This window comes from Nonomuraea sp. ATR24, from assembly GCF_041950485.1.
GTDB classification, from domain to species: Bacteria; Actinomycetota; Actinomycetes; order Streptosporangiales; family Streptosporangiaceae; genus Nonomuraea; species Nonomuraea ceibae.
In genome coordinates this window covers 1-112,156 of sequence record NZ_JBGNUU010000013.1, presented here as the reverse complement: position 1 = coordinate 112,156, position 112,156 = coordinate 1, and the positions used below count along the sequence as shown (strand labels likewise).

The 112,156-nt window shown below is 72.1% G+C and carries 110 protein-coding genes, 1 tRNA gene and 1 pseudogene (1 of these 112 cut by a window edge); 51 read left to right on the top strand and 61 right to left on the bottom strand.

The genetic code is table 11. The features are described from left to right. From ACBI99_RS28755 to ychF, 4 genes are all read right to left on the bottom strand, one after another. Positions 1-264 carry the 5' end (the start) of a conjugal transfer protein gene (locus ACBI99_RS28755; RefSeq protein ID WP_246644889.1) on the bottom strand. The gene continues 441 nt to the left of window position 1, outside the view, so the window shows 264 of its 705 coding nt (coding positions 1-264); the start codon lies at positions 262-264; its stop codon lies off the left edge, out of view. Between the two features lie 659 nt (positions 265-923). Then, positions 924-1,235: a hypothetical protein gene (locus tag ACBI99_RS28750; RefSeq protein WP_357589895.1), complete on the bottom strand. Its 312-nt coding sequence runs from the start codon at positions 1,233-1,235 to the stop codon at positions 924-926. Positions 1,236-1,314: 79 nt separating this feature from the next. Beyond that, positions 1,315-2,037: a class I SAM-dependent methyltransferase gene (locus tag ACBI99_RS28745; RefSeq protein ID WP_308125742.1), complete on the bottom strand. Its 723-nt coding sequence runs from the start codon at positions 2,035-2,037 to the stop codon at positions 1,315-1,317. Positions 2,038-2,046: 9 nt separating this feature from the next. Next, entirely contained in the window at positions 2,047-3,123 is a 1,077-nt protein-coding gene (gene ychF / locus ACBI99_RS28740; RefSeq protein WP_219504936.1) for a redox-regulated ATPase YchF, read from the bottom strand. Between the two features lie 69 nt (positions 3,124-3,192). Between ychF and ACBI99_RS28735 the strand changes: the two genes are divergently transcribed. Both ACBI99_RS28735 and ACBI99_RS28730 read left to right on the top strand, forming a co-directional pair. Next, a complete protein-coding gene (locus ACBI99_RS28735) occupies positions 3,193-4,449 on the top strand; it encodes a DNA recombination protein RmuC (RefSeq protein ID WP_375073938.1) in 1,257 nt (418 codons plus the stop codon). A gap of 15 nt (positions 4,450-4,464) precedes the next feature. After that, positions 4,465-4,974 (top strand): DUF6542 domain-containing protein, encoded by a 510-nt coding sequence (locus tag ACBI99_RS28730; RefSeq protein ID WP_219504940.1) that lies wholly within the window; start codon positions 4,465-4,467, stop codon positions 4,972-4,974. Between the two features lie 33 nt (positions 4,975-5,007). On the opposite strand, the gene ACBI99_RS28725 is transcribed toward ACBI99_RS28730, so the two are convergent. Beyond that, positions 5,008-5,973, bottom strand: a complete 966-nt coding sequence (locus tag ACBI99_RS28725) for a 4-hydroxy-3-methylbut-2-enyl diphosphate reductase (protein ID WP_219504942.1) — start codon at positions 5,971-5,973, stop codon at positions 5,008-5,010. Positions 5,974-6,074: 101 nt separating this feature from the next. Here ACBI99_RS28725 and ACBI99_RS28720 point away from each other — a divergent pair, with 101 nt between their 5' ends. Both ACBI99_RS28720 and xseA read left to right on the top strand, forming a co-directional pair. Beyond that, positions 6,075-7,046, top strand: a complete 972-nt coding sequence (locus ACBI99_RS28720; RefSeq protein WP_375073937.1) for a hypothetical protein — start codon at positions 6,075-6,077, stop codon at positions 7,044-7,046. 26 nt (positions 7,047-7,072) lie between these two features. Then, entirely contained in the window at positions 7,073-8,284 is a 1,212-nt protein-coding gene (xseA, locus tag ACBI99_RS28715; RefSeq protein ID WP_219504946.1) for an exodeoxyribonuclease VII large subunit, read from the top strand. Here xseA and ACBI99_RS28710 read toward each other — a convergent pair. Further along, entirely contained in the window at positions 8,226-8,870 is a 645-nt protein-coding gene (locus tag ACBI99_RS28710; protein WP_308125743.1) for a TetR/AcrR family transcriptional regulator, read from the bottom strand. The two genes, xseA and ACBI99_RS28710, sit on opposite strands and share 59 nt — an antisense overlap. 88 nt (positions 8,871-8,958) lie before the next feature. Here ACBI99_RS28710 and ACBI99_RS28705 point away from each other — a divergent pair, with 88 nt between their 5' ends. Beyond that, positions 8,959-9,366: a nitroreductase family deazaflavin-dependent oxidoreductase gene (locus ACBI99_RS28705; RefSeq protein ID WP_219504948.1), complete on the top strand. Its 408-nt coding sequence runs from the start codon at positions 8,959-8,961 to the stop codon at positions 9,364-9,366. A 26-nt stretch (positions 9,367-9,392) separates the two neighbouring features. Here the strand turns inward: ACBI99_RS28705 and ACBI99_RS28700 are convergent, their stop codons facing one another. The 3 genes from ACBI99_RS28700 to ACBI99_RS28690 all read right to left on the bottom strand — a co-directional run bounded on the left by ACBI99_RS28700 (position 9,393) and on the right by ACBI99_RS28690 (position 10,908). Continuing rightward, positions 9,393-9,629, bottom strand: a complete 237-nt coding sequence (locus ACBI99_RS28700; RefSeq protein ID WP_219504949.1) for an exodeoxyribonuclease VII small subunit — start codon at positions 9,627-9,629, stop codon at positions 9,393-9,395. Between the two features lie 131 nt (positions 9,630-9,760). After that, complete coding sequence (locus ACBI99_RS28695) at positions 9,761-10,297, bottom strand: DUF4245 domain-containing protein (RefSeq protein ID WP_219504950.1); 537 nt, start codon at positions 10,295-10,297, stop codon at positions 9,761-9,763. A gap of 11 nt (positions 10,298-10,308) precedes the next feature. After that, positions 10,309-10,908, bottom strand: a complete 600-nt coding sequence (locus ACBI99_RS28690; RefSeq protein ID WP_219504951.1) for a TetR/AcrR family transcriptional regulator — start codon at positions 10,906-10,908, stop codon at positions 10,309-10,311. 81 nt (positions 10,909-10,989) lie between these two features. On the opposite strand from ACBI99_RS28690, the gene glpX reads away from it, so the two are divergent. Continuing rightward, positions 10,990-12,024, top strand: a complete 1,035-nt coding sequence (glpX, locus tag ACBI99_RS28685) for a class II fructose-bisphosphatase (RefSeq protein ID WP_219504952.1) — start codon at positions 10,990-10,992, stop codon at positions 12,022-12,024. A gap of 9 nt (positions 12,025-12,033) precedes the next feature. Here glpX and ACBI99_RS28680 read toward each other — a convergent pair whose 3' ends face one another. Further along, on the bottom strand, positions 12,034-12,681 hold the full coding sequence (locus ACBI99_RS28680; RefSeq protein ID WP_375073936.1) for a DUF1707 domain-containing protein: 648 nt from the start codon (positions 12,679-12,681) through the stop codon (positions 12,034-12,036). Positions 12,682-12,779: 98 nt separating this feature from the next. On the opposite strand from ACBI99_RS28680, the gene ACBI99_RS28675 reads away from it, so the two are divergent. Both ACBI99_RS28675 and ACBI99_RS28670 read left to right on the top strand, forming a co-directional pair. Further along, positions 12,780-13,421: a DUF998 domain-containing protein gene (locus ACBI99_RS28675; protein WP_219504954.1), complete on the top strand. Its 642-nt coding sequence runs from the start codon at positions 12,780-12,782 to the stop codon at positions 13,419-13,421. 44 nt (positions 13,422-13,465) lie between these two features. After that, a complete protein-coding gene (locus tag ACBI99_RS28670; protein ID WP_219504955.1) occupies positions 13,466-14,626 on the top strand; it encodes an MFS transporter in 1,161 nt (386 codons plus the stop codon). Here the strand turns inward: ACBI99_RS28670 and ACBI99_RS28665 are convergent. Continuing rightward, complete coding sequence (locus tag ACBI99_RS28665) at positions 14,610-15,566, bottom strand: Gfo/Idh/MocA family oxidoreductase (protein WP_375073935.1); 957 nt, start codon at positions 15,564-15,566, stop codon at positions 14,610-14,612. The two genes, ACBI99_RS28670 and ACBI99_RS28665, sit on opposite strands and share 17 nt — an antisense overlap. A 22-nt stretch (positions 15,567-15,588) precedes the next feature. After that, positions 15,589-16,953 (bottom strand): PLP-dependent aminotransferase family protein, encoded by a 1,365-nt coding sequence (locus ACBI99_RS28660; RefSeq protein WP_375073934.1) that lies wholly within the window; start codon positions 16,951-16,953, stop codon positions 15,589-15,591. 68 nt (positions 16,954-17,021) lie between these two features. Here ACBI99_RS28660 and ACBI99_RS28655 point away from each other — a divergent pair, with 68 nt between their 5' ends. Both ACBI99_RS28655 and ACBI99_RS28650 read left to right on the top strand, forming a co-directional pair. After that, complete coding sequence (locus ACBI99_RS28655) at positions 17,022-17,939, top strand: DMT family transporter (RefSeq protein ID WP_375073933.1); 918 nt, start codon at positions 17,022-17,024, stop codon at positions 17,937-17,939. Further along, the gene (locus ACBI99_RS28650) at positions 17,893-19,545 is read left to right on the top strand and encodes a fumarate hydratase (RefSeq protein ID WP_375073932.1); all 1,653 of its coding nucleotides are present in this window, start codon (positions 17,893-17,895) and stop codon (positions 19,543-19,545) included. The genes ACBI99_RS28655 and ACBI99_RS28650 overlap by 47 nt, the downstream gene beginning before the upstream one ends. 34 nt (positions 19,546-19,579) lie before the next feature. Here ACBI99_RS28650 and ACBI99_RS28645 read toward each other — a convergent pair whose 3' ends face one another. Further along, entirely contained in the window at positions 19,580-19,768 is a 189-nt protein-coding gene (locus tag ACBI99_RS28645) for a DUF5999 family protein (protein WP_357586301.1), read from the bottom strand. A 510-nt stretch (positions 19,769-20,278) separates the two neighbouring features. On the opposite strand from ACBI99_RS28645, the gene ACBI99_RS28640 reads away from it, so the two are divergent. From ACBI99_RS28640 to ACBI99_RS28625, 4 genes are all read left to right on the top strand, one after another. Next, positions 20,279-20,887, top strand: coding sequence for a superoxide dismutase (locus ACBI99_RS28640; RefSeq protein WP_357586299.1), 609 nt, complete (start codon positions 20,279-20,281; stop codon positions 20,885-20,887). 70 nt (positions 20,888-20,957) lie between these two features. Continuing rightward, positions 20,958-22,070: a serine/threonine-protein kinase gene (locus ACBI99_RS28635; RefSeq protein ID WP_219504968.1), complete on the top strand. Its 1,113-nt coding sequence runs from the start codon at positions 20,958-20,960 to the stop codon at positions 22,068-22,070. 35 nt (positions 22,071-22,105) lie between these two features. Continuing rightward, a complete protein-coding gene (locus ACBI99_RS28630; RefSeq protein WP_375073931.1) occupies positions 22,106-23,881 on the top strand; it encodes a protein kinase in 1,776 nt (591 codons plus the stop codon). Between the two features lie 29 nt (positions 23,882-23,910). Then, the gene (locus ACBI99_RS28625; RefSeq protein ID WP_357586295.1) at positions 23,911-25,299 is read left to right on the top strand and encodes a class II fumarate hydratase; all 1,389 of its coding nucleotides are present in this window, start codon (positions 23,911-23,913) and stop codon (positions 25,297-25,299) included. On the opposite strand, the gene ACBI99_RS28620 is transcribed toward ACBI99_RS28625, so the two are convergent. The 3 genes from ACBI99_RS28620 to trpD form a co-directional block, all read right to left on the bottom strand. Continuing rightward, complete coding sequence (locus ACBI99_RS28620) at positions 25,296-25,613, bottom strand: MerR family transcriptional regulator (RefSeq protein WP_219504974.1); 318 nt, start codon at positions 25,611-25,613, stop codon at positions 25,296-25,298. The two genes, ACBI99_RS28625 and ACBI99_RS28620, sit on opposite strands and share 4 nt — an antisense overlap. 68 nt (positions 25,614-25,681) lie before the next feature. Further along, the gene (locus tag ACBI99_RS28615) at positions 25,682-26,110 is read right to left on the bottom strand and encodes an Hsp20/alpha crystallin family protein (RefSeq protein WP_219504975.1); all 429 of its coding nucleotides are present in this window, start codon (positions 26,108-26,110) and stop codon (positions 25,682-25,684) included. A gap of 61 nt (positions 26,111-26,171) precedes the next feature. Next, entirely contained in the window at positions 26,172-27,221 is a 1,050-nt protein-coding gene (trpD, locus tag ACBI99_RS28610; protein WP_357586293.1) for an anthranilate phosphoribosyltransferase, read from the bottom strand. A gap of 245 nt (positions 27,222-27,466) precedes the next feature. On the opposite strand from trpD, the gene ACBI99_RS28605 reads away from it, so the two are divergent. The 6 genes and pseudogenes from ACBI99_RS28605 to ACBI99_RS28580 all read left to right on the top strand — a co-directional run bounded on the left by ACBI99_RS28605 (position 27,467) and on the right by ACBI99_RS28580 (position 33,585). Then, entirely contained in the window at positions 27,467-28,213 is a 747-nt protein-coding gene (locus tag ACBI99_RS28605; protein WP_375073930.1) for an SDR family NAD(P)-dependent oxidoreductase, read from the top strand. Beyond that, a pseudogene (locus ACBI99_RS28600) lies at positions 28,144-29,565 on the top strand (GAF domain-containing protein); the annotation flags it as partial. The gene ACBI99_RS28605 and the pseudogene ACBI99_RS28600, both read left to right, overlap by 70 nt. A 374-nt stretch (positions 29,566-29,939) precedes the next feature. Then, complete coding sequence (locus ACBI99_RS28595; RefSeq protein ID WP_375073991.1) at positions 29,940-30,134, top strand: helix-turn-helix domain-containing protein; 195 nt, start codon at positions 29,940-29,942, stop codon at positions 30,132-30,134. Positions 30,135-30,164: 30 nt separating this feature from the next. Further along, entirely contained in the window at positions 30,165-31,436 is a 1,272-nt protein-coding gene (locus tag ACBI99_RS28590; RefSeq protein ID WP_219504981.1) for an MFS transporter, read from the top strand. Then, positions 31,433-32,431 carry an alpha/beta fold hydrolase gene (locus ACBI99_RS28585; protein ID WP_375073929.1) on the top strand — a complete coding sequence of 333 codons (999 nt, stop codon included), beginning with the start codon at positions 31,433-31,435 and terminating at the stop codon, positions 32,429-32,431. Before ACBI99_RS28590 ends, ACBI99_RS28585 begins: the two co-directional genes overlap by 4 nt. Then, the gene (locus ACBI99_RS28580; RefSeq protein ID WP_357586288.1) at positions 32,428-33,585 is read left to right on the top strand and encodes a tannase/feruloyl esterase family alpha/beta hydrolase; all 1,158 of its coding nucleotides are present in this window, start codon (positions 32,428-32,430) and stop codon (positions 33,583-33,585) included. The genes ACBI99_RS28585 and ACBI99_RS28580 overlap by 4 nt, the downstream gene beginning before the upstream one ends. On the opposite strand, the gene ACBI99_RS28575 is transcribed toward ACBI99_RS28580, so the two are convergent. Together ACBI99_RS28575 and ACBI99_RS28570 are read right to left on the bottom strand one after the other, a co-directional pair. Continuing rightward, positions 33,570-35,567, bottom strand: a complete 1,998-nt coding sequence (locus ACBI99_RS28575; RefSeq protein ID WP_219504987.1) for a glycosyltransferase family 2 protein — start codon at positions 35,565-35,567, stop codon at positions 33,570-33,572. The two genes, ACBI99_RS28580 and ACBI99_RS28575, sit on opposite strands and share 16 nt — an antisense overlap. 70 nt (positions 35,568-35,637) lie before the next feature. After that, entirely contained in the window at positions 35,638-36,279 is a 642-nt protein-coding gene (locus ACBI99_RS28570; protein WP_308125745.1) for a lytic transglycosylase domain-containing protein, read from the bottom strand. Positions 36,280-36,606: 327 nt separating this feature from the next. Between ACBI99_RS28570 and ACBI99_RS28565 the strand changes: the two genes are divergently transcribed. From ACBI99_RS28565 to ACBI99_RS28555, 3 genes are read left to right on the top strand one after another with little or no spacing between them, the layout of a single operon-like run. Beyond that, positions 36,607-37,281: a response regulator gene (locus ACBI99_RS28565; protein WP_375073928.1), complete on the top strand. Its 675-nt coding sequence runs from the start codon at positions 36,607-36,609 to the stop codon at positions 37,279-37,281. Further along, positions 37,281-38,705 carry a HAMP domain-containing sensor histidine kinase gene (locus tag ACBI99_RS28560; RefSeq protein WP_246644893.1) on the top strand — a complete coding sequence of 475 codons (1,425 nt, stop codon included), beginning with the start codon at positions 37,281-37,283 and terminating at the stop codon, positions 38,703-38,705. The genes ACBI99_RS28565 and ACBI99_RS28560 overlap by 1 nt, the downstream gene beginning before the upstream one ends. Further along, positions 38,702-39,214 (top strand): hypothetical protein, encoded by a 513-nt coding sequence (locus ACBI99_RS28555; protein WP_357586286.1) that lies wholly within the window; start codon positions 38,702-38,704, stop codon positions 39,212-39,214. The genes ACBI99_RS28560 and ACBI99_RS28555 overlap by 4 nt, the downstream gene beginning before the upstream one ends. Here ACBI99_RS28555 and ACBI99_RS28550 read toward each other — a convergent pair. From ACBI99_RS28550 to ACBI99_RS28490, 13 genes are all read right to left on the bottom strand, one after another. After that, the gene (locus ACBI99_RS28550; RefSeq protein ID WP_219505104.1) at positions 39,204-40,472 is read right to left on the bottom strand and encodes a PhoH family protein; all 1,269 of its coding nucleotides are present in this window, start codon (positions 40,470-40,472) and stop codon (positions 39,204-39,206) included. The two genes, ACBI99_RS28555 and ACBI99_RS28550, sit on opposite strands and share 11 nt — an antisense overlap. Before the next feature lie 260 nt (positions 40,473-40,732). Further along, entirely contained in the window at positions 40,733-41,494 is a 762-nt protein-coding gene (locus ACBI99_RS28545; RefSeq protein WP_049573692.1) for an isoprenyl transferase, read from the bottom strand. Between the two features lie 53 nt (positions 41,495-41,547). Then, positions 41,548-42,054 carry a hypothetical protein gene (locus tag ACBI99_RS28540; protein ID WP_364176859.1) on the bottom strand — a complete coding sequence of 169 codons (507 nt, stop codon included), beginning with the start codon at positions 42,052-42,054 and terminating at the stop codon, positions 41,548-41,550. Between the two features lie 199 nt (positions 42,055-42,253). Next, the gene (locus tag ACBI99_RS28535) at positions 42,254-42,607 is read right to left on the bottom strand and encodes a hypothetical protein (RefSeq protein ID WP_357586282.1); all 354 of its coding nucleotides are present in this window, start codon (positions 42,605-42,607) and stop codon (positions 42,254-42,256) included. After that, positions 42,604-43,401, bottom strand: a complete 798-nt coding sequence (locus ACBI99_RS28530; protein WP_375073927.1) for a DUF692 domain-containing protein — start codon at positions 43,399-43,401, stop codon at positions 42,604-42,606. The genes ACBI99_RS28535 and ACBI99_RS28530 overlap by 4 nt, the downstream gene beginning before the upstream one ends. 113 nt (positions 43,402-43,514) lie before the next feature. Then, on the bottom strand, positions 43,515-44,831 hold the full coding sequence (locus ACBI99_RS28525; protein ID WP_375073926.1) for a serine hydrolase domain-containing protein: 1,317 nt from the start codon (positions 44,829-44,831) through the stop codon (positions 43,515-43,517). Between the two features lie 171 nt (positions 44,832-45,002). Next, complete coding sequence (locus tag ACBI99_RS28520) at positions 45,003-45,965, bottom strand: TIGR04222 domain-containing membrane protein (RefSeq protein WP_375073925.1); 963 nt, start codon at positions 45,963-45,965, stop codon at positions 45,003-45,005. A 99-nt stretch (positions 45,966-46,064) separates the two neighbouring features. Further along, the gene (locus ACBI99_RS28515) at positions 46,065-46,979 is read right to left on the bottom strand and encodes a TIGR04222 domain-containing membrane protein (protein WP_375073924.1); all 915 of its coding nucleotides are present in this window, start codon (positions 46,977-46,979) and stop codon (positions 46,065-46,067) included. A 59-nt stretch (positions 46,980-47,038) separates the two neighbouring features. Then, positions 47,039-48,832 (bottom strand): phosphoenolpyruvate carboxykinase (GTP), encoded by a 1,794-nt coding sequence (locus tag ACBI99_RS28510; protein ID WP_357586276.1) that lies wholly within the window; start codon positions 48,830-48,832, stop codon positions 47,039-47,041. 247 nt (positions 48,833-49,079) lie between these two features. Continuing rightward, entirely contained in the window at positions 49,080-49,601 is a 522-nt protein-coding gene (locus ACBI99_RS28505; protein WP_219505006.1) for a hypothetical protein, read from the bottom strand. Positions 49,602-49,673: 72 nt separating this feature from the next. Continuing rightward, positions 49,674-50,888 (bottom strand): C40 family peptidase, encoded by a 1,215-nt coding sequence (locus ACBI99_RS28500; RefSeq protein WP_308125747.1) that lies wholly within the window; start codon positions 50,886-50,888, stop codon positions 49,674-49,676. Between the two features lie 41 nt (positions 50,889-50,929). Next, the gene (gene greA / locus ACBI99_RS28495) at positions 50,930-51,430 is read right to left on the bottom strand and encodes a transcription elongation factor GreA (protein WP_219505008.1); all 501 of its coding nucleotides are present in this window, start codon (positions 51,428-51,430) and stop codon (positions 50,930-50,932) included. Between the two features lie 108 nt (positions 51,431-51,538). Next, on the bottom strand, positions 51,539-51,958 hold the full coding sequence (locus ACBI99_RS28490; RefSeq protein WP_219505010.1) for a DUF4307 domain-containing protein: 420 nt from the start codon (positions 51,956-51,958) through the stop codon (positions 51,539-51,541). Positions 51,959-52,093: 135 nt separating this feature from the next. Here ACBI99_RS28490 and mca point away from each other — a divergent pair, with 135 nt between their 5' ends. From mca to ACBI99_RS28475, 3 genes are read left to right on the top strand one after another with little or no spacing between them, the layout of a single operon-like run. Continuing rightward, the gene (gene mca / locus ACBI99_RS28485) at positions 52,094-52,978 is read left to right on the top strand and encodes a mycothiol conjugate amidase Mca (protein WP_308125748.1); all 885 of its coding nucleotides are present in this window, start codon (positions 52,094-52,096) and stop codon (positions 52,976-52,978) included. Positions 52,979-53,020: 42 nt separating this feature from the next. Continuing rightward, entirely contained in the window at positions 53,021-53,197 is a 177-nt protein-coding gene (locus tag ACBI99_RS28480) for a hypothetical protein (protein ID WP_375073923.1), read from the top strand. Continuing rightward, positions 53,187-53,480 (top strand): GNAT family N-acetyltransferase, encoded by a 294-nt coding sequence (locus tag ACBI99_RS28475; RefSeq protein ID WP_219505014.1) that lies wholly within the window; start codon positions 53,187-53,189, stop codon positions 53,478-53,480. Before ACBI99_RS28480 ends, ACBI99_RS28475 begins: the two co-directional genes overlap by 11 nt. On the opposite strand, the gene ACBI99_RS28470 is transcribed toward ACBI99_RS28475, so the two are convergent. Continuing rightward, positions 53,477-54,628, bottom strand: a complete 1,152-nt coding sequence (locus ACBI99_RS28470; RefSeq protein WP_364176892.1) for a hypothetical protein — start codon at positions 54,626-54,628, stop codon at positions 53,477-53,479. The two genes, ACBI99_RS28475 and ACBI99_RS28470, sit on opposite strands and share 4 nt — an antisense overlap. 85 nt (positions 54,629-54,713) lie before the next feature. Between ACBI99_RS28470 and ACBI99_RS28465 the strand changes: the two genes are divergently transcribed. Continuing rightward, complete coding sequence (locus ACBI99_RS28465) at positions 54,714-56,678, top strand: thioredoxin domain-containing protein (protein WP_375073922.1); 1,965 nt, start codon at positions 54,714-54,716, stop codon at positions 56,676-56,678. Positions 56,679-56,825: 147 nt separating this feature from the next. Here the strand turns inward: ACBI99_RS28465 and ACBI99_RS28460 are convergent, their stop codons facing one another. Both ACBI99_RS28460 and ACBI99_RS28455 read right to left on the bottom strand, forming a co-directional pair. Beyond that, on the bottom strand, positions 56,826-58,937 hold the full coding sequence (locus ACBI99_RS28460) for a transglycosylase domain-containing protein (protein WP_375073921.1): 2,112 nt from the start codon (positions 58,935-58,937) through the stop codon (positions 56,826-56,828). Between the two features lie 77 nt (positions 58,938-59,014). After that, positions 59,015-59,500, bottom strand: coding sequence for an Lrp/AsnC family transcriptional regulator (locus ACBI99_RS28455; RefSeq protein WP_219505018.1), 486 nt, complete (start codon positions 59,498-59,500; stop codon positions 59,015-59,017). Between the two features lie 96 nt (positions 59,501-59,596). Between ACBI99_RS28455 and hppD the strand changes: the two genes are divergently transcribed. From hppD to ACBI99_RS28430, 5 genes are all read left to right on the top strand, one after another. Further along, on the top strand, positions 59,597-60,706 hold the full coding sequence (hppD, locus tag ACBI99_RS28450; RefSeq protein WP_375073920.1) for a 4-hydroxyphenylpyruvate dioxygenase: 1,110 nt from the start codon (positions 59,597-59,599) through the stop codon (positions 60,704-60,706). Between the two features lie 74 nt (positions 60,707-60,780). Next, the gene (locus tag ACBI99_RS28445) at positions 60,781-62,184 is read left to right on the top strand and encodes a M1 family metallopeptidase (protein WP_375073919.1); all 1,404 of its coding nucleotides are present in this window, start codon (positions 60,781-60,783) and stop codon (positions 62,182-62,184) included. 40 nt (positions 62,185-62,224) lie between these two features. Continuing rightward, positions 62,225-62,560, top strand: a complete 336-nt coding sequence (locus ACBI99_RS28440; RefSeq protein ID WP_219505021.1) for a PadR family transcriptional regulator — start codon at positions 62,225-62,227, stop codon at positions 62,558-62,560. Beyond that, entirely contained in the window at positions 62,557-63,447 is an 891-nt protein-coding gene (locus ACBI99_RS28435) for a hypothetical protein (protein ID WP_375073918.1), read from the top strand. Before ACBI99_RS28440 ends, ACBI99_RS28435 begins: the two co-directional genes overlap by 4 nt. Then, on the top strand, positions 63,444-64,271 hold the full coding sequence (locus tag ACBI99_RS28430; protein WP_375073917.1) for a hypothetical protein: 828 nt from the start codon (positions 63,444-63,446) through the stop codon (positions 64,269-64,271). The genes ACBI99_RS28435 and ACBI99_RS28430 overlap by 4 nt, the downstream gene beginning before the upstream one ends. Here ACBI99_RS28430 and ACBI99_RS28425 read toward each other — a convergent pair. Next, a complete protein-coding gene (locus ACBI99_RS28425) occupies positions 64,268-65,206 on the bottom strand; it encodes an ROK family protein (RefSeq protein ID WP_375073916.1) in 939 nt (312 codons plus the stop codon). The two genes, ACBI99_RS28430 and ACBI99_RS28425, sit on opposite strands and share 4 nt — an antisense overlap. Continuing rightward, a complete protein-coding gene (locus ACBI99_RS28420) occupies positions 65,203-66,375 on the bottom strand; it encodes an FIST N-terminal domain-containing protein (protein ID WP_219505112.1) in 1,173 nt (390 codons plus the stop codon). Before ACBI99_RS28420 ends, ACBI99_RS28425 begins: the two co-directional genes overlap by 4 nt. A gap of 122 nt (positions 66,376-66,497) precedes the next feature. Between ACBI99_RS28420 and ACBI99_RS28415 the strand changes: the two genes are divergently transcribed. From ACBI99_RS28415 to ACBI99_RS28405, 3 genes are all read left to right on the top strand, one after another. Continuing rightward, positions 66,498-67,937 (top strand): sigma 54-interacting transcriptional regulator, encoded by a 1,440-nt coding sequence (locus ACBI99_RS28415; protein WP_375073915.1) that lies wholly within the window; start codon positions 66,498-66,500, stop codon positions 67,935-67,937. Positions 67,938-68,000: 63 nt separating this feature from the next. Beyond that, positions 68,001-68,741: a hypothetical protein gene (locus ACBI99_RS28410; RefSeq protein WP_219505031.1), complete on the top strand. Its 741-nt coding sequence runs from the start codon at positions 68,001-68,003 to the stop codon at positions 68,739-68,741. A 27-nt stretch (positions 68,742-68,768) separates the two neighbouring features. Continuing rightward, positions 68,769-70,742 carry a VWA domain-containing protein gene (locus ACBI99_RS28405; RefSeq protein WP_375073914.1) on the top strand — a complete coding sequence of 658 codons (1,974 nt, stop codon included), beginning with the start codon at positions 68,769-68,771 and terminating at the stop codon, positions 70,740-70,742. Here ACBI99_RS28405 and ACBI99_RS28400 read toward each other — a convergent pair. Further along, positions 70,739-71,161 carry a DUF6292 family protein gene (locus ACBI99_RS28400; protein ID WP_308125750.1) on the bottom strand — a complete coding sequence of 141 codons (423 nt, stop codon included), beginning with the start codon at positions 71,159-71,161 and terminating at the stop codon, positions 70,739-70,741. The two genes, ACBI99_RS28405 and ACBI99_RS28400, sit on opposite strands and share 4 nt — an antisense overlap. 157 nt (positions 71,162-71,318) lie before the next feature. On the opposite strand from ACBI99_RS28400, the gene ACBI99_RS28395 reads away from it, so the two are divergent. Continuing rightward, positions 71,319-71,444 (top strand): hypothetical protein, encoded by a 126-nt coding sequence (locus ACBI99_RS28395; protein WP_281426989.1) that lies wholly within the window; start codon positions 71,319-71,321, stop codon positions 71,442-71,444. Between the two features lie 10 nt (positions 71,445-71,454). Then, positions 71,455-71,889 (top strand): DUF2269 family protein, encoded by a 435-nt coding sequence (locus ACBI99_RS28390; RefSeq protein ID WP_219505036.1) that lies wholly within the window; start codon positions 71,455-71,457, stop codon positions 71,887-71,889. On the opposite strand, the gene ACBI99_RS28385 is transcribed toward ACBI99_RS28390, so the two are convergent. Further along, positions 71,886-73,025 (bottom strand): cystathionine gamma-synthase, encoded by a 1,140-nt coding sequence (locus ACBI99_RS28385; RefSeq protein ID WP_375073913.1) that lies wholly within the window; start codon positions 73,023-73,025, stop codon positions 71,886-71,888. The two genes, ACBI99_RS28390 and ACBI99_RS28385, sit on opposite strands and share 4 nt — an antisense overlap. Continuing rightward, positions 73,022-73,216 carry a hypothetical protein gene (locus ACBI99_RS28380; protein WP_219505040.1) on the bottom strand — a complete coding sequence of 65 codons (195 nt, stop codon included), beginning with the start codon at positions 73,214-73,216 and terminating at the stop codon, positions 73,022-73,024. Before ACBI99_RS28380 ends, ACBI99_RS28385 begins: the two co-directional genes overlap by 4 nt. 119 nt (positions 73,217-73,335) lie before the next feature. On the opposite strand from ACBI99_RS28380, the gene ACBI99_RS28375 reads away from it, so the two are divergent. Continuing rightward, positions 73,336-74,472: a histidine kinase gene (locus tag ACBI99_RS28375; RefSeq protein WP_219505042.1), complete on the top strand. Its 1,137-nt coding sequence runs from the start codon at positions 73,336-73,338 to the stop codon at positions 74,470-74,472. A gap of 10 nt (positions 74,473-74,482) precedes the next feature. On the opposite strand, the gene ACBI99_RS28370 is transcribed toward ACBI99_RS28375, so the two are convergent. Continuing rightward, positions 74,483-77,584, bottom strand: coding sequence for a BTAD domain-containing putative transcriptional regulator (locus tag ACBI99_RS28370; protein WP_375073912.1), 3,102 nt, complete (start codon positions 77,582-77,584; stop codon positions 74,483-74,485). Positions 77,585-77,646: 62 nt separating this feature from the next. Here ACBI99_RS28370 and ACBI99_RS28365 point away from each other — a divergent pair, with 62 nt between their 5' ends. After that, entirely contained in the window at positions 77,647-78,504 is an 858-nt protein-coding gene (locus tag ACBI99_RS28365) for an NAD(P)-dependent oxidoreductase (RefSeq protein WP_219505044.1), read from the top strand. On the opposite strand, the gene ACBI99_RS28360 is transcribed toward ACBI99_RS28365, so the two are convergent. Continuing rightward, complete coding sequence (locus ACBI99_RS28360; RefSeq protein ID WP_219505045.1) at positions 78,501-79,871, bottom strand: cystathionine beta-synthase; 1,371 nt, start codon at positions 79,869-79,871, stop codon at positions 78,501-78,503. The genes ACBI99_RS28365 and ACBI99_RS28360 overlap by 4 nt on opposite strands. Positions 79,872-79,995: 124 nt before the next feature. On the opposite strand from ACBI99_RS28360, the gene ACBI99_RS28355 reads away from it, so the two are divergent. The 3 genes from ACBI99_RS28355 to ACBI99_RS28345 all read left to right on the top strand — a co-directional run bounded on the left by ACBI99_RS28355 (position 79,996) and on the right by ACBI99_RS28345 (position 83,733). Next, positions 79,996-80,979 (top strand): SGNH/GDSL hydrolase family protein, encoded by a 984-nt coding sequence (locus ACBI99_RS28355; protein ID WP_308125752.1) that lies wholly within the window; start codon positions 79,996-79,998, stop codon positions 80,977-80,979. 60 nt (positions 80,980-81,039) lie between these two features. Beyond that, entirely contained in the window at positions 81,040-82,380 is a 1,341-nt protein-coding gene (locus tag ACBI99_RS28350) for a PQQ-binding-like beta-propeller repeat protein (RefSeq protein ID WP_375073911.1), read from the top strand. A 135-nt stretch (positions 82,381-82,515) separates the two neighbouring features. Then, positions 82,516-83,733, top strand: a complete 1,218-nt coding sequence (locus tag ACBI99_RS28345; RefSeq protein ID WP_219505047.1) for an acetyl-CoA C-acetyltransferase — start codon at positions 82,516-82,518, stop codon at positions 83,731-83,733. Positions 83,734-83,785: 52 nt separating this feature from the next. Here ACBI99_RS28345 and ACBI99_RS28340 read toward each other — a convergent pair whose 3' ends face one another. The 18 genes from ACBI99_RS28340 to mfd form a co-directional block, all read right to left on the bottom strand. Beyond that, positions 83,786-84,196 carry a PPOX class F420-dependent oxidoreductase gene (locus ACBI99_RS28340; RefSeq protein WP_375073910.1) on the bottom strand — a complete coding sequence of 137 codons (411 nt, stop codon included), beginning with the start codon at positions 84,194-84,196 and terminating at the stop codon, positions 83,786-83,788. Between the two features lie 101 nt (positions 84,197-84,297). Then, positions 84,298-84,531: a DUF4287 domain-containing protein gene (locus ACBI99_RS28335; RefSeq protein WP_101788372.1), complete on the bottom strand. Its 234-nt coding sequence runs from the start codon at positions 84,529-84,531 to the stop codon at positions 84,298-84,300. 164 nt (positions 84,532-84,695) lie between these two features. Then, positions 84,696-85,484 carry a Bax inhibitor-1/YccA family protein gene (locus ACBI99_RS28330; RefSeq protein ID WP_357586256.1) on the bottom strand — a complete coding sequence of 263 codons (789 nt, stop codon included), beginning with the start codon at positions 85,482-85,484 and terminating at the stop codon, positions 84,696-84,698. Positions 85,485-85,652: 168 nt separating this feature from the next. After that, a tRNA-Leu gene (locus ACBI99_RS28325) sits at positions 85,653-85,725 on the bottom strand. 49 nt (positions 85,726-85,774) lie between these two features. Further along, complete coding sequence (locus tag ACBI99_RS28320) at positions 85,775-86,299, bottom strand: peptide deformylase (protein WP_357586254.1); 525 nt, start codon at positions 86,297-86,299, stop codon at positions 85,775-85,777. Further along, entirely contained in the window at positions 86,296-86,808 is a 513-nt protein-coding gene (locus ACBI99_RS28315) for a glycine cleavage system protein R (RefSeq protein ID WP_219505053.1), read from the bottom strand. The genes ACBI99_RS28320 and ACBI99_RS28315 overlap by 4 nt, the downstream gene beginning before the upstream one ends. 78 nt (positions 86,809-86,886) lie before the next feature. Further along, positions 86,887-88,203: an NAD(P)/FAD-dependent oxidoreductase gene (locus tag ACBI99_RS28310; protein WP_219505055.1), complete on the bottom strand. Its 1,317-nt coding sequence runs from the start codon at positions 88,201-88,203 to the stop codon at positions 86,887-86,889. A 91-nt stretch (positions 88,204-88,294) separates the two neighbouring features. Next, positions 88,295-89,089, bottom strand: coding sequence for a uracil-DNA glycosylase (locus ACBI99_RS28305; protein ID WP_357586252.1), 795 nt, complete (start codon positions 89,087-89,089; stop codon positions 88,295-88,297). Positions 89,090-89,107: 18 nt separating this feature from the next. Further along, on the bottom strand, positions 89,108-90,016 hold the full coding sequence (locus ACBI99_RS28300; RefSeq protein ID WP_357586250.1) for a hypothetical protein: 909 nt from the start codon (positions 90,014-90,016) through the stop codon (positions 89,108-89,110). Continuing rightward, positions 90,009-90,338 (bottom strand): PadR family transcriptional regulator, encoded by a 330-nt coding sequence (locus ACBI99_RS28295; RefSeq protein ID WP_219505061.1) that lies wholly within the window; start codon positions 90,336-90,338, stop codon positions 90,009-90,011. The genes ACBI99_RS28300 and ACBI99_RS28295 overlap by 8 nt, the downstream gene beginning before the upstream one ends. An 80-nt stretch (positions 90,339-90,418) precedes the next feature. Beyond that, positions 90,419-91,822, bottom strand: coding sequence for a hypothetical protein (locus ACBI99_RS28290; RefSeq protein WP_219505063.1), 1,404 nt, complete (start codon positions 91,820-91,822; stop codon positions 90,419-90,421). 175 nt (positions 91,823-91,997) lie between these two features. Beyond that, a complete protein-coding gene (locus ACBI99_RS28285) occupies positions 91,998-92,942 on the bottom strand; it encodes a Ppx/GppA phosphatase family protein (RefSeq protein ID WP_219505065.1) in 945 nt (314 codons plus the stop codon). Further along, positions 92,933-93,421 carry a DUF501 domain-containing protein gene (locus ACBI99_RS28280; protein ID WP_357586246.1) on the bottom strand — a complete coding sequence of 163 codons (489 nt, stop codon included), beginning with the start codon at positions 93,419-93,421 and terminating at the stop codon, positions 92,933-92,935. The genes ACBI99_RS28285 and ACBI99_RS28280 overlap by 10 nt, the downstream gene beginning before the upstream one ends. A 7-nt stretch (positions 93,422-93,428) precedes the next feature. Next, the gene (locus ACBI99_RS28275; protein ID WP_219505069.1) at positions 93,429-93,920 is read right to left on the bottom strand and encodes a septum formation initiator family protein; all 492 of its coding nucleotides are present in this window, start codon (positions 93,918-93,920) and stop codon (positions 93,429-93,431) included. 67 nt (positions 93,921-93,987) lie between these two features. After that, complete coding sequence (gene eno / locus ACBI99_RS28270) at positions 93,988-95,265, bottom strand: phosphopyruvate hydratase (RefSeq protein WP_375073909.1); 1,278 nt, start codon at positions 95,263-95,265, stop codon at positions 93,988-93,990. 41 nt (positions 95,266-95,306) lie between these two features. Then, complete coding sequence (locus ACBI99_RS28265; RefSeq protein WP_219505079.1) at positions 95,307-96,245, bottom strand: MazG family protein; 939 nt, start codon at positions 96,243-96,245, stop codon at positions 95,307-95,309. A gap of 2 nt (positions 96,246-96,247) precedes the next feature. Then, positions 96,248-96,853, bottom strand: coding sequence for a SurA N-terminal domain-containing protein (locus ACBI99_RS28260; RefSeq protein ID WP_375073908.1), 606 nt, complete (start codon positions 96,851-96,853; stop codon positions 96,248-96,250). A gap of 26 nt (positions 96,854-96,879) precedes the next feature. After that, positions 96,880-100,368 carry a transcription-repair coupling factor gene (mfd, locus tag ACBI99_RS28255; protein WP_375073907.1) on the bottom strand — a complete coding sequence of 1,163 codons (3,489 nt, stop codon included), beginning with the start codon at positions 100,366-100,368 and terminating at the stop codon, positions 96,880-96,882. Positions 100,369-100,539: 171 nt separating this feature from the next. Between mfd and ACBI99_RS28250 the strand changes: the two genes are divergently transcribed. From ACBI99_RS28250 to ACBI99_RS28240, 3 genes are all read left to right on the top strand, one after another. Continuing rightward, positions 100,540-101,256 carry a bifunctional 2-polyprenyl-6-hydroxyphenol methylase/3-demethylubiquinol 3-O-methyltransferase UbiG gene (locus ACBI99_RS28250; RefSeq protein WP_219505085.1) on the top strand — a complete coding sequence of 239 codons (717 nt, stop codon included), beginning with the start codon at positions 100,540-100,542 and terminating at the stop codon, positions 101,254-101,256. A 66-nt stretch (positions 101,257-101,322) separates the two neighbouring features. Beyond that, a complete protein-coding gene (cysC, locus tag ACBI99_RS28245) occupies positions 101,323-102,537 on the top strand; it encodes an adenylyl-sulfate kinase (protein WP_219505087.1) in 1,215 nt (404 codons plus the stop codon). Beyond that, positions 102,534-103,415 (top strand): sulfite exporter TauE/SafE family protein, encoded by an 882-nt coding sequence (locus ACBI99_RS28240; protein ID WP_219505090.1) that lies wholly within the window; start codon positions 102,534-102,536, stop codon positions 103,413-103,415. Before cysC ends, ACBI99_RS28240 begins: the two co-directional genes overlap by 4 nt. Here the strand turns inward: ACBI99_RS28240 and ACBI99_RS28235 are convergent. After that, positions 103,360-104,391 (bottom strand): hypothetical protein, encoded by a 1,032-nt coding sequence (locus ACBI99_RS28235; RefSeq protein ID WP_357586238.1) that lies wholly within the window; start codon positions 104,389-104,391, stop codon positions 103,360-103,362. The two genes, ACBI99_RS28240 and ACBI99_RS28235, sit on opposite strands and share 56 nt — an antisense overlap. 323 nt (positions 104,392-104,714) lie before the next feature. Between ACBI99_RS28235 and ACBI99_RS28230 the strand changes: the two genes are divergently transcribed. The 6 genes from ACBI99_RS28230 to ACBI99_RS28205 are packed head-to-tail and all read left to right on the top strand — an operon-like array spanning position 104,715 to position 111,164. Beyond that, a complete protein-coding gene (locus ACBI99_RS28230; RefSeq protein ID WP_375073906.1) occupies positions 104,715-106,037 on the top strand; it encodes a Wzz/FepE/Etk N-terminal domain-containing protein in 1,323 nt (440 codons plus the stop codon). Continuing rightward, complete coding sequence (locus tag ACBI99_RS28225) at positions 106,034-107,311, top strand: hypothetical protein (protein ID WP_219505094.1); 1,278 nt, start codon at positions 106,034-106,036, stop codon at positions 107,309-107,311. Before ACBI99_RS28230 ends, ACBI99_RS28225 begins: the two co-directional genes overlap by 4 nt. Further along, positions 107,298-108,188 (top strand): hypothetical protein, encoded by an 891-nt coding sequence (locus ACBI99_RS28220; RefSeq protein ID WP_375073905.1) that lies wholly within the window; start codon positions 107,298-107,300, stop codon positions 108,186-108,188. Before ACBI99_RS28225 ends, ACBI99_RS28220 begins: the two co-directional genes overlap by 14 nt. Before the next feature lie 5 nt (positions 108,189-108,193). After that, positions 108,194-109,036 carry a sulfotransferase gene (locus tag ACBI99_RS28215; protein ID WP_375073990.1) on the top strand — a complete coding sequence of 281 codons (843 nt, stop codon included), beginning with the start codon at positions 108,194-108,196 and terminating at the stop codon, positions 109,034-109,036. Continuing rightward, on the top strand, positions 109,027-110,274 hold the full coding sequence (locus ACBI99_RS28210) for a lipopolysaccharide biosynthesis protein (protein ID WP_357586230.1): 1,248 nt from the start codon (positions 109,027-109,029) through the stop codon (positions 110,272-110,274). Before ACBI99_RS28215 ends, ACBI99_RS28210 begins: the two co-directional genes overlap by 10 nt. Beyond that, a complete protein-coding gene (locus tag ACBI99_RS28205) occupies positions 110,271-111,164 on the top strand; it encodes a sulfotransferase (RefSeq protein WP_375073904.1) in 894 nt (297 codons plus the stop codon). Before ACBI99_RS28210 ends, ACBI99_RS28205 begins: the two co-directional genes overlap by 4 nt. Here ACBI99_RS28205 and ACBI99_RS28200 read toward each other — a convergent pair. After that, positions 111,151-112,156 (bottom strand): WecB/TagA/CpsF family glycosyltransferase (locus ACBI99_RS28200; protein WP_375073903.1); only part of this gene is annotated, 1,006 nt, incomplete at its 5' end. The two genes, ACBI99_RS28205 and ACBI99_RS28200, sit on opposite strands and share 14 nt — an antisense overlap.

Sequence of the window (112,156 nt, the reverse complement as noted above, 5' to 3'; positions counted from 1 at the left end):
GTCGTCGGAGTAGTAGAGCGGCACCGACAGGTGAAGCCTGCGGGAGCCCGACTGGAACGCGACGGTGACGATCGCGTTGTTGTCGTCGCTGACCTGGATGTCGTACGGCTGGATCGCCACGGCGCCGAGCTTGCCGTTGCCGTCCCAGCCCATCTGCTGGTCCATGCCGTCGGCCATGAACGCGGCCAGCTTGCCGGACCTGCTCACGGCGTCGTCGGGGCTGAAATTCAGGTAAACGCCGGCGAACTGCGCGGCGAACGCCATGCCACGGTCCGCCGGGAACGAGCTGCCGGGTTGGGCGGCCGCATTCGGCGCGGCGGCGTTTTGGCCGGTAAACCGCTCAAAAGGGGCACGGATCCCATTCACCACGATAACCACAATAAGCGCCCAGAGAATGATGCGCCCGGTCCACACCAGCCATCGCCCGCCGCCGCCCGACCAGCCTCCGCGCCGCGGCCTGTGCGGAGGCGGCGCGTCGAAGTCGTGTTCAGGGCGTGCGGAAAGGCCGGGGTCGCCAGCGATCCGAGGACCGTGCTGGACGGTTGACCTACGAGCCATCACGCCTCCGCTCGCGCCAATCCCCCCGGCTGGCGCGGTGTCGTCCGTTGCCGATCCCCATCATCCGCGGTGAAGCAGTCACCCTATCCGGTCTCCGCCATTGTTCCAGGAAAGCCACGCCCATGCTGCAAGCATCGCCGTCCGGGGGCAAACCGAGTGCGCATGGGACGCATCGGAGCGCCGACTTGTGTGCGTTCCCTGTCGAATGGGCATTTGACCAGGCCAGAGACCTAAAAACGCATAACCCGGTGGCCACCTATTCCTGTCCATATGGCGTCAGGGGTGCTCTGACCTGCGATTTCCTCCTGAAAAGAGGAACGGCCGCCTTGCCCGGCAGCGGGCAGGCGGCACGTCCGTATAGGGGGTCAGGCCGGCTCGGGACCCTGGTCGCCGACCGGCCTGCGGCGGCTGTGGAGGTCGACGACGGTCGGGGGCGCAGCCGGCGGTACGGCCCGCTCCAGCGACCCGCGCAGCTCCGCGAGCATCGTCCTGGCGTCGCCTCCGCGCGTGCGGGTGGCCAGCTCCTCCCGTTCGTCCACCTTCCTGCGCAGATATGCCTCCCGGTTGACGCGCAGGCCGTACATGAGCTCCACCCTGAGCAGGGCCAGCTCCTCCTCCAGGGTGATGCCCGCGAGCTTCGGCACCGGACGACGTCGGCGGATGATGCGACGGATCATGAGGGCCTCCCGATTCAGCGTGAACGCCGTGACGATTCGACGCGCAAACTCGCCGGGTGGTTGACGCGGAAGTTGTCCCTCAGGCAACGAACCGGGCGACGAACACGAACTCCCGCCCCGGCCGGTCCGGCGCGTCGCGCACGTCCTCGACCCGGAAGCCCGCCGCGACCAGCGACCGCTCGACCTCGTCCCGCTCCCGGAACCGCAGCGTCGAGTCGGACGTGACCACGTCCCCGCCGTCGCCGAACACGTACGTGTGCCGGAAGGTCACGAGCGGGCCGGACACGTCCAGCACCTCGCACCAGGTCTCCACCCCGCCGACGCCCGCGATCTCCACCCGCCTGCGGGTACGGTCGCGCGTCCACTCCAGCCAGGCGCGCCGGGCGGGAACGCGGGTCTCGAAGGCCAGCACGCCCTCCGGCCGCAGCGCCGCCCGGATGCCGCGCAGCGTGGCCTGCCAGTCGTCGTCGGTGAGGAAGACCTGGGCCACGTTCGCGGTCATCACGGCCAGATCCACGCGCAGCGGCGGCAGCGTGGTGGCGTCGCCGTGGATCCACCGCACCGCGCCGCACTTGCCGCGCGCCACGTCCAGCGACGCCTGCGCCGGGTCGACGCCGACCACCTCGACGCCGCGCGCGGCCAGCAGGCACGCGAACGTGCCCGTGCCGCAGCCCACGTCGAGCACCCGCCGCGCGCCGAACTCCGCCACCATCGCCGCATAGGCGTCGAGGTCGCTCCGGTCGGGGTCGAGCGGGTCGTAGATCCGGGCCAGCCGGGGGTCGGCGAAGATCGCGTCGGGCACGCGCCCACGTTAGACGTTGAAGCGGAACTCCACCACGTCGCCGTCGCGCATCACGTAGTCCTTGCCCTCGATCCGGGCCTTGCCGGCCGAGCGGGCGCTGGCGATCGAGCCGGCCTCCACCAGGTCGTCGAACGAGACGACCTCGGCCTTGATGAAGCCGCGCTGGAAGTCGGTGTGGATGACGCCGGCCGCCTCGGGCGCGGTGGCGCCCTTGCGGATCGTCCAGGCCCTGGTCTCCTTCGGCCCGGCCGTCAGGTAGGTCTGCAGCCCGAGCGTCTCGAAGCCGACCCGGGCGAGCTGCGACAGGCCCGACTCCTGCTGGCCGACCGACTGCAGCAGCTCCAGCGCCTCCTCGTCGTCGAGCTCCACCAGCTCCGACTCGATCTTGGCGTCGAGGAACACCGCCTCGGCCGGCGCGACCAGGGCCGACAGCTGGGCCCGCAGGTCGCCGTCGACCAGCTCGTCGGCGTCGAGGTTGAACACGTAGAGGAACGGCTTGGCCGTCAGCAGGTGGAGCTCGCGCAGCTCCTCGCCGTCGAGCTGGGCCTCGAAGATCGTCTTGCCGGTCTCCAGGACCTTGAGCGCGGCCTCGGCGGCCTCCAGCGCGCCCTTCTTGTCCTTGTTGTGGCGCGACTCCTTCTGCAGGCGCGGGATCGCCTTCTCCACCGTCTGCAGGTCAGCCATGATCAGCTCGGTGTTGATCGTCTCGATGTCGCGCTTGGGCGAGATCTCCCCGTCGACGTGCGTCACGTCGGGGTCGCCGAAGACCCGGATCACCTGGCAGATCGCGTCGGTGTCGCGGATGTTGGCGAGGAACTGGTTGCCCCTGCCCTGCCCCTCGGACGCGCCCTTGACCAGCCCGGCGATGTCCACGAACTCCACCTTGGCCGGCAGGATCCGGGCCGAGCCGAAGATCTTGGCCAGCACGGGCAGCCGGTCGTCGGGCACGCCGACGATGCCCACGTTGGGCTCGATCGTCGCGAACGGGTAGTTGGCCGCCAGGGCGTTGCCGGTCTTGGTCAGCGCGTTGAAAAGCGTGGACTTGCCGACGTTGGGCAGGCCGACGATGCCGATAGAGAGGCTCACGTCCAGCGAGTTTACTGTGTCGCGTGTCGGGACCCGTCCCGGCGCGGCAGGGCTGCCATCATCGTGTGGATGGATGTCGTCTCCCTCCTCATCGGGCTGCTCGTCGGCGCGGCCATCGGATTCCTGGTGGCGCGCACGCGGGCGGCGGTGCGGGTGGCCGAGTCCGACGCGCGCGCCAAGGCCGCCGCCGACAAGCTCGTCTACGTCGAGGAACAGCTCGCCGAGCGCTTCCAGGCCCTGTCCACGCGGGCGCTCGACGTCAACAACGTGCGCTTCCTGGAGCTGGCCGAGACGCGGCTGGCCGCCACCCGCGCCGAGGCCACCGGCGACCTCGACCAGCGAAGGCAGGCCGTCGAACACCTGGTGGAGCCGCTGAAGGACGCGCTGGCGCGGGTCGAGTCGCAGCTGCGCGACACCGAGTCGGGACGCCGGGCCGCGAGCGCCGAGCTGGCCCAGCAGATGGAGTTCGTCCGGCAGAGTCACGAGCAGCTCCGCGCCCAGACGACGGCGCTGGTGCGCGCCCTGCAACGGCCCGAGGCGCGCGGGCGCTGGGGCGAGATGCAGCTGCGCCGCGTCGCCGAGATCGCCGGGATGCAGCGCCACTGCGACTTCGACGAACAGGTCACCGAGGGCGCGATGCGGCCCGACATGGTGGTGCGCCTGGCCGGCGGCAAGAACATCGTGGTCGACTCCAAGGTCTCGCTCGCCGCCTACCTGGAGGCCGCCGAGGCCGCCGACGAGTCACTGGCCTCCGTACGCCTCGACGCCCACGCCCGCCACATCCGCGAGCACATCGACCGGCTGGCCACCAAGTCCTACTGGCAGGGGTTCAACCCGTCGCCGGAGTTCGTCGTCCTGTTCATCCCGGGCGAGGCGTTCCTGTCACCGGCGCTGGAGCGCGACCCCGGGCTGCTGGAGTACGCGATGGCCCGCCGGGTGCACATCGCCACCCCGACGACGCTGATCACCATGCTGCGCACCGCCCACTACGCCTGGCAGCAGGCCGCGCTCAGCGAGAATGCCCGCGCGGTGTTCGAGCTGGGCAAGGAGCTGTACGAAAGACTGTCCTCGATGGGCCGCAACGTGGAGTCGCTGGGCCGTTCGCTGGCGCGTACGGTGGAGGCGTACAACAAGACGGTCGGCTCCCTGGAGAGCCGGGTCCTCGTCACCGCGCGCAAGCTGCACGATCTGGGCGTGGTCGACGGCGAGCTGGCCACGCCCGAGACGCTCGAAGGCGTGCCCAGGCCCCTGGCCTCCCCCGAACTGCTCGAAACCACGTCTCTCCTCCCGCACACGAACGGTAAGTTGGCCAACGGGTCGCAATAAAGGGGGGCGGGTCCGATGACCGGGAAAGGCAAGAGATCTGCCGTCAGGCTGACCGCCCGCGGCGCCATCGCGCTCACGCTGCTCGCCACGCTCGCCGGCTACGTGCTGGCCGCGGTCGCCGGCATCGAGGCGCTGGTCGGGGTCGCGTTCGTGGCGGCGTGCCTGCTCGCGGTGCTCCTGGTCAATCCACGCGAGCTGCTGTCGCTGGTCGTCACGCCGCCGCTGGTGTTCTTCGTCGCCACCCTCTTCGTCGAGCTCGGGCGGGCGCTCAGCTCCGTGGGCATCGTGCAGTCGCTGGCGCTCGGCCTCTACAGCTCGCTGTCACGCGGCGCGCCCTGGCTGTTCGCCGGCTCGGCCGTGGTGCTCGGCATCGCCTGGGGGCGCGGCCTGCGCGACAACGTGCGTGAGCTGCGCGAGGAGCTGCGGGCGGGCGCCGACGTGCCGCGCCCGCGCCAGCCGTTCGTCCCCGAGCCCGAGGGCTACTTCGAGCCGAAGGTCTACGGCACCCCCCGGGGCGACGACTAGCCCGTACGGGATCCCGTACGGGCCGATCGTGGGTCAGGACGCGCGCAGGTCCTTGCGGAGCTCGTGCGGCAGGGCGAAACGCATGCTCTCCTGCACCGGCTCGACCTCCTCCACGTCGCCGAACCCGTGGCCGGCCAGCCGCTCGAGCACCTGCTCGACCAGCTCCTCCGGCACGGACGCGCCGCTGGTGACGCCGACGGTGGTGACGCCGTCGAGCCACTCGTCACGGATGAACGAGGCGTTGTCGACCAGGTAGGAGGCGTCGGCGCCGTAGTCCTTGGCCACCTCGACCAGGCGCTTGGAGTTGGACGAGTTCTCCGAGCCGACGACGATCACGAGCTGCGACTGCGCGGCGATCTCCTTGACGGCGACCTGCCGGTTCTGCGTCGCGTAGCAGATGTCGTCGCTCGGCGGGTCGATGAGCGTCGGGAAGCGCTCCTTGAGCCGTGCCACGGTCTCGGTCGTCTCATCGACCGACAGCGTCGTCTGCGACAGCCAGACGAGCTTGCTCGGGTCCTTCACCTGGACGCGGTCGACCGAGTCGAGGCCGTCGACGAGCTGGATGTGGTCGGGCGCCTCGCCGGAGGTGCCCTCCACCTCCTCATGCCCCTCGTGCCCGATGAGCAGGATGTCGTAGTCCTGGCTCGCGAAGCGCTTGGCCTCGTTGTGCACCTTCGTCACCAGCGGGCAGGTGGCGTCGATGGTGCGCAGGCCGCGCTCCTTGGCCTCGCCGTGCACGGCGGGCGAGACGCCGTGCGCCGAGAACACCACGATCTCGCCCTCGGGCACCTCTTCGGTCTCCTCGACGAAGATGGCCCCCTTGGCCTCGAGCGTCTTGACCACGTGCGTGTTGTGCACGATCTGCTTGCGCACGTAGATCGGCGCGCCGTACTGCTCCAAGGCCTTCTCGACCGCGACAACGGCTCGATCGACTCCGGCGCAGTAGCCGCGCGGCCTGGCCACGAGGACGCGGCGGGAAGTGGACGTCTGGGGCTCCATACTTCTTATGCTACGTGGAACGACCAGCAAGCCCGAGCGTGCGCGGTTGCCCGCCTTTTGCCAGACTGGCCGTCCAATACTGACCTCCCAGGGAGACGTACATGTCCCTCAGCGACGTGATACGCAACATCACCAAGACCGTCACCGACAAGGACGAGCTCAAGGGCAAGGCCCGTGACCTGCCCGTCCTCTTCGTCCAGGGCACGCTCAGCATCGCCGGGCACGCCCTCCAGTTCGTCGACCGGGTGAAGAACTCGATCAAGGGACTGGGGAGCAAGGAAGAGGAGGAGAAGCAGGAGGAGCGCGACTCCCGTCCCGCCGACGCGGTTGCCGCCGAGGAGGAGGACAAGCCGGCCCGCAGGGAGCCGGTCATCTTCGCGCCCCGGCCCGACGCCGCCGCGCCCAACGGCACCTCCAAGACCAAGCCCGACCCGGTCATCTTCACCCCGGCGCCCAAGCAGGACGAGGCCCAGGCCGAGGCCGTCCACAAGCCCGCCGCCGAGGCCGCCGCCGCTCCCCAGCCCAAGCCCGCCCCCACGGAGGCCAAGCCGGAGCCCGCCGCCCCGGAGGCCAAGCCCGAGGCCGCCGCCGACCTCAAGGCCGAGCCCGCCACCGAGCCCAAGCCGGAGCCCGAGGCCGCTCCGGAGCCCGCCGCCGAGGTCAAGCCGGAGGCCGCTGCCGCGCCTGAGCCGTCCGTGGCCGAGAAGCCGAAGGCCAAGCCCAAGGCCGCCGCCAAGCCCGCCGCGAAGGCGCCCGCCAAGACCAGCACGCCCAAGGCTCCCAAGGCCGCGAAGGCCGACAAGCTGGCCGAGGCGGTCGAGGCCACTCCCGCCAAGGAGGCCCCCGCGCAGGAGACCGCTCCGGCCGTGGCCACCCCGGTGAAGGAGACGGGCCTGGTGGAGCCGATGCCCGGCTACTCCGAGCTGAGCGTCGCCTCGCTGCGCGCCCGGATGCGCGGCAAGTCCGCCGAGCAGATCGGCGCCTGCCTCGCCTACGAGCAGGCGACGGCCGCCCGCCCCGAGGTCGTCAAGATGTACGAGAACCGGCTGGCCAAGCTGCAGGCCGGGGAATAGTCGGCGCGGCACCGTAGGCTTCGGGCATGAGCTCGAAGACCACCCCCGAGGCGCCCCTGCCGGTCCGCACCGTCCTGCAGATGGTGGGCGGCTGGATCGGCAAGCTGGGCACGGTGTGGGTCGAGGGTCAGATCACCGACCTGAGCGCCCGCGGCGGCACGGTCTTCCTGACGTTGCGCGACCCGGTGGCCAACGTGTCGGCCCGGGTCACGGCCCCGCGCGGCGTCTACGAGGCGACCGAGCCGCGCCCGGCCGACGGCGCGCGGGTCGTGGTGCACGTCAAGCCGGACTTCTGGGTCAACAGGGGCTCGTTCGCCTTCACGGCGCTGGAGATCCGCCCGGTGGGCGTCGGCGAGCTGCTGGCGCGTCTTGAGCGGCTGCGCCGGCTGCTGGCGGCCGAGGGCCTGTTCAACGCCGACAGGAAGCGGCGGCTGCCGTTCCTGCCGGGCACGGTGGGGCTGATCTGCGGCCGCGACTCGGCGGCCGAGCGCGACGTGCTGGAGAACGCCAGGCGTCGCTGGCCGGCGGTGCGGTTCAAGGTCGAGGAGGTCGCGGTCCAGGGCCCTTACGCGGTGGGCGAGGTGACCGAGGCGCTGTCCAGGCTCGACGCCGACTCCTCGGTCGAGGTGATCGTCATCGCCCGGGGCGGCGGGTCGCTGGAGGATCTGCTGCCGTTCTCCGACGAGACGCTGGTCAGGGCCGTGGCCGCGTCCCGCACGCCGGTGGTGAGCGCGATCGGCCACGAGCAGGACAGCCCGCTGCTCGACCTGGTGGCCGACGTACGCGCCTCCACCCCGACCGACGCCGCCAAGAAGGTGGTGCCCGACGTCGGCGAGCAGCTCACGCTGGTCCGCCAGTTGCGTGACCGGGGCCGCCGGGTGGTGGGCGGCTGGCTCGACCGCGAGATGTCGTGGCTGACCTCGGTGCGCTCCCGCCCTTCGCTGGCCGATCCGGTGCGCGAGCTGGAGCGCCGCGCCGAGCAGGTCGACGCGCTGCGCGAGCGGGCCAGGCGTTCGCTGACGTCCTCGCTCGACCGGGCCGGCGACGATCTCACGCACGTACGGGCGCGTCTGGTCGCCCTGTCGCCCGCGGCCACGCTGGAGCGCGGTTACGCGATCGTCCAGCACCCGTCGGGTGAGGTGGTGCGGCGGGCCGCCGACATCGAGCCGGGCGCCGTGCTCACGGTGCGGCTGCCGGACGACCGGGTGACGGTGCGCGCGGAGCCTGCCGGGGAGTGACGAGCGCCAGCGCCAGCTCGTCGAACCCGGCCTTGATCTCCTCGACGCTCAGCCCCCGCTCCTCACGCTGATAGGAGATCAGCCGGGCGGTGGCGGAGGCGAGCAGCGCGTCGGCCAGGAAGCCGGCGCGTGAGCCGGGCCTGACCTGCGCGATCAGCGTGGTCAGATGCCGATGATGGACCTGGTACGGCCCGCCGAACATGGCCTTGGGCGGCCCGGTCTCCAGGAGCATGAACAGGTCGAGCTGCTCGACGATCCGGTCGACGAGCGCGGCGAGGAACGCCCTGATGCGCTCGACGGGCTCCGCCCCCGGCCCGACCGGCGGCGGCCCGGTCATGAACGCCTCCTGGAAGCGCCGTTCGCGCTCGTCGACGAGGGCGTAGACGAGCCCGGCGCGGTCGCCGAAGCGGCGGTAGACGGTGCCGACGCCCACGCACGCCTCGCGGGCGATCTCGTCGAGGGAGAGCTGGTCGGCTCCCCGTTCGGCGATCAGGCGGGTGGCACAGTCAATGATCTTCTGCCGGTTTCGCGCCGCATCGGCCCGCTCCGGCTGCGGCTGCCCGACCACTGGCAACTGTCGGCGCACACGCTGAGCATAGCGATTGCAACCGGAGGAATCTCCGTTTAGGCTCCGCGGTTGAGAACGGAGAGTTCTCCGATTAGAGGTGGGAATCATGGCGAACGACTTCAACCAGCAGGTCATCGACGAGTTCCGGGCCAACGGCGGACGCGTGGGCGGCTACTTCGAGGGCTCCGACCTGGTGCTGCTCACCACGACCGGCGCCAAGTCGGGCAAGCCGACGACGACCCCGGTGATGTATCTGAAAGACGGCGACCGCTACGTGATCATCGCCTCCAACGCGGGCGCCGACCACCACCCGGCCTGGTATCACAACCTGCGCGCCAACCCCGTGGCCACGGCCGAGATCGGGACCGAGACGTTCGAGGTCAAGGCCGAGTTCGTCGAAGGCGCCGAGCGTGACGAGCTCTACGCGCGGATGGTGGCCGTGGCCGCCACGTTCGCCGAGTACGAGGCCAGGACCACCCGCCGCATCCCGGTCGTGGCCCTGCACCGCGGCTAGTACGCGGCAGACTGGAACGGGGCAGGCTAGAAGGGGGCGTCGTCGCCCGGCGTGGCCGACGGGTCGGACCGGCGCGCCATCGCGGCGGCCAGCTTGACCCGGGCGCCCTGGAGCCACTCCTCGCAGATCGCGGCCAGCTTCTCGCCCCGCTCCCAGAGCTCGATGGACTGCTCCAGGGTGAGCCCGCCGGTCTCCAGGCGGCGCACCACCTCGGTCAGCTCCTCGCGGGCCTGCTCGTATGAGGGTGCCTTGTCATCTGCCACCCTCCAACCCTAGGGGCCCCACCCGACAGAACACGCCCCACAGCCCGCACAGGGACCTGAAACCCCGAACGCGAGGGCCGAGGGTTCCACTCCCGGAGCGAAGGGGCCCCGCTGGAAGCTCGGAGGGTGGCTCAGGTGGTGGGCTTGGGGCGCTGCTGGAGGGTGGCGGCGAGCTGGCCGAGCTCGGTCCAGTCGGCGGTGCCGGTCACGACGAGCGTCACGTCGGGCAGCATGCGGATGAGCGTCCGCTGGTTCTTGTCCTCGCGGAAGCGCCGCTCCCACTGCTGACCGTTGACGTCCTGGGTGCCGGTGGGCTTGTCGGAGTTGGCCATGCGGTTGGCGAACCCCGCCGCCGGCTTCTCGTCGCTCTGGATGAGCATGGCGTGCTGGCGCGCCTTGGTGGCGTAGCCGACGTGGAGAACCTGGGCCTTGCCCTCGCCCTTGGCGATCCGGTTGCTGTTGGGGATCCAGCCTTCGGGATCCTTGGCGGGGGCCCACACCTGGTAGGGGACGGTGCGGGCGAAGTTGGCCACCGTGATCGTGTAGTCGAGCTTCGGGATGTGCTCGCCCTGGCTCTGCGGGGTGATGAGCAGGAACAGCCCTACCGCCCCGAAACAGACGAACAGGGCTACCGCGTAGCCGTAGAAACCTTCGGTGAACCGTCGCACACTTGGCGAGGTTACCCGGTGGCGTCGCCGGTCGGGCGAATGCGTCCGACGATGGCGAGGACGTCGTCGGCGAGCGCCCGGTCGCCTGTCTGGACGACTTCGCTGACGGCGGCGGCGAGTGCGCCGGTGATGACGACGACGAGGGCGTTCTCGGAGTCGTCGAAGAGCGCGGCGTTGCGCCGGGCCCAGGTGCGCAGCCGGTCGCGCATGACGACCTCGAACCCGGGCGGCCCGTCGCCGCGCAGGAAGAGGGCGGCGAGCTCGCGTTCTTCGAGGCAGCCGTCGAGGTAGGCGCGGGCGGCGGCGAGGAAGACCCGCATGGGGTCGCTCTCGCCGCTGTCGCGCACGTCGCGGGCGGCCTGCTTGGTCCGCTGGGTCTGCCGGGCCTGGAACTCCTCGAACAGCGTCAGGTAGAGGTCGGCCTTGCCGGCGAAGTGGTGGTAGAGGCTGCCGACGCTGGCCTCGGCCTTGGCCACGACGTCGGTGACGCCCGCCTCGGCGAAGCCCTTGGAGACGAACACGTCGCGGGCGGCCCTCAGGAGAGCGCTGCGCGTGGCCGCGCCCCGCTCGGAGGTGCGGGCCGTGACCGGCTGTTCCACTTCGCTGCTCATGGCTGGCACATTATCCTCCGCTGACCGGGGATACAGGGACAACTACGATCGGGATAGTCGTCCACGAGGAGGCCCTTCATCATGTCCGATCAGACGTCGGTTCCGGCTGCACTTGCTACGGGCGAGCACGCCCCTGACCGGAATCTCGCCTTGGAGCTCGTACGCGTTACAGAGGCGGCGGCGATGGCGGCCGCCCGCTGGGTCGGCAGGGGCGACAAGAACGGCGCCGACGGCGCCGCGGTGAACGCGATGCGTCAGCTGATCAACACCGTGTCGATGAACGGGGTGGTGGTGATCGGCGAGGGTGAGAAGGATCACGCTCCGATGCTGTTCAACGGGGAGCGGGTCGGCGACGGCGGTGGCCCTGAGTGTGACGTGGCGGTCGATCCGATCGACGGCACCAGGCTGACGGCGCTGGGCATGCCCGACGCGGTGTCGGTGATCGCGGTGAGCGAGCGCGGGTCGATGTACGACCCGTCGGCCGTGTTCTACATGGAGAAGCTGGTCACGGGGCCGGAGGCGGCCGACGTGGTGGACATCGAGGCGCCGGTGGCGGCGAACATCGCCGCGGTGGCCAAGGCCAAGCACTGTTCGGCGGCCGACGTCACGGTGGTGATCCTGGACCGGCCCCGGCACGAGCGGCTGGTCAAGGAGATCAGGGAGACGGGCGCGCGGATCAAGTTCATCACCGACGGCGACGTCGCGGGCGCGATCATGGCGGCGCGCGGCGGCACCGGCATCGACCTGATGCTGGGCATCGGCGGCACGCCCGAGGGCATCGTGGCGGCGTGCGCGCTCAAGTGCCTGGGCGGCGTCATCCAGGGCAAGCTGTGGCCGCGTGACGACGCCGAGCGGGCCAGGGCGATCGACGCCGGTCACGACCTGAGCCAGGTGCTGACCACGAACGACCTGGTCAGGTCCGACGACGTGTTCTTCGCCGCGACGGGCATCACCCAGGGCGAGCTGATGGACGGCGTGCGCTTCCGCGGCGGGGTGGCGGTGACGCAGTCGCTGGTGATGCGCGGGCGCTCGGGCACGATCCGCAAGGTGGAGAGCGAGCACCAGCTGTGGAAGCTGCGCGCCTACAGCGCGATCAACTTCGACACGGCAGGCTGAGCGGGACCGTCAGCGGCGGCGCTTGCGGCGGGGCGGCTCCTTGACCTTGACCTCGCCGGCGAAGTTGCTGGTGCGCACCTCGACGACGGGGGCGCCGGGCTCGGTGGGCTGCTTGGTGAGCCTGACGGTCTTGTCCTTGGTGACGCGGATGACCTCCAGGTCTTCGGGCACGTGGATCTCCAGCCCGCCGAAGACGAGGGTGGCGTTGATGACGATGCGCCGGTTCTGCAGGATCGCGTCGCGCAGGTCGAGCTTGGTGGTGCCGAACATGGCGGTGACCGACAGCTCGGCGGGCACCACCCACCGGCCGCCGCGTTCCTGCTTCTTGAAGACGGCGGAGACGGGCCGGCCGTCGAGGTTGAGCGGCTGCTGGTCGGCGGGCAGCAGGTCGGCGGTGAGCTGGGCGAGCTCCCCGAGCGTGCGGGCCGCGTAGAGGGTGGTGAGGCGCTCTTCGAGCTCCTCCAGCGTGATCCGGCCGTCGGCGTGGGCCTCCTGGAGCACCTGGGCGATGCGTTCGCGGTCGGCGTCGGAGGCGCGCAGCTCGTGTGGCTGGGGCGCGCCTTCCTGGGCCGGGCGGCGGGCGGACACCCACTCCTCGGCCAGGCGCTCACCGACTTCTTGCAGGCGCGGCAACCAGGACCCGGGGCGTTCGTTCACAGTTCTGACAATATCCGGCGCTCCGCGGGAGCGGACCCCGGAATCTCCCTGAGATTGCGGCCGTTGAGCCGGACAGGCAGGCGTCGGGAGGGGTGTTCGTGCATCGGTCGGCACGCTGGGGATTGGGCGCGGTGGGCGCGGGGACGGCGTTGATCGTGGGCCTGGATCTGGCCGCGCTGGGCGAGATGGACCCGTTCCGGCGCACGATCAGCGAGCACGGCCTGGGTGAGCGGGGGTGGCTGTTCGGGCTGGGGGTCGCGCTGCTGGCGGTGGGGTCGGCGGCGATCGGCGTGTCGCTGGCGCGGCGGCGGCTGGCGGGGGTGGTGGGCACGGTGGCGTTGCTGGCCTGGAGTGCCGGGCTGCTGGTGACGGCGTGGTTCCCGAAGCACGACTGGTCGGTGGGGCCGTCGCTGAGCGGCAGCATCCATCGGGCGGGCAGCGTGATCGCGTTTCTGAGCCTGCCGCTGGCGGCGTTGATCATCGCCAGGCCGTGGCGGGCGGAGCGGCATCGGGCGGCGCTGGCGGCGTTCGCGTTCGGGATCGTGGCGGTGCTGTGGGTGCTGGGCATGGGCGCGGTGGTGATGGTGGGGGCGCGCAGCGGTCTGGCGTGGTGGCAGGTGATGCCGCTGGGCCTGGTCGAGCGGTGTCTGGCCGCGATCGAGGTGATCGCGCTGACGGCGCTCGGGGTGTGGGCGGCGGGCAAGCCGGTGGGCCTGGTGGAGGAGACGTCGGCGGGCTAACCTGACCCCGCCTCACGTTTGATTCCCCCCATCAGGAGGCCGCCGTGCCGTCCCCGCGTGATCGCCAAGCCCGCCTCGCCACGTTCGCCGTCTACGCCGTGCAGGGGCTCTCCTTCGCCACGTTGCTCACCCAGGTGGCCCACCTCCAGGACAAGCACCGGCTCGACACGGGGGCGCTGACGGTGCTGCTGCTCATCGTGCCGGTCTTCGCCGGGGTCGGCAGCGTGGCGGCCGGCTCGATCGCGGCCCGGCTGGGCAGCAAGGCGCTGCTGCGCGTGGCCCAGCCGCTGGTGGCCGCCGCCGTCGTGCTGGCCGGGCTCGCGCCGGGCGTGCCGCTGCTGGTGCCGGCGCTGCTGCTGTTCGGGGTGGCGGTCGGCGCGGTCGACGCGGGCATGAACATGCAGGGCGTCGCGGTCGAGCGCCGCTACGGCCGGGCCGTGCTCAACGGTTTCCACTGCCTGTGGAGCGTGCTGAGCCTGGCCGGGGCGCTGTGGGTGTCGGCGGTGGGCGACGGGCTGCCGCTGGAGGCGACCATGGCGATCCCGATGGCCGTGGCCGTCGCGGGCTCCCTGGTCGCGGGGCCGAAGCTCTACACGGCGGCCGAGGAGCGGGCCGTCCCGGAGACGGCCACGGCAGGCGGTCGCGTCCCGTTCCGGCCGCTCCTCCCGCTCTGCCTGGCGATGGCCTTCCTGTACGTGGGCGACGCGGCGGTGTCGAACTTCTCCACGGTCTTCATGCAGGACACGCTGGCCGCCGACGCCCGGGTGATCCCGCTGGCCTACGCCGCCTACCAGGCGACCACGCTGCTGGTGCGGCTCGCGGGCGACCTGGCCGTCAGGCGTTACGGCTCGGCGGGCATCGTCAGGCTCGGCGGCGCGATCGCCACGCTGGGCTTCCTGGGCATCGTGGCGGCGCCCAGCCAGCCGCTGGCCGTGGTGGCGTTCGGGCTGACGGGCGTGGGGCTGTCGGTGGTGGCGCCGCAGTCGTTCTCGGCGGCGGGCAAGCTCGACCCGGCGGGCACCGGCAACGCGATCGCCCTGGTCAACCTGTTCAACTACGTGGGGTTCATCGTCGGCTCGGCGCTGGTGGGGGCGATCGCCGAGGCCGCCGACATGCGGGTCGCGTTCGCCGCCCCGCTCGTGCTGGCCGCCGCGATCATCGTCCTGGCGCGCGGGTTCGCGCCTCGGGTCAGGGCCGGGGCGTAACCGGTTCGCGCACCTCGGCGACCTCGACCAGGCGGCGTTCGCGGCGTGACAGCTCGGCGGCCTCGGCGACGTACAGGGCTTCCAGGGCGTCCTCGATCGGGCACAGGCCGGGGGCGCCGCGCAGGAACGCGTCGAGCTCGGCCGCGTAGGCGTCGGCGAAGCGGGTGACGAAGTCGGGCCACGGCTCGCCGTGCGGCTGCAGCCCCTCGGCCGACGACAGCGGGGCGCGCGGGCCCAGGCCGACGGCGCGGGTCCCCCGGGTGCCCGCGAGTTCCATGCGGACGTCGTACCCGGCGCCGTTGTAGCGCGAGCCCTGCACGGTGGCCAGCGTGCCGTCGTCGAGGGTGAGCAGCGCGGCGCTGGTGTCGACGTCGCCGGCCTCGGCGAAGAAGGCGGCGCCCCGGTTCGCGCCGGTCGCGTACACGGAGACGACCTCGCGGCCGGTCACCCAGCGCAGGATGTCGAAGTCGTGGATGTGGCAGTCGCGGTAGATGCCGCCGGACTGCGGGATGTAGGCGGCGGGCGGCGGGGCGGGGTCGGCGGTGATCAGGTGCACCCGGTGCAGCTCCCCCAGCTCGCCGGCGCGCAGCGCGGCCCGGGCGGCGGCGTAACCGGCGTCGAAGCGGCGCTGGAAGCCGATCTGCACCCGGTGGCCGCGGGCCGCCTCCAGCACCTCGGCGGTCTCCTTGACGCCGGCGGCGACGGGCTTCTCGCAGAAGGCCGGGACGCCGCGCCGGCAGGCCTCGCGCAGCAGCGCGGCGTGCGTGCCGGTGGGCGTGGCGATCACCACGGCGTCGGCCTCGAACGGGTCGCCGGGCCTGCCGTGCGGCGAGGTGCGCACCGGGTCGGCCACGACCAGGTCGTCCACCAGCGGATGCGCGGCCAGCGTGGCCGCGTGGAAGGCGCCGATGCGGCCCAGCCCGAGCAGTCCCACGCGCATGGCTTCTTTCTAGGCGAGCGCCCTAGTCCTGTCCAGACATTCTGACCTTCAGTCCGCGTACGGCCTCCGCGGCCCTGCGGGCGGGCACCCGGGCGAAGCCGATCACGACGGCCGGCGGACCGGCGGACGAGCGCATCGGCGCGACGGCCTCGGCCGAGAGCCCCAGCTCCAGTGCCGCCTCCACCACCTCGTCCTCGTCCCAGCCGTCGGGCAGGTCCAGGTAGGCGTGCAGCCCGGCCTCGATGCCGCGCACCCGGACGCCGGGCACGTGCTCGGCCAGCGCCTGGATTAGCGCGTCGCGGCGGCGGTGATACTCGCGGCGCATGCGGCGCAGGTGCTTGTCGTAGCCGCCGGTGCGCAGGAAGTGCGCCAGCGCGTACTGCTCGATGACCGGGGAGCCGAGGTCGAGCTCGCCCCGGGCGCGGCGGACGGCGTCGGCGAGGTGGGCGGGGGCGGCCACCCAGCCCAGGCGCAGGCCCGGCGCCAGCGCCTTGCTGACGCTGCCGGACAGGATCACCCTGTCGGGCGCGAGCCCCTGGAGGCAGCCGACGGGGTCGCGGTCGAAGCGGAACTCGGCGTCGTAGTCGTCCTCCAGGATCGTCCGGTCGCCCTCGCGCGCCCACTCCAGCAGGGCGGCCCGCCGCGCGGGTGAGAGCACCACCCCGGTCGGGAACTGGTGGGCCGGCGTGACCAGCACCGAGTCGGCCCGGCGGGTCCGCAGGGCGGCGACGTCGAGTCCGTCCTCGTCCACCGGGACGGGCACCAGCTCGGCCCCGGCGCGGCGCAGCAGGGGCGCCTGGCGGTGGCTGCTGGGGTCCTCGACGGCCAGCCCGGCGGGGGTGAGCACGTGCAGGATCAGGCTGAGGCCCTGGGCGACGCCGCCGACGATGACCAGGTTCTCGGCGCGCACGTCGGCGGCCCGCACCCGGCGCAGGTAGCCGGCCAGCTCCTCGCGGAGCTCGGGGACGCCGCCGGGGTCGCCGTAGTCGAGGGCGTCGGCGGGCACGGTGGCCAGGACGTGCCGGACGGCGGCCAGCCAGCGTTCGCGCGGGAAGTGGCCGAGCTCCGGGGAGGTGGGGCGGTGGCCGTAGTAGGGGGCGCGCGGCCCTGACCGGGGCGGCGTGGGGCTGGGGGCGCGGGCGGCGGCCGGGGCGACCTGGGTGCCGGAGCCGACGCGGGAGATCAGGAAGCCCTCGGCGACGAGCTGCTCGTACGCCTCGACCACCACGCCCCGGGAGACGCCCAGGTCGGCGGCCAGGTCGCGGGAGGCGGGCAGGCGGGTGCCGGGGGTGAGCCTGCCGAGCCGGATGGAGTCGCGCACCTCGGAGGCGATCTGCCCAGCGATCGCCCCCTTGCCGCGACTTATCACGATATGAAGGTCGGCCATAATGGTCCTGTTTTACCTCGGCTCTTTGGACTATTTGCGGATACCATTGGCTTCCTAGCATGCCGTACATGAGAAACGGAGTCGCCGGGGCCACAGCCGCCATGTTCCTCGTCGGGACACTGGCCGGGGTGTCCGGGCTGGTCAACGCCTATCCCGTGTACGGCGGGCAGGCCGTGCGCTATCTGCTCGCGGCCGTCGTCCTGGTCGCGGTGACGCGGGTGATGAAGCTGCGGTTCGTCCGGCTGACGGGCCGCGAGTGGCTGCTGCTCGGCGCGCTCACCACGGTCGGGCTGGTGATCTTCAACGTGGCCGTGATCGAGTCCACCCGCGTGGCGGGCCCGGCCCTGGTCGGCACCGTGCTCGGCACCGTGCCGCTCGCGCTGGCCATCGCCGGCGGCCGGCCCGCGCCGCGCCTGCTGGCCGGCTCCGTGGTGGTCGTCGCCGGGGCCACGCTCGCCACCGGGCTCGGCAGCGGCAACCTGCCCGGCCTGCTGTGGGCGCTCGTCGCCCTGGTGGGCGAGGTGGGCTTCTCCCTGCTGGCGCTGCCGCTGCTGCCGAAGCTGGGGGCCATCCGGGTGTCCACGTACTCGACGGTCCTGGCCGTGCCCCTGCTGGCCGTGACCGGGTTCGTCCAGGAAGGCACGGGGATGCTCCGGATGCCGACGCTCGCCGAGTCGCTGGGCTTCGGCTACCTGGCGGTCGTGGTGACCGTGGGGGCGTTCCTGCTCTGGTACACCTCGCTGCCGAAGCTCGGGCCGGGGCGGGCCGGGTTGTTCGCCGGGCTGATCCCGGTGGGGGCCATCAGCACCGGTCTGGTGCTGGGCATCGCCACGCCGTCCCGCTACGACCTGCTCGGCGCCGGGCTGGTCATCATCGGCATCCTCATCGGCCTGACCACCGCGCGGCGGACGGCGCGGGAGAGCGCGTACCCTACTGACCATGCCGGACTTCGACTACACCGATCTGCTTCCCCTGGGCGCCGATGACACGGAATATCGGCTGATCACGTCGGATGGGGTGAAGAAGATCGAAGCGGCCGGGCGGACCTTCCTCGAAGTGGAGCCCGAAGCGCTGCGGCTGCTCACCGAGACGGCGATCCACGACATCTCCCACTTCCTGCGGCCGTCGCACCTCGCCCAGCTCCGCAAGATCGTCGATGACCCCGAGTCCAGCGGCAACGACCGGTTCGTCGCGCTCGACCTGCTGAAGAACGCCTCCATCTCGGCCGGCGGCGTGCTGCCCATGTGCCAGGACACCGGCACCGCGATCGTCATGGGCAAGCGCGGACGCCACGTGCTGACCGACGGGGCCGACGCCGAGCACATCTCGCGCGGCGTCTACGACGCCTACACGCGGCTCAACCTGCGCTACTCCCAGATGGCCCCGCTGACCATGTGGGAGGAGAAGAACACCGGCAGCAACCTGCCCGCGCAGATCGAGCTCTACGCCGAGGACCCGCACGGCCACCCGGACGAGTACAAGCTGCTGTTCATGGCCAAGGGCGGCGGCTCGGCCAACAAGTCCTTCCTCTACCAGGAGACGAAGGCGGTGCTCAACGAGAAGCGGATGATGGCCTTCCTGGAGGAGAAGATCCGCTCGCTCGGCACCGCCGCGTGCCCTCCGTACCATCTCGCGGTCGTCGTCGGCGGCACGTCCGCCGAGTACGCGCTCAAGACCGCCAAGTACGCCAGCGCCCGCTACCTCGACTCGATCCCCACCGAGGGGTCGGCGTCCGGGCACGGCTTCCGCGACCTGGAGCTGGAGGCGAAGGTCTTCGAGCTGACGCAGAAGCTGGGCATCGGCGCGCAGTTCGGCGGCAAGTACTTCTGCCACGACGTGCGGGTGATCCGGCTGCCCCGGCACGGCGCGTCCTGCCCGGTGGCGATCGCGGTGTCGTGCTCGGCCGACCGGCAGGCCCTGGCCAAGATCACGCCGGAGGGCGTGTTCCTGGAGAAGCTGGAGACCGACCCGGCGCGGTTCCTGCCCGAGACGACCGACGAGCACCTGTCGGACGACGTCGTCTCCATCGACCTCAACCGCCCGATGCCCGAGATCCTCGCCGAGCTCACGAGATATCCGGTCAAGACGCGGCTGTCGCTCACCGGCCCCCTCGTGGTCGCCCGCGACATCGCGCACGCCAAGATCAGCGAGCTGCTCGACAACGGCGGCGAGATGCCGCAATACCTGAAGGACCACGCGGTCTACTACGCGGGCCCGGCCAAGACGCCCGAGGGCTACGCCTCCGGCTCGTTCGGCCCGACGACCGCGGGGCGCATGGACTCCTACGTCGAGCGCTTCCAGGCGGCCGGCGGCTCGATGGTGATGCTCGCCAAGGGCAACCGGTCCAAGCAGGTCACCGAGGCGTGCAAGCAGTACGGCGGCTTCTACCTGGGCTCCATCGGCGGCCCGGCGGCGCGGCTGGCCCAGGACTGCATCAAGAAGGTCGAGGTCCTCGAATACCCCGAGCTCGGCATGGAAGCGGTGTGGAAGATCGAGGTCGTCGACTTCCCGGCGTTCATCGTGGTCGACGACAAGGGCGACGACTTCTTCACCGACCGCACCGGGCCGGTGCTGAGCATCGGGCGGCGCTGAGCCGCCTGACGTCCCAGGGTGCCGGGCAGCGCGGTCAGGCCGCCACCGGCACCCGATGCGGCGCCACGACGCTGCCGTCGGGCAGCAGCAGGCCGGTGTCCTCGAACAGGACGACACCGTTGCAGAGCAGGCTCCAGCCCTGGTCAGGGTGGGCCGAGATCACGTGCGCGGCTTCACGGTCGGGGGAATCGGAACTCGGACAAGTGGGGACGTGACTGCACATCGTGCACCTCTCAGATGGCGCTCCTGGGTTCTGATCTCAGTAGGGCAGCTGGCGCCCGGACGGCGTGCGAAGGTCCAGCGAGGCCCCGCTCGGCCTGCGGGGCCGGCGGCGAACCTGGATCTGGCGCATCTTCACCACGTCCCTCGATCGGTTGTCAGTTGCTGTCGAGCTTCGGGCTGATGCCTTCATTGTGACGATCGGCACCGACAGATTCGGCCTCCTTATGTGCCTTCCTGCCCGATAGATCCAGCATGCCTGCGTGCCCTTACCACAGCCTTACAACTTGCTGACGCGTCCCCAGAGTTCCCGTCAGCAATCACTGCCTGCCCGTTACCCGGCGGCATGTCTAAGAGGAGCGGAGTGCGGTCACCCGGGCGGGCGGGGCGAGCCGCCCACCCGGACAGGACCGAACTGCCCTCCCATGCTGCCCGACTCGAGTCCTAGGTCGCAAGGCTGATGCAACTGCGAATCTCTTGCAATAGTGTCGCGATCACCACCGAAGGAGGACTCATGGGCGACTACACCCTTCCGGACATGCCCTACGACTACGCGGCGCTGGAGCCCGCCATCACCGGCGAGATCCTGGAGCTGCACCACGCCAAGCACCACGCCGCCTACGTCAAGGGCGCCAACGACACGCTGGAGCGGCTGGCCGAGGCCCGCGACAAGGGCGAGTTCGGCGGCCTGGTCGGGCTGGAGAAGACGTTCGCGTTCAACCTGTCCGGGCACGTACTGCACTCGATCTTCTGGCAGAACCTCTCCCCCGACGGCGGCGACCGCCCCGACGGGCCGCTCCGCGACGCCATCGACGAGCACTTCGGCACGTTCGAGGCGTTCCAGAAGCAGCTCACCACCGCCACCGCGTCCGTGCAGGGCTCCGGCTGGGGCGTGCTGGCCTGGGAACCGCTCGGCCGGCGGCTGGTCATCGAACAGGTGTACGACCACCACGGCAACGTCGGCATGAACACCACGCCGCTGCTCGTCTTCGACGCCTGGGAGCACGCCTACTACCTGCAGTATCGCAACGTGCGCCCGGACTATGTCGAGAAGCTCTGGGGCCTGATCAACTGGGAGGATGTGGCCGCCCGCTTTGCTGACGTCACCGGTCAGACCGGTTGACTTGGATTCGCAACAAATTATCGGCCACGCCTCTACTGGTCGGTTTACACAAATAGGTAAGCTGCCAGGCATGCGTGCGCCCTCCGGTTACCTCCTCGCCGCGCGCTACCGGCTCGTCGAACCGGTCGGACGCGGCGGCATGGGCACCGTGTGGCGGGCACATGACGAGCTGCTCAACCGTGAGGTCGCGGTCAAGGAAGTGCGCCTTCCGACCGTGCTCGACGAGGAGCTGCGCGCCGAGCTGTGCGCGCGCACCGAACGCGAGGGCCGGGCCACCGCCATGGTCGCCCACCCGTCGGTCATCACCGTCTTCGACGTGGTCACCGAGGACGACCGGCCGTGGATCGTGATGGAGCTGCTCCGGGCCAAGTCCCTGGAGCAGCTCATCCAGGAGGAGGGACCGCTCCAGCCGCGCCACGCCGCCGAGATCGGCCGCCAGATCCTCGGCGCGCTGCGCGCCGTGCACGCCAAGGGCATCCTGCACCGCGACGTCAAGCCCAGCAACGTGCTGGTGACCGAGGACCGCGCCGTGCTCACCGACTTCGGCCTGGCGGCCCTCGAAGGCGACGTCTCCATCACCCAGGCCGGCATCGTGCTCGGCTCCGCCGGCTACATCGCTCCAGAGCGTGTGCTCGGCGCCAAGGCCAGCCCCGCCGCCGACCTGTGGTCGCTCGGCGCGACCCTCTACACCGCCGTCGAGGGCCGCGGCCTGCACGGACGCCGTACGGCAGCCGCCGCGCTGGCCGCGCTGACCAGCGGCGAGCCCATCCCGATGGCCAAGGCCGGGCCGCTCGCCCCGGTGCTCGACGCGCTGCTGCGCATCAACCCGCACACCCGGCTCGACTCGGTGCGCGCCTCCCTCATGCTCGCCCGCGTGGCGGCGGGCGGCTCCGCCGAGGAGCCGCTGACCCCGCGCAAGGCCCCGCGCCCGGCCATGGCGCTCCACGCGCCGTCTTTCCCACGCCGGCCCGCGCACCGCGGGCTCCACCGGGCCGACGTCACCTCCTCGGCGACCGTGAGCGTGCCCGTCCAGCGGCAGGAACGCAAGCCGGGTGAGGGAGTTCACAGAAAAAGAGGGGAAGCCAGGCCCGCCCCGTCGGCTTATGCCCGCTTGAAATCGACGGTGATAAAGTTGTTCCTTCCTCGGCGGTTCTGGCCAAGAGAACTTCGCAAGCGAGGTTAAAGCACTTCCCAAGCGAGAATCGATATCTTCTTCTCATGCCGGAACAGCAGACGCGCCTGCTAGCGGAGCGTTACGAGCTCATCTCGCCCCTCGGCCGGGGCACCATGGGCACCGTGTGGCGTGCCCGCGACCGCGCCCTCGGCCGCGAAGTGGCGGTCAAGGAGATCCGCCAGGATCCCGGGCTCACCGAGGAGCAACGCGCCGAGCTGCGCGAACGCATGGTCCGCGAAGGGCGCATCGCCGCCCGCATCAGCCACCCGGCCGTCGCCGCCATCCACGACGTGCTCGTCCACGACAACAGCCCGTGGATCATCATGGAGCTCATCGAGGCCCGCTCCCTGGAGCAGGTCATCGACGAGGAAGGCCCGCTGCCGCCCCGGCTCGTCGCCGAGATCGGCGTCGACCTCCTCGGCGCGCTGCGCGCCGCGCACGCCCAGGGCATCACCCACCGCGACGTCAAACCCGGCAACGTGCTCATCACCGAGAGCGGCCGCGTCGTCCTCACCGACTTCGGCATCGCCAAGGCCGAGGGCGACTCCCGGCTCACCCGGACCGGCATGGTGATCGGCTCCCCCGGCTACACCGCCCCGGAACGTGCCAGAGGCGAATACACCGGGCCCGAGTCCGACATCTGGTCCCTGGGGGCCACGCTCTACTTCGCCGTCGAGGGCCGGCCCGCCTACGAACGCTCCACGATCGCCGAGACGCTGGCGGCGCTGCTCAGCGAGAGCGCCGACCCGCCCACCCAGGCCGGCCAGCTCCGCCCGGTGCTCGACGGGCTCCTGCACAAGAACTACAAGCAACGGCTCAACGCCGCCAAGGCCGAGACCATGCTGCGCATGGTGGCCGACACGCCGACGAGCGAGATGCCGGCCATCACCGGCGAGGCCCTCAACCAGGAGTCCCCCTTGTCCCAGCCCGCTTCCCGCCCCCAGCCCGTACCCCCTGCCACACCCGGGCCGGGCGCGGGGACGCCGGCGAGCAGCGAGGTCGGCTCGGCGTTCGCGCCCGGCGCGGCGGCGCCCGTACAGCTCGGCGGGCCCGGCGCGGTGGCCGACTCCGACAGGACGGTCAGCCTGCAGCGGCCCAAGAGCCCCTTCCCCCAGCCCGCCCCTCCCCGGACGCCGCCCGCGCCGCAGTCGCCCCCGCAGGGCCGCCCGGCGCAGGGCACGCCCCCGCAGGGCGGGCCCGGGCAATCCTCCCAGCCTCCGTCCCCCCCGGGCCCGTACGCCCCCGGCCCCCAGGGACCGCGACCGCAGGGATCGGGGCCCCACGCGCCCGGCCCGCAGGGACAGGGCCCCCACGGACCGGGACCCCGAGCGAACGGGCCCCAGGGGCCGGGACCCCAGGCGGCCGTCCCCCACGGCACCGGACCGCAGGGACCCGGCCCGCAGGCGGCCGGACCGCAAGGGCCTCAGGGCCGTGGACCGCAGGCGCAGGGACCGCAAGGGCCTGGGCCTCAGGGCGCCGGGCGACCCGGGCCCGCGGGCAAGGCCGGGGACGAGAGCACCATCGTCACGACGCGCATCCAGCTGCCGAGCGCGCCGGGCCTCCAGGTGTACCCGCCGACCCCGCAGCAGCAGCGCCCCCAGCAGCCCGCTCCCGGGCAACCCCAGCAGGGCCCGTACCCGCCGGGGCCCCAGCAGCCGGAGCGCCCCGACTCCCACGGCCTGGGCACCGACCTGTTCGCCATCGCCGGCCCCGACGAGCCCGCGAGCGGCAACCGCAAGGGCATGCTCATGCTCATGGGCGTCGCCGCCGCCGCGGCCGTGGTGATCGCCATCCTGATCGTGGCCCTGCTTCAGAGCTGATCGCCTGCCCGTGAGCCAGACTGGGAGGCATGAGCGAGTACCGTATCGAACGTGACTCGATGGGCGAGGTGCGCGTCCCGGCGGGCGCCAGGTGGCGCGCGCAGACCCAGCGAGCGGTGGAGAACTTCCCGATCTCGGGCCGGACGCTGGAGCCGTCCCACATCGCCGCGCTCGGCCTGATCAAGGCCGTGGCCGCGGAGGTCAACGGCGAGCTGGGCGTGATCGACAAGGATCTGGCGGAGGCGATCGCGCAGGCGGCGGCCGACGTGGCGGAGAACGAGCACGACGAGCATTTCCCGATCGACGTCTTCCAGACGGGTTCCGGCACCTCGTCCAACATGAACGCGAACGAGGTGATCGCCTCCTTGGCGGAGGAGCGGCTGGGCCGCCCGGTGCATCCGAACGACCATGTGAACGCCTCGCAGTCGTCGAACGACGTCTTCCCCACGTCGATCCACGTGGCGGCGGCGACGGAGGTGACCTACCACCTGCTGCCCTCGCTGGAGCATCTGGCGACGGCGCTGCGGACGAAGGAGCTGCAGTTCCAGGACGCGGTGAAGTCGGGCCGCACGCATTTGATGGACGCGACGCCGGTGACGCTGGGCCAGGAGTTCGGCGGTTACGCGACGCAGGTGGAGCACGGCGCGGTGCGGGTGAAGGCGGCGCTGGGCCATCTGCTGGAGCTTCCGCTGGGCGGCACGGCGGTCGGCACGGGGATCAACACGCCGCCGGGGTTCGCGGAGCTGGCGATCGCGCGGCTGCGTGAGGCGACGGGGATCGGGTTCCGTGAGGCGATGGACCATTTCGAGGCGCAGAGCGCGCAGGATTCGGTCGTGGAGCTGTCGGGCCAGCTCAAGGTGGTGGCCGTCTCCCTGAACAAGATCGCCAACGATCTGCGCTGGATGGGGTCGGGGCCGCGGGCGGGGCTGGGTGAGATCAACCTGCCGGATCTGCAGCCGGGTTCGTCGATCATGCCGGGCAAGGTCAATCCGGTCATCCCGGAGGCCACGGCGATGGTGGCGGCGCAGGTGATCGGCAATGACGCGGCGATCACGTTCGCGGGCGCGTCGGGCAGTTTCGAGCTGAACGTGCAGCTCCCGCTGATCGCCCGCAACATCCTGGAGTCGATCCGGCTGCTGGCGAACGTGTCGCGGCTGCTGGCCGACCGGTGCGTCATGGGCATCACGGCGAACGTCGACAGGCTGCGGGAGTACGCGGAGTCGTCGCCGTCGATCGTGACGCCGCTCAACCGGCATGTCGGCTACGAGGAGGCCGCCAAGATCGCCAAACAGGCGCTCCAGGAGCGCAAGACGATCCGCGAGGTGGTGATCGAGCGTGGCCACGTCGCGAACGGCACGCTGACGGAGGAGCAGCTCGACGGCCTGCTGGACGTGCTGTCGATGACGCGGCCCGGCTAGGGCCGGTCGAGCTCGGCCAGCCGGGCGCGGGCCTGGTCGAGTTCGTCGCGCACCTGGGCGAGCTCGCGTTCGAGCTCCAGGATGCGGCGGATGGCGATGAGCGTCATGCCTTCGTCGACCATGCGGGTGACGTGCTGAACGGCCAGGATGTCGTGGCGTGAATAGCGGCGCTGGCCGCCGTTGGACCGGCCGGGGCTGATGACGTCGTGGCGGTCCAGCCGGCGCAGGTAGGCCGGCTGGACCTGGAGCATCTCGGCCACCTGCCCGAGCGAGTAGAGCGGGGCGTGCTCGTTGTCGAAGGGGAGTTGGGGCATGCGGCCTCTCTCGCTTTCGGACGGGGGCGGGCGGGGGCGGACGGTGGCGCCCGCCCCGGTCGCCGGTGTCAGGCGTTGATGGCCTTGGGCGTGGTCCGCTGGATCTCCACCTTGCGCGGTCTGGCGCGTTCGAGGACGGGGATGCGGACGGTGAGGACGCCGTTGTCGTACCCCGCGTCGATGCGCTCGCTGTCGAGGTGTTCCGACAGGTAGACGCGCCTGGTGAAGGTGCCCATCGGGCGCTCGCGCACGAACAGCCGCTCGCCTTCGCCGATCTCCTCCTCGCGGCGCGCGCTGACGCTCAGGACGCCGCGGTCGACGGTCACCTCGATCGAGCCGGGCTCGACGCCGGGCAGGTCGAAGCGCAGGATGACGTCGTCGTCGCGGCGGAGCCCGTCCATGGCCATCGCGGCTCCGTCGTCGAAGGTCTGGCGGGCCAGGCGGTTGAACTGGCGCTCGAACTCCTGGAAGAACGGGTCGATCGACGTGAGCAGCATCCGAACCTCCTTGAAACTCGGAGTGGCTGTAACCTCCAACTGCAGTTGCAGGTTAACTCCATTACGAGTTGGAAGCAAGTGTCCGGGTGGCCGCTGACCAGCGGGCGAGCAGATCCGCGGCGCCGCCTGAGTCGACGGCGTCGGCGGCCCGCTTGTAGGCGCCCTCCAGGGCCTGGGTGAGCCCCTCGGCCGGGGGCGCGCCGTCGGCGGCCACCAGCGCGGCGGCGGCGTTGAGCAGCACGATGTCGCGCACCGGCCCCGGCGTCCCGGCGAACACGGCGCGGGCGACGGCGGCGTTGTGCCGGGCGTCGCCGCCGCGCAGCTCGTCGGGCGTGGCGCGCGGGATGCCCAGCTCGGCCGGGTCGAAGGAGGTGGGCGTGACCGTGCCGCGCCGCACCACCCAGACCGACGACGGCCCGGACGTGGTGAGCTCGTCGAGCCCGTCGTCACCCCGGAAGACCAGCGAGGAGCCGCCGCGCTCGGCCAGCACGCCCGCGATCACCGGCGCCATGCGCGGATGGAACACACCGACGGCCTGGGCGGCGGGCAGCGCCGGGTTCGTCAGCGGCCCCAGGAAGTTGAACACCGTGGGTACGCCCAGCTCCCGGCGGGCCCGCGAGGCGTGTCTGAGCGCCGGATGGAAGGTCGCGGAGAAGCAGAACGTGATGCCCGCCTCCTCGGCCACCCGCGCCACGGCCGCCGGAGGCAGATCGACGACCACGCCGAGCTCCTCCAGCACGTCGGCCGCGCCGGTGGTGGAGGACGAGGCCCGCCCGCCGTGCTTGACCACCTTGGCGCCGGCCGCGGCCGCGACGACGGCGGCCATGGTGGACACGTTCACGGTGTTGGCGCGGTCGCCGCCGGTGCCGACGAGGTCGACCGTGTCGCCGGGAATCCTGATCGCGGACGAGCCGGCGAGCAGCCCGTCGGCCAGGCCGGCCACCTCCTCGACCGTCTCCCCCTTGGCGCGCAGCGCGACGGCGAAGGCGGCGATCTGCGCGTCGGTGGCCCTGCCGGACATGATCTGCGACATGGCCCAGGCCGCCTCGCGCGCCGACAGGGAGCTGCCGCCGAGAAGCGTGGTGAGCAGTGCGGACCAGGTGACGGTCATGAGGACGCCCTTTCGTGTGTCGGGGAGCTCGACAGGGCGTCGCGGGAGCTCCCGGCGGGCCGCCTCGTCGAGGCGGCCAGGGATGCGTATGCGCTGGTGGGACCGCCTAGGAGGCGGGCCACCACTGGGACGGATACGCGATCACGCGGACAGGCTATCAGGTGCGCCGGACCACATAGGGAAGCGGTCAGGTATGTCGTCCCAGCCCATGCGTGCCGGAGCCGCGACCGCCTAGGGTCGAAGGCATGGAGCTGACGGGGCGCACTGCGCTCGTGACGGGGTCCGGGGGCGGGATCGGCGCGGCGTGCGCCCGGCGGCTGGCCGCGGGCGGGGCCCGGGTGCTGGTCGTCGACCGGCGGGGCGACCTGGCGCGCGAGGTCGCGGCCGAGGTGGGCGGGCTGGCCGTGCAGGCCGATCTGGCCGAGCCGGGGTTCGCCGGCGCGCTCCCCGATGAGCCGGTCGACATCGTGGTGAACAACGCGGGGTTCCAGCACGTGGCGCCGATCGAGGAGTTCCCTCCCGACGTGTTCGCCGCCATGATGCGGGTGATGGTGGAGGCGCCGTTCCTGATCGCCCGCCGGGTGCTGCCGGGCATGTACGCACGGGGCTGGGGGCGGATCGTCAACATCTCGTCGGTCCACGGGCTGCGCGCCTCGCCGTACAAGGTGGCCTATACGACCGCGAAGCACGCGCTGGAGGGGTTCAGCAAGACGCTGGCGCTCGAAGGGGCGCCGCACGGGGTGACCTCCACCTGCGTGTGCCCGGCGTACGTGCGGACCGGGCTGGTCGAGGGCCAGATCGCCGACCAGGCACGCGCGCACGGCATCGCGCCGGACGAGGTCGTCGAGGACATCATGCTCAGGCCGGCGGCGATCAAGCGGCTGATCGAGCCGGAGGAGGTCGCCGAGCTGGTCGCCTACCTGTGCGGGCCGGCCGGGTCGTTCATCACCGGCGTGTCGCTGCCGGTCGACGGCGGCTGGACGGCGCGGTAGTGGTCAGGCGGTTCCTCGAACTGCTGGCCAGGGAGGCGTCGGCGGTCGAGTTCGAAGGCCCGGTCATAGAGGCGCGGGCCGCGGGCGCCGACCCGGCGGCGATCGAGGAACTCGAACGCGCCAAGGTCGAGGCGCTGCGCGTGCGCGCCCTGCTCAGGCGCCGGGCCCGGCGCGAGGCCGAGCTGTCGGCGCTCTACGACACGGCCGGCGACCTGGCCGCGCTGCGTGACCTCGACGCGGTGCTGGAGGCGATCGTGCACCGGGCCAGGCAGCTCCTGGCCACCGACACCGCCTACCTCACGCTGCACGACCCGGACCGCGGCGACACGTACATGCGGGTGACCGACGGGTCGATCTCGGCCAAGTTCCGGTCGCTGCGGCTGGCGATGGGGGCCGGGCTGGGCGGGCTGGTGGCGCAGACGGCGGTGCCGTACTCGACCGCCGACTACTTCGCCGACGCCCGGTTCCGGCACAAGGACGACATCGACGAGGCCGTCCAGGAGGAGGGGCTGGTCGCGATCCTGGGCGTGCCGCTGCGGCTGGGCCAGCGGGTGATCGGCGTGCTGATGGCGGCCAACCGCAGCGCCAGGCCGTTCCACCAGGAGGAGGTGTCGCTGCTGGCCAGCCTGGCCGCGCACGCCGCCGTCGCGATCGACAACGCCAGGCTGCTGCAGGAGACCAGGAACGCGCTGGAGGAGCTCTCCCAGGCGCACCGCACCGCGCGGGCGCACGCGGAGGCGGTGGAGCGGGCCGCCACGGCGCACGACCGCATGACGTCGCTGGTGCTGCGCGGCGGCGGCATCGAGGACGTGGCCGCCGTCGTCACCGACGTGCTCGGCGGCTCGCTGGCCGTGCTGGACGACCTCGGCCGCCCGCTCACCGGCCATGTCGCCGGCCTGACCGATCCCGTACGGGCTGCCGGGCCGGACGCGGACGCGCCCGGCGGGGTGGACCCGGGGGTGCTGGAGGCGGCGCAGGCGTCGCGGGCGCTGGGCCGCACCGTGCGGCGGGGCGACCTGTGCATCGCGTCGGTGGACGTCGGCGGCGAGCCGCTGTGCACGCTGGTGCTGCGCAGCGACGACGCCGACGAGCGCATCCTGGAGCGGGCCGCGCTGGTGTGCGCGCTGCTGCTGCTGTTCCGGCGCAGCGTCGCCGAGGCCGAGGGCCGGGTGCGCGGCGAGCTGCTCGACGACCTGATCTCCAGGCCCGGCTCCCCCGGGCTGGCCGACCGGGCCAGGCGGCTCGGCATCGACCTGACCGCCCCGCACGTCGTGGTCGTCGCCCGGCACGACGGGCAGCGCGAGCGTGCCGCGTTCTGGGCCTCCTCGCAGGCCGCCCAGCGCCACGGGCTGGCCGCCGCGCGGCCGGGCGAGGTCGTGCTGCTGCTGCCGGCCGCGACCCCGGCGCGCTGGCCCAGCGCACCGCCGGCGACCTGTCGGCGTCGCTCGGCACCCCCGCGACCGCGGGCGCCTCCGCCCCGGAGACCGGCCCCGTCGGGGTCGCGCGGGCCTACCGGGAGGCGCGGCGGTGCGCGGACGCGCTCGTCGCGCTCGGGCGCGCCGGTGACGGCGCGAGCGCCGGCGAGCTCGGGTTCGTCGGGCTGCTCATCGGCGAGGGCAGGGACGTGCCCGGCTTCGTGGCGGGCGCGCTCGGCCCCGTCATCGAGTACGACGCCCGCCGGGGCACGGCGCTGGCCGCCACCCTGGCCGCGTACTTCGGCTCCGGCATGTCGCCGTCACGCACGGCCGAGACCATGCACATCCACGTCAACACCGTCACCCAGCGGCTGGACCGGGTCGCCAAGCTGCTCGGCGACGGCTGGCAGGAGCCGGAGCGCGCCCTGGAGATCCAGCTCGCCCTCCGGCTGCACCGGCTCGGCCACACACCCTCCAGCCAGAGTGTGGGGCCCGCGACCATATGAGTGACACGGGTCACTCCCTAGCGTGACGGCATGGCCACTTCCATCAAGAAGATCGTCGGCGCGAGCCTGATCGGCACCACCATCGAGTGGTACGACTTCTTCCTGTACGGCTCGGCAGCCGCACTCGTGTTCAACCAGCTCTTCTTCCCCGAGTCCGATCCGCTCACCGGGACGCTGCTGGCGTTCCTCACCTACGCCGTCGGCTTCGTCGCCCGCCCGCTCGGCGGGCTGGTGTTCGGCCACTTCGGCGACCGCGTCGGCCGCAAGACGCTGCTCGTGGTCAGCCTGCTCATGATGGGCGTCGCCACGTTCCTGATCGGCTGCCTGCCCACGTACACGGGCATCGGCGCGGCGGCGCCGCTGCTGCTGACGGGGCTGCGGCTGGTGCAGGGGTTCGCGCTGGGCGGCGAGTGGGGCGGCGCGGTGCTGATCGTCTCCGAGCACGGCGACGCGAAGCGGCGCGGCTTCTGGGCGTCCTGGCCGCAGGCGGGCGCACCGGGCGGCAACCTGCTGGCCACCGGCGTGCTGGCCGCGCTGGCGGCGTTCCAGTCGGACGAGGCGTTCCTGGCGTGGGGCTGGCGGGTGCCGTTCCTGCTGTCGGGCGTGCTGGTGCTGATCGGGCTCTGGATCCGGCTGACGATCACCGAGTCGCCGGTGTTCCAGCAGGCCGCCCCGGAGAAGGCGCCGCCGATCGTGGGCGTGCTGCGGCACCACTGGCGGGACGTGATCATCGCGATCGGCGCCCGGATGGCGGAGAACATCTCCTTCTACCTGATCACGGTGTTCGTCATCACCTACGCCAAGACGACCGGTCTGGACAACTCGACCGTGCTCGGCGCGGTGCTGATCGCCTCGGCGATCCACTTCGTGACGATCCCGCTGTGGGGGGCGCTGTCGGACCGGTTCGGCCGCCGCCCGATCTACCTGGCGGGCGCCGCGGGCGTCGGACTGTGGATCTTCGCGTTCTTCCCGCTGATCGACACGGGCAACTTCCTGGCGATCACGCTGGCCGTGACGGTGGGGCTGCTGTTCCACGGCATGATGTACGGCCCGCAGGCGGCCTTCTTCTCGGAGCTGTTCGGGACGAGGATGCGATACACCGGCGTGTCGATCGGCGCGCAGCTCTCGGCGATCGTCGCCGGCGCGCTGGCCCCGATCATCGCGGTCCAGCTCCTGCGGGAGTTCGGCAGCAGCCTGCCGATCTCCGCCTACCTGGCGCTCGCGTCGGCGCTCACCCTGGCCGCCGTCTACGCCGCCAAGGAGACCCAGGGCCGCGACCTGGCAGAGAGGATCCGCGCGTGAAGATCACCACGCCGAGGCTCACCCAGCACGTCAGGACCGTCGAGGGCCGCACCGGCGAGCCGGTACTGTTCGTGCACGGCAACGTCTCCTCCGGCGCGTTCTGGCGCGACAGCATGGCCGCGCTGCCCGGCGGCTTCCGCCCGCTCGCGGTGGACCTGCGCGGCTTCGGCGAGAGCGACCCGGAGCCGGTCGACGCCACGCGCGGCGTCCGCGACTTCTCCGACGACCTGGCGGAGCTGGCCGAAGCCCTCGGCCTGACCGCGCTCCACCTGGTCGGCTGGAGCATGGGCGGCGGCGTCGTGCTGCAACTCCTGCTCGACCACCCGGCCCTGGTCAGGAGCGTCACGCTGGTGAACCCGGTGTCCCCGTACGGCTGGGGCGGCACGCACGGCCCCGACGGCACGCTCACGCACCCCGACGGCGCGGGCGCCGGAGCCGGCGCCGCGAACCCCGACTTCGTCAGCCGGCTGAAGGCCGGCGACCTGTCGGACGAGTCGCCCGCCTCGCCCCGCTCGGTCTTCCGCGCCACCTACGTCAAGCACCCGGTGCCCGACGAGGACTTCTACGTACGGGCCATGCTCACCACCCGCGTCGGCGAGGCCAACTACCCGGGCGACCCGGCCACCTCGGCGGCCTGGCCGCACGTCGCGCCCGGCAAGCACGGCGTGCTCAACGCCCTGGCCCCCACCCACTTCCGGCTCGACGGCCTGCCGCAGGTCGAGCCCAGGCCGCCCATCCTGTGGATCAGGGGCGCCGACGACCTGATCGTCTCCGACACCTCCCTGTACGACCTGGCCCACCTCGGGGCGCTGGGCGTGGTGCCCGGCTCCCCCGGCACGCCCGCCCAGCCGATGGTCGCCCAGACCCGGGCGGTGCTGGAACGCTACGGCCGCTACCGGGAGGTCGTGCTGGACGACTGCGGCCACAGCCCGCACCTGGAGCGGCCCGCCGACTTCGACCGGCTGCTGGCCGCGCACCTCGAGGAGGCACGATGATCGTGGCCATGTCGCTCGTGGCGAGCCTGCTCGTGCCCGGCGGCCCCGGCGGGCTGACCGTGCCGGGCGCCGAGCACGCCGTCACCGCCCGGCTCGACGACCTCACCACCGCCGGCACGGTCGCCAGCGGCCACACCGACCCCGCCGACTGGGCCGGACTGCACCCGGCCGCCACGGTCAACCCCACCGGCGTGCCCGGCGTCCAGATCGACGGCTACTTCCCCGACACCTCCACCACCAACGCCACGCACGGCTGGAACCACGACTCCCAGTTCGTCATCCGGCTGCCCGACGACTGGAACGGCGGCCTGGTCGTCACCGGCACCCCGGGCAACCGGGAGCAGTACGCCAACGACTTCACGATCTCCGACTGGGTGCTGGCCAAGGGTTACGCGTTCGCCGCCACGGACAAGGGCAACACCGGCCTGGACTTCCACACCGACGGCCGCCGCCCCGGCGACGCGATCGCCGAGTGGAACGAGCGCGTCACCCAGCTCACGCTCGCCACCAAGGCCGTCGTCAGGCAGCGCTACGGCAGGAAGCCGGCCCGCACGTTCATGGCCGGGATCTCCAACGGCGGCTACCTGGTCAGGTGGCAGCTGGAGAACCGCGGTCACCTCTACGACGGCGGCCTCGACTGGGAGGGCACGCTCTGGCGGCTCAAGGGCGACAACCTGCTCGGCTACCTGCCGGAGGCGCTGAAGGCGTACCCGGACCCGGAGGGCGTGCGGCGGGCCGGGTTCGCGGCGGGCTCGGAGTTCCTGTGGCCGTTCCACCGGCAGCACTACTGGGAGCTCACCCAGCAGCTCTACCAGCGTGAGCTGGACCCGTCCTACGAGGGCGCCCCGGCCGACTACGACTACGCCGAGCGCAGGCCGTACGCGGCGGTGGCCAGGATCGCGCTGACCGGCAGGATCACCAAGCCGCTGATCACCATTCACGGCACGCTCGACTCGCTGCTGCCGATCTCGCGCTCCTCCGACGTGTACGCCGAGATGGTCGGGCCGCACCGCCCCTTCCGCTATCACCGGGTGGAGGGCGGCAACCATCTCGACGGCCTGGTCGACGCCCACCCCGGCAGGCTGACGCCGATGCTGCCGGTGTTCCGCGAGTCGTTCGCCGAGCTGGAGGCGTGGGTTCAGTCCCGCAGGTAGCGGTGCTTGTGCGCGCGGGCCAGCCGCACCATGTGCCGCGCGCCGGGCAGCCGCCGGCCCAGCCGGTGCAGCCGGGTGTCGCGGCCCATCGGGGAGCGCCGCTTCGGGTCGGCGGCGGTGGCCGGGTGCACGGTGACCCGGCCCTTGCGCACCTCCAGCGCGAACCGGAGCCCGACCTCCTCCTCCGGGCCCCGCAGCACCGGCAGCCACACGCCGGTCCCGAGCTCGTCGCGGCCCGGCATCCTGCGCTTGATCGGCAGCTTGGCCACGAGCTGCCCGGCGATCTTGCCGGGCACCCCGGCCTCGGCCAGCGCGGGCGCCGACACCTCGCGCGGCCTGCGGCCGGTGCCGCGCAGCACCAGCTCCAGCGGCGGCCCGCCGCTCGGCGGCAGGTACGGCACGGGCAGCACCACGAACAGGCTCTCGCCGACCAGCTTGGTCTCCACGCCCGGCGACACCAGCGCGATCGACTCGGTGAACGTGCGCGGCTCCACGGCCAGGCCGAACTCGCCCGCGTCGGTCCAGCAGGGCACCACGAGCCGCATCCTGGGCCGCTGGGCCAGCACGCCGAGGCAGTTGAGCGGGCCCTCCGGCCGCCCGACCCGGCTCCTCGCCTGGTGGGCGCCGCCGAACATGCGCACGTGCACCTCCCACTGGCCGGGCCTGAGCGGCTCGCCCTGCGCGGCCGCGGTCACGTCGACCCTGGCCTCGCCGACGATGCGCACCCGGGCGTGCTTGCGGCCGTCGGGCACCCGTTCGACCTGGTAGGCCACCGGCAGGAAGTGCACGTCGCCGGACTCGGCGTGCCGCAGGTAGACCTCGATGCGGGCACGTTCGACGGATTCGCTGACGTCGGTGACGCTCTGCGGGAGCAGCTTGGGGTCGACGGCCCTGGGCGGCCGCCAGTGCAGGCGATCGTCGTCGACGCGGAAGCGCTCGGGCTTGCCGTCGCCGCTCAGCACCTCGACCTCCAGGCCGAGCACGAGCACCTGGGCGTCCCAGCGCACCTCGGTCAGCCCGGCGCTCAGCCCGGCCCGCCGGGTGGAGTTGGCCAGCATGACGAGCTGGTCGAGCCGGCCGGCGCGGATCAGCGCGGCCACGGCCCTGAGCTGGACGGGCAGGTAGCGGTCGAGCCGGTCCGGGAACCGTTCGGCCACCAGCTCCTGGATCATGCGGAAGTAGGCGCCCCGGTCGGTGGACGACCCGGCGAACGCCGACGACAGGAACGGCCGCAGCACCGCCGAGCGGAACCAGAACGCGTACATGCGGTCCCGCTGCCGGCCCTCGCCCACGTACGCGTCGATGTCGCGCAGCAGGGCGCGCAGCTCGCGGACGGCGGCGCGCGGCTCCTCGGGGGCGGGCGGGCGTTCGCCGAGGTGGCAGCAGACCTGTTCGGCGAGGACGGCGATGACCTTGGCCTGGAGGTAGCAGCGGACGGCGAACGCCTGCTCGGCGATGGCCCCGCCGGGGACGGCGAAGCCGAGCTCGTGCTCCTCCAGGAAGGCGCGGCGGTAGAGCTTGTGCGGGGTGAGCAGGGTGAGCAGCCGGTCGCGCAGGATGTCGGCGCGGGCCTTGCTGCGGCCGAAGGCGGTCATCGGCGGCCCGCCGTCGCGCACCAGGCGGCCCACCAGCACGTCGGCGTCGGTCTCGACGGCCCGCTCGTGCATGCGCTCCAGCGCGTCCCGCTCCAGCCGGTCGTGCTGGTCGAGCAGGTAGACGTAGTCGCCCCGGGCGGAGGCGATGCCGACGTTGCGGCCGCGCATGGGCGAGCCCGTGTGCGGCAGGTGCAGCACGCGCACGTTGCGGCGCACGGCGGCGACGGTGTCGAGCCGTTCGGCGATGCCGTCCGTGGACCCGTCGTCCACGAAGATCACTTCATACGCGTCCGGCGGCAGCGTCTGCTCCAGTGTGGAGCGGATGCACGCGTCGGCGGAATCCCCCGGGTTGTGGACATTGACGATCACACTGACCTTCACACCCATGCGGCCAGCGTGCGCGGTCATACACGGCGGGGCCTGACGGCTTGCCGATTACAGGAGGAATGCTGACCTGTTAATACCATCCCCTGGCCTGCGAGTGCCCCCAGGCGCCGCAAGGGGTGCCGTAGCGGCCCTTGATGTAGCCGAGGCCCCACTTGATCTGGGTGGCGGCATTGGTCTGCCAGTCGGCGCCGGCGCTGGCCATCTTGCTGCCGGGCAGCGACTGGGGGATGCCGTAGGCGCCGGAGTAGCGGTTCATCGCCCGCTCGTTCCAGCCGCTCTCCTTCTGCCAGAGGTTCTCCAGGCAGCCCCACTGGTCGGTGCCGAAGCCGAACGAGGACAGCATGGCCTTGGCCGTGGCCTTGTTGCTGCCGGGCGAGGGGTCGCTGCCGGGCGGGAAGTTGGCGGGCGGGAAGCCGTCGCCGCCGGGCGCCTGCTTCTTGATCTCGATGACGTCGAGCGGGTCGTCGTTGGCCGCCCGGCCCTCCTTGAGCTTCTTGGCCCTGTGGGCCTGGAGCGCGGCCTCCTTGAGCTGGTCGGCCTCGGGGTCGGGCGAGTAGAAGTCGCCGCTGGCCATCCGGCCGAGGTCCTCCAGCGAGAGCGGGTCGGCCGGCGGGGCGCTGGCGTTCTCGATGGCGCGGTAGGCGACGAAGCCGCCGCCGCCGAAGACGATCACGGCGGAGAGGCCGATGATCACGACTCGCTTGGGGGTCACCCGCGAGCGTCGGCGTGCCGAGCGGGGGACGCTGCGCGACGGGCGCTCACTCAACCTGGGACCTGGGCTCACGATCCATGAGCTTGCCGTGACTTGGGGGGTGCTGCGCAACCGGAACCGGGGATTCGCTTGGCCGTACCTTGGCCAACCAGCAGGTTACCGGCAACTGTGATTTTGGTCACACTGCTTGGCCCGCCCCTCGGGCACCCGTAACCGAGGGGAGGGCCGATTCATACGCTGTTACAGGGGTTTAAGGATCAGGCAAGAGGCGCGTCACAGTTTCATGACACAACCCGGATATACCTGACAAGCCGGAATAATGTGCGAGTGGCAGGCATCCTTCTCGTCGAAGACGACCCCTCGGTCCGCACAGCTCTGGAGCTGGCGCTGGCCCGGCAGGGGCACTCCGTCACCTCCTACGCGACGGGTGAGGAGGCCCTGGACCACATCCGGTCACGCCGTCCCGAGATCGCCATTCTCGACGTCATGCTGCCCGGCATCGACGGCGTCGAGGTGTGCCGCCGCATCCGCAAGCTCGACCAGCTCCCCGTCATCCTCCTCACCGCCCGTGGCGACGACCTCGACGTGGTCGTCGGCCTGGAGGCCGGCGCCGACGACTACGTGGTCAAACCCGTCGAACCACGCGTGCTCGACGCCCGCATCCGCGCCATCCTGCGCCGCGCCGAATCCGCCTCCTCCGACCGCATCACGTTCGGCGACCTCGTGATCGACCGGGGCGCGCTCAAGGTCACGCTGGCCGGCAAGGAGATCCACCTGACGCCCACCGAGCTGCGGCTGCTGCTGGAGCTGGTGCGCCACCCCGGCCAGGTGCTCAACCGGCGCTACCTGCTGCGCGCCGTCTGGGACCACACGCACGTGGCCGACTCCCGGCTCGTCGACGCCTGCGTGCAGCGGGTCCGCGCCAAGATCGAGCCGAGGCCGGCCGAGCCGGTGTTCATCCACACCGTCCGCGGGTTCGGCTACCGGTTCAGCCCTCCGTGATGAGGCTGCCCACCGGGTTCCGGGCGCGCCTGGTCATCACCTTCACCCTGGTCGCCGTGACCGCGTCGGTCCTGGTCGCCACCATCGGCTTCGAACTGGCCAAGTCGGCGCTGGTCAAGCGGGCCGAGGATTCCGCCGTCGACCTCATCTCCCGAGAGCTCAGCCGGATCACCTTCCCCATTGGCCGACTGCGGCCCGGCGAGGCCGCGCCCAGCACCCGCGAGCTCGGCTACCTGACCCAGGCGCTCGACGGGCCCGGCCGCAGCGTGGTGATCGAGTACGGCAACCTGACGAACGCCGACGGCCCGATGACCATGACCGACGTGCCGAACGAGCTGCACGGCCGCGCCAAGCAGATGGTCGTCTCCCAGCGCCAGCTCCTGCGCGGCGAGCTGTGGCTGATCGTCGGCGCCGAGGTCTACCGCGACCACGGCGCCGGCCCCGAGGCCACCGGGCTGCGCGCGTTCGTCTTCTTCCCCATGCGCGACGAGGAGAGCCAGCTCGCCACCCTGCGCTCCAAGCTCGCCCAGGGCGGCTCGGCCATCGTGGGCATAGCGCTGATCGTGGCACTGCTGTCGGCCCGGCAGGTGCTGCTGCCCGTACGGCGGCTCAGCGCGGCCGCCCAGGCGCTCGGCGAGGGCCGCCTCGACACCCGCCTGCCCGTACGCGGGCAGGACGAGCTGGCCGAGCTCACCGCCCGGTTCAACGACGCCGCGGCGGCCCTGGAGCTGAGCGTGTCCGAGCTGCGCTCCCTGGAGGCGATGTCGCGCAGGTTCGTCGCCGACGTGTCGCACGAGCTGCGCACCCCGCTGACCGCCATGACGGCCGTGGCCGACATGCTCTCGGAGGAGGCCAACCGGCTCCCGCAGGCCCCCGCCGAGGCCGTACGGCTGGTCCTGCGCGAGATCGAACGGCTGCGCGAGCTCGTCGAGCACCTCATCGAGGTCAGCCGCTTCGACGCGGGCACCGCCACGCTCAACCTGGAGGAGGTCAACGTCGCCGACGCGATCCAGGACTGCCTGGAGGTGCGCGGCTGGAGCGAGAAGGTCCGGGTGAACTCCTCCCGCAGCCTCCTCGTCAGCCTCGACCCCAGACGCTTCGACGTCATCGTCGCCAACCTCGTCGGCAACGCCCTCAAACACGGCGAACCGCCCGTGATGGTCAGCGCGAGAGCCACGGACAACGGCCTGGAGGTGAAGGTGCGCGACCACGGCAAGGGCATCCCGCCGGAGGCGATGCCGCACGTCTTCGACCGCTTCTTCAAGGCGGGCTCCGGCCGCGCCCGCAGCCAGGGCAGCGGGCTGGGCCTGGCGATCGCGCGCGCCAACGTGCACCTGCACGGCGGCACGATCTCCGTACGCGCCCAGCACCCCGGCGCGCTCTTCACCGTCTGGCTCCCGCACAACAGGAGCCCGCTGGCATGAGACGGACCCTGGCCGGAGCCCTGCTGCTGCTGACGGCGGCGTGCGGCATCGCCCCCACCGACGTGGTCGACCGGGCCCGGGCGCCCGTCGTCGACATCCCGCCGCCCTCGAAGACCATCTACCTGCTCAAGGACGGCGAACTGTCGCTGGAGCCCGCCGACGTCCAGTCCGACTCGGTGAGCAGCCTGCTGAACGCCCTGTTCGCGGCCTCCACCAAGCCGCTCGGCGACCTGGACACGGCGCTGCGCGGCTTCACGCTCGAACGCATCGAGGACTCGCTGAACCCCGTCCCGCGCGACGAGGTCAGGCTGCCCAGGACCTCGACGCTCACCATCTACATCCGCGGCGATGGAACCCTGACCAGGGTCGGCAAGGCCCAGATCGTCTGCACGGCCCAGCAGGACCCCTCCGTCGAGGACATCAGGATCGTGCAGACGTACGGAGACCGCCGCCCGGCCAGGCGCGAGGGCGGTCTCCAGTGCCCGGAGCAGGTGAGCCCTAGAGGGTGATGTCCTCCAGCATCTCCGTCACCAGCGCGGCGATCGGCGAGCGCTCCGACCTCGTGAGCGTCACGTGCGCGAACAGCGGATGGCCCTTGAGCTTCTCCACCACCGCGACCACGCCGTCGTGCCGCCCGACGCGCAGGTTGTCACGCTGGGCGATGTCGTGCGTGAGCACCACGCGCGAGTTGGCGCCGACCCGGCTGAGCACGGTCAGCAGGACGCCGCGCTCCAGCGACTGCGCCTCGTCCACGATCACGAACGCGTCGTGCAGCGACCGGCCGCGGATGTGGGTGAGCGGAAGCACCTCCAGCATGCCCCGGTCGAGCACCTCGTCGATCACCTCGGGCGTGGTGACCGCGCTCAGCGTGTCGTAGACCGCCTGCGCCCACGGGCCCATCTTCTCGCCCTCGGTGCCCGGCAGGTAGCCCAGCTCCTGGCCGCCCACCGCGTACAGCGGGCGGAACACCACCACCTTGCGGTGCTGGCGGCGCTCCAGGACGGCCTCCAGGCCCGCGCAGAGCGCCAGCGCCGACTTGCCGGTGCCGGCCCGGCCGCCCAGCGACACGATGCCGATCTCCGGGTCCATCAGCAGCTCCAGCGCGATGCGCTGCTCCGCCGACCGGCCGTGCAGACCGAACACCTCGCGGTCGCCGCGCACCAGCTTGACCGACTTGTCCGGCTGGACCCGGCCGAGGGCCGAACCCTTCGCCGACAGCAGCCGCAGACCGGTGTGCGCCGGCAGGTCCCTGGCCTCCTCGAGATCGGCCGTGCCGCTGTCGAACAGCGTCTCGACGTCCTCCGCGGTCACCTGGACCTCGGCCATCCCCGTCCAGCCCGACTCGATCACCAGACCGGCGCGGTACTCCTCCGCGGCCAGGCCGATCGAGGCCGCCTTGACCCGCATCGGCAGGTCCTTGGAGACGAGCACGACGTCACACCCCTCGGCGGCCAGCGAACGGGCCACCGTCAGGATGCGGGTGTCGTTGTCGCCCAGGCGGAAGCCCACGGGCAGGATGGACGGATCGCTGTGATTGAGCTCAACCCTGATCGTGCCGTCGCCGGTCGGCATCGGCTCGTCCAACCGGCCGTACTGAACCCGCAGGTCGTCAAGGTAGCGCAGGGCCTTTCTGGCGAAGTAGCCCAGCTCGGGATGGTGCCGCTTCCCCTCCAGCTCAGTGATGACGACGATCGGCAGAACGACGTCGTGCTCCGCGAAGCGGGTCATGGCCGCCGGGTCGGCGAGCAGGACCGATGTGTCGAGCACGTACGTGCGCTTGGCCGAGTTGGACGAAGGGTTGCTCGAGGACACTGCCACACGTTCTCCCCCGGGCGCCCATGGGGACGGGCGCCCTGCAGACGAGGCGGGAATCGGACCGGGCCCGTGTCCCCGACCGCGACATGCCACCGGGGGCGCCGGACTCCGGCCCCCCTCGGCAGTGTTGGCGCAAAGGCGGGCCCTTTCCGGAGCGTCCGGCCTGCGGCCGGACACTTCCAACGTTACGTCCTGGATACCCAGATGTCCCGTCAGGAACCGTAACGCCGGTGTCTCGCAGCGTAGTCGCGCAGCGCCCGCAGGAAGTCGACCCTGCGGAAGTCGGGCCAGTATGCCTCGTGGAAGTAGAACTCTGAATGAGCGCTCTGCCACAGCATGAAGCCCGACAGACGCTGCTCGCCCGAGGTCCGGATGAGGAGATCCGGGTCGGGTTGGCCGCGGGTGTAGAGATGCTCCGCGATATGTTCGACATCGAGCACCTCGAAGAGGTCCTCGATGCTCGCGCCCTTGCTCGCATGCTCCTGCAGGAGTGAGCGCACCGCATCGGCAATCTCACGCCTTCCTCCATACCCAACTGCAACGTTCACAATCAGGCCGGGACGGTGCGATGTTGCTTCTTTCGCAGTTTTTAGGACATTAGCCGTGCGATCCGGCAGCAGATCGAGCGCGCCGACCGGGCTGATCCGCCAGCCCTGGTCCACCAGCTCCTGCGTGACGTCCTCGATGATGCGCAGCAACGGCTCCAGCTCCTCGCTGGGCCGGTTCAGGTTGTCGTTGGACAGCATCCAGACCGTGACGACCTCGACACCCGTCTCGCGGCACCAGCCGAGCAGCTCGGAGATCTTGTCCGCGCCCTTGCGGTGGCCCTTGGCCACGTCGCTCATGCCCATGGCACGCGCCCAGCGGCGATTGCCGTCGATGATCACCCCGACGTGCCGGGGAATGCTGTCCTTCGACAGCTTGGCCTCCAACCGGCGCTCATACAGCCGGTAGACCAGATCGCGCAGGCCCACGGAGTCCCTCCAGCGCTGGCGTGCCTCAGGTCGGATGACCTAACAGGCAATTATCACCGCGTTTCGCCCGTGCCCGTGCCTGAACGCGATAGTTCTTCACAACAGATGATCTCGGCCTCGTCGACCAGGCCACGAACGAAGCCCGCCAGCTCCGCCGACGTCAGCACCGCCCGCGCCCCCTGCCCGCCGGCGCCCCAGGCCTCCACGAACGCCCGCCGCGTCAACCGCCACGCGCCCCGCCCGCCCGGCCGCGGCTCCCACACCGGAATCGTACGCAACCAGCAGCCCAGCTCGCCCCCCGCCGCCCCGCCCCGCCGCGTCCGATACCGGAACGAGAACAGCTCCCCGCCCTCCGGGAACCGGTCATCCGGATCCGGCCACCGCCCCGCCTCCCCCTCGCCCCGCCGCGCCTCCTCCACACCGCCCGCCAGCCTCGCCAGCAGCCAGCCGCACCGCTCCCCGACCGTCCCGTACGGCAGCCCGTCACGCCACAACGCCAGCGTCACCTCGTACGGCCTGCCCGCCCTGTCCACGCACGCCACGGGCGTCACATCCAGCACCGACCCGTCCACACACCGCAATCCCCCCACCCCGCTCACCCTTCCCACCCAGCACCAACCAACCCCTTCCCCGGCAGGGCGTACGCAGCCGCAAGCAGGTGGGAGGGCACGCCCGCCCCCTGGCAGGACCGCCGCAGGCAGCCGGGAGGGCGCGCCTGCGGCCCAGCCGGCGCCGCCCGTCCTCACGCGCACGCCGGGGTCATCGGTGGCGGTGGGGGAGGAAACGGGCCCACCACGGGGGCTTGGGGGGCGGGAGGAGTTTGCCTTGGCTGGTGAGCCAGGCGGCGAAGTCGTCGGCGTCGGCGCGGTAGCCGGGCGGCGGGGTGATGCGGGAGGCGGCGTACGCGGCGAAGTCGGCGGCCAGGTCGGGCCCCGAGGCGGCGGCGGCGTCCGGGCGGAGCCTGGCCACGACGCTACGGCGTTTGGCGACGAGGCTGTTCGCCTGGATGCGCAGCCGTTCGGGGTCGAAGCCGTCGGGCGGGGGCGCGCCGGTGACCAGGGCGGCGATCAGCCGTTGCTGGGCCCGGGCGAGGTCGTCGCGCTCGCCGGTCATGCCAGTGCCGCCCGGATGCGGGAGAGCTCGGCGGCCAGGGCGTCGTCGCTGGGGTAGTGGTCGTCCCATTCGAGCAGGACGCCCGGCGGGTCGACGCGGGCGCGGAGCTGGGCGAGGACGTCGAGGACGGCATCGGGGACGGCCGTGGTGTGGGTGTCGTGCCAGACGCCGTCCCGTTCGTACCCGCCGGCCACGTGGACGTACGCGAGCCGTTCCAGGGGCAGGGTGTCGAGGGCGTGGGCGGCGTCGAGGCCGAGGTTGACCTGGTTGGTGTAGAGGTTGGCCACGTCGATCAGCAGGTGTACGCCGGTGCGTTCGACGAGTTCGGTGAGGAACTGGGCGTCGGTGAGCTCGTCGTCGGGCCAGCCGAAGAGGGCGGCGACGTTCTCCAGGGCGAGCGGCACGGGGAGGGCGTCCTGGGCCTGGCGGACGTTCTCGGTGACGACCTTGAGCGCGTCGCGGGTGCGGGGCACGGGCAGGAGGTGGCCGGCCTCGATGCCGCCCGCCCTGACGAACGCCAGGTGCTCGCTGACCAGCGGCGCGTCGAGGGCCTGGGCGCAGGCGGCGAGGTGGGCGAGCGTGGCGGGCGAGGGCGGTTCGGCGCCGCCGACGCCCAGGCTGACGCCGTGCGGGATGACGGGCAGGCCGCGTTCGCGCAGCAGCCGCAGTGAGTGCGGGAGTGCCGCCGGGCGCACGTTCTCGGCGATGACCTCCACGAACTCGACGCCCGGCAGCCGTTCGACGGTCAGGTCGATCTCCGCCCGCCAGCCGATCCCCACACCCAGCCGCCTCACGCACCCTCCCCGATCGTCAGGTTCCGGCGTCGCCGCCCATGAAACCGCCACCTGCCCGCCCGGGGAAACCCCCGGGCGGGTGACCTTCGTCCCTCCCGTCGTCCGGCGCCTGGTCAGCCGGTGGGCTGTCCGTCGCAGAGCGCCGCCTTGACGAGCCCGTCCAGCAGCTTCGGGTAGGCGGCCATGTCGAGTTCGGCGTCTCCGGCGGTCAGCGAGGCCGTCACGGTCCTGCCGCCGTCGGGCGAGCTGTACATCAACGCCGCGTAGCCCGCCGGGGGGCTGCCGTTGTGGTTGACCACGGTGCCGCAGCCGGGACCGAGGTCCTTGACGAACACCCCGAGGCCGTAGCGGCCGTAGAGGGGGTCGCTCTTGGCGTGCGGCTCGCGCATCTCGGTCAGCAGCCCGGGCGGCAGGAGCTTGCCGCCGTTGAGCGCGGAGAAGAACGTCCGGAGGTCCTCGGTGGTCGAGATCATGTCACCGGCCCCCGCCAGCAGGGTGTTGTTCTGGCGGGAGACGTCGGCCACCTTCCACTGGCCGGCGTCCTGGTAGCGGAAGTAGCCGTGGGCGTACGGGCCGGGCAGCCGGGTCCGGTCGCCCGGCACCACGGTGCCCGTCAGCCCGAGCGGCCGCACGACCCGCCGCTTCAGCTCCGCGTCGAACGAACGGCCGGTGACCTTCTCGATCAGCAGCATGGCCAGCGTGTAGTTGGTGTTGGAGTAGCTCCAGTCCGCCCCCGGCGCGAACTTCACCGGCTTGGACAGCGCGAACCGCACCAGCTCCTGCGGCCGGTAGGAGCGGAACCGGTTGTCCAGCCACTCCTTGCCCGTCGCGGGGAGACCGGGCACCCATGAGCCGTCGGGGGCGAGGTCGCCGGTGTAGTTGAACAGGCCGCTGGTGTGCTGCAGCAGCATGCGGACCGTGATCCGCCGGTCCAGCCCGAACTCGGGCAGGTAGCCGTCCACCGGGGAGTCCAGCCCGAGCTCGCCCTCGGCCACCAGTTGCAGCACCACGGTCGCGACGAAGGTCTTGGTGACGCTGCCCACCCAGGTGTGCCCGTTCGCGGGCGGCTTCGCGCTCGCGCCCAGCTTGCGCCGCCCGGCGCTGCCGGTCCACTCGCCCCGCTCGTCGCGCACGCGCACCTGCACGCCGAGGAACCCGGCGTCGACGAACGCCTGGACGGCCTGCTGCAGCTCCGGGCGGTCCTGGCCGGCGTCGTGCGACACGGCCGCGCTGCTGGTGGCGGCGGCCGCGCCCGGCGCGACAGCCGGGGGCGCGATGGCCCCGGCCAGCAGCCCGACCGCCAGCGCTGTGACCGCCATCGGCCGGAAGACGGTGGGCCGGCGTCTCGGCGCGCCGCCGTCGCGGCGGATCGTCCCGGTCGCTCCGGCGTGTCCTGCTGCGGAGGAGCCGTGGTTGCGTTGTTCCCTCATGACTGTCCCTGCCTACGGTGTTCGGTCCCAGGTGGCGGTCATGGACTGTCGTCAGCGACTCGCTGCACCGTCCATGACGTCCACGGTCGCCGGTCGCGCTGACGCCGGGCCGTCATCGGCCTGACGCCGCCGCTGACACGCGACTCCCGTACGGGACCGCGGGTGGCGGGGTCAGCCGCCGCCACAGCCTCCGCAACCGCCGCCGCAGCCGGAACCGCCGCCGCCGTCACCGCCTCCGCCTCCGCTGTCGCCGCTGCCGCCGCCGAAGTCGTTGCCGCCGACGCCGCCGCAACTGCCGCCCGCGCAGCTCGATCCGTACGGGACGTCCTGGCCTCGGCTGTCGAGCTCGGCTTCCAGCTCGGGGTCGCCCAGCTCGCCGAGGCCGTGCAGGGCGACGGGCACGGCGACCGGGACGGCGAGGGCGCCCATGCCGGACGCGGCGAGGACGCCCGCGGGGTGGGCGGAGCGGGCGAGGCGCAGGTGCTCGTGGGCGGTGTCCGTGAGCTGGTCGGCGAGCGCCCGCCGGCGGCCGTGCGCGATCAGGCCGGTGACGCCGGCCACGGCGAGGGCCGCCGCGCCGAACCCCACGACCAGCGTGTGCGGCACGGCCAGGAAGACGGCGAGCCCGGCCACGGCCAGGACGAGCGACACCGCCGACAGCGCCTTGAGCCGCCTGAGCAGCCGCCTGGCCGTCGCGTGGGAGCCGTCGGGCACCAGCAGCCCGTACCGGACGAGCTGGTGCCGCACGCTGTCCACGGCGGGGCCGTTGCCGACCTGGTGGCGTACGGAGGCGGCGGCCAGGCCCGTGGGCTGCGCCCGTACGGCGTCGAGGACGGCCCGCTCGACCGGCTCCTTCGGGCGGGTGGAGCCGGCGAGGCGGTGCAACTGGCCGCCGCGTGAGACGCGCAGCCGTTCGGAGCGGACCAGGACGGCGATGGCGGTGTTGACCACCCGTTTGGGCCCGCCCGCCAGGTAGGCCAGCTCGTAGGGGGTCAGGTCGCGGGTGCGGTCGCCGTCGCCGCCCGCGCGCCGCCGCCGGTCGAGTTCGGCCAGGGCGGAGACGGCCCGGGAGATGGGCACGGCCAGGGCGGCGCAGACGATCAGGGTGAGGACGAGCCCGGTGATGCTGTCCAAAGCGGCCTCCTCTTCGATGGAAGGTATCCGCGGACGACGCTGTCGTTGGAGAGACGATCGGCCCCGGCCGGACGGCTGTGCCGTGAAGGTCTCAAGAACCTATCCGCCGCCGCCGCAGCCGCCGCCACCCCCGCAGCCTCCGCCGCCGGAGGAGGAGTTGTCGGAGGAGGAGCTGCTGTCGCCGAAGCCCGACGAATGGTCGGCGTGGCTGCCGCAGACCCCGGTCGCGTCGCCGCCCGGGGCGCCTCTGGACAGCTCGTCAGTGATCACGGGGTCGCCGGCCGCGCCGAGCCCGTACAGGGCGACGGGAACGCCGACGGCCGCGGCGACGGACGTGCGGTCGCGGGCGGTGCGCGGGTGCGCCGAGCGCGCCGTCTTCAGGACCTGCCGCCCTTCGCGGGTGAGCACGGCGCGCAGCTTCTCGCGCTGGCGGAGGACCGTGGCGATCCCGTAGACCACGGTGAACAGGCTGATGGGCGTGAGGACGGAGACGTCGTCGGGGTCGCCCAGCAGACCGCCGGCGGTCAGGGCGACGTCGACGCCTATCACCACGAACAGCGCGGTCACCAGCAGGCGCATCCGGGAACGGGCGTGGTCGAGCGCGCCCTCGGGCACCAGCAGGCCGCGGCGGACGAGGCCGTCGGCCATCGCGGTCACCGCGCGGTCTTCGGCGAGCCCGCGCCGCACCTCCGCGGCGGTGCACCCGCCGGGCCTGGCCGCCAGGTAGTCGATCACCGCCTGCTCGACGGGCACGGGCGACGGCGCGGCGCCGTACACGAGGCTGACGCCGGCCCGTGAGACGCGGACGGCGCCGGCCGTCGCGAGGACGGTCAGCGCCGTGTTGACGGCCCGCCGGGGCCCGCCGGCCAGATAGGCCAGCTCATAGTGGGACAAGTGATGATCGATGCCGCTGGGCGGCTTCTCGGCGACCCGCCGTCGCGCGACGGCGACGTACGGCTCGGCGGCGATCAGGAGCACCGCCGCCACGAGGACGGCGACGATCGATAAGTTCATCCACGACTCCCCCGGGTGCGGTACGGCCAAGCTAGAACGGCCGCACCGCACGCGCAAGGTCAGGAGAGCCGGTCGAGGAGGGCGTTGTACTCCTCCCACAGTTCCTTGGGCAGATGGGTGCCGAAGGTGTCGAAGTGGGCGGGGATCAGCGCCGCCTCCTCGCGCCAGACCTCGCGGTCGACGGTGAGCAGCGTGCGCAGGTCCTCCTCGGGCAGGTCCAGGCCCTCGGTGTCGAGCGTCTCCGGCAGCAGGCCGATCGGCGTGGGCACGGCCTTGGCCTCGCCGTTGAGCCGGTCCACGATCCACTTCAGCACGCGGCTGTTCTCGCCGAAGCCGGGCCAGATGAACTTGCCCTCGGCGTTCTTGCGGAACCAGTTGACGTAGTAGATGCGCGGCAGCTTGGCGCCCTTGCGACGGCCGATCTTGATCCAGTGGCCGAAGTAGTCGCCCATGTTGTAGCCGCAGAACGGCAGCATGGCGAACGGGTCGTGGCGCAGCTCGCCGACCTTGCCCTCGGCGGCGGCGGTCTTCTCGGAGGCGACGTTGGCTCCGAGGAAGACGCCGTGCTCCCAGCTCAGCGACTCGGTCACGAGCGGCACCGCGGTGGCGCGGCGGCCGCCGAACAGGATCGCCGAGATGGGCACGCCCTTGGGGTCCTGCCATTCGGGGGCGATGGTCGGGCACTGCGAGGCGGGTGTGGTGAAGCGGGCGTTCGGGTGCGCCGCGGGCTCGCCGCTGCCGGGCGTCCAGGGACGGCCCTTCCAGTCGGTGAGGTGCGCGGGCGGCTCCTCGGTCAGGCCCTCCCACCACACGTCGCCGTCGTCGGTGAGCGCGACGTTGGTGAAGATGCTGTTGCCCCAGAGCGTCTTGACCGCGTTGGCGTTGGTGACCTGGCCGGTGCCGGGCGCGACGCCGAAGAAGCCGGCCTCGGGGTTGATGGCGTACAGGCGGCCGTCGTCGCCGAAGCGCATCCAGGCGATGTCGTCACCGACGGTCTCGACCTTCCAGCCGGGGATGGTCGGCTGGAGCATGGCCAGGTTCGTCTTGCCGCAGGCGCTCGGGAACGCGGCGGCGATGTAGCGGGTCTCGCCCGTGGGCGGAGTGAGCTTGAGGATGAGCATGTGCTCGGCCAGCCAGCCCTCGTCGCGGGCCATGGCGCTGGCGATGCGCAGCGCGTAGCACTTCTTGCCGAGCAGCGCGTTGCCGCCATAGCCGGAGCCGTAGGACCAGATCTCGCGGGTCTCCGGGAAGTGGCTGATGTACTTGGTGGAGCTGCACGGCCAGGCCACGTCGTCCTGGCCCGGCTCCAGGGGCGCGCCCACGCTGTGGACGGCCTTGACGAACTCGCCGCGCTCCTCGATGAGCCGCAGCGCCCGCTCGCCCATCCTGGTCATGATCCGCATCGAGACCGCGACGTACGGCGAGTCGGTGATCTCGACGCCGAGCTGGGAGATCTCGCCGCCCAGCGGTCCCATGCAGAACGGCACCACGTACATGGTGCGCCCGCGCATGCAGCCCTTGAACAGCTTGCCGAAGGTGCGGCGCATCTCGGCTGGAGCGATCCAGTTGTTGGTCGGGCCGGCGTCCTGCTCGCGCTCGGAGCAGATGAACGTACGGTCCTCCACCCGCGCCACGTCGCTCGGGTCGGACTTGGCGTAGAAGCTGTTGGGCCGCTTGGCCAGGCGGACGAACGTGCCCTGCTCCACGAGGAGGTTGGTCAGGCGCGTCCACTCCTCCTCGGAGCCGTCGCACCACTCGATCCGGTCCGGCTCGGTAAGGGTCGCTATCTCTTTCACCCACGCGGCCAATTCGCGATTGCTGGTCGGCGCGTGGACTTCCACGGAAACGGACACGACTGCGGCTCCTCCACTCTCTCAGGGCCCGCTCATCATTAACGACGACGGCACCCGAAAGCCAATTGGCATAGACCTCTGACTCGGGTGTCGCCGCAGGCAGCGGCCTCGACGATTGGGGGAGCCTACCCACCGGGACACGATTTAAAAGAAACTCGTCCGGGCACTGGTTCAGTCCAATCGGGATGGTCTAAACCAATTTCCGAAATGGTTTAGTCCATTGCCCGGACGGTTTTCCCTGCGTGCCTCAGGAATGCAGATCGGGGCCGGCGGAGCGAACGCGGTCGACGTGCTGGAGCGCGTCGCGCAACTCGGCCAGCCAGGTGTCGGTGTTGCGGCCGACGAGACGGACGCACCAGGCGAGGGCGTCACTGCGGCTGCGGGCCACGCCGGCGGCCACAAGCGTGTCGAGAACTTGCCGCTCAGATTGCCGCAATCTGGTCATAACGGGCACAGAGAGTGTGGTGAACATCACAGTCTCGCCGCCGCAGACGACGCCCCACGAGACCTTCTGCCGGAACCGGTGCTCGGCCTCCTTGGCGATCTCGATCCGCCGCTCGCGGGTCTCCTCGCGGAAGCGCCGGATCAGCCCCTCGACGAGCGCGGCCCGTTCGGCGTCGTCGGCGCCGGCCGGCGGGTCGGGCAGCGTGCCGAGCACCGCGATCTCCTCGCGGTCCCTGATGACCTCGGGCGCACCGGTGAACCAGCCCTCGGGGAGCCGCCCGGTGAACCAGCCGCGTATCTGCGCCGTCACATCATCGCTTGCCATGTAATCACCATTACACAGTTGCGTCCCGAATGCACGCGCCGAAGCCCATCGGGTATCCGTAGGGAGAACCGCTCAGACCCGCCCGGCGGCCTGCGGGCTCACCCGCACCACGCCGGCAAGGTTGCGGGTGCTGATCGGTGCGATCTTGACCACGTCGCCCGTGCGCGGCGCGTGCAGCATCTTGCCCTTGCCCCAGTAGATGGCCACGTGCGAGATGTAGGCCGGGTTGGTGGGGTCGTTGCGCCAGAACAGCAGGTCACCGGGCTGCGCCTGGGAGAGCGGCACCTGCGGGCCGGTCAGCCACTGCTGGTGCGTCACGCGCGGCATCCGCACCCCCGCCCGCGCGAAGGCCCACTGGACCAGCCCCGAGCAGTCGAAGGTGTCGGGCCCCTCGGCCCCCCACACGTACGGACGGCCGAGCTTGGAGGCGGCGGCCTCCAGCGCGACCGTGAGCTGCTCGCCGGTCATGAACGAGCCGGTCGGCCAGTTGCGCTCGCGCGCCCGCGTCGGCGGCAGGACCGGGTTGACCATGGCCGACTGGGTGCCCTTGGGCAGCAGCTTCATCACCCGGCGCTGGAGCTCGGCCGAGTTGGTCTTGGGCGCGCTGATGATGAGCGCGTTGTCGCGCGGCAGGCCGAGCGCCCGCCCGGTCTCCCGCGACACCACCGCGTCGACCGCGCCGAGCCCGGTGGTGGCGTAGGCGCCGATCCGCAGCGGCCCGCGCGGCCCGCTGACCCTGCTGTGCAGCGTCAGCCCGCCGTCGTTGCCGAGCACGAACGACACGGCCACGTCCCCGGCGGCCACGTTCGACCACAGCGGGTCGGAGGCGGCCGTCACCTTCGGGGTGTAGGCCCGGAACGTGGACGGCGACACCGCGAGCGTCTGCACCCGCTTGCCGTCGAGCGTGATGCTGGCGGCGTCGGCGAGCTCCATCGCCCGCACGCCGGGCACCTTGGCGATCTTGGCTAACTGCTTGGCGGTGAACGGCTTGCGCGTCACCACGAACAGGTGCGGCTTGTGCAGCGTGCCGAGCGGCTTGACCGGCTCGACCGTCCTCGTGCCGGCCATCAGGCTCTGCCGGGGCGCCGGGCGGGGACGTACGGGCTCGGCGGCGACGGGCTGCGGCGCGGGGCGCTCGATCTCCGCCAGCAGCAGCACGTCGGCCGTCAGCACGGCCACCAGCGCTACCACGATGAACGGGATCAGCCTGCGGTGGTCACGCCGCCTGGGGGTGTTGACCAGGAAGCTGAGGTCCTGCCGGATGCCCGAGGGGGCACGCGTGAACACCGCCGGGCCGTCGTGGGCCCGGCGGTGCCGGTCTGCGGGGGTCAGTTGCCGATGTACGGCACAGCCTCGAGGATCTCGACGGTGTTCTGGCGGCCGTTGGGCATGCTGTAGGTCGCCTTCTCACCGATCTTCTTGCCGTTGATCGCCGCGCCCAGCGGGGACTTGGGCGAGTAGACGTCGATCGGGGCGCCGCTCTCCTCGCGGGAGGCCAGCAGGAAGGTCACCTCGTCGTCGTCGCCCTCGAAGCGGATCGTCACGGTCATGCCGGGGCCGACCACGCCCTCGGTCTTGGGTGCCTCACCGACCTGCGCGCTGTCCAGGATCTGACGGAGGTGGAAGATCCGGGCCTCCATCTTGCCCTGCTCGTCCTTGGCTGCGTGGTAACCGCCGTTCTCCTTGAGGTCGCCCTCTTCACGGGCGGCCTCGATCTTCTTGGCGATGTCGACGCGCCCGGGCCCCGAGAGATATTCGTGCTCGGCCTTCAGGCGGTCGTACGCCTCCTGCGTCAGCCATGTGACGTTCTCATCGCGAGAGTCGGCCACGGGTTCTCCTTGCTTGCTTAGGGGGCCCTGAGATCACTGAAGGTCGCGTACGGTTGAATTGCGAAAGGCTAACAAGTCAACGGCTGGAACGCTTCCCCAAATGTCTCACTATACGAGATTGCAGTACTGGACGTGGACAGACGTCGCCTGGGCACTGGTGTCCAGGCGCTCCTTGCGGGGCTTACTACCCTCACCAGCCGGAATTCTTACTTCCTTGCTGCCTACTTCCCCGTGGTTCACGTCCGTGGCCCTGATCCGGCACACCGCCGAGCGGTCGTCGGGCTTGTGCACCGTGAAGGTTACCTCGGCCCGGGCCTGATCCTCGATCCGGAACGAGACCACCTGCGCCTTGGCGCCCGTCGCGGTGCCCGTCATCGACCACATCACGTAACCCCAGCCACCTGCGACGATGGCCACGAGCACCCCGATCACGACGTGCACGACGAGCCGGCCGCCCCGCTCGGGACGGTCCGGAAAGTCGGCGGGTGTGCCGAGAACGGGTCCGTTCCCGACATCTCTGGTGGCCATGGCGGAATCTCCCTGCACTCCCTGAGCGTTATCCGAGACAATTGTCGCCCGCGGGGGTCACGCCCTCGCGACCGCCCAGCAGAAACTAACCTCTCTGGGCAACTGATCGGTCCCTACTGAGGAGACATCGAGCCCGTGAGTGCACCGCTGAGGCTGATGGCCGTCCACGCCCACCCCGACGACGAGTCGAGCAAGGGCGCCGCCACGATGGCGCGATATGTCCGCGAAGGCGTTGACGTGCTGGTCTGCACGCTCACGGGCGGCGAGCGCGGCTCCGTGCTCAACGAGAAGATGGACCGGCCGGAGATCGTGGCCAACATCGCCGAGGTCCGCCGCGCGGAGATGGACCGGGCCCGCGAGATCCTGGGCGTGCAGCAGCGTTTCCTCGGCTTCGTCGACTCGGGGCTGCCGGAGAGCGAGGAGGAGGAGCTGCCCGAGGGCTGCTTCGCGCTGCAGAAGCTGGAGGACGCCTCGGCGCCGCTGGTGGCGGCCGTGCGCGAGTTCAGGCCGCACGTGATCATCACGTACGACGACGACGGCGGCTACCCGCACCCCGACCACATCATGACCAACCGCGTGTCGGTGGAGGCGTTCGAGGCGGCCGGCGACCCCGACCGCTACCCGGGCACCGGCGACCCGTGGCAGCCGCTCAAGCTCTACTACCACATGGGCTTCCACCGGGCCCGCTTCGAGGCGCTGCACGAGGCGATGACCGCGCGCGACATGGGCTCCCCGTACGCCGACTGGATCTCCCGCTGGGAGGACCGGCCGGCCAAGTGGGAGGTGACCACGAAGGTGCCGTGCGGCGAGTACTTCGCGATCCGCGACGAGGCGCTCAAGGCGCACGCCACCCAGGTCGACCCCGACGGCTGGTGGTTCGTCTGCCCGCGTGAGCTGCAGGAGGAGATCTGGCCGACGGAGGACTACCACCTGGCGCGCTCGCTGGTCGACACCGAGCTGCCGGAGGACGACCTGTTCGCCGGGATCCACGCCGAGGAGACCTCCCCCGCCTGCCACTGAGGCGCCGGTCGGAGCACCACCCCCAGGTGGCAGACTGGAGGTGTGACCGTTCTAGCAGCAGGTGACATCAGTCCGGGCATCCTCGGCTTCACCGTCGTGGCTCTCATCGGCTTCGCGCTCTATTTGCTGATCAAGTCGATGAACAAGCAGATCTCGAAGATCGAGGTGCCTTCCGAGGCCGAGCTTCGGCAGCAGGAAAGCGTGAAAAATGCCGATTGAAGTTGTCGACAACTCGGCGGAGAGCCGGTTCGAGGTTCTCGTCGACGGCAAGGTCGCCGGGTTCGCCGACTATCGCCTGCTGCCCACCAAGATCGTCTTCACCCACACCGAGGTCGCGCCCGAGCACGAGGGGCAGGGGCTGGCGGGCCGGATGGTCAAGCACGCCCTGGAGGCGGCGCGTGACACCGGCCTGACCGTGCAGCCGCTCTGCCCCTACGTGGCCTCCTACATCGAGCGCCACCCCGACTTCAAGAGCCTGCTCGGCGACCAGCCCGGCAGCTAGTCGGCGGGCGACCAGGCGCGTTCCAGCGCCATCGGCAGGCCCCACCAGCCGAGCGGCGTGAGCCTCTCGTCCTCGTCGACGATGCCGAGCTGCGCCCACAGCGCGACCACCGGCACGAACAGCGCCTCCGTCGCGTCGAGGTCGCCCGGGTCCTCGTCGTAGCCGTCGATGTCCTCCGACTCGGCGATGAGCACCGCGATCCGCTCCGGCGACGCGGGCGCGCCCGGCCCCAGCCGCGTCAGCGCGGCCACCGCGGCCAGCCAGTCGGCGTGCTGGAGCGCGCACAGGTTGGCCAGCACCGAGTCCTCGACGCTCACCTCCCGGTCGAGGTCGGCGAACTCCTCCAGCAGGTCGCTCTCCTCCGACAGGTCCGACACCGGCCCGGCGATGCCCGCCGCCACCGACAGCCACAGCTCCGCCTCGTCGACCGGCAGCGGCCGCTCGTCGAACCCGGCACAGGCCCGCAGCACGTTGCCCGGATAGCCGGGCTCGCCCAGCAGCTCGCGCAACCGGGTCGCCGCCCGGTCCAGCTCCGCGATCGGCAGCTCCGGCAGCTTGTCCAGCTCGCCGAGGATGCGCCGCAGCTCCGACAGCGCGAACGCCTCCTCCTCGTCGAACGCCGCGAACAGCTCCTCGTCCTGCTCGTCGCTGACCGCGAACCCGGGCACCCGCCCGTCGGCCAGCGGCGTGGCCAGCCACCGCTCCTGAAGCTCCTCGTACGCGCGCCGCGCGCCCTGGTCGCCGGCCGCCAGCGCGTCGGGGTCGATCTCGCCCGAGCGCACCCGCTCCTCCAGGTAGGCCACCAGCCGCCCGAACATCTCCTGCGCCACCGGCCCGCGCTCGTCCTCCTCCGGCCACACGAAGTAGCTCGGCGTCATGAGGATCGGCTCGGTGCCCGTCGACTCGACCCAGCGCTGCACGTCGCCCACCGTGGCGGCGCCCGACTCGATGGAGCTCAGCGCCGATCTGGCCGAGTCCCAGAACCGCACGGACAGCGGGTTGCCCGCGGCCATCATCGCCCGCCGCAGGTCGGGCAGCGCCACCAGCGCCACCCCGGAGGCCACGGCCAGCAGGGCGCGGGCGACGTCGCGCCGGGTGAGCGCGGCCGGTGCGCGCCCGGCGTGCGCGCAGACGAAGTCGAGATCCACGATCCGTAAACTACGCCCCCGCCGCCTTCGCAAACACCGGTCCGCCGATAACGGGTGGGTCCCGGGCGTGTGAGAGCCTGGCTGTGTGAACAGGCTCGCCGGCTCGACCTCTCCTTATCTGCTCCAGCATGCCGCCAATCCGGTCGATTGGTGGCCGTGGGGAGAGGAGGCGATGAGCGAGGCCCGGCGCCGCGACGTCCCGTTGCTGATCAGCGTCGGCTATTCGGCGTGTCACTGGTGTCACGTGATGGCGCACGAGAGCTTCGAGGACGAGGCCACCGCCCGGCTGATGAACGAGCACTACGTCAACGTCAAGGTCGACCGCGAGGAGCGGCCCGACGTCGACGCCGTCTACATGAGCGCCACGCAGGCCATGACGCAGCAGGGCGGCTGGCCGATGACGGTGTTCGCGACCCCCGACGGGCATCCTTTCTACTGCGGCACCTACTTCCCGCGCCCGCAGTTCCAGCGGCTGCTGCTGGGGCTGCACCAGGCCTGGACCGAGGACCGGCAGACCGTGCTCCAGCAGGGCGCGAAGGTCGTCGAGGTGCTCGGCTCAGGCACCACGCTGCCCAGCGGCCCGCTGCCGACGGCGCGGACGCTGGAGCAGGCCGTGGCCAACCTGCGCGAGTCGTACGACCCGGTCCGCGGCGGCTTCGGCGGCGCGCCGAAGTTCCCGCCGTCGATGGTGCTGGAGTTCCTGCTGCGCTCGGGCGAGCGCGAGATGAGCGGCCGCACGCTGGAGGCGATGGCCAGGGGCGGCCTGTACGACCAGCTCGGCGGCGGGTTCGCCCGCTACAGCGTCGACGCCGGCTGGGTGGTGCCGCACTTCGAGAAGATGCTCTACGACAACGCGCTGCTGCTGCGCGTCTACACCCACTGGTGGGTCGCCGGCGGCGGCCCACTGGCCCGGCGGATCGCGCTGGAGACGGCCGACTGGCTGCTGCGCGAGATGCGCACGCCCGAGGGCGGGTTCGCCTCGGCGCTCGACGCCGACAGCGAGGGCGAGGAGGGCAAGTTCTACGTCTGGACCCCCGACCAGCTCCGCGAGGTGCTCGGCGACGACGACGGCGCCTGGGCGGCCGGGGTGTTCGAGGTGACGGGCACGTTCGAGCACGGCACGTCGGTGCTGCAACTGCTGTCCGACCCCGCCGACACGGCCCGGCTCGACAGCGTGCGGGCCCGGCTGCTGGCCGCCCGCGAGGAGCGCGTACGGCCGGGCCGCGACGACAAGGTAGTGGCCGGCTGGACCGGGCTGGCGATCGCCGCGCTGGCCGAGACCGGGATCGTGTTCGACCGGCCCGACCTGGTCGAGGCCGCCACCTCGGCCGCCGTGCTGCTCCACGAGGTGCACGTCGAGGGCGACAGGCTGCTGCGCACCTCCCGCGACGGGCGGGCGGGGGCCAACGCTGGCGTGCTGGAGGACTACGCGAACCTGGCCGAGGGCCTGATCGCGCTGCACGGCGTGACCGGTGAGACGCGCTGGTTCCGGCTGGCGGAGACGCTGCTCGGCACCGTTCTCGACAGGTTCGGCGACGGGACGGGCGGCTTCTACGACACCGCCGACGACGCCGAGCGGCTGTTCCAGCGGCCCCAGGACCCGACCGACAACGCCACCCCGTCCGGCCAGTACGCGGCGGCGGGCGCGCTGCTGTCCTACGCCGCGCTGACCGGCTCGGCCCGGCACCGCGAGGCGGCCCACGCCGCGCTCGGCACCGTGTCGGTCCTGGCCGGCAAGCACGCCCGGTTCGCCGGGTGGGGGCTGGCCGTGGCGCGGGCGGCGCTCGACGGGCCGGTCGAGGTGGCGGTCGTCGGACCGCCGGACGACCCGCGCACCGCCGAGCTGCACAAGGCGGCCTACCTGGCGGGGGCGCCGGGCGCCGTCGTGGCGCTGGGCTCCGGGTCGACGCCTGACGCCGTGCCGCTGCTCCAAGGGCGCGGGCTGGTCGCCGGGGCGCCGGCCGCGTACGTGTGCGAGGGCTTCGCCTGCAAGCTGCCGGTCACCACGGCCGCCGACCTGCGGGCGCAGCTGGACCGCTCCGGGGGCTGACCGGGCACCAACAGGTTCCCAACACGCGCTCTCTAGCGTCGGGGTGAAACGCACCGACGGGGAGAGGCAGCGGATGAGCCGCAGAACGTTCCACAGCGGCCGGAGGGACGCCGGTCCCCACACGATCAGGACGTGTGGGCGGCCCGGCTAGAGGACGGGTTCCGGGCGGCCGCCGTCGTCGGGCGGGCCGCCCGTGGGCTCGGCCGGCGCCTGCGTCGGCGGGCCCTGCTGCTCGTCCGGGACGGTCGGCGACTGCTCGTCGGGCGTGTCGGGCTCGGTGGTGGGCTCGGGGATCGGCGGCTCGGTGGCGTCGGGCGAGTCGGGCGTCTCCGTCCACTCCTGCTCCGGCCCGTCGGTGGGCAGCGTCTCGGGCCGCCGCTGGTCGTGCTGGGGCTCGCCGTAGTCGGGCTGGTAGCCGTAGCGCGACGGCTCGGGGAAGCGCTCGACCGGCTCGCCCTCCATCGCCTCGGCCATGAACGCCCGCCAGATCCGCGCCGGGAGCTGGCCGCCGAACTGCACGCCGTAGCCGGGGATGCTCACGGTCTTGTTGTCGTCGCGGAACATGTCGACGGCCACGGCGAGCTGCGGCGTGAAGCCGTTGAACCACACCGAGCGGGAGTCGTCCGTGGTGCCCGTCTTGCCCGCGACCGGCCGGTCGTACAGCCGCGCCGCGGTGCCCGTGCCGTACTGGACGACCTGCTGCATCGCGTAGGTGGCGTCGGCGGCGGCCTGCTCGTTGACGGCGCGGGTGGCCTCGGGCTTGACGACGTCCTTCATGCCGTCGGCGTCGGTGACGCTCCTGACGACGTGCGTCTCCATGTGGACGCCGCCGTTGGCGAAGGTGGCGAAGCCGGAGGCGTTCTGCACGGCGCTGACCGAGGCCACGCCCAGCGGGAACGTGGCGGCCTGGACGTGCGGGGCGAGCTGGGCGGCCGGGATGCCCATCGCCTCGGCGGTGGCGGCGACCTTCTCGGGGCCGACCTTCTGCGCGAGGTCCACGAACGCGGTGTTGACCGAGTTCTGTGTGGCGGAGACCAGGTCGATCCGGCCGTAGGAGCGGCCGCTGTCGTTGGGGATGGGGTTGTCCGGGTCGGACGCCACCCGCATCGGCGAGTTGCCGTTGACCCTGGTCGACAGGCCGAACCCGTTGTCGAGCGCGGCGGCCAGCGTGTAGGGCTTGAACGTGGAGCCGGCCATCACCTTGGCCGAGAACGCGTTGTCGTACTTGGACTTGCTGGGGCTGCCGCCGTAGAAGGCGACGACCTCGCCGGTGGCCGGGTCGACGGCGGCCAGGCCGGTGCGCAGCTTCTTGGGCAGGTTGTCCGGCAGCGTCTCCTTGACGGCGCGTTCGGCGGCCGTCATGAGGTCCTTGTCGAACGTGGTGACGATCTTCAGGCCGCCGCCGTTGATGTCCTCGTCGGTGTAGCCGCGCCGGTTGAGCTCGGCGGTGACCTGCTCCAGCATGTACTGGGCCTGGCCCTTGAGCTGGAACGGCTTCTTGGGCGCCTTGAGCTTGGGGAACTTCTGCTCGGCGGCCTGGGCCGGGGTGAGCGCGCGGGTCTCCACCATGGCGTCGACGATCGCGCGCCAGCGGGCCTCGGCGGCGTCCAGGTCGGGGCCCTCGGGGTCGGCGAAGCGGCTCGGCTGCTGGATGACCGCGGCCAGGTAGGCGCCCTGGGCGATGCTCAGATCCTCGACGTCCTTGCCGAAGTACGCCTGGGCGGCGGCCTGGACGCCGTTGGCACCGCGCCCGAAGTAGATGGTGTTGAGGTACTGCTCCAGCACCCAGTCCTTGGACTTGGACTGGTCGACCTTCAGCGAGATCATGATCTCTTTGAACTTGCGGGTGACCGACCGTTCCTGGCTCAGGCCGCTGTAGTAGTTGCGGACGAGCTGCTGGGTGATGGTCGAGCCGCCCTGGAGCTGCTGCCCGGTGAGCGTGGACCACAGCGCCCTGGTCGTGCCCTTGACCGAGACGCCGCCGTCCTCGTAGAAGGAGCGGTTCTCGGCGGCGATGACGGCGTCGCGCACGTGCTCGGGCACCTTGTCCAGGGTGACGACCCGGCGGTTCATGCCCTGGCGGGCGATGACGCTCTTGCCGTCGCGGTAGTAGATGACCGAGCCCTGGGCGGTGGCGTCCTTCTGCGTGCTGTCGGGAATGGGCGTCATCGCCCACGCGATGCCGAACAGCGCGGCCAGCACGACGAGGCCGGCACCGGCCGTGATCAGCAGGAATCGCAGCAACCGCCGCTTTCGCATCGTGCCGCCCTCCCCTGGTCCTCGGCGCGAACGTCAAGGGTAAACGATCGATAACGGTGCATCGTCCTGAGCCGATGCTACGACCGTTGGCCCTCCCTGCGCGGGACATCGGCCACCAAAGGCAACACTCGGTACGGAACAGGGGTGTCCAGGGCGATGATCGAAGAAGTCCGGAGAACTCCCTGCACACCGACGATCTGGTCGATGACGCGCTGCAGGTCGGAGTTGGTCCGGGCGACCACCCGGCAGAGCAGGTCGCTGCCTCCGGTGATGGTGTGCACCTCCAGCACCTCGGGGATGAGCGCCAGCCGGTCGGCCACCGGGTCGTGCCCGGCGACCTGCCGGATCTCCATCAGGACGAAAGCGGTGACGTCGTAGCCCAGCCCCACGGTCGACACGTCGGGACCGAATCCGGTGATGACGCCCCGGGCGATCAGCCGGTCGAGCCGGGCCTGCACGGTGCCGCGGGCGACCCCGAGCCGGCGCGAGCACTCCAGCACCCCCAGCCTCGGCTCGGCGGCGAGCAGAGCGATGAGGCGCGCGTCGAGGTGGTCAATAGTCACAGGTTCTCCGGTGCTTCACACCCAGGATTGGGCAGATTGTCCACTCATCTACGTAACTCTTGCACAACTCGCCCAGGTAAATCGAGAGTTAGTGGCATGAGTGATGTCTTTCCGGTCAACGGCATGGATGCAGTGGTCTTCGCCGTAGGCAACGCCAAGCAGGCCGCCCACTACTACTCCACGGCGTTCGGCATGAAGCTGACCGCCTACCGAGGGCCCGAGAACGGCAGCCGGGACGAGGTGGCCTACGTGCTGACCTCGGGCAGCGCCACGTTCGAGTTCCGGGGCGCCGTACGGGCGGGCACCGGGGTGTCCGCGCACGTGGCCGCGCACGGTGACGGAGTCATCGACCTGGCCATCCAGGTGCCGGACGTCGAGGCGGCCTACCAGCACGCCGTCTCGCACGGCGCCCGCGGCCTCGACGAGCCGTACACGGTGGAGGACGAGCACGGCAAGGTCGTGCTCGCGGCGATCGCCACCTACGGCGAGACCCGCCACACGCTCGTCGACAGGTCCAACTACGGCGGCCCCTACCTGCCCGGTTACGTCGCCGCCGACCCGCTGGTCGCCCCGCCCGCCACCAAGTCCGGCCGGCTCTTCCAGGCCGTCGACCACTGCGTCGGCAACGTGGAGCTCGGCAAGATGGACGAGTGGGTGGAGTTCTACCGCAACGTCATGGGCTTCACGAACATGGCCGAGTTCGTCGGCGACGACATCGCCACCGAATACTCGGCGCTGATGTCCAAGGTCGTGGCCGACGGCACCCGCAAGGTCAAGTTCCCGCTCAACGAGCCGGCCGTCAGCCGCAGGAAGTCGCAGATCGACGAGTACCTGGAGTTCTACGGCGGCCCCGGCGTGCAGCACATCGCGCTGGCCACCAACGACATCCTGACCACCGTCGACCACATGCGGGCGGCCGGGGTGGAGTTCCTCGACACCCCCGACTCCTACTACGAGGACCCGGAGCTGCGGGCCCGCATCGGCAACGTGCGCGCGCCGATCGAGGAGCTGCACAAGCGCAAGATCCTCGTCGACCGGGACGAGGACGGCTACCTGCTGCAGATCTTCACCAAGCCGGTGCAGGACCGCCCGACGGTATTCTTCGAGCTCATCGAGCGCCACGGCTCGCTCGGTTTCGGCAAGGGCAACTTCAAGGCGCTGTTCGAGGCCATCGAGCGCGAGCAGGAGCGCAGGGGCAACCTCTGAACCGGTGGTGATCAGCGGCTCCTTCGTGGATGCTTACGTTACGTAAGTTGACGATCACGAAGGGGAGCCGCGTCATGAGGCACACCAGGAGGCGGGCCGCGGCGCTGGCCGCCCTGATGAGCGTGCTCGCGTGCGGGCCGTCCGACGGGGCGGCCCGCGACGAGGGCCCGGCGGGGGCCCGGGCGGGCGCGGCGGGCATCGGCGACGCCGACTTCCCCACCGACGGCAACGGCGGCTACGACGTCGCCCACTACGCGCTCAAGCTCGGCTACACGCCCGCGAGCAAGCAGCTCGACGGCGAGGCCACGATCCGCGCCACGGCCACGGCGCCGCTGTCGCGGTTCAACCTCGACCTCAGGGGCCTCACCGTGCACGGGGTCTGGGTCGACGGGACCACCGCCACGTTCACCCGGGCCGGCGACGAGCTCACGGTCGTCCCGGCCCGCCCGCTGGCCCGCGGCGTGCCGTTCATCGCCAGGGTCTCCTACTCCGGAGTGCCCGAGCCGGTGCGCAACTCCACCAACCTGGGCACCTACGGCTTCGTCCCGACCCCCGACGGGGCGTTCGTGGCGTGCGAGCCCAACGGCGCCAAGACCTGGTTCCCCGGCAACGACCACCCCGCCGACAAGGCGGCCTTCGACTTCGAGATCACCGTGCCCGAGGGCGTGACCGCGCTGGCCAACGGCGAGCTGCGCGGCGAGCCGCGCACCAGCGAGGGCAGGACGACGTTCCGGTGGCGCGAGACGCACCCGATGACCACCTACCTGGCCACCGCCACCATCGGGAAGTTCCACCTCAAGAAGGGCACCACGACGGGCGGCATCCCCAACCTGGCGGCCGTCGACCCCAGGTTCCGCTCCACGCTGGAGAAGTTCCACCGGGTCTCGGGGGAGATCACCGACTACTGGAGCACGGTCTTCGGCCGCTACCCGTTCGGCTCGACCGGGGGCGTGGTCGACGACTTCTCCGCCGGCTACGCGCTGGAGAACCAGACCAAGCCGATCTACGGCGGCTTCGAGCCCGACGACGGCATCATCGCGCACGAGCTGGCCCACCAGTGGTTCGGCAACAGCCTCAGCATCAAGCGGTGGAAGGATCTGTGGCTCAACGAGGGCTTCGCCACCTACGCCGAGTGGCTGTGGTCGGAGCACAAGGGCCGGCGCACCGCCGACGCCCTGTTCGCCTCCTACCACGCCCGTCCGGCCACCGACCCGATCTGGTCCTACCCGCCCGGCCGGGCCAGGCCCGCCGACCTGTTCAACGAGTCCGTCTACACGCGGGGCGGCATGACGCTGCACGCGCTGCGCCGGGCCATCGGCGACCGGACGTTCTTCACCCTGCTCAAGACCTGGGCCGCCGAGCACCGCTACGGCAGCGTCACCACCGAGCAGTTCGTGGCGCTGGCCGAACGCCTGTCGGGCAAGCAGCTCGACGCGCTCTTCGACGCCTGGCTCTTCCAGCCGCGCCGCCCGGCATGATCTTCTTGCCGCACTTCGGGCATCGAAGTATGGTGCCCGCATGCCGAAGGGATCGACGGGCCTGAGCGAGCAGGCTTACTTCGTGCTCGCCTCGCTCCTCGACGGGCCGCTCCACGGGCACGCGATTCTCAAGCGGGTGGTGGAGCTGTCCGACGGCCGGATCACGCTGGCGGTCGGCACCCTCTACGGCGCGCTCGACCGGCTCGCGGCCAACGGCGTCATCGAGGTCGAGCGCGAGGAGATCGTCAACGGCCGCAAGCGCCGCTACTTCCGCATCACCGACGACGGCACCGGCCTGGTCCAGGCCGAGGCCCGGCGCATGCAGCAGGCCGCCGCCGTGGTGACCCGGCGGCACCTGGGGGCGACGGCGGGATGAGCCCGCTGGAGCGGCACTACCGGTTACTCCTGCGGGCCTACCCCTCCGGCTACCGCTCCGACCACGGCGACGAGCTGCTCGACGTCCTCCTCGACGCCGCCGGACCCGGCCGGGCCCGCCCGCCGGCGCGCGAGGCGGGCGCCCTGCTGCTGGGCGGGATGCGCGCCCGGCTCACCGAGTCGGCCGCCGGCCCGGCCTGGGCCGACGGCCTGCATCTCGGCGTGCTGGCGCTGTCGCTGGTCAACCTGGCCGCGCTGATCCCGTACACGGCCGAGACCGGCCTGTGGACGGCGCTGGCGGCGCTCGGCTTCCTCGCCGTCCTGCGCGGCCGCGTCGGGCTCGCGCTGCCGGTCATGATGCTCACCGGCAGCAAGGCCGTGGCGGTCACGCTCGGGCAGCCCTGGCTCGACCGCACGCTCCTGCCGGTCTTCCCGGGCGGCCCGTGGGCGGACGGCCCCGCCCTGTACGGCAACGCCGGGCCGGTCGCCACGGCCACCTCCGGCGCGCTGGTGGTGCTGGGGCTGCTCGTGCTGGCCGCACGAGGCGAACGGCCACGGCCGCGGTCGTGGTGGTGGCCGGCCGTCCTGCCGGTGGCCGCCGGGCTGGACCCCGGCTGGGACGACCTGGCGAGCCCGAGCGCGCAGACCGTCGTCCGGGTCGTCCTGGAGGCGGCGCTGCTGGTGACCGCCGTCTACGCGGGCCGCCTGACGCGCGACGGCCGCTGGGCGATCGCCGCCGCCGTCTACCTGCTGCCGGCCACGGCGGTGCTCGGCGAGCACCTGTCCCTGGCCTCCCGCCAGGAGATCGCCCACTGGGCGCTGCTGGCCGTCCTCACCGCGGCCTCGGCGGTCGCCCCGGCGACCGCGCGGCGAAGGCTCGTCCTGTGAGGGCCCTCGCGCTCGTCGTGCTCCTCGCCCTGGCCGGCTGTACGGTCTCCAGCGCCGAGGCCGGCGGCACCGGCAAGCGGTGGCGCTGGGAGAGCCTGAAGGCCGCCTGCATGGCCGAGCGCGGCTTCAAGTACGAGATGTGGGTGCCGGACCGCACGCTGACGCCCGAAGCCCTGCGGCGCGCCGACGGCCACTACGCGTCGATGCGGCGGCACCGGGAGAGGTACGGCCACGGCGTCTTCTCCGGCTACGTCCACCGCACCACGCAGGAGGCCGGGGGTGTGGACCTGCACCCCTCCTTCCCCAACGACCGCTACATCTCCGCCCTGTCCGCCAGCCAGCAGACGGCCTACCACCAGGCCGACCAGGAGTGCTTCACCCGCGCGGTCAAGGCCGTGCTCGGCAGGGACGTCACCGCCGTCGACGACCTCCACCGGCTGCACGGGGCGGCGCACCGGGCCCTCGACGAGCGCGAGTTCGACAGCGACCCCCGCCTCGTGGCCCTGGCGCGCGACTACGCGGCCTGCCTGCGCGCGAAGGGATACCCGGTGTCCACGGAGAAGCCGAGCCAGATCAGCCACCTGGAGGAGGAGCGCTTCCGGGCCAAGCTGTCGGCACTGGGCCGGGAGCAGAACCCCGGCGCCGAGCCCGGCATGGAGGTCATGCCCACGCTCACTCGCGAGGAGGCCATGCCCCACCTGCGCGAGGAGATCAGCTCGGCGCTCGACGACCTCGAATGCGGCAAGGAGTTCTTCCCCGCCTACCACCCCCGGCACCGGGTCGCCACGGACCGGCTCCGGGACGAGTGGGGCCTGGGCTCCTAGCGCTCCTCCGTCAGCACCAGGGCCGCCGCCCCCACCAGCCCGGCCTCCTGGCCGAGCGCCGCGGGCAGGACGCGCAGGCGGCGGGCGAAGGCCATCCTGGCGTGCTCGCGCAGCGCCTCCTCCAGCGGCCCGAACAGCGGCTCGCCCGCCTGGGACAGCCCGCCGCCGATGGTGACCAGGTCCAGGTCGCACAGGTGGGTGGCGGAGGCGATGGCGATGCCGAGCGCCCGCCCGGCCCGGCGCATCGCCGCGAGCGCCACCTCGTCCCCGGCCAGGGCGTCGGCGGCCAGCGCCCGGCCGGTCACCGCGCGGTCCTCCCGGTAGAGGCCGTGGCCCGCGGAGGCGGTGCCGGGCGTCCAGCCGCGGGCCAGCGCCCACTCGGTGAGGGCGGGGCCGCGCGCGACGGCCTCCAGGCAGCCGTGGCCGCCGCATCCGCAGGGCGGGCCGCCGTCGGGTTCGACCACGATGTGGCCGATGTGCCCGGCGTTGCCGGTGCCGCCGTCGATGAGCCTGCCGCCGAGGATCAGACCGCCGCCCACGCCGGTGGACACCACCATGCCGAGCATGTCGGCGACGCCCCGGCCGGCGCCTCGCCAGTGTTCGGCCAGGGCCACGCAGACGGCGTCGTTGTGGATGCGTACGGGAAGGCCGGGGAAGCGGCCGGAAAGCCGGGCGCGCAGCGGGAAGTCGCGCCAGCCGGGGATGTTGAGCGGTGAGACCTCGCCCGAGGGCCAGGTCATCGGGCCGCCGCAGCCGATGCCGACGCCGGTCACGCCGGCGGCGAGCGGTTCGACGAGGCCGGCGAGGGTCTTCCACAGGGTCTCGGCGTCGGCGTCCTGCGGGGTGGCCGCGCGGAGGGTGCGCAGCACGGCGCCGTCGTGGTCCACGTGTGCGGCGGCCATCTTGGTGCCGCCGATGTCGAGGGCGAGGATCACCCGCCGCTCGCCGAGGAGAAGACCAGCACGGAGGCGGTGAAGCCGTGGACGTGGTTGTGGCCGGCGACCGGGCCGACCTCGCCGGCGGCGAAGAAGCCCGCCACGCCGATCGGCCCGAGCGTGTCGCGCAGCGCGACGGGGTCGTGGTCGGCAGTGCCGAACATCGCCGATCCGCGCCCGTTGCAGGAGAACAGCAGCGCCCCGTCGACGCGGCCGAGCTCTTCCCGGTGCGCGTCGAGGACGTCGTACAGGTCCTCGTCGGCGGTGGCGGCGTCGCGCACCTGGAAGCGGACGGTCCGCCCGATGTCCACGATGTCGCCGATGGCCACGGCCTCCCGCTCCGGGTCGATGCCGATCACGCCTCTGATGAGGAAGTCGCCGCGTTCGTGCCGTTCGGCGTACTCGTCCATGGCGAGGCCGATCTGCAGCCCGGCGGCGACCAGTTCGCGGTCGTCCTCGTCCAGGTCGCTGACGATGTCCTCCAGTCGGGACAGGGCGGGCTGGCCGGCGAGCTCCAGCAGCAGGTTCTCCTCGCAGCGGGTGACGACCATGCTCGGCCCGATCGGGCGGCAGCCCTGGCTGACCACGGTGCTCACCCGGATGGCGCCGCTGATGAGCACGCCGATGGCGCCCTCGGTGTAGACCTCGCCGTCGGCGAACAGGCGTACCGATCCCCTGCCCTGGAGGCCGTTGGCCAGCCCGCCGACCAGCGGCAGGTCGCCCAGCACCTCCGACGAGCGCTCGACGAACGCGTCGGTGGGGAAGGAGTACGGGTCGGCGAGCAGGATCGCCACGTGGTCGTCGGCCGTCCGCTCGGGCAGCCCGACCACCACGAACCTGTCCTCGGCCGTGAGCGTCTCCAGCGCGAACGTGGTCAGCTCGGCCCCGTCGAGGGTGGCCGCCCACGCGCTCACGGCGGGCGTCAGCTCCACGCCCTGCCCGTCGCCGATCACGCCGGTGGCGCTGCAACCGATCACGTGCGCCTCGGGGGCCATCCGCATCGCCCGCTCCCCCGCCCTGGCGACGTCCTCGGGATCGTCGCCGCAGATGAAGAAGCAGACCAGGTCGGCCTGACCGCTGAGCCTCGCCAGGGCCTGGCCGACAGCCCTCTCCGCGGCTTCGACCAGGTCGGAATCCACGGCGAGGCCGTCGGCGAAGCGGCTCGTCATGACTGCCACGCCTCTCGCCTCCCTCGGCAGGTCCAAGTTCCCTAGGCCCGATTCTCCCCACTAAAGGGACAAGCACGCACACGAACCGCCACGCAATGGTCAAGATCCGAAATCTCCGCCAGATGCGAAACCCCTGCCACTTCGCGCGCCGGGGACGTAGGGTCGATCCCGTGCATCAGCCTCGTATCCTCCGCGAGTTGCGAGAGAGCGGCCACGTTCATCGCACCGTCAAAGCCGAGGTCCGCGAAAACCTGCTGGTCAAGCTCAGAGCGGGCGAGCCCCGTTTTCCCGGCATCGTGGGCTTCGACGACTCCGTCCTGCCCCATCTCGAACGCGCCCTGCTCGCCGGGCACGACCTGGTCCTGCTCGGTGAGCGCGGCCAGGGCAAGACCCGGCTCATCCGCACGGTCACCGGCCTGCTCGACGAGTGGACCCCGGTGGTCGAGGGCTGCGAGATCAACGACCACCCGTACGCGCCCGCCTGCGGACGCTGCCGGGCCCTCGCGGCCGAGCTGGGCGACGAGCTGCCGGTGGCGTGGAAGCACCGCGACGAGCGCTACGGCGAGAAGCTCGCCACCCCCGACACCTCCGTCGGCGACCTGATCGGCGACATCGACCCGATCAAGATCGCCGAGGGGCGCAGGCTGGGCGACCCCGAGACCGTGCACTACGGCCTGGTCCCGCGCACCAACCGGGGCGTCTTCTCCGTCAACGAGCTGCCCGACCTGGCCGAGCGCATCCAGGTGTCGCTGCTCAACGTGCTGGAGGAGCGCGACATCCAGGTCCGCGGCTACAACCTGCGGCTGCCGCTCGACATCCTGCTCATCGCCAGCGCCAACCCCGAGGACTACACCAACAGGGGCCGGATCATCACCCCGCTGAAGGACCGCTTCGGCGCCGAGATCCGCACCCACTACCCGCTCACGATCGAGGACGAGCTGACGCTGATCCGGCAGGAGTCCGTGCCGGACATCGGCGCCGACGTCCCGGAGCACCTCGTCGAGGTGATCGCCCGCTTCACCCGGCTGGTCCGCGAGTCCACGGCCGTCGACGCCCGCTCCGGCGTGTCGGCGCGCTTCTCGATCGCCGCCGCCGAGACCGCCGCGGCCTCGGCCGTGCGCAGGGCCGCGATCACCGGCGAGGACCAGGCCGTGACCCGGGTGTGCGACCTGGCGCCGGTCGTCCACAGCCTGCGCGGCAAGGTGGAGTTCGAGGTCAGCGAGGAGGGCAGGGAGACCGAGATCCTGGCCCACCTGCTGCGCCGCGCCACGGCCGAGACGTTCCGCACCCGGCTGGGCGCGATGGACCTGTCGCCGCTGACCGACAAGTTCGCCGAGGGCGCCCAGGTGGAGTCGGGCGAGCTGGTCGCCGCCGGCGAGCTGCTGCGCCGCATCGGCCCCGTCGACGGCCTGGCCAAGATCATGTCGAAGCTCGGCATGGGAGCCGGCGACGAGTCCCCCGGGCACGCGGCGGCGGCGCTGGAGTTCGCGATGGAGGGCCTCTACCTCATGCGCCGGCTGTCGAAGGACGACCTCGACGGAGTCGCCGTCTACCGGACGTGAACATTCGGGCGGTTCCGCACGTCGTAATGGACGACTGACCGTTTCGTCCGGGGGGAACCGCCCATGCGACTGCTCGCCAGCGCCACCACCGCCCTCGCCCTGTGCGCCCTGAGCGCCTACGCCATCCCCGCCTCGGCGGAGACCTCTCCTCAGGTCGTGTACGGCTACGCCTGGTCCGACGGCGCCGGCCACTTGCGCATCCTGCCGCAGTCGGCCACGGCCGTCCGCAAGAGCTACCGGCTCAAGGCCATCCGGGGGGCCAAGGAGCTGCGCCTCGGCTACACCAAGGCCGCCTACCTGCGCGTCGCGGTCGCCTGCGGCCTGAAGGAGACCGAGGGCCGGGTCGCGCTCGACGCCAAGAACTTCGGCCGGACCCGGTGCGGGGCCGCCGACCTGTCCGACAGCCTCGCGTCCGGCCCCGTCGCGGTACGCGTCCACCACACCGGCGGCCAGGCGGTCAAGGTCACCGAGTTCCTGCCGTACCCGTCGAAGCTCAGCGTCGTGCGCGGCACGGTCAAGCGGGCCGGCGACCGGACGCTGCTGTTCACCAGGGGCGGCACGACCGTCAAGCTCGGCTACACGCACGCGCTCGCCTTCAGCCGCGTCACCTCCCGGTGCGGCGCGGGCTGGCTAACCGGCAGGCCGGTCAACGCCGACCGCGACGGCCTGGGCACCAAGCACTGCGGCGCGGGTGACTTCACCGCCGCGCTGAAGAAGCTGCGCCACCCGGTGCTGGTCCAGATCGACTATCAGCCGCGCAGCGGCCAGGTGTTCCAGGTGTGGGAGGTGTTCGGCGACGCATAGCAGGGCATCTCGGGTTAGCGTGGGTGCGTGACGGCCTACCGCTATGGCGAGTACCACGATGGCCCCGACCCCCTGGCCCCGCCGTACGACGTGCGCGCGGCACTCGACGAGATGGGCGACGCCATCCTGTCCGGCTCCACGCCCGTCCACGCCCTGCGCGACCTGCTCAAGCGCGGCCTGCCGGGCGCCCAGGACCGGCGCGGCCTGGACGACATGCTCAGGGAGGTCCGGCGGCGCCGCCGCGACCTTCGTGAGAGCGGCAGGCTCGACGGCACGCTGGAGAAGGCCAGGGCGCTGCTGGACAAGGCCATCGGGCAGGAGCGCGCCGAGCTGTTCCCCGACCCGGCCGACGACGCCCGGCTGCGCGAGGCCGAGCTCGACGCGCTGCCGGACGACACGGCCGGGGCCATCCAGGAGCTGAGCACCTACCGGTGGCGCTCGGAGGCCGCCAGGCAGACCTTCGAGGAGCTGCGCGACCTGCTGCGGCGCGAGGTGCTGGACGCCCAGTTCAGGGGGCTGCGCGAGGCGCTGGCGAACCCCGACCCGGCGGCGATGGAACGGGTCCGCCGGATGATGGCCGACCTGAACGACATGCTGGAGAAGGACGCCCGTGGCGAGCACACGCAGGCGGATTTCGACTCCTTCATGGCGAAATATGGTGACCTCTTTCCGGAGAAGCCGCGCAACCTCGACGAGCTCGTCGACATCCTCGCCCGGCGGGCCGCCGCCACCCAGCGCATGCTCGCCTCGATGACCCCGCGCCAGCGCGAGGAACTCGGCAACCTCATGAGCCAGACCCTCGACCAGGCCGGGCTCGCCGACCAGATGCGGCGGCTCGGCGAGGCCCTGTACGCGCGCCGCCCCGACCTCGCCTGGGACGCCACCGAACGGCTGACCGGCGAGGAGCCCCTGGGCATGGGCGACGCCGTCACCGCCCTGGAGGAGCTGGCCGACCTCAGCGGGCTGGAGAGCGCGCTGCGCCAGGACTACCCCGGGGCCCGGCTCGACGACATCGACGAGGCCGCCGTGCGCCGCGCCCTCGGCCGCTCGGCGGTCGACGATCTCGAAGCGCTCAAGCGCATCGAACGGGAGCTGGAGGAGCAGGGCTACCTGCTGCGCCGCCGCGGCAAGCTGGAGCTCACGCCCAAGGCGGTGCGGCGGCTCGGCGAGACCGCGCTGCGCCGCGTCTTCTCCTCGCTCGACGCCGGCCGCCGCGGCGACCACGACCAGCACGACGCGGGCTCGGCGGGCGAGCTCACCGGGTCGTCCCGGCCGTGGCGCTTCGGCGACGAGCAGCCCGTCGACGTCGTCCGCACCCTGGTCAACGCCGTCCGCGCCGGCGGCCTGCGTACGGACCCGGCAGGCGGGGGGCGTACGGCGGTGAAGCTGTCCGTGGACGACTTCGAGGTGGCCGAGACCGAGCGGCGCAGCGCCGCCGCCGTCTGCCTGCTCGTCGACCTGTCCTACTCGATGGCCCTGCGCGGCACCTGGGCCGCCGCCAAGCAGACCGCGCTCGCCCTGCAGGCCCTGGTCGCCTCCAAGTTCCCGCAGGACGCCGTGCAGATCATCGGCTTCTCCAACTACGCCCGGGTGCTGCAGCCCGACGAGCTGGCCGGGCTCGACTGGGACATGGTCCAGGGCACCAACCTGCACCACGCGCTGCTGATCGCCGGGCGGCACCTCGACCGCCACCCCGACTTCGAGCCCGTCGTGCTCGTCGTCACCGACGGCGAGCCGACCGCGCACCTGCTGCGCAACGGCCGCTCGGCGTTCGAGTGGCCGCCCTCGCCGGAGACGCTGGAGCTCACGCTGGCCGAGGTCGACAAGATGACCAGGCGCCGGGCCACGATCAACGTCTTCATGCTGGCCGGGGACGACCGGCTCAAGGAGTTCGTCGACGAGGTGGCGCGGCGCAACGGCGGGCGCGTCTTCTCGCCCAGCGCCGACCGGCTCGGCGAGTACGTGGTGAGCGACTTCCTGCGGGTGCGACGGGCGCGTTAGGCCTCGACGAGCCGCGCGTAGAAGTCGAGCGCGACGTCGAACCCGTCACGGCAGTTGCGGTGCGAGCGGTAGCAGGGCCGCCAGGCGCTGCTCGCGCCCACCCCGGCGCGGGCGTCCGCGAGCGCCGCGGGCACCCGCTCCGGCCGGGGCAGCAGCCCGCCGCCGAGATAGCGGACGCCGGACAGCTCCGTGTGCTGACCCGGGGCGCCGGAGACGAAGCGGCCCAGCCGCCAGCCGCTCTCCTCGTCCCACACCAGCGCGGCGCCGTCGGCGAGCCTGACGGTCGCCTCACGCGGCTCGCACGGGCCCTCCCACCAGCCGTCGGCCTCGGCGCCGAGCAGCCCGACGACCCGGCGCACGTAGCAGACCGGCTGCTGCAGCCACTCGTCGGAATACGGCTCGACGTGCTTGATGGCCACGGACGGCACCCCCTTGTGCCCAAACGGTAAGGAAAGACCAGCGGCCATCCACCTTACCCGGGGCGAACTTATTCCGTTGCCAAGCCGTCTAGTCATTACGGACGATATTTACGTCCGGCGGATTCACATCCGGCAGGGGGGAAAGGAGGGGTGTCCCATGCTCGCCATGATTGTCCTGATCCTGGTGATGGTCGTCACCATCGCCGTCACCGAGCTCATCATGCTCGGCTCCCCTGACGGCAAAGAGAGTGTCGAGTCCCCCACCGAGATCGTCGGCGACTAGTCTCTTCCGCATGACGGACCTGCTTCTGTGGCTGCACATCGGTTTCGCGATCTTCACGATCGGGCCGATCACCGCCGCCACCCACGCCGCGCCGCGCGCGATCCGTACGAAGAACGTGCCCGTCGTCCGCACCATCCAGCGCATGACCAGGATCTACAGCGTCGGCTCGCTGGGCGTGCTGGTCTTCGGCATCGTGCTCGGCGTGGTGATGGGCGGCGGGCTGCTCGGCGCCTGGTACATGACGGCGTCGATGACGCTGTTCATCGTCGCCATCGTGCTGCTCGTCATCGTCGACCGCGACCTGCGCGGCGCCGTCCAGGCCCTGGAGAGCGAGGCCGCGGACGACGACGCGAAGGTGCAGGTCGGCCGGATCGCCGCCATCAGCGGCCTGCTGACCGTGATCTGGCTGGTGATCCTCTTCCTGATGGTCGTGCCGGGCAGCTAGCCGAGCGCCCGCGTCAGGTCGGCGAGCAGGTCGTCGATCGTCTCGATGCCGACCGACAGGCGCACCAGGTCGCCGGGCACCTCCAGGGGCGAGCCCGCCGCCGAGGCGTGCGTCATCCGGCCCGGGTGCTCGATGAGCGACTCCACGCCGCCCAGCGACTCGCCGAGCGTGAACAGCTCGGTCCGGTCGCAGATCGCGACGGCCTCCTCCTCACCGCCCGCCACCCGGAACGACACCATGCCGCCGAACCGCTTCATCTGCTTGGCGGCGACCTCGTGGCCGGGGTGCTCGCCCAGCCCCGGATAGAGCACCTGCGTCACGCGCGGGTGCGCGAGCAGCAGGTCGACGACCCGCTCGGCGTTGTCGCAGTGGCGGTCCATACGCACGCCCAGCGTCTTGAGCCCGCGCAGCGTCAGCCAGGCGTCGAACGGCCCGGCCACCGCCCCCATCGCGTTCTGGTGGTAGGCGAGCTCGTCGCCGAGCCCCCGGTCGCGGGCGATCAGCGCACCGCCGACGACGTCGGAGTGGCCGCCCACGTACTTGGTCGTCGAGTGCACGACCACGTCCGCGCCCAGCGAGAGCGGCTGCTGGAGGTACGGCGAGGCGAAGGTGTTGTCGACGACCAGGAGCGAGCCGTTGTCGTGGGCGAGCTGGGCGAGCGCGGCGATGTCGGCGATGCCGAGCAGCGGGTTGGTCGGCGTCTCGACCCACACGACCCGCGTCTTCTGCGTCATCGCCGCGGCCACCGCGTCGAGGTCGCCCAGCGGGACCGGGTCGTAGTGCAGGTCCCAGCGCTCGTTCACCTTGGCGAACAGCCGATAGGTGCCGCCGTAGGCGTCGTTGGGGATGATCACGTGATCCTGGGGCTTGCACACAGCGCGCAGCAGCGTGTCCTCGGCGGCCAGCCCGGAGGCGAACGCCAGCCCGCGCGCCCCGCCCTCCACGGCGGCCAGCGCCTCTTCCAGGGCGGTCCTGGTCGGGTTGGCCGACCTGCTGTACTCGTAGCCGGAGCGCAGGCCGCCCACGCCGTCCTGCTTGTAGGTGGACGTGGCGTATATCGGGGGCACCACGGCGCCGGTCACGGGGTCAGGCTCCTGACCTGCGTGGATCGCCAGGGTTTCGAAACCGTTGGTCATACGGCCACGGTAACGGACGCGGCGCGCCGTTCCTCCTCCCGCTCCTGGGGTGGGGCGACGTGGATGTGCCTGCCGCTCTGCCCCTGGGCTTCCTCGCCGTTGATGCGCGACAGCAGGACCGGGTCCGACAGCGCCAGCAGCACCCCGATGACCAGCCCCACACCCAGCAGTACGAATCCGATGAAGACCATGCCTCCATGCTGCGCCGCGCGCCCCCGCCGCCACCTCGGCTGAAGGGCCGGTCCCTCGGCCCTGGGGTCGGCCGATCGGTCGATACGAGCTGTCCGACTTGCGGCTTAGGCTCAAGGCCGTGGGGGAATCCAAACGCGCCGTCTACTGGATCCGCCGGCTGAGCGAGATCGCGATGCTCGGCTGGCTGGGCATGATGCTCATGCTCGACCTGGTCATCGCCGTCGGCGCGGGCGGGCTGCAGTTCCTCGCGGTGCTGTGCGGCGTCGCCGGCATCACCGCCGTGGTGCTGCGCCGCCGCTACCGCATCGAGTCCTACGCCGCCCTGCTCGGCCTGTCGTTCCTGTCCTCGCTGATCCTCTCGCTCGACGGCGTCCAGGGCGTGCCCGGCACCGCCGAGACCGGCGCGATGCTCATCCTGATCATCGGCGTGCTCCGCCACGTCGAACCCGTGCGCAACGCCGCCATCCTCGCCTGCGCCGGACTGGTCGTCCTGATGGCCGAGACGATCTGGCGCTCCGGGGGCAACGAGGCGTTCGTCTTCTCCTTCATGCTGTTCGTCGGCTGGTCGACGGTCGCGGGGGCCGGCGGCTACCTGCGCTTCCAGCAGGAACGCCGCAACGAGGCCGTCCACTCCGTACGCCGCGCCGAACGGCTGGAGCTCGCCCGGGAGCTGCACGACCTGGTCGCCCACCACATCACCGGCATCGTCGTGCAGGCCCAGGCCGCCCGCACCGTCGCGCAGACCAGCCCGGACGCCGTCGTGCCCGCCCTCGACGCCATCGCATCCGCCGGCAGCGAGGCGCTCACCTCGATGCGCCGCATGGTCACGGTCCTGCGCGCCGAGGAGGCCTCGCGCACCCCCGGCACCTCGCTGGGCGACCTGCGGCTGCTCACCGAGCGGTTCTCGGCGGAGGGGCCGAAGGTCGCCTTCGAGATCGGGCCCGGGCTCGGCGACGGCACGCTGGCGCCCGAGGTGATCACGACGCTGCACCGGGTGCTGCTGGAGGCGCTCACCAACGTCCGCAAGCACGCGCCGCACACGCGGTGGATCGAGGCGTCGCTCAAGCGGTACGAGGCCGCCGTGGTGCTGCGGGTGCGCAACTACGGCTCCGCCGCCGACCCCCGCGTGGCCCGGCTGGGCGGCGGCTTCGGGCTGGTCGGCATGGCCGAGCGCGTCGAGGCCCTCGGCGGCCGCCTCCGCGCCGGCCCCACCCCCCAGGGCGCCTGGGAAGTCCTGGCCGAGTTCCCCACCTGAGCCCCGGGCCTCACGCCGTGCCGGAGACGCCGTCCGCTGCGCTGGGCGGTGGGGTGCCTGGCGCGGCACGCGGGGCGCGGGTGGCTCCGGTGGCGTGTGCCTGGCGGAAGCGGTCGTCGCCCAGGGCGGCCCGGGCCGTGGCGGTGATGCGGTCGACGTCGAAGCGCTCCCCCGCGGCCAGCGGCGTGCCGACCGACCGCCTGAGGGCCGCGGCCTCGCCGAGCAGCTCGGCGGCTCGTACGGCGTCGCCCGCCAGGGCCTCGGCCCCGGCCAGCCCTTCGAGCGCCAGCGCGACCGCCCGCGGGTCGCCCGACGCCCGCGCCGCCGCGTGGCCCGCCCGCTGCCGGGCCGCCGCCGTCTCCGCGTCGCCGCGCTGCTCGGCGGCGAACCCCAGCTCCGCCAGCACGAACGCGATCCCCGGCGTCCCGCGCACCTCCTCCAGCCAGCCGAGCCAGGGCAGCAGCAGCGCCTCGGCCTCCGCGTGGCGTCCGCGCCGCCGGGCGCTCATGGCCAGCCCGAGCACGGCGTGCTCCTCGGCCGACTTGTACGACTGCTCCACGGCCAGCCTGCGGGCCCGCTCGTGGTAGTCGTCGGCCCGCGCGTAGTCGCCCTCCAGCAGCGCCACCCGGCCCACCGCCGACAGCCGGAACGCCACCTCGAACCCGAGCTCCTCGGCCAGCTCCAGCGCCTCCTCCCGCAGCCGGGCGGCCTCGGCGTAGTCGCCGCGCATCTCGGCCAGCCGGTCGAGCGCGTCCATAGCCTCGATGCGCCCCCACCCGTCGCCCAGCTCGCGGAAGATCGCCAGGCTGCGCTCGCCGTCGCGCCGCATCGCGTCCAGGTCGGAGCGCACGGCCGCGAGCTTGGCCCGTAGCTGGAGCGCCGCCGCGACGCCCCAGCGGTCGCCGAGCTCCTCGAACGCGCGCAGCGCCCGCTCCACGGCCTCCTCGTGCGCCCGCTGGTCGCCGTACGCCCAGCGCACCTGTGCCGGGAGCCAGTCGGCCAGCGCCCGCCCCGCCCGGTCGAGCCCGTCGCGGCGGATGGCGGGCGCCGACTCCCCGATGGCCAGCGTCATCCCGGCCAGCCACACGGACGCCACGGCCGCCTCACGTTCCTGCTCCGGCCCGGCGCCGGGCGGCGTGGCGGCCAGCGCGGCGGCGATGGACCTGCGTGCCTCGCCGAGCCTGCCGCGCAGGAACCAGTACCAGGCCAGCGCGTTGACCAGCCGCAACGGCCGCGGCCCGGCGAGCGCGAGCCGGAAGTTGGCCGCCTCCCGGTCGAGCCGGTCCAGCCATTCGCGCTGGCGGCTCCCCCGCAGCTCGGCCCGTTCGGCGAGGGCCGTGTAGTAGCGCGCGTGCCGCTCGCGGATCGTCTCCTGCTCCCCGGCCTCCCGCAGCCGCTCGGCGCAGTAGGCGGCCACGGACTCCAGCAGCCCGTAGCGCGGCCCCGGCGTGACGAGCGACCGGTCGACCAGCCGGGCGAGCGCGTCGAGCACGTCCACGCCCGGCTCCGCGCACACCTCCTCGGCCGCCTCCAGCGTGCACCCGTCGGCGTGCGCGGCCAGCCGGCGCAGCACGATCCGCTCGTGCTCGGGCAGCAGCTCCCAGCTCCAGTCGAGGGTCGCCCGCAGGGTCCGCTGCCGGGCGGGCGCGTCCCGCATGCCGGCGGTCAGCACCCGGAACCGGTCGTCCAGCCGGTGGGCCACCTCCTCCACGCCGAGCGCCCGCACCCGCGTGGCGGCCAGCTCCAGGGCGAGCGGGATGCCGTCGAGCCGCCGGCAGATCGTGGCGACGGCGGGCCCGGCCTCGATCCCGGCCCGCGCCGTGAACAGGCGCACCGCCGCCGCCTCGGTGAGCGGCTGTACGACGCGGACGACCTCGCCGGTGACGCCGAGCGGCTCCTGGGCCGTGGCCAGCACGCGCAGCCCAGGCGCGGCCCGCAGCAGCGCGGACACCACCTCGGCGGCCTGCTCGACCAGGTGCTCGCAGTTGTCCGCCACCAGCAGGGCGTCCTTGCCCGCCAGCGCCCCGGCCAGCCGTTCCACCAGCCCGGCCGCGCCGTCGTCGCGCACGCCCAGCGTGGCGGCCAGCGCCTCGCCCACGTCGGCGGCCCCGGCCAGCTCCACCAGCCATGCCTCCCCGGCCGTCGGCGGCCGTACGCCCCGGGCGGTCTCCAGGGCGAGGCGCGTCTTCCCCACCCCGCCGGGCCCGGTCAGCGTCACCAGCCGGTGGGCGGCCAGCAGCCCGGCGACCTCGGCCACCTCCGCGTCCCGCCCGATCAGGTCCCCCACCGGAGCGGGCAGGTTCCCCCGCCCGGGCGGTCCGGCGGCGGGGCCCGGTTCGCGCGCGGCCGGCCCGCGTCCCGTGGGCGGGGCCGTGCGGGCCGTGCCGTCGGCTTCGGAGGGGAGGGCGGGGTCCTGGCGGAGTACGGCCTGGTAGAGGGCCGAGAGAGCGGGTGAGGGGTCCACGCCGAGCTCGTCGGCCAGGCGTTCGCGCAGCGCGGTGAACGCGGCCAGCGCCTCGCCCTGCCGCCCGCCCCGGTAGAGGCTGCGCATGTGGGCGGCGACGAGCCGTTCGCGCAACGGGTGCGCGGCGACGAGCCCGCCCAGGTCGACGCGTGCCCCGAGCGCGAGCCGTACCTCCGCCTGCTCCTCCAGCGCCGTGAGGCGCAGCTCCTCCAGGCGGGCGATCTCCGCCTGGGCGAACCCGTCGTCGGCGAAGTCGGCGTACGCGGCCCCCCGCCACAGGCTCAGCGCCTCGTCGAGCTGCGCGGCGCGCTCCTCGGCCCCGGCGGCCTGCCGCAGGCACAGCTCGCGGAAGCGGTCGGCGTCGACGTCGGCGGCGGGGAGCCGGTAGCCGGCGGGCCCGTGCACGACGAGCCGGGGGTCGCCGAGCGCGCGGCGGAGCTGGGAGACCCGGGCCTGGAGGGTGCCGGCGGGGTTGCGCGGCGGCCGTTCGCCCCACAGGTCGTCGACGAGCCGGTCCACCGGCACGGGCGCGCCGCCGTGGACGAGCAGGTCGGCGAGCAGCGCCCGGACCTTGGCCTCGGGCACGCGCACCGTACCGCCGTCGTCGTCCCACACGGCCAGCGGGCCGAGCACCCCGAATCGCACCACGTCAGTGCCAACCCGTAGCGGACCGGAAGGAATTCCGAAGCGCTCGCGGTCAGGGTGAACCCATGAGTGAAGTGACGATGATCGGCCTCGGGCCGATGGGCGCGACGATGGCCGAGACGTTCCTGGCCGCGGGCCATGACGTGACGGTGTGGAACCGTACGGCGAGCAAGGCGGACCCGCTGGTGGCCCGGGGGGCCAAGTGGGCGGACTCGCCGGTGACGGGCGAGCTGCTGGTGGTGAGCCAGATCAGCTATCAGGCGATGTACGACAGCTTCGGCGACGCCAGGCTGGACGGGAAGGTGGTGGTCAATCTCTCCTCGGACACGCCGCAGGCGTTGCGGGAGGCGGCCGAGTGGGTGGCCGGGCGGGGCGGCACGCTGGTGACGGGCGGGATCATGGTGCCGCCGCCCGGCATCGGCAAGCCCGGCGCGTACGCCTTCTACAGCGGCCCCAAGCCGATCCTCGACCGGCACGCGAGCACGCTGGAGGCGCTGTCTGAGGTCACGTACGTGGGCCACGACCAGGGTCTGGCGATGATGTACTACCAGGCGCAGCTGCTGGTCTTCTGGTCGTCGCTGACGAGCTACATGCACGCGATGGCGCTGCTGCGCACGGCCGGGGTGGCGCCGTCGGAGTTCGTGCCGTTCGCCCGGGAGACGTTCACCGGCCTGGGCTCCGACGGGCCGATGGGCTTCGCGAAGATCCTGGCCGAGGAGTTCGAGGCCGGCGTCTACCCGGGCGAGCTGAACAGCCTGCACATGCAGGCCGAGGGGCTCGGCCACGCCGTGGCGGCGCTGGAGGATGCAGGGCTGGAGACCACGGTGCCGCAGGCCCTGCGCCGGCTGTTCCAGCGCGCCGACGCCGAGGGGCGCGGCCATGAGGGCCTGGGCACCGTGATCAAGTCGATCATGAAGCCCTAACGGCCGGCCAGGAACGCGAGCAGGTCCTGCCGGGTGAGCAGCCCGGCGGGCTTGCCGTCCTCCAGCACCACGGCGGCGTCGGCCTTCTCCAGCACCTCGACCGCGCGGGACACGGGTTCGCCGCTGCCGATCATGGGCAGTGGCGACGACATGTGCTGCGAGATCAGGTCGTCGGAGGAGAGCTTGCCGTGGTAGAGGGCCTCCAGCAGGTCGCGCTCGACGATGGAGCCGACCACCTCGGCCGCCATGACGGGCGGCTCCTCCTTCATGACCGGGAGCTGCGACACCGAGTATTCGCGCATGATCGAGATGGCGGTGCCGACGGACTCGTGCGGGTGGGCGTGCACGAACTCCGGCAGCCCCGGCCCCTTGCGGGCGAGCACGTCGCCGACCCGGCCCTCCTCCGAGGCGGTGGTCAGGAAGCCGTAGTCGGCCATCCAGTCGTCGTTGAAGATCTTCGACAGGTAGCCGCGCCCGCCGTCGGGCAACAGCACCACGACGGTGTCGTCGGGCCCGGCCTTGGCCGCCACCTGGAGCGCCGCGACCACGGCCATCCCGCACGAGCCGCCGACGAGCAGCCCCTCCTCGCGGGCGAGCCTGCGGGTCATGTTGAAGGAGTCGCGGTCGGACACCGCGATGATCTCGTCGCAGATGTCCGTGTCGTAGGTGGCCGGCCAGATGTCCTCGCCGACCCCCTCGACCAGGTACGGCCTGCCGGAGCCGCCCGAGTAGACGGAGCCCTCGGGGTCGGCGCCGATGATCCGGACGCGGCCGTCGGACACCTCCTTGAGGTAGCGGCCGGTGCCGCTGATCGTGCCGCCGGTGCCGATGCCCGCGACGAAGTGCGTGATGCCGCCGTCGGTCTGCTCCCACAGCTCGGGGCCGGTGGAGTGGTAGTGGGACTCGGGGTTGTTGACGTTGGAGTACTGGTCGGGCTTCCAGGCGTTGGGGATCTCGCGGGCCAGCCGGTCGGAGACCGAGTAGTAGGACTCCGGGTGGTCGGGCGAGACCGCGGTCGGGCACACGACGACCTCCGCGCCGTAGGCCCGCAGGACGGAGATCTTGTCACCGGCGACCTTGTCCGGCACCACGAACAGGCACCGGTAGCCCTTCTGCTGGGCCACGATGGCCAGGCCGACGCCGGTGTTGCCCGAGGTCGGCTCGACGATCACGCCGCCGGGGCGCAGCTCGCCGGACGCCTCGGCGGCCTCGATCATGCGGACCGCGATCCGGTCCTTGACCGATCCGCCGGGGTTGAAATATTCGACCTTGGCGAGCACCTGGGCCGGCAACCCCGCCGAGACCTTGTGCAGCCGGACGAGCGGAGTGTTGCCCATCAGCTCGACCAGGGAATCATAAACGCGCACCGAGGTGTTCACCTTCTTTACCGAAGCTTGGTCAGCTGGTCCGGGGCCGAGATCCCGTACGGTTGGCAGGCCCTCGGCTAGTTTCATGCAAACGCTACCGCCGAGTTCGGTTGGGAGGACACACGTGGTCTGGCCAGCGGGCATGGCGCGTGCGGCGCGCAGGATCGCGACAGCCGCCGCGCTGGGGGGAGGAGGCCTGACGGCGCTCGGCGCGACCGCCTACGGCCTGCTGATCGCGGAGGGCATGCTGGCCCGCAAGACGATCGGGCGCCCGCACGGCATGGACGGCCCGTTCTCCGACGGCGACTACGGCGACTTCCCCGGCGAGCCGCTCAAGCTGGCCATGCTGGGCGACTCCACCTCTGTCGGCCTGGGCCTCACCGATCCGGGCAAGACCCCCGGGGTGCTGATCGCGTGCGGCCTCGCCGCCGTCGCCGAGCGTCCGGTACGGTTGCGCGTCGTCGGCAAGTCGGGCGCGGCCTCGGCCGAGCTGGCCGAGCAAGTGGACGCCGCGCTCGAACTCCGCCCCGACGTGGCCGTGATCTTCGTGGGCGCCAACGACGTCATCACCCAGACCTCGCCCGCCACCGCCGTGCGCCACCTGACCAAGGCCGTCAGGCGGCTGCGTGAGGCCGGGGCCGAGGTGGTCGTCGGCACCTGCCCCGACCTGGGCACGGTCCGGCCCATCGCGCAGCCGCTGCGCTGGGTGGCGCGGCGGTGGAGCCGCCAGATCGCCGCCGCCCAGACGGTCGGCGTGGTCGACGCGGGCGGCCGTACGGTGGCGTTCGCCGACCTCCTCGGCGAGGAATTCCACGCAAATCCGGGCGAAATGTTCGGACCGGATCGTTTCCATCCATCTGACCGAGGTTACGCCCAGGCCGCTTACGCGGTGCTACCTTCTGTATGCGCCGCGCTAGGACTGTGGCCCGAGCCTCGGCCCGCGCGCGGCGAAGGACTGCAACCGATCTACCTTGCGGCGGCCACGGCCGCGGAGGAGCCCGGCACCGAGGTTTCCGCGACCCGGGTCGACGGGCGGGCCAGCGGCACCCACGGCAAGTGGGCCAACCTGTTCCGCCGTCGCCTCGGGGAGGGGCTGAACGACGCCTGAACCCGGTCACCCTCCGAGCCGGGGCCGTCACTCGTCGTCCACCTTTGGAGTGAATTGCCCGTGCTCCGGCCTCTCGCGAAACCGGCTCTCGCCCTCGCCGGAACCCTGGCCCTGGCCGGCTGTTCCAACAGCGATGCAGCCACAGCCAGCTTCCCGACCTGGCACAACAACGAGATCAACGCCGTCAGCCGGATGGCCGCCGCCGGCGGGGTGGTCACCGCCACCGCCATGAAGCCCGACGGCACGCTGGAGACCGTCACCCTCGACCAGGCCAGCGGCAGGAAACTCTGGGCCCACCCCGCCACCATGGCGGGCCGCCTGCCCGGCATGGGCGTCTCGCCCCCCGCCCTCGTCGACACCGGCAAGGGCGCCGTCATCGCCGCACTCGACCCCGCCAAGAAGGGCCGCTGGAACGCCACCCTCATCACCCGCGACGCCCGCACCGGCAAGCAGCTGTGGACCCGGCCCATCCACTCCACCTTCGGCCCCCAGCGCTGCGGCCCCTACCTCTGCCTGTCGGAGCACACCGCCCTGTCCAAGGCCCGCGTCGTCGTCCTCGACCCCGCCACCGGCAAGCTCATGTGGAAGCTGCCCGGCATCGCCGAGGTCGAATGGTCCGACGCGAGCCGGGTCCTCATGCTCCGGCTCGCCGCCAACCCCATGATCGAGTCGTACGACCTCAAGACCGGCAAGCTCCAGTGGCAGCAGCCGATCGAGCAGGCGCTCGGCCCCGGCATCGACATGTCCGGCGGCTGGGCGTTCGGCTCGACCGGCGACAACCTGATCGGCTACGTCGCCCCCTACACCAACACCAAGACGAAGAAGGTCTCGGCGTTCGGGCTGTTCTCCATCAAGATCGGCGACGGCACGATCAACTGGATGCGGCCCTCCGTCGTGCGCGTCTACCCCTCGGGCAGCCCCGGCTTCGCCCCCGTCGTCCGGCCCGTCGACCAGCAGGGCGCCTACGGCGGCTTCGCCCGGCTCGACTCCGAGACCGGCCGCGTCGTCGGCCAGATCACCGCCTCCGACGTGCCCGGCTCCGGCTGGTGGCTGGCCTTCCCCAGCCGGATGGAGAAGCTCGGCTTCCTCAAGCACGGCCACAAGGGGTCCGCCTTCGACCTCGTCACCGGCAAGTCCGTCCCCGTCGACGACCAGCGCGGCTGGTCCTTCTGCGTCACCGACCCCAAGCCCCTCCCGCTGCGCGGCCAGGCCCCGGGCTTCTACTCCACGGCCGCGCTGTGCGAGTACGACCTGGCCACCGGCAAGCGCGTGCGCGGCGCGGCGACCCCGCCCGCCTGGTACACCGGCAGCCAGGACGGCTGGCGGCTCTGGCGCGACGAGAAGGGCCACGTCCACGCCACCAACGACCGCACCGCCACCGCCCCCGGCATGTACGGCTGACCTTCCCGCACGGCCCCTGAACGGCCCTGAACGCCCCTGAACGGCCCCGCTCTCCGAAGAACCCGGAGGGCGGGGCGTGATGACTCGGAGGTATTGGAATATAGTTCTAGTCACTGTGCTGACAAAGGAGGGGCCATGCCCGAGGCAGTCATCGTCGCAACCGCCCGCTCGCCCATCGGACGGGCCGGCAAGGGGTCGCTCAAGGAGATCCGCCCCGACGACCTGACCGTCCAGATGATCAAGGCCGCGCTCGCCAAGGTGCCCCAGCTCGACCCGGGGACGATCGACGACATCATGCTCGGCTGCGGCCTGCCCGGCGGCGAGCAGGGCTTCAACATGGCCCGCGTCGTGGCGGTGCTGCTCGGCCTGGACGGCGTGCCGGGCACCACGGTCACCCGCTACTGCTCCTCGTCGCTCCAGACGACGCGGATGGCGTTCCACGCGATCAAGGCCGGCGAGGGCGACGTGTTCATCTCGGCCGGCGTGGAGACGGTGTCGCGGTTCGCCAAGGGCAACTCCGACGCCTGGCCCGACACGATGAACCCGCTGTTCGGCGAGGCGCGGGCCAGGACGAAGGCGTTCGCCGAGGGCGGCCGCACCTGGCACGACCCGCGCGAGGACGGGACGGTCCCCGACATCTACGTGGCGATGGGCCAGACGGCGGAGAACCTGGCCCAGCTCAAGGGGATCAGCCGCAAGGAGCAGGACGAGTTCGGCGTGCGGTCGCAGAACCTGGCCGAGAAGGCGCTGGCCGACGGCTTCTGGCAGAAGGACATCACGCCGGTGACGCTGCCCGACGGCACCGTGGTGAGCAAGGACGACGGCCCGCGTGCCGGCACCACGTACGAGAAGGTCGCGGCGCTGCAGCCGGTCTTCCGCCCCGACGGCACGGTCACGGCGGGCAACTGCTGCGCGCTCAACGACGGCGCGGCGGCGGTCGTGGTGATGAGCGACGTGAAGGCGGCCGAGCTGGGCATCACGCCGCTGGCCCGGATCGTGTCGACGGGCGTCACGGGCCTGTCGCCGGAGATCATGGGGCTCGGCCCGGTGGAGGCGAGCAAGCAGGCGCTGGCACGCGCCGGCATGGCGATCGAGGACGTCGACCTGGTCGAGATCAACGAGGCGTTCGCCGCCCAGGTGATCCCGTCCTACCAGGACCTGGGCATCGACCTGGACCGCCTGAACGTCAACGGCGGCGCGATCGCCGTCGGTCACCCGTTCGGCATGACGGGCGCCCGCATCACCTCCACGCTGATCAACAGCCTCCAGCACCACGACAAGAGCATCGGACTGGAGACGATGTGCGTCGGCGGCGGCCAGGGCATGGCGATGATCCTGGAGCGCCTGAGCTGATCCGCCCGGCGGGCGTCCTCGCGGCGCCCGCCGGATCTCCGGTACGGGACGGTCAGCGGTGGACGTCGGGGCCGGCCCGGTCCAGGGTGATGCGCATGACGACGCGGCGCTCGCGCCTCATCGCCTCGCGGTAGTCGTCCCAGTCGGGATGCTCGCCGGAGATGCCGCGGTAGTAGGCGACCAGGTCGTCCATGGCCTCCGGCAGCGAGACGATCTCGGCGGTGCCTTCGACCTGCACCCATTCGCCGAAGAAGCCGTCGGTGAAGGCGCAGACGGCGACCCTGGGGTCGCGGCGGGCGTTGCGCGTCTTGGCTGCGGCCTCCCTCGTGCTCACGACGACGCGCCCGGCGTCGTCGACCCCCACGACCACCGGCGACATCTGCGGGCGGCCGTCGGCGTGCGTGGTCAGGAGGATGGCCCGGTGGTTGCGGGCCAGAAAGTCACGTGCTCTGTCGAGGTCCATGCGGCCATGATCGCGTGCTCGCTTCCGTGGGTGCCAGCACGCGCGGCCGTGTCATGGGTCCGCGCCCGTGCGGGGCACGGGCGCGGGTCGACGACGAGGGCTTAGATGAAGCCCATGCGGTTACGGCGGTGCCGCTCGTGTTCGTGCACGATCGCGGCGGCGTAGCCGTGGGTCAGCCCGTGCTCGTCGGCGAGCCAGTTGGCCCGCTCGTCACATCTCAGGAACGACGGGCCGTTGTCGATGGCTTGGAACCACTCGGGGAGTTCGCGTCCCGTGATGGCAGGGACTCTGGCGATGAGCTTGGTCTGCGTCTCCGGTGAGTGGTTCAAGGACATGGGCACCTCCACGGATTAAGGCCTTTTGTTGACACTGCAACACAGGCAGAGATATGGCAAGGCCCCAAGCCCGGAGGATCTTGTCACGGCGGGTAGATTTCCGGTCGCGCAGCGAAAGGGCCCCGCCGGTCACCGGCGGGGCCCTTTCCGTGACGGTCCGGGGGTCAGTCGCTACTGGTGAAGTAGGACAGGAACCGGAGCACCTCCAGGTAGATCCAGACCAGGCTCAGCGTGAGCCCGAAGGCGCACTGCCAGGCGAACTTCTCCGGGGCGCCCTGCTTGACGCCCTGCTCGATGGCGTCGAAGTCGAGGAGCAGGAAGAAGCAGCCGAGCAGGATCATCGCGGCGCTGAACACGTAGCCGAGCGGGCCGGCCTCGCGCAGCCCGAGCCCGCCATCGACGAAGAGGCCGGCCAGCAGGTTGACCAGGACCAGGCCGAGCGCGGCGATCGCGGCGGCGATCACGAACTTGACCATCTTCGGGGTGACGCGGACGATGCGCAGCGTGTAGACGGCCAGCATGCCGGCGAACGCCATCGCGGTGCCGAGGACCGCCTGCACCACAATGCCGCTGATCGCGCCCTCGAAGACCCGGCTGAGCGCGCCGAGGAAGACGCCTTCGAAGACGGCGTAGCCGAGGATCAGCGCCGGGTTGGTGCTCTGCTTGAACGAGGCGATGAGGCCGAGCACCAGCGCGACGATGGCCGCGCCGATGGCCACGCCCATGGACACGTTGAGATACCACGCCGCGCCGGCCGCCACGACGAGCGCGCCCAGCGTCATGAAGCCGCGGACCACGACGTCGTCGATCGTCATCGTGCGGAAGGCCGGGGGCGCCGGCGGGGTGTACGACGGAGCGTCGTACATGTGCTGCAGCTGGTCAGGGGTCGGCGCCTGGCCGCCCCAGCCGGTCTGCTGCCGCGATCTGCTGAATACGGGGTTCTTGCTCTCCATCGCTGCCTCCTGTGCGCCGAGCCTATGGGACCGGACGGCACCTAGGTCAACTCGCGCTCGGATCTATGTAGTTTCGAGACTTCAGCCGGGAGGTCAACGAACGCCGCGCCGCGGAAGTTCCCAGGCCGCCGCAGCCGAAAAAGAAGCATTTCCCATGGTAGAAGCCGGTGCCCCCGGCGGGATTCGAACCCGCACGTCAACCCTTTTAAGGGGTTTGCCTCTGCCATTGGGCTACGGGGGCGCCGCAATCATACGAAACGGACCATGCTTCCGAGGAGCACAACTTCGCATCAGGCGTCACAAGTGTGAAGTCTGCGGTGAAGTGATAGGGCTCCAGACACTCTGTCCAGGAAGAGTACGCCGTCCAGATGGTCCAGTTGGTGCTGAATACACCGAGCTTCGAATGCATCCGCTTCGATGGTGACGGGCTTCCCGGTTCCTGGCAAACGCCCATGTACGGTGATACGCGACGCTCGCCGTACATCTCCTAAAAGGCCCGCTATGGAGGCGCAGCCCTCGCGGCCGCGGTCCCAGTGGGACGCCCCCGTGAGGCGAGGGTTGACGATGACGAGCTCCCCGGCCGACGAACGGCTCCGAGGGTGGCGGCCGGCGTCGAAGGCGATCAGCCGCCAGCTCAGCCCGATCTGGGGAGCCGCCAGGCCGGTCCTGGCGGGCTCGTGACGCAGCGTGGCGAGAAGGTCGGCCGCGGCGGCGACGACCTCGGGAGCGGTGGGGTCGACCTGTTCGGCGGGCGACGACAGCAGCGGGTGCGGGGCGCCGAGGAGCGTACGGGCGGTCCCCGGCCGTACGCTCACAGCAGGTCCGGTTCGACGGGACGGAAGGTGATCTCCGAGTCGAGGCCCGCGCCGACGTTGGCCAGCCTGCGCATGAGCGCGGCCACGTCCACCTTCTCCGGCAGCTCGACATCGGCGATGAGCACGTACAGGCGGCCGGACAGGCGGGTGCTCATGCCGGTGATGTTGCCGCCGTCGGCGGCCAGGACGGCGCTGATCGCCGAGATGATCCCCGGCCGGTCGGGGCCGTGCACGGTGAGCACGTAGCCGATCCCGTTGGTGTGGGCGCGGAAGTAGCGCCTGGCCTCGACGGCGGAGGCGGTCACCACCGCGTCGGGCACGCACAGCCTCTCCAGCAGGTCGTCGGAGCTGAGGTCGCCGGAGACGAGCAGCATCATCGCGACGTGGCCGCCGAGCAGCGTCATCGTCGAGTCGTGGATGTTCGCCCCGCAGTCGGCGAGAGCGCCGGTGACCTCGGCGATCACGCCTGGCCTGTCGACGCCGAGCACGGTCACCGCTGATAGCCCCACCGGCGGCACCCCTTTCTAGTTCCGTCAGCGGGTGCCGAAACGCCCCGGCGGGACCGCCGGGGCGCTGCCGTGCCTGGGCTAGCGTCGCATGGTGGCGACGGCTGCCCTGAACCCCTCGCGCGGGTGCTCCATCTCACCCAGCGAGATCGTCTCGCGCTTGAAGAACAGGGCCAGGGTCCAGTCGACGACGACACGGACCTTGCGGTTCAGCGTAGGCACCCGCGACAGATGGTAGGTGCGGTGCATGAACCACGCAGGGAATCCGCGAAGCTTGACGCCGTAGACGTTCGCGACGCCCTGGTGCAGGCCGAGACCGGCGACCGATCCGACGTACTTGTGGCGGTAATCGACCAGTTCCTGCCCGCGAAGGTGGCGGACGATGTTGTCGCCGAGCACCTTCGCCTGACGGACGGCGTGCTGGGCGTTGGGCGCGCAGTACTGGCCGGGGTTGGTCACGTCGGGCACGCCGGCCGCGTCACCGGCGGCGAACGCGTCGCGGGTGCCGGCGAGCGTGAGCTTGGTCGTGGTCTTCAGCCGGCCGCGCTCGTCGAGCGGCAGGTCGCTGTCGGCGACGACCGGGCTGGGCTTGACGCCCGCGGTCCACACCAGCGTCTCGGCCTCGAACTCCGAGCCGTCGCTGAGCACCACGTGACCGCCGACGCACGATTCGAGCCGGGTGTCCAGCTTGACGTCGATGCCGCGCTCGCGGAGCTGCTCCAGCGTCCACTTGCCCATCTCCGGCCCCACCTCGGGCAGCACCCGGTTGGTGGCCTCGACGAGCACCCAGCGGATGTCCGAAGGCTTGATGTTGCGGTAGTAGCGGGTCGAGTGCTTGGCCATGTCCTCCAGCTCGGCCAGCGCCTCGACGCCGGCGAAGCCCGCCCCGACCACCACGAACGTCAGCGCCCTGCGGCGCACCTCCGGGTCCTCGGTCGACTCGGCCACGTCGAGCAGGTGCAGCACCCGGTTGCGCAGCGCGATGGCCTCGCCCACGGTCTTGAAGCCGATGCCGATGTCGGTGAGCCCGGGAATGGGCAGCGTGCGCGAGATCGAGCCCGCGGCCATGACGATGACGTCGTAGGCGACCTCACGCGGCGCGCCCTCGGCAGGCTGGAAGGTGACCGTGCGGGCCGCGTGGTCGACCTTGGTCACCCTGCCGTTGAGGATGCTCACCTTGGGCAGCACCCGCCGCAGCGGGGCGACCATGTGCCGGGGCGACAGGTTGCCCGCCGCCGCCTCCGGCAGGAACGGCTGGTAGGTCATGTAGGACTGGGGGTCGATGATCGTGATGCGCACCTCGCCGGCGCGCAGCTCCCGGGAGAGCTTGCGCTGCAGACGCAGTGCCGTGTAGAGACCGACGTAACCGCCGCCGACGATCAAGATGTGCTTGTTCATGGCCCCATCCCTCGATGGATAGCTTGTGAAAGCATTCACAAGCTTACGCCACGCTTATCCGCGAAGGCCAACGCGGGGATGGTGCAACGCGTCACACCGAGAGCTCGACCGCCCGCGCGAAGATCCCGTCGAGCATGTCGGCCGTCACCCTGCCGGTGAACGTGTTCTGCTGGCTCGGGTGGTAGCAGCCCAGCAGCGTCACGGGCGCGCTCCCGTACGTGACCTCGACCTCGGCGCCGTGCCCGAACGGCGGCCTGCTGCGCGGCAGCGCGTAGCCCGCCTCCCGCAGCGCCGGCCACATCGCCTGCCAGGCGTAGCCGCCGAGCGCGACGACCACCCGCACGCTGCCGGCCACCATCGCGATCTCACGGGCCATCCACGGGAAGCAGGTGGCCTTCTCCTCGGGCAGCGGCTTGTTCGCGGGCGGCGCGCACCGCACCGACGCCAGCATCCGCGTCCCGACCAGCTTCTGCCCGTCACCGGCGTACGTGCTCGTCGCCTGCACCGCCAGCCCGGTGCGGTGCAGCGAGGCGAACAGCCAGTCGCCGCTGCGGTCGCCGGTGAAGATCCGGCCGGTCCTGTTGCCGCCGTGCGCGGCCGGGGCCAGGCCGACGAGCAGGATCCGCGGGTGCTCCTCGCCCCACCCGGCGATGGGCCGCCCCCAGTAGGTCTCGTCCGCGAACGCCCGCCGCTTGACGTCGGCCACCTCCTCGCGCCAGGCCACCAGGCGCGGGCAGGCCCGGCAGACCGACTGCCGGGCGGTGAGGTCGGCCAGGTCACGGCTGGAGTCGGCCAGCGCGCGCACGTCCGCCGGGCCGGCGGCCACGGGCGTGGCGGGGGTCGCGGGGTCGTCGGGCCAGCCGGTGCCGGGAGGTACGTAGCTCATGACACCGATGGTGCCCGATCAGCGCGGCTCGGACGTCGCGCAGGCCGACGGCGCGGGCACCACGTCGGCCTTGCCGCCTTCCAGCTCGCGCAGCCGCCTGGCCTCGGCCTCCTCGGCGGTCACCAGGGGCAGCGGGTAGCGGTTGCGGATCACGTCGCCGCACGCCGGGTCGATCTCCAGGCCGTGCTCCTCCGGCGACAGCACGAGCGGCCTGCCGTCCTGGTCGTAGACGTCCACGCCCACGAGCGCCTTGCCGTCCTTGTAGAGCCGGATGTTGGTGACGGCGGCGGCGAACGGCGATCCCGAGCCGACCAGCACGACATCGGGCCGCACCGACTGCGGCGTCGGGGAGAACGCCTGCTCCGGGACGGGTGCGGCGCCCGCCAGCATCCCCGCCAACAGCGCCACCGCGGCCGCCGCGTTGGCGGCGACGGCCAGCGAGAGGGCCGGCCATCCCCCGCGGCGCCGCCCCAACCACACCGACGCCGCCACGGCCACGGCGACCACCAGGATCTCGACGGCGCCGCCCGGCACGAGTCCGGGACCCTCGGCCGCCGGGCCCGGATTGAGCGCCAGCGCCGCCATGCCCAGCGCGTAGCCCCGCAGCACCCACCAGCCCGGCCGCAGCTCCCGCAGGAAGCCCGTGGCGCCCCCGTAGAGGCTGTGCCGCCGCACCCGGGCCACGAACCCTGCGGCCATCTCACGCGGCCTCCTGCGGCCGCTGACGGCCTCGGGGCGGCCCGCGTAGGCGGCCCGGAGCTCCTCGGCGTAGGCGTCGGGCGGGCCGAGCCGGTCCTCCAGCGACGCGTCCGACTCGGCGGCGATCTCCGCCAGATGGTCGTCCAGGTCCTCCAGCAGCTCCTCGCGCTCGGGATGGCGTGCCAGAGCCTCGCGCACGGCCCGCGCGTAAGCATCGTGATCAGTCATGCGGCCCCTCCTTCAACAGGGAGTCCATGGTGGCGGCGAACGAGGTCCAGGTCGCCGCCGACGAGGCGAGCTGCCGGCGTCCGGCGTCGTTGAGCCCGTAGTACTTGCGGTGCGGCCCCTCGTCGGAGGCGACCACGTACGAGGTCAGCGCGCCCGCCTTGAACAGGCGGCGCAGCGTGCCGTAGACGGACGCGTCGCCGACCTCGGTGAGCCCGGCCTCCCTGAGGCGGCGGACGACGTCGTAGCCATAGCCGTCGCGGTCGTCGAGCACCGCCAGGACGGCCAGGTCGAGCACGCCCTTGAGCAACTGGCTGCTATCCACGCCATGCACACTACTGTGCAAAGCGTAATAGCGGCAAAAGGAAAACCGGGCGGCGCCAGGCGCCACCCGGTTCAGCGATCTCAGACCTTCTTGCAGGGCGCCTGGAAGGAGGCCGGGACCGCCTTCAGGAGCTTGCCGCTCGGGTCGAAGATCTTCAGCTCGGCCACGCCGTCCTTCGTCAGCTCGTTGAAGTTCTGCGAGAAGGAGACCGTGGTGGAGCCGTCACCGATGTTCGCGGAGCCGAGGTGCGTGCCCTCGTACGTCCACACGGCCTGGCCCTTGAAGCCGTTCTTGCCGGTCACCGTGGCCGAACCGGACAGGGTGCCGGACGGGCAGGTGTTCTCGCTCGCGCTCACCGAAGCGCCGGAGACCTCGTAGGAGGGCTCGGGCTTGGGCTCGTCACACGCAGCGTAGGACTGCGTGATGGAGTCGCTGTTGTTCGGGCCGTAGACCGACAGCGTGATCTTGCCGCCGTTCTTCGCGGCGCCGTGCAGCGCCCGCTGCGAGAGCGAGACGTTCTTGGTGCCGCTGCCGAAGTAGCGCGAACCCTGCTCGACCGCCTGGCCGTTCACGGACCAGACCCACCGGACGTCGGCGGCGCGGTTGAGGTTGATGTTGGCGTGCGCGCTGACCTTGCAGCCGTCGTGGTTGGTCGCCGTCACCAGGTCGGAGGCGGAGACCTTCACAGCCGGGGCCGGCGGGGTGTAGTCCTTGCACCAGACCTTGTAGTAGGCCCGGTTCGAGTACTCACGGTCCGGGCTCAGGATCTGCAGGACCGCGGAGCCGCGCTGGCTGTGACGGGCGGTGATGCCCGCGTAGACCTTGCGGGAGTCCCAGACCTTGACCTTGCCGTAGTCCACGACGTCACCGTTGACGACCCAGCGGTAGCGCACCCAGGCCGGGCGGTTCACAGTGATCCGGCCGGCGAAGTGGATCCGCTTTCCGGGGTCGCACGAGCCCACGTAGTGGGACGGGCTCGCCCAGGCACGGGCGGAGACCCGCACGTCGTCGCGGGTGCCCTCGAGCTTCATGCAGTTGACCGAGAAGTAGCTCTTCTTCGAGGTCACCGTGCGCGGGCCGAGGACCTGCAGGGCCTGCCAGCCCTTGACGTCGCCCTTGAAGGTGACCTTCTCGGTGACCTTCACGGACTTCGTGCCCTTGACCTTGACGGTCTTGACCTTGCTCTTCGAGCCGTCGCCGTGGAGCCAGCGGTAGGCCAGCGTGGTCTTGGCCTTGCTGGAGACCTTGACCGTGGCGGAGAACGTCACCGACACCGGACAGGCGCCGACGTAGTCACGCTCCGACACCTTCGGCGTGGAGACGGAGACCTTGGCCTTCGTCTTGGCGGCCGCTGCCCCAGCGGTCGCGGAGGAGGCCGTGGCGGCCTGAGCGGGGCTGGACACCAGCCCGGCCACCAGGCCGGCCAGCACGAAAGTGGAGGCGCCGAACGCCGCCACCTTCCGCGCTAACACAGAGGACTTCATGAATGAGGCTCCATTCCGTGAGGGAAGAGATGCGCTCGGGAACGGTTGCCACGCCGACAGCCCTCTTGTGTCGCGCAATATGGCAAAGCCCCCGTTATGCACGATCACTAAAGCACAGAACTGATTGCACGCTCAACACGAACGCAAGCGAGTTATGTCCCGATTTAGCCACTTTTCAGGCCAGGGACCACGCAATTCCATCGAGAATGTCATGCTCACTCACTACTACCTGCGCAAATGTGAACCGCCTCACGATGCGGTCCAGGATGAGCGCCCCCGCGCCGATGACGTCCACCCGGCCCGGATGCATCACGCCCAGCGCCGCCCGCTCACCATGCGTCATCGCCAGCAGCCGCCGCGTCACCTCGTGCACCTGCTCGGCGGAGATGCGCGAATGGTGAATGCGCGCCGGGTCGTACTCCGGGAGCCCGAGCGCGACGCCCGCGACCGTCGTCACCGAACCGGCCAGCCCCACCAGCGTGTGCGCCTGGCGCACCGGGACCTCGGCCTCGACCCGGTCGAGCGCCTTCTCGACGTCGGCCACCACCGCCTCCAGCGCCTCGGCCGACGGCGGGTCGCCCGCGTCACGCAGGTGGCGCTCGGTCAGCCGCACGCAGCCGATGTCGACGGAGATCGCCGCCTCCGCGTGGCGGGAGCCGACCACGAACTCGGTCGAGCCGCCGCCGATGTCGACGACCAGGTAGGGCGGCAGCGGGCCCTGCGGCACCTCGGTCTCCGGCGACAGCCGCAGCAGGCCCCGCGTCGAGCCGGTGAACGACAGCTCCGCCTCCTCCGCGCCCGTCACCACCTCCGGCGCGACGCCGAAGATCTCCCGGACGCCGTCGGTGAACCGGTCGCGGTTGTCGGCGTCACGGGTGGCGCTGGTCGCCACCACCCTCGTGGCGACGGCCCCGTGCCGGTCGATCAGCTCGCGGTAGCGCAGCATGGCGCCGAACGTGCGCTCCAGCGCGTCGGGCGACAGCCGCCCGGTCCGGTCCACGCCCTCGCCGAGCCGGACGATCTCCATCCGCCGCTCGACCTCGGTCAGCGAGTCGTCGCCGACGTCGGCGATCAGCAGCCGCACCGAGTTGGTGCCGCAGTCGACGGCGGCTACGCGCATGGTCCGTCACTCCACCAGTCGGGGAGCGCGTCCAGCGCCTCCCTGCCGAACGGGTTGCTGCCGGGCACCGCCAGCTCGTGCGCCACGAGCGCGTGCAGGCACTTGACCCGCAGCGGCATGCCGCCGGTGCTCTGCATGTCACGCGGGAGCGGCTCCAGGCCCTCCTCCTCGGCGGCCTTGTCACGCCGGGCGACGTAGTCGTCGTGCGCCGCCTGGTAGGCCGCGGCCAGCTCGGGGTCGTCGGCCAGCCGGTCCTGCATCCGGCGCATCAGCCCGGAGCCCTCCAGCGTGCCAATCGCGGAGGCGGCCCGCGGGCAGGTCAGGTAGTAGAGCGTGGGGAACGGCGAGCCGTCGGGCAGCCGCGGCGCGGTCTCGACCACGTCGGGGTTGCCGCACGGGCAGCGGTGCGCCACCCCGCGCAACCCTCGGGGAGGCCGCCCCAGCTGCCGCTGGACCGCCTCGACGTCACTGCTCTCCAACGCTCTCCTACTCCCCCTCGCCGGCCGTGCCGGCCTCACCGGTCTTGTCAGTCTCGCCGGTCTTGCCGGCCGGGTCGGCTTCGCCGGACGTGTCGGCCGGGTCGGTCACGCCCGCCCGGCGGCCGGTGCCGTCGTCGGCGGCCTGCACCGACTCCCAGAGCGTCTGGTACCACGGCGGCGCCGCCGCCGGCCGCTTGACCGCCGTCCTGCCCTTGCCCGGATCGGCGTCCATCACCACGTAGCACTTCTCGCCCGGCCCGCAGTAGTGCAGCCGCTCCTTGGCCGTGCGCTTGATCCAGTTGGGGTCGCGCACCTGCTGCGCCTCGGCGAGCAGGCGCTGGCGCTCGGCCTCGACCCGCGCCTTCTCCTCCCGGAGCTCGGCGATGTTGCGCCGCTGGGCGATGTACTCGCGCACGGGGTAGGCCAGGCTCATGGCGATCGCGCACACCACGATCGCCAGGATGGCGGCTCGCCCGGTCAGCTGCGGTCTCTTCGCCAACGCACTACCCCCTCAGACGGCGACGGGACCCGCGGCAGGACTCGCCCACCGCGGGCCGTACCCGAAACTAGCGCTGGAACCGCGGGAAAGCGTCACGACCCGCGTAACGGGCGGCGTCGTCGAGGATTTCCTCGATGCGCAGCAGCTGGTTGTACTTGGCCACCCGGTCGGAGCGGGCCGGCGCGCCGGTCTTGATCTGGCCGCAGTTGACCGCCACGGCCAGGTCGGCGATCGTCGTGTCCTCGGTCTCGCCCGAGCGGTGGCTCATCATGCACTTGTAGCCGTTGCGGTGGGCCAGGTCGACGGCGTCGAGGGTCTCCGACAGGGTGCCGATCTGGTTGACCTTGACCAGGAGCGCGTTGGCGGTGCCGGCCTTGATGCCGCGCTCCAGCCGCTCCGGGTTGGTGACGAACAGGTCGTCGCCGACGAGCTGCACCCGGGAGCCGAGCGCCTCGGTGATCGCGCGCCAGCCCTCCCAGTCCTCCTCGTCGAGCGGGTCCTCGATGGAGACGAGCGGGTAGTTGTCGACCAGGTCCTGGTAGAAGGCGATGAGCTCCTGGGCGGACAGGCCCTTGCCGTCGATGGTGTAGACGCCGTCCTTGTGGAACTCGGAGGCGGCCACGTCGAGCGCGAGCGCGATGTCCTCGCCGGGCCGGTAGCCGGCCTTCTCGATCGCGACGAGGATCAGGTCGAGGGCGTCGCGGTTGGACGGCAGGTTGGGCGCGAACCCGCCCTCGTCGCCCAGGCCGGTGGCGTAGCCCTTCTCCTTCAGCACGGACTTGAGCGCGTGGTAGACCTCGGTGCCCATGCGGACGGCGTCGCGGAACGTCGGCGCGCCGATCGGCGCGATCATGAACTCCTGGATGTCCACGTTGGTGTCGGCGTGGGCGCCGCCGTTGAGGATGTTCATCATCGGCACGGGCAGCACGTGCGCGTTGGGGCCGCCCACGTAGCGGAACAGCGGCAGCTCGGCGCTGTCGGCGGCGGCCTTGGCCACGGCCAGCGAGACGCCCAGGATGGCGTTGGCGCCCAGCTTGGCCTTGTTGGGCGTGCGGTCCAGGTCGATCATGATCTGGTCGACGATGCGCTGGTCCTCGGCCTCGACGCCGTGGATCTCGTCGAAGATCTCGTCGGTGATGGCGAGGACGGCCTTCTGCACGCCCTTGCCGTTGTAGCGATCGTCGCCGTCGCGCAGCTCCACGGCCTCGAACTGGCCGGTGGACGCGCCGCTCGGCACCGCGGCGCGGCCGGTGCTGCCGTCGTCGAGGATCACCTCGACCTCGACCGTCGGGTTGCCCCGGGAGTCGAGGATCTCGCGCGCGTATACGACCTCGATGGTAGCCACGGGATGCGCTCCTAAATCGAAAGGCAATATGGGTCTAGAGCCTATCGGCCCTCTCGCGACTCCCAGGCGCGCACCCTGTCGCGGTAGGCGCGTGCGGCGGCACGCAGCTCGGCCTCGGCGTCGACCCCGGCCTCCTGGGCGCGTCGCACCAGGTCCCACAGCTCGCGGGCGACCCCCTGGCCGACGGCGGCGGCCAGGCTCCCGGGCGCCCCGCCGCGCTCGGCCCGCCGGACGAGCTGGGCCGCCAGCGAAAGCGCGGGCTGGCCCAAGGGCACCCCGTCGAGCAGCGACTCGCCGCCCTTGGAGGCCCGCTCGGCCGCCTTGATGGCCTCCCAGTTGTCGTTGACCTGGTCGGCGGTCTCGGCCCGGACCGAGCCGAACACGTGCGGGTGGCGCCGCACCAGCTTGTCGACGATGCCGGCGGCCACGTCGTCCATGTCGAACCCGTCGGCCACCCGCGCGTGGAACACCACCTGGAGCAGCAGGTCGCCGAGCTCCTCGCGGAGCGCCGGGTAGTCGGACTCCTCGATGGTCTCCAGCACCTCGTACGCCTCTTCGAGCAGGTACGGGACCAGCGACTCGTGGGTCTGCTTGCGGTCCCACGGGCACTCGACGCGCAGCCGGTCCATGACCGCGACCAGGTCGAGGACGCGGGCGCCCGGCAGGTCGTAGGAGCCGGGCACGACCTCGATCAGGGGCGGGTCGGCCAGCGCGACGGCGGCGTGGCCGAGCGCGCGCATGAAGTCCTCGTCGTCACCGGAGGCGAGCCACACGACGGTGTCGGTCACGGCCCGCCTGGCCAGCGAGGCCGGGTCCGGCGTCACCACGTCGACCTCGACCCCGGCCTCGGCCAGGTAGGGGAGCTGCGGGTGATCGGCGGAGCCGGTCAGCACCGGGCCGGAGCGCAGCGCCTGCCACGCCTGGTGGCTCAGCAGCCCCGGCGCGACGCGCGGCGAGGTGGTGACGACGACGAGTGGCATGCCTAGCCCTGCGGCTGCTGCTGCGGCTGGGCGGGCTGCAGCGGCTTGCCGAAGCGGCCCGGGTCGACGAAGCCCTGGTCCTGCTGGAAGGTGCCGTAGCGGGGGCTGAACTGCGTCTTGATGGAGTTGTACTCCTCCGCCCACTTGGCCGCGGCCTGCTGGCTCTGGGTGCCGCCGAACTTCTCGATCAGCTTGGCCGCGCCCAGCTCGGCGCGCAGGTAGGGGCGCGCACCGGCCGGGGCGACGCCCTTGGACAGCAGGTTCATCTCGGGCGACTGCTGCTGGCCGGGCTGCTGGAGCGCGGCGTCGACCTCGGTCTCGGTGACCGTGATGCCGTGCTTGGCGGCGAGCTGCTGGTAGCGGGCCTGGTTGGTCATCCGGAACAGCACGAACTGGGTGACCGGCACGCCGAGCTGCTCGGGCGTGATGTTGGCCTTCTTCAGCGCGGCCTCGAACTCCTGGACGTTCCGGGTGAGATCGCTGGCCGAGATCCGCTGGTTGCCGACCACGGCCGCCGCGCCGGCCTCGACAGGGGTAGAGCAGGCGGTCAGCGCGAGGACGCTGGCTCCCGCCGCGGCAGCGACCAAAACCGCTCGTATCGACTTCACGTGCATCCCTTCGACAAAAATCGCCGCTAGCTTACCCGCGCCGGCTCGAGGAACATCGCCTCCACCAGGTCGCCACACCATTTGAGCAGGTCCAGGTCCCGCAGCGGCTGCCCGCCCAGCGGCTTGGTCTTGGGCACCGGCACCAGCAGCGTCTCGGCCGCCTGCTTGTAGACGGCCTTCTTGTAGAGCCGGTCGAGCCGGACCTGCTGCGACTCCTTCAGCACGGCCGGGCCGAACTTGATGTTCTGCCCCTGGAGCGTGACGTCGGTCAGCCCCGCCTGCCGCGCCTTGATCCGGAACCTGGCGACCTCCAGCAGGTTCTCCACCTCGACGGGCGGCTTGCCGTAGCGGTCGGTCAGCTCCGCGCGCACCTCGTCGATGTGGATGGGCGCGGAGATCGCCGCGATCCGCTTGTACGCCTCCAGCCGCAGCCGCTCGGAGGTCACGTAGTCGTGCGGGATGTGCGCGTTGATCGGCAGCTCGACCTTGACGTCGTGCACCTCCTCGGCCGGCTCGGCGCCCGACAGCTTGGCCTTCTGCTCCTGCACGGCCTCGGCCATCAGCCGCACGTACAGGTCGAAGCCGACACCCGCGATGAAGCCCGACTGCTCGGCGCCGAGCACGTTGCCGGCGCCGCGGATCTCCAGGTCCTTCATCGCCACGTACATGCCGGCGCCCATCTCGGTGTGCTGCGAGATCGTGGCCAGCCGCTCGTGCGCGGTCTCGGTCAGCGGCTTCTCCGGCGGGTAGAGGAAGTACGCGTAGCCGCGCTCGCGGCCTCGCCCGACCCGGCCGCGGAGCTGGTGGAGCTGCGACAGGCCGTAGTTGTCGGCCCGGTCGACGATGAGCGTGTTGGCGTTGGGCACGTCCAGCCCCGACTCCACGATCGTGGTCGAGACGAGCAGGTCGTACTCGCGCTCCCAGAAGCCCACCATGATCTTTTCGAGCTGGTGCTCGTTCATCTGGCCGTGCGCCACCGCGACGCGCGCCTCGGGCACCAGCTCGCGCAGCCGCGCGGCCACCCGGTTGATCGAGGCGACCCGGTTGTGCACGAAGAAGATCTGCCCGTCGCGCATCAGCTCGCGCCGGATCGCCGCCGCGATCTGCTTCTCGTCGTACGGGCCGACGAAGGTGAGGATCGGGTGGCGCTCCTCCGGCGGGGTGAGGATCGTGGACATCTCCCGGATGCCGGTCAGGCCCATCTCCAGCGTGCGCGGGATCGGCGTGGCCGACATCGCCAGCACGTCGACCTGGGTGCGCAGGTGCTTCATGGCCTCCTTGTGCTCGACGCCGAACCGCTGCTCCTCGTCGATGATGATCAGGCCCAGGTCCTTGAACCTGACCTCGGGGCTGAGCAGCCGGTGGGTGCCGATGACCACGTCGACGGCGCCGGTGCGCAGGCCGTCGAGCGTGCCCTTGATCTCGGCGTCGGTCTGGAAGCGGGAGACCGGCTTGAGCGTGACGGGGAAGCTGGAGAAGCGCTCGGTGAACGTCGACATGTGCTGCTGCACCAGCAGCGTGGTCGGCACCAGCACGGCCACCTGCTTGCCGTCCTGCACCGCCTTGAAGGCCGCGCGCACCGCGATCTCGGTCTTGCCGTAGCCCACGTCGCCGCAGATCAGCCGGTCCATCGGGACGCCGCGCTCCATGTCGCGCTTGACCTCGTCGATGGCTTCGAGCTGGTCACCGGTCTCGGCGTAGGGGAAGGCGTCCTCCATCTCGCGTTGCCACGGGGTGTCGGGGCCGAAGGGGTGGCCGGGCGAGGCCATGCGCGCCGAGTAGAGGCGGATGAGCTCGCCGGCGATCTCCTTGACCGCTTTCTTGGCCCGCGACTTGGCCTTGGCCCAGTCGGCGCCGCCCATCCGGTTGAGCGTGGGCGCCTCGCCGCCGACGTAGCGGGTGACCTCGTCGAGCTGGTCGGTGGGCACGTAGAGGCGGTCGCCCTTGGCGTACTCGATGACCAGGTATTCGCGGGTGGCGCCCTGGACGGTGCGCTGGACCATCTCCACGTAGCGGCCGACGCCGTGCTGCTCGTGCACGACGTGGTCGCCGACCTTGAGCTGGAGCGGGTCGACCATGTTGCGGCGGCGCGAGGGCAGGCGGCGCATGTCCTTGGTGGACGCCTTCTGGCCGACCAGGTCGAGGTGGGTGAGGACGGCCAGGCCGGGGGTGACGAAGCCGTGCTCCAGGAGGCCGGTGGTGACGTGGACGACCTTCGGCTCCGGCGCCTTGTCCAGATATTTCGTGAGACGGGCGGGGACGTCGACGCCCTTCAGCACCTCGACCATGCGCTCGGCCGGGCCGTGCCCCTCGCTGAGCAGCACGACCGCCTTGTCCTCGGCCAGCCAGCCCTTGACGTCCTCCAGCGCCTTGCGGGTGTCGCCCCGGTAGGCCTCGGAGTCGTGCGCGGCCAGCTCGACGCCGGTGCCGAACGGCGCCATCGACCACCACGGCTGCCCCAGGGAGCCGGCGTGGTCGCGGATCTCCTCCAGCGAGCGGAACGCGGCGGCCCCGAGGTCGATCGGCGCCTCGCCGCCGGCGGCCGCGTTGATCCAGGACGCCTCCAGGAACTCCTGCGAGGTGCGCACCAGCTCCTCGGCCCGGCTCCTGATCCGCTCGGGGTCGCAGACGAACACCGCGGCCCGGTCCGGCAGGTGGTCGATCAGCAGGTCCATCTCCCCGGCCAGCGCCGGGGCGAACGCCTCCATGCCCTCGACCGGGGTGCCCTCGGCGAGCTGGTCGAGCACCTCGGCGAGCGCCGGGTGCCGCTCGGCCAGCTCCCGCGCCCTGGCCCGGACCTCGCCGGTCAGCAGCAGCTCGCGGCAGGGCGGCGCGAACAGCCCGTCCTCGGCCGCCTCCAGCGAGCGCTGGTCGGCCACCTTGAACCAGCGGATCTCCTCGACCGTGTCGCCCCAGAACTCCAGCCGCAGCGGGTGCTCCTCGGTGGGCGGGAACACGTCGAGCAGCCCGCCGCGCACCGCGACCTCGCCGCGCTTCTCCACCATGTCGACCCGGTGGTAGCCGTTGCCCACCAGGTTGGCCACGACCTCGTCCAGATCGGCGTCGTCGCCGGCCCGCAGCCGGATCGGCTCCAGGTCGCCCAGACCCTTCATGATCGGCTGCAACAGCGCCCGGATCGGCGCGACGATCACGTTGAGCGGCCCGGCGGCGATGTCGCCCTTGACCGGGTGCGCCAGCCTGCGCAGCACGGCCAGCCGCTGGCCGACCGTGTCGGAGCGGGGCGAGAGCCGCTCGTGCGGCAGCGTCTCCCAGGCCGGGAACACCGCGACCGTGCTGGGCTCGATGAGGCTGGTCAGCGCCGCCGCCAGGTCCTCGGCCTCGCGGCCCGTCGCGGTGACGGCCAGGACCGCGCGCTGGTCGTGCCCGGCCAGCGCGGCCACGCCGAAGGGCCGCAGCGCGGCGGGCGCGACGAGGGCCACGTCGCCGCCCTGTTCGAGGGCGGCGGCCAGGCTCGGGTCGGCGGAGACAAGGTCAAGCAGTCCGGAAAGACTCATCAGTCAGCCCCATGGCAACACGACTACCCCCGGCCGAACGGCAGCGGGGGTGTGGTCGTTCCAGACTACTGGCCGGGTGCCCCTCACCCGTCCGCCGCCATCACGCGCGGAAACGCTCGCGAGGGACCGATGTCCCTTACTCTTCGGCAGTTATTGATTACTGTGGGTCACATGTCTGACGTGCGGTCGGTCGCCCAAGGGGGCGATCTCTTTGTTCAGCGGATCCGCGAGCAGTGGACCGGTCAGCTCGGCCGGCGCCTCGACGTGCTGGTCGCCGGGTGCGCCCACGACGAGCCGCTGGCGCTGGGGCGCATCGACGTCCGCGTCACGGGGGTCGACGAGGACCTGCCCGCGATACGCAGAGTGGTCGAGGAGCGGGCCGACCTGGTCGCCTGGACGCTCGGCGACCTGCGCTCGGCGGCGCTGCCGCCCCGGGCCTACGACGTGATCCAGCTCTCCTTCCTGCTGGAGCGCATCGAGCACGCGGAGCTGGTCTTCGACCGGCTGCTGCAGTCGCTGCGGCCGGGCGGCCTGGTGCTGCTGCGGATGCGCGACAGGAACTCGGCCTACGCGCTGCTGGAGCGGCTCACGCCGGCCTGGGTGCGGCGGCTGCTGTGGCGGCGGCTGGTCGTGCCGGGCACCCCGGGGCCGCTCCCGGTCGTGCACGGGCCGCTGGCCTCGGCCGACGGGATGCACGCGTTCTGCCTGACCCGGGGCCTGCTGATCACCGACGAGGAGACCGCGACCAGCGGGCCCGCGATGGGCCGGGTGGGCGGCGCGCTCGTCGGCCTGGCCTCCCGGCTGACCCGCGGGCGATACCCTGCCACCCACGACGAGATCACGATGGTCATCAGGAAGCCCGAGTATCACTTCGCCCGTCTGATCTAGCGGCCACACCGAGTACAGTGGTATTTTTTCCTACCAATGTAATCGGGATAGTTGGGATGAACGATCGTGGAGTGGACCCCCGACGCGCGCGAGCTGGCCGATCTTGAGCTGCTGCTTTCGGGGGCGTTCCAGCCGCTGACGGGGTTTCTCGGCCACGACGACCTCCACACGGTGCACGAGCGCGGCACGCTGGCCGACGGCACCCCGTGGCCCGCGCCCGTCACGATCACCCTGCCCGACGAGGTGACCCCGGGCGAGGAGGTCACGCTGCTCGACCCCGAGGGCGTGCCGCTGGCCGTGCTGAGCGTGACCGAGCGGGGTCACGACGGGCTGGCGGCCGGCCCGGTGAAGGGCCTCGGCGCGCCCGAGCACGGCCCGTTCGCGCGGCTGCGCCGCACGCCCGACGAGGTCCGCGTCGACCTGGGCGGGCGCGACGCGCTGGCCGTCACGATGCGCGGGCCGCTCGACGACCTGGGCGAGATCGTCGCCACCGCCAAGGAGCTCGGCGCCGTCATCCTGCTGCTCCCCCTCGCGTACGGCGAGGCCGGGCCGGGCGTCGTCAGGGCCGCGCTGCGGGCCAGGGACCAGCTCCCCGAGGGCACGATGGTGGTGCCGGTGCCGCTGGCGCCGCGCGACGAGCCCGAGATCGACCTGGAGCTGCGCGAGCACGTCGCCTTCGCCTACGGCGCGAGCGAGCACCTGGCCGGGCCCGACCCGGTGCGCATCCCCGGGCCGCCGCACCGGCGCGGCCTGGTGGTGTTCTTCACCGGCCTGTCGGGGTCGGGCAAGTCCACGATCGCCCGCGGCCTGCGCGACGCGCTGCTGGAGCTGGGCACCCGCACGGTCACCTACCTCGACGGCGACGTGGTGCGCCACCTGCTGTCGAAGGGGCTGACGTTCTCCAAGGCCGACCGCGACCTCAACATCCGGCGGATCGGGTTCGTGGCCGCCGAGGCGGCCCGCCACGGCGGCCTGGCCATCTGCGCCCCCATCGCCCCCTACGCGGAGACGCGGGCCGAGGTGCGCGAGATGGCCGAGTCGGTCGGCGCCGACTTCCTGCTCGTGCACGTCGCCACGCCACTGGAGGAGTGCGAGCGCCGCGACCGCAAGGGCCTGTACGCCAAGGCGCGGGCCGGCCTCATCCCCGAGTTCACCGGCGTCTCCGATCCGTACGAGGAACCGGACGACGCCGACCTGACGATCGACACCACGCACCTGTCGGTCGAGGCGGCCGTCGGGCGGGTGCTCGACACGCTGCGCGGCGGCGGGTGGGTGCGATGATCGACCTCCCGCTCATCGCCGGGTCGTTCCTGGTGGCGATCGTCGTCGGATTGACCGGCATGGGCGGCGGCGCGCTGATGACGCCGATGATGATGCTGTTCTTCAACGTCCCGCCGCTGGCCGCGGTCTCCAGCGACCTGGTGGCCTCGGCGGTGATGAAGCCGGTGGGCAGCGTCGTCCACCTGCGCCGGGGCACGGTCAACCTCAAGCTGGTCGGCTGGCTCTGCGCGGGCTCGGTGCCGACGGCGTTCTGCGGGGTGTTCCTGGCGCGGGCGTTCGCGGTGGGCGACGGGGTCAAGTACGCGCTCGGCGTCGCCCTGCTGCTCGCGGTCGCCGGGCTGGCCGCCAAGGCGTGGCTGGGCGACCGGGGCGGAACGGCGGAGGCCCGGGAGATCGTCGTGCGCCCAATACCGACCCTACTGGTCGGTATGGTAGGCGGCCTGGTCGTCGGAGTGTCGTCCGTGGGCTCCGGGTCGCTCATCATCGTGGCGCTGATCGCGCTCTACCCGGCGCTCAAGGCCAACCAGCTCGTCGGCACGGACCTGGTCCAGGCGGTGCCGCTGGTCGTGTCGGCGGCGCTCGGCCACCTGCTGTTCGGCGACTTCCAGGCCGACCTGACGCTCTCGCTGCTCGTCGGCTCGATCCCCGGCGTCTACCTGGGCGCGCGGATCTCCTCGCGGGCGCCGGGCGGGCTGATCAGGGCGATGCTCGCGATCGTGCTGCTGGCCTCGGCGCTCAAGCTGCTCGACGTGCCCAACACGGTCACCGTGATCGCGCTGGTGGCGGCGACGGCGGTCGTCGTGGCGGGCTGGCGGTGGCGGGTCAGGGCCGCGGCACGCGAGTCGCGCGGAAGTGCGGATCTCTCGCGAGCTCGGTGAACGCCCGGTCGGCCGTCGGCTCGGTGTCGAAGCTGGTGTTGCCCCTCGGGGCGTGCGGCGAGTCGAAGTAGACCAGCGCCTTGATCTGCGGATAGCGGCGGATCTGCCGGCGCACCGACTCGTAGAAGGCCCGTTTGAACGCCGGGTCGTCGGCCCGCTCGAACACGCCCCACTCCGCGACCATGACCGGTTTGCCGGGGAAGCGCCACTGCATCCACCGGTAGAAGCCGGGCCACTCGTCGAAGTCCTCGCGCGTCTTGTTGACCAGCGTGCCGAAGTCCTGCACCCGGCCGTCGGCGTAGGGGTCCATGGCCACCCAGTCGACCACGTCGTCACCCGGGTAGAGCTCCTCGAACCACGGCTTGGACGCCCAGTTGGGCGCGCCCATGTAGGTCATCACGGTGACCGCGTTCTTCACCCCGCGCTCGCGCAGCCGGAGCACGACGTGGCGGAACATCTCGGCGTAGTCGCCGGCCCGCATGCCGGAGCCGGCCGCGGCGTCGACGTCGTTCTCCGGCTCGTGGTGGATGGTCAGGAAGAATCGCTCGGGGAACGTGCGCCGCAGGTAGCGGGCCAGCCGGTCGATCCGGGAGTCGATGGCCCCGTCGGCGATCTCCGCCCAGGTGTGGCCGAACGACGGCTTCCAGTTGACGAGCAGCAGCCGGGGCCTGGCCGGGTCGCGGGCGAGCCGGATCTCCTCGTCGGTCGGGAACAGCTCCCTGCCCCGGTGGTAGACGTGCAGGATGTCGGCCTTGGCGCCCATGCGGTGCTCGGCGTTCTCCAGGGCCCGGGTCACGCCCGCGCCGGTGAAGATCTCCGGCGCGATCCCCCACCAGGCGCCGCAGGACGGGATCAGCCTGCTGGTGACGGCGCACTCGGGCGGGGTCGCCACCACCGGCGGCAGGCTCGCCCGGGCCGCGGCCGGCGTCTCGTCGGCCGCCGAGCAGGCGGACAGCACGACGACCAGCGCCGGCACCAGAGCCCACGCGATGATATGTGGCGAATTATGCGGCAAAATGACCCGCCCCCCTCATTCAAGCCCCCGCCCGTCAACCCTGAACCATGCCACGCCCATGCCGGATCGTCAGCCGAGACCGCAGATCAGAGGCGGTACGGCCGCCGTACAAATCCCTTTATCGCGGGTTATTGAATGACGAATTGCTGCCCGTACGGGAGAAAATCTTGGGTAATCGACCTGGGTAATATCCGGCCCGCCTATAGTGGGCGCACACCTCGGCACGTGACGCAGAGTCGCAGAAGCGCGACAATCCGCTACGCACTTCAGGGAGACGCGCCTCCATGAGCTCGACGCCGGACTGCCCGGCCCACCGCTCCGGCACCGAGCTGGGGGCGCACCTTTCGCTGCTCCGCAGGCGCTGGCTGCTGTTCCTGGGCTGCTTCCTGGCCGGTGGCACGATGGGGCTGGCGCTGATGCGGCTCACCCCGCCCGCCTACACCGCCACCACCCAGGTCCTCGTCACCCCGGTGGGCGTGCCCGAGCAGGGCAACCAGGTGACCGCCAGGCAGCGCGAGCAGCTCAACCTCGACACCGAGGCGCAGATCGCCCGCTCCGGCGTCGTCGCCGCTGCCGCCGCCCAGATCGCCGGCATCGCCGAGCCGGAGCCCGTCGAGGTCACGGTGCCGCCCAACTCGGCGGTCCTGCTCATGACCGTCACCGCGCCCGACCCCGTCGCCGCCGCCACCCAGTCGCGCGCCTACGCCGACGCCTACCTGGCCCACCGGGCCGACGGCGCGCAGGCCGCCATCACCTCCCAGCAGAAGCTCATCCTGGCCAAGCTCAAGCAGGTCAACGCCGCGCTCGCCAAGGCCGTCACGCAGCTCGGCGGGCTGCGCCGCGGCACCGCCGAGCACACGCTCGCGCTCCACCGGCAGGGCGTGCTCAACCGGCAGGCCAACAGCCTCACGCTCAAGTACGACGCGCTCAAGACGGTCCCGGTGACGCCCGGCTCGGTCATCAGCCCGGCCGAGCCGCCGTCCGCGCCCAGCTCGCCCAGCCTGCCGCTCCACCTGGCCTCCGGGCTCGTCGCCGGGCTGCTGGCCGGGGCCGGCGCGGCGAGCCTGCGCGACCGGCTCGACACCCGGCTGCGCACCGCCGCCGACGTCGAACGGCTGACCGGGCTGCCCGTCCTGGCCGACCTGGCACGCCCGGCCGAGCTCGCCACCTCCGTCGTCTCCGCCTGCCCCGGGAAGTGGCTGCTGGTCAAGGCCGTGCCCGCCGAGCTCGGCACCGCGTCCGTGATCGCGCCGCTGGCCGCCAGCGCCCCGCTGTCGGTGCTCAACGGCGCCGAGGTGGGCGACCTCGGCCGGGCCGACGCGGCGGTGCTGCTCGTCGGGCTGGGCGAGGCCACCGCCGAGCAGGTCGCGGCCGCCGTACGACAGGTCGGCCGGCACCGCGTGCCCGTCATCGGCGTGGTGACGACGACGGACCTGACGCCCGCGCCCGTGCCCGAGCCGCGCCGGCCCAACACGCTCGGCAAGCTGGTCGCGAGCGGCGAGCTCGCCGAGAGCGGCGCCCTGACGACGCCGATGAGCACGCCTGTGCATACCCCCGCGCACAAGCCCGTGAACCGCCCGGTGGGCTCGCTGGGCAAGCCGACGTGAAAGGGCCCGCCTGGCCCATCGGCGCGCTGCTGCTCGGCTATCCGGTCTGGTGGGCGCTCGGCTTCGGCGGGCTGTCGGTGGTCGTGCTGGCCGTGCCCATGGCCGTCATCCTGTTCCGGCGGCGGCCGGTGCGGGTGCCGCGCGGGTTCGGGCTGTGGGCGCTGCTCATCGGCGGCTACCTGATCAGCGCGCTGATGCTGGGCGAGATGCCGCCCGGCACCTACGGCGAGCTCGGCGCGGGCCGGCTGGCCGGCTACGGGATGCGGCTGGCGCTCTACCTGTCGCTCATGATCATGGTGCTCTACCTGGGCAACCTCACCGAGCGGGAGCTGCCGCAGCTCCGGCTGGTGCGGATGCTCGGCGTGCTGTTCGTGACGACCGTGGCGGGCGGGCTGCTCGGGCTGCTCGCGCCCGGATTCTCCTTCACCTCGCCGGTGGAGATGCTGCTGCCCGACTGGCTGGCGGGCAACCCGTTCGTGCAGAACCTCATCCACCCGACCGCCTCCCAGACGCAGAAGGTGCTCGGCTACTCCATGCCGCGCCCGGAGGCCCCCTACGAATGGGCCAACGCGTGGGGCAGCAACGTGTCGGTGCTGCTGGTCTGGTTCGTGGTCGGCTGGTGGGTGTACGGGTCGCGCCGCCGCCGGGTGGTCGCCGTGGCGCTGGTCGCGCTGGCCGCCGTGCCGATCGTCTACTCGCTCAACCGCGGCCTGTGGATCGGGCTCGGGCTGGCCGTCGCGTACCTGATCGTCCGGGTGGGCGGCCGGACCAGGCTCATGCTGTGCGCCGGGGCGGTGGCGGCGGCGCTGGTGTTCGCGCTCAGCCCGCTGGCCGGGCTCGTCATGCAACGCCTGGACAAACCGCACTCCAACGACATCCGGGCGTTCACCGTGTCGGCCACGATCGAGGCCGCCACCCACTCCCCCGTCGCCGGCTACGGCAACACGCGCAACGCGCTCGGCAGCCATCGCACGATCACCACCGGCAAGACCGGCTGGTGCGCGGGCTGCGGCCATCCGCCGCTGGGCGCCGACGGGCAGCTCTGGCTGCTGATGATCACCCAGGGGTTCACCGGGGCCGTGCTCTACGTGGCGTTCTTCGCCGGGGCGATCCGCCGCCACTGGCCCGACCGGACGCCGGTCGGGCTGGCCGGGGTGCTCGTGATGTGCCTGGTGCTGCTCTACATGTTCGTCTACGACGGGCTGGTCACGCCGCTGAGCCTCTACTTCATCTCCTTCGCCCTCCTGTGGAGGAACACGCATGCACGACCATAGGATCCGGCTGCGCTATCTCGGCGACACGCTCGACCTGCTCTTTCCCGGCACCGGGTCACCGCGCCCCTACACGGTGCTGCCCCACCCCTACCTGCCCCGGCGACTGGCTCCGCGCCGGTGGTGGCATCCGGGGCCGAGGGTGATGCTGCCCGCCGAGGGGTCGATCGGCGACCACCTGGGCGAGGTGTTCGGCACGCCGATCGAGCTCGTCGTGCACGTGCGGCCCGCCCGCCGGGCCAACCGCAAACCGGTCCTGGAGGCATACTCGGCGGGGGCGCGGCTGGCGTACGTGAAGATCGGCGACAGCGAGCGGGCGCGCGCGCTGGTCGCCAACGAGGCCGCCGTGCTGTCCCGGCTTGCCGACCGGCCGCTCAAGAGCGTCGTCGCGCCCAGCGTGCTCTACCACGGCACCTGGCGCGGGCTCGGCGTGCTCGCGCTGTCGCCGCTGCCCGCGCGGCGCGGCCGGGTGCCCGAGCCGCTGCTCATCCGCGCCGTCAAGGAGATCGCCGCCACCGGCGACGGCGCGTGGCACGGCGACCTGGCGCCGTGGAACATCGCACCCGCCGCCGACGGGCGGCTGCTCGTGTGGGACTGGGAGCGCTACGCGACCGGGGTGCCGCACGGGTTCGACGCGATGCACCACTTCTTCCAGCGGGCGCTGCGGCGCATGGACCCGCCCACCGCCGCGCGCGCCTGCCTCGCCCAGGCGTTGCGGGTGCTGGCGCCCTACGGGCTCTCGGCGGCCCAGGCCAGGCGGACGGCGCTGCTCTACCTCGTCGCGCTGGCCGACCGGCACGCCACCGACGGGCACGAGCCGCTGGGGCCGCCGCAACGCTGGCTGTCCCCGCTCGTCGACCACGAGGAGCCGATCCTGTGAAGCCGATGAAGCGGCCCGTGCTGTCGGTGTCGCGCGGGGCCGGGCGGTTCACCTCGAGGGCGCGCGTGCTGCCGTCGTTCCTCATCATCGGGGCGCAGCGGTGCGGCACCACCTCGCTCTACCGGGCGCTGGCACAGCACCCGCTGCTGCTCAAACCGGTGCTGCACAAGGGCGTCCACTACTTCGACACCGGCTACCGGCGTGGGCTGCCGTGGTACCGGGGGCACTTCCCGCTGCGCGTGGGGGCGGCACTGTTGGCTCGCCGCCACGGGGCCCCGGCGCAGGCGTTCGAGTCGTCGCCCTACTACCTGTTCCACCCGCTGGCCGGCGAGCGCATCGCCGCCGACCTGCCGGGGGTCAAGCTGATCGTGCTCGTGCGCGACCCCGTCGAGCGGGCGTGCTCGGCACACGCCCACGAGCTGGCCCGCGGGTACGAGACCGAGTCCAGCTTCGAGTACGCACTCGAACTGGAGGAGCGGCGGCTGGCCGGGGCCGAGGAGAGCCTGCGGGCACGGCCGTACTCGGTGCACCATTCACACCGGCACCACGCCTACGTGGCGCGGGGCCGCTACGCCGCGCAGCTCGACCGGCTGGAGCCGCTGTTCGGGCGGGAGCGCATCCTGGTGCTCGACAGCCACCGGTTCTTCGCCGAGCCCGAGCCGGTCTACGACCGGGTGCTGGACTTCCTGGGCGTGCCCCGGCTCGGCTATCCGGCGTTCGAGCGCCACAACGGGCGGGCGCTGCCGAGGCCGCTGCCCGCGTCGCTGCGGCGGGCGCTGCGCGAGCGGTTCGAGGCGGACGACGCGCGGCTGGTGCGCTGGCTGGGGGGTGCGCCGTCGTGGCGGTGACGGGTCTGGCGCGCAGCGGCGCGGCGGGGCTGGCCGGGGCCGCGGTGGGGGCGCTGGCCCAGTTCGCGCTCGTGGTGGTGGTGACCAGAGGGCTGCCTGCCGCCCAGGCGGGCGAGTTCTTCGCGGTGACCGCGCTGGCGTTGCTGGCCGCCGGGGTGGCCAAGCTGGACGCGGGGAACGGGCTGGTGTACTTCATCGCGCGGGCCGGGACGTACGGCTATCTCGGCGTTTCCGGATATGTCAGGGCAGCGGTGGTGCCCGTCGCCGTGGTCGCCACCGCGGCCGGGATCGTCCTCCACCCGCAGCTCGGGCCGCTGGCCTGGGCGCTGCCCGCGATCGCCGTGGCCGACGTGCTGCTCGCGGCCACCCGCGGGTTCGGGGCGATGCGGCCCACCGTGCTGCTCGACGGGATCGTGCTGCCCGTCGGCCAGCTCGCCCTCGTCGCCGCCGCCCTCGCCCACAGCTCCGCGCTGCCCCTCGCCTGGGCCGCCCCGTACCTGATCGTGGCCATGCTGGCCGGGCTGGCGCTGCGCGGACGGGCGCCCCGCACGCCCTACCTGCCCGGCACCGGGCGCGACCTGTGGCGTCACACCGCGCCCCGGTCGGCGGCGGGCGCCGTCCAGGCCGTGTTCCAGCGGCTCGACATCGTGCTCGTCGCCGCGCTCGGCGGGCCCGTCCAGGCCGCCGTCTACACCGCCGCCACCCGGTTCAAGGTCGTCGGGCAGCTCGCCAACCAGGGGCTCTCCCGCGCCGCGCAACCCCGCCTGGTGAGCGCGCTCGCCGACGGCGACCTCGCCCGCGCCCGCGAGCTCTACCAGGTCACCACCATGTGGCTGGTGCTGCTCACCTGGCCCGTCTGGCTCGGCTACGCCGCGCTCGCGCCCTGGCTGCTCGACCTGTTCGGCGCCGGCTACGACGCCGCCGCGCCCGTCGCCCTGGTGCTCGCCGCCGCCATGATGGCGGCCACCGCGTGCGGCATGGTCGACGTCGTCCTCACCGCCGCCGGGCACACCACCGGCAGCCTGCTCAACCTGCTCGCCGCGCTCGGCGTCACCGTGCTGCTCGACCTCGCGCTCATCCCCGCCCACGGCGCGCTCGGCGCCGCGCTCGGCTGGGCCGGCGGGCTGCTCGTCAAGAACGCCCTGCCGCTCTGGCAGCTCCACCGCCGCTACGGGCTGCGCCCCTTCGGCCGCCACAGCCTCGGCGCCCTCCGCCTCCGCGCCTGGGCGGCCGCGTGAACCCGCCCGTGCTCGTCACCGGGCTGCCCAGAAGCGGTACGAGCTGGACCGGCAAGATGCTGGCCGCCGGCGGCGAACTCGTCTACGTCAACGAACCGCTCAACCCGCAACACCCGCCCGGCCGCTCCCCCGGCGTGCTGCGCGCCCACGTGACCCACCGGTTCCAGTACATCTGCGACGACAACGCCGACGCCTGGCTGCCCGCCTTCCGCGACACCGTCGCCCTGCGCTACCGCTGGGCGGCCCAACTGCGGGCCAACCGCACCCCGTACGACCTGGCCCGCATGATCCGCTACGGCGCCGCGTTCGGGCTCGGGCGGCTGACCGGGCGGCGGGCACTGCTCGACGACCCGTTCGCGGTGCTGTCGGCCGGCTGGTTCGCCACCCGGCTCGGCTGCCGCGTCATCGCGCTCGTCCGCGACCCCGTCGCCTTCGTGGCAAGCTGGCAGCGGCTCGGCTGGACCGTCTACTTCCACGAGCTGCTCGAACAGCCCCTCCTCGTCCGCGACCACCCCGAGGTCGAGCTGCTGCGCCCGCTGATCGGCTCCCAGGACCGGCTCGCCAAGGCCGCCGCGCTGTGGCGGGTGACGCGCACGATCCTCTCCCGCCTTCCCGGCATCCAGGTGACCTCGTACGACGACCTCGCCGCCGACCCCCTGCCCGGCTTCCGCACCCTGTACGACCACGCCGGGCTCACCTGGACCCCCGCCGCCGAACGCCGCATCACCCACGCCTGCACCGCCCCCACCGGACCAGGCCGGAGCTTCGCCTGGACAGGGCTGTCCCGCACCGCCTACCGGCCGATGGACTCCCGCCAGGCCCTGCGCACCGCCGCCCGCGGCCTCACCCCGGCGGAGATCGCCCGCGTCCGCGCCCTCACCGCCGCATGACCCCGCGCCTGGCCTCCAGCAGCAGCCGCACCGCGAACGGCAGATCGTCCACCAGGTAGCGCCTGGCCAACCGGCCCGGCTCCGACCCCAGCCGGAACGCCCACTCCAGCCCGGCGCGCCGCATCCACCCCGGAGCGCGCGGCACCGTCCCGGCCGCGAACGCGATCGCCGCCCCGCAGCCCAGGAACCAGGCGCCGGGCAGCTCCTGGCGCAGGTCGCCGATCAGCAGCTCCTGCCGGGGGAAGCCCAGCCCCACGAACACCAGCCGGGGCCGCGCCCGCACCACGTCGCCCATCACCCGCTCGCGCTCCGCCGGGCGTGCGTCGAACCCGTACGGCGGCGACACCGCGCCCCGGACGTCGAGCCCCGGACAGCGGCGCGCCAGCTCCCCCGCCGCGCCCTCGGCGGCCCCGGGCGGCCCGCCGAGCAGGTAGACCGGCCAGCCGCGCCGCGCCGCCCGCGCGCTCAGCGACCAGATCAGGTCCGCGCCCGTGACCCGCTCCGGCAGCGGCGTCCCCGAGATCCGCGACGCCCACACCAGCGGCATCCCATCGGCCACCACCACCTCGGCCCGCCGCACCAGCTCCCGCAACCCGGCATCCCGCGCCACGGCCCGGCAGATGTCCACGTTGGGCGTCACGATCTGGCCCCCGCGGCCCGCCTCCACCTCCCCGCTCACCCAATCCACCACCTCGGCCTCGGTGGCGGCATCCACCCCCACCCCACCCACCACCACCCGCCGTCCAGCCGACAGCACCCCAGGAGCTGAGCCCGCCCCCTCCAGGACGGCGGCACGCAGCCTGCCGGGCAGCGCCTCCTGGGTCGCCTGCGAGCGACGCGCGCCCACAGCCGCGCCACGCCGCAGCGCCCCAGCGCCCGCCCCCTCCGGGACAGCGGCACGCGGCAGCGTCTCCGTTGGGGAGTCGGCCGCCGGGGTGGTGTCGCGTGGTCGGGTGAGCGTGTCCGGGGGGCGGTGGGGGGCTCCGGGGGGT

What these genes read in the sequence shown, in the direction of transcription:
- ACBI99_RS28750 (WP_357589895.1), bottom strand. Translation starts at nt 1,235, where the DNA reads ATGATCCGTCGCATCATCCGCCGACGTCGTCCGGTGCCGAAGCTCGCG.
- ACBI99_RS28735 (WP_375073938.1), top strand. Translation starts at nt 3,193, where the DNA reads ATGGATGTCGTCTCCCTCCTCATCGGGCTGCTCGTCGGCGCGGCCATC.
- ACBI99_RS28730 (WP_219504940.1), top strand. Translation starts at nt 4,465, where the DNA reads ATGACCGGGAAAGGCAAGAGATCTGCCGTCAGGCTGACCGCCCGCGGC.
- ACBI99_RS28725 (WP_219504942.1), bottom strand. Translation starts at nt 5,973, where the DNA reads ATGGAGCCCCAGACGTCCACTTCCCGCCGCGTCCTCGTGGCCAGGCCG.
- ACBI99_RS28720 (WP_375073937.1), top strand. Translation starts at nt 6,075, where the DNA reads ATGTCCCTCAGCGACGTGATACGCAACATCACCAAGACCGTCACCGAC.
- xseA (WP_219504946.1), top strand. Translation starts at nt 7,073, where the DNA reads ATGAGCTCGAAGACCACCCCCGAGGCGCCCCTGCCGGTCCGCACCGTC.
- ACBI99_RS28705 (WP_219504948.1), top strand. Translation starts at nt 8,959, where the DNA reads ATGGCGAACGACTTCAACCAGCAGGTCATCGACGAGTTCCGGGCCAAC.
- ACBI99_RS28690 (WP_219504951.1), bottom strand. Translation starts at nt 10,908, where the DNA reads ATGAGCAGCGAAGTGGAACAGCCGGTCACGGCCCGCACCTCCGAGCGG.
- glpX (WP_219504952.1), top strand. Translation starts at nt 10,990, where the DNA reads ATGTCCGATCAGACGTCGGTTCCGGCTGCACTTGCTACGGGCGAGCAC.
- ACBI99_RS28665 (WP_375073935.1), bottom strand. Translation starts at nt 15,566, where the DNA reads ATGCGCGTGGGACTGCTCGGGCTGGGCCGCATCGGCGCCTTCCACGCG.
- ACBI99_RS28660 (WP_375073934.1), bottom strand. Translation starts at nt 16,953, where the DNA reads ATGGCCGACCTTCATATCGTGATAAGTCGCGGCAAGGGGGCGATCGCT.
- ACBI99_RS28655 (WP_375073933.1), top strand. Translation starts at nt 17,022, where the DNA reads ATGAGAAACGGAGTCGCCGGGGCCACAGCCGCCATGTTCCTCGTCGGG.
- ACBI99_RS28650 (WP_375073932.1), top strand. Translation starts at nt 17,893, where the DNA reads ATGCCGGACTTCGACTACACCGATCTGCTTCCCCTGGGCGCCGATGAC.
- ACBI99_RS28645 (WP_357586301.1), bottom strand. Translation starts at nt 19,768, where the DNA reads ATGTGCAGTCACGTCCCCACTTGTCCGAGTTCCGATTCCCCCGACCGT.
- ACBI99_RS28640 (WP_357586299.1), top strand. Translation starts at nt 20,279, where the DNA reads ATGGGCGACTACACCCTTCCGGACATGCCCTACGACTACGCGGCGCTG.
- ACBI99_RS28635 (WP_219504968.1), top strand. Translation starts at nt 20,958, where the DNA reads ATGCGTGCGCCCTCCGGTTACCTCCTCGCCGCGCGCTACCGGCTCGTC.
- ACBI99_RS28630 (WP_375073931.1), top strand. Translation starts at nt 22,106, where the DNA reads ATGCCGGAACAGCAGACGCGCCTGCTAGCGGAGCGTTACGAGCTCATC.
- ACBI99_RS28625 (WP_357586295.1), top strand. Translation starts at nt 23,911, where the DNA reads ATGAGCGAGTACCGTATCGAACGTGACTCGATGGGCGAGGTGCGCGTC.
- ACBI99_RS28620 (WP_219504974.1), bottom strand. Translation starts at nt 25,613, where the DNA reads ATGCCCCAACTCCCCTTCGACAACGAGCACGCCCCGCTCTACTCGCTC.
- ACBI99_RS28615 (WP_219504975.1), bottom strand. Translation starts at nt 26,110, where the DNA reads ATGCTGCTCACGTCGATCGACCCGTTCTTCCAGGAGTTCGAGCGCCAG.
- trpD (WP_357586293.1), bottom strand. Translation starts at nt 27,221, where the DNA reads ATGACCGTCACCTGGTCCGCACTGCTCACCACGCTTCTCGGCGGCAGC.
- ACBI99_RS28605 (WP_375073930.1), top strand. Translation starts at nt 27,467, where the DNA reads ATGGAGCTGACGGGGCGCACTGCGCTCGTGACGGGGTCCGGGGGCGGG.
- ACBI99_RS28595 (WP_375073991.1), top strand. Translation starts at nt 29,940, where the DNA reads ATGTCGCCGTCACGCACGGCCGAGACCATGCACATCCACGTCAACACC.
- ACBI99_RS28590 (WP_219504981.1), top strand. Translation starts at nt 30,165, where the DNA reads ATGGCCACTTCCATCAAGAAGATCGTCGGCGCGAGCCTGATCGGCACC.
- ACBI99_RS28580 (WP_357586288.1), top strand. Translation starts at nt 32,428, where the DNA reads ATGATCGTGGCCATGTCGCTCGTGGCGAGCCTGCTCGTGCCCGGCGGC.
- ACBI99_RS28575 (WP_219504987.1), bottom strand. Translation starts at nt 35,567, where the DNA reads ATGGGTGTGAAGGTCAGTGTGATCGTCAATGTCCACAACCCGGGGGAT.
- ACBI99_RS28560 (WP_246644893.1), top strand. Translation starts at nt 37,281, where the DNA reads ATGAGGCTGCCCACCGGGTTCCGGGCGCGCCTGGTCATCACCTTCACC.
- ACBI99_RS28555 (WP_357586286.1), top strand. Translation starts at nt 38,702, where the DNA reads ATGAGACGGACCCTGGCCGGAGCCCTGCTGCTGCTGACGGCGGCGTGC.
- ACBI99_RS28535 (WP_357586282.1), bottom strand. Translation starts at nt 42,607, where the DNA reads ATGACCGGCGAGCGCGACGACCTCGCCCGGGCCCAGCAACGGCTGATC.
- ACBI99_RS28525 (WP_375073926.1), bottom strand. Translation starts at nt 44,831, where the DNA reads ATGAGGGAACAACGCAACCACGGCTCCTCCGCAGCAGGACACGCCGGA.
- ACBI99_RS28515 (WP_375073924.1), bottom strand. Translation starts at nt 46,979, where the DNA reads ATGAACTTATCGATCGTCGCCGTCCTCGTGGCGGCGGTGCTCCTGATC.
- ACBI99_RS28505 (WP_219505006.1), bottom strand. Translation starts at nt 49,601, where the DNA reads ATGGCAAGCGATGATGTGACGGCGCAGATACGCGGCTGGTTCACCGGG.
- ACBI99_RS28490 (WP_219505010.1), bottom strand. Translation starts at nt 51,958, where the DNA reads ATGGCCACCAGAGATGTCGGGAACGGACCCGTTCTCGGCACACCCGCC.
- ACBI99_RS28475 (WP_219505014.1), top strand. Translation starts at nt 53,187, where the DNA reads ATGCCGATTGAAGTTGTCGACAACTCGGCGGAGAGCCGGTTCGAGGTT.
- ACBI99_RS28460 (WP_375073921.1), bottom strand. Translation starts at nt 58,937, where the DNA reads ATGCGAAAGCGGCGGTTGCTGCGATTCCTGCTGATCACGGCCGGTGCC.
- hppD (WP_375073920.1), top strand. Translation starts at nt 59,597, where the DNA reads ATGAGTGATGTCTTTCCGGTCAACGGCATGGATGCAGTGGTCTTCGCC.
- ACBI99_RS28445 (WP_375073919.1), top strand. Translation starts at nt 60,781, where the DNA reads ATGAGGCACACCAGGAGGCGGGCCGCGGCGCTGGCCGCCCTGATGAGC.
- ACBI99_RS28440 (WP_219505021.1), top strand. Translation starts at nt 62,225, where the DNA reads ATGCCGAAGGGATCGACGGGCCTGAGCGAGCAGGCTTACTTCGTGCTC.
- ACBI99_RS28435 (WP_375073918.1), top strand. Translation starts at nt 62,557, where the DNA reads ATGAGCCCGCTGGAGCGGCACTACCGGTTACTCCTGCGGGCCTACCCC.
- ACBI99_RS28420 (WP_219505112.1), bottom strand. Translation starts at nt 66,375, where the DNA reads ATGACGAGCCGCTTCGCCGACGGCCTCGCCGTGGATTCCGACCTGGTC.
- ACBI99_RS28415 (WP_375073915.1), top strand. Translation starts at nt 66,498, where the DNA reads ATGCGAAACCCCTGCCACTTCGCGCGCCGGGGACGTAGGGTCGATCCC.
- ACBI99_RS28410 (WP_219505031.1), top strand. Translation starts at nt 68,001, where the DNA reads ATGCGACTGCTCGCCAGCGCCACCACCGCCCTCGCCCTGTGCGCCCTG.
- ACBI99_RS28395 (WP_281426989.1), top strand. Translation starts at nt 71,319, where the DNA reads ATGCTCGCCATGATTGTCCTGATCCTGGTGATGGTCGTCACCATCGCC.
- ACBI99_RS28390 (WP_219505036.1), top strand. Translation starts at nt 71,455, where the DNA reads ATGACGGACCTGCTTCTGTGGCTGCACATCGGTTTCGCGATCTTCACG.
- ACBI99_RS28385 (WP_375073913.1), bottom strand. Translation starts at nt 73,025, where the DNA reads ATGACCAACGGTTTCGAAACCCTGGCGATCCACGCAGGTCAGGAGCCT.
- ACBI99_RS28380 (WP_219505040.1), bottom strand. Translation starts at nt 73,216, where the DNA reads ATGGTCTTCATCGGATTCGTACTGCTGGGTGTGGGGCTGGTCATCGGG.
- ACBI99_RS28365 (WP_219505044.1), top strand. Translation starts at nt 77,647, where the DNA reads ATGAGTGAAGTGACGATGATCGGCCTCGGGCCGATGGGCGCGACGATG.
- ACBI99_RS28345 (WP_219505047.1), top strand. Translation starts at nt 82,516, where the DNA reads ATGCCCGAGGCAGTCATCGTCGCAACCGCCCGCTCGCCCATCGGACGG.
- ACBI99_RS28340 (WP_375073910.1), bottom strand. Translation starts at nt 84,196, where the DNA reads ATGGACCTCGACAGAGCACGTGACTTTCTGGCCCGCAACCACCGGGCC.
- ACBI99_RS28335 (WP_101788372.1), bottom strand. Translation starts at nt 84,531, where the DNA reads ATGTCCTTGAACCACTCACCGGAGACGCAGACCAAGCTCATCGCCAGA.
- ACBI99_RS28330 (WP_357586256.1), bottom strand. Translation starts at nt 85,484, where the DNA reads ATGGAGAGCAAGAACCCCGTATTCAGCAGATCGCGGCAGCAGACCGGC.
- ACBI99_RS28310 (WP_219505055.1), bottom strand. Translation starts at nt 88,203, where the DNA reads ATGAACAAGCACATCTTGATCGTCGGCGGCGGTTACGTCGGTCTCTAC.
- ACBI99_RS28305 (WP_357586252.1), bottom strand. Translation starts at nt 89,089, where the DNA reads ATGAGCTACGTACCTCCCGGCACCGGCTGGCCCGACGACCCCGCGACC.
- ACBI99_RS28300 (WP_357586250.1), bottom strand. Translation starts at nt 90,016, where the DNA reads ATGACTGATCACGATGCTTACGCGCGGGCCGTGCGCGAGGCTCTGGCA.
- ACBI99_RS28290 (WP_219505063.1), bottom strand. Translation starts at nt 91,822, where the DNA reads ATGAAGTCCTCTGTGTTAGCGCGGAAGGTGGCGGCGTTCGGCGCCTCC.
- ACBI99_RS28285 (WP_219505065.1), bottom strand. Translation starts at nt 92,942, where the DNA reads ATGCGCGTAGCCGCCGTCGACTGCGGCACCAACTCGGTGCGGCTGCTG.
- ACBI99_RS28265 (WP_219505079.1), bottom strand. Translation starts at nt 96,245, where the DNA reads ATGCCACTCGTCGTCGTCACCACCTCGCCGCGCGTCGCGCCGGGGCTG.
- mfd (WP_375073907.1), bottom strand. Translation starts at nt 100,368, where the DNA reads ATGAGTCTTTCCGGACTGCTTGACCTTGTCTCCGCCGACCCGAGCCTG.
- ACBI99_RS28250 (WP_219505085.1), top strand. Translation starts at nt 100,540, where the DNA reads ATGTCTGACGTGCGGTCGGTCGCCCAAGGGGGCGATCTCTTTGTTCAG.
- ACBI99_RS28240 (WP_219505090.1), top strand. Translation starts at nt 102,534, where the DNA reads ATGATCGACCTCCCGCTCATCGCCGGGTCGTTCCTGGTGGCGATCGTC.
- ACBI99_RS28230 (WP_375073906.1), top strand. Translation starts at nt 104,715, where the DNA reads ATGAGCTCGACGCCGGACTGCCCGGCCCACCGCTCCGGCACCGAGCTG.
- ACBI99_RS28220 (WP_375073905.1), top strand. Translation starts at nt 107,298, where the DNA reads ATGCACGACCATAGGATCCGGCTGCGCTATCTCGGCGACACGCTCGAC.
- ACBI99_RS28215 (WP_375073990.1), top strand. Translation starts at nt 108,194, where the DNA reads ATGAAGCGGCCCGTGCTGTCGGTGTCGCGCGGGGCCGGGCGGTTCACC.